117 protein-coding genes and 1 pseudogene (1 of these 118 running past the window's edge) are annotated in these 112,793 nt (G+C 43.7%); 75 read left to right on the forward strand and 43 right to left on the reverse strand.

The features are described 5' to 3' along the window. Both ACVW0P_RS11575 and ACVW0P_RS11580 read left to right on the forward strand, forming a co-directional pair. A partial coding sequence (locus ACVW0P_RS11575; RefSeq protein WP_457132232.1) for a hypothetical protein occupies positions 1 to 1,503 on the forward strand: 1,503 nt, incomplete at its 5' end. A gap of 136 nt (positions 1,504 to 1,639) precedes the next feature. Beyond that, the gene (locus tag ACVW0P_RS11580) at positions 1,640 to 1,882 is read left to right on the forward strand and encodes a response regulator (protein ID WP_457132233.1); all 243 of its coding nucleotides are present in this window, start codon (positions 1,640 to 1,642) and stop codon (positions 1,880 to 1,882) included. On the opposite strand, the gene ACVW0P_RS11585 is transcribed toward ACVW0P_RS11580, so the two are convergent. Then, positions 1,879 to 2,685 (reverse strand): hypothetical protein, encoded by an 807-nt coding sequence (locus ACVW0P_RS11585; protein ID WP_457132234.1) that lies wholly within the window; start codon positions 2,683 to 2,685, stop codon positions 1,879 to 1,881. The two genes, ACVW0P_RS11580 and ACVW0P_RS11585, sit on opposite strands and share 4 nt — an antisense overlap. A gap of 288 nt (positions 2,686 to 2,973) precedes the next feature. Here ACVW0P_RS11585 and ACVW0P_RS11590 point away from each other — a divergent pair, with 288 nt between their 5' ends. Further along, on the forward strand, positions 2,974 to 3,351 hold the full coding sequence (locus ACVW0P_RS11590) for a response regulator transcription factor (protein ID WP_354426936.1): 378 nt from the start codon (positions 2,974 to 2,976) through the stop codon (positions 3,349 to 3,351). Positions 3,352 to 3,509: 158 nt separating this feature from the next. After that, positions 3,510 to 3,890 (forward strand): VOC family protein, encoded by a 381-nt coding sequence (locus tag ACVW0P_RS11595; protein WP_457132235.1) that lies wholly within the window; start codon positions 3,510 to 3,512, stop codon positions 3,888 to 3,890. A gap of 37 nt (positions 3,891 to 3,927) precedes the next feature. Here ACVW0P_RS11595 and ACVW0P_RS11600 read toward each other — a convergent pair whose 3' ends face one another. Continuing rightward, the gene (locus tag ACVW0P_RS11600) at positions 3,928 to 4,530 is read right to left on the reverse strand and encodes an FMN-dependent NADH-azoreductase (RefSeq protein ID WP_457132236.1); all 603 of its coding nucleotides are present in this window, start codon (positions 4,528 to 4,530) and stop codon (positions 3,928 to 3,930) included. Positions 4,531 to 4,648: 118 nt separating this feature from the next. Here ACVW0P_RS11600 and ACVW0P_RS11605 point away from each other — a divergent pair, with 118 nt between their 5' ends. Both ACVW0P_RS11605 and rlmF read left to right on the forward strand, forming a co-directional pair. After that, complete coding sequence (locus ACVW0P_RS11605) at positions 4,649 to 5,002, forward strand: winged helix-turn-helix transcriptional regulator (RefSeq protein WP_457132237.1); 354 nt, start codon at positions 4,649 to 4,651, stop codon at positions 5,000 to 5,002. 81 nt (positions 5,003 to 5,083) lie between these two features. Continuing rightward, positions 5,084 to 5,995, forward strand: a complete 912-nt coding sequence (gene rlmF / locus ACVW0P_RS11610) for a 23S rRNA (adenine(1618)-N(6))-methyltransferase RlmF (RefSeq protein ID WP_457132238.1) — start codon at positions 5,084 to 5,086, stop codon at positions 5,993 to 5,995. Positions 5,996 to 6,097: 102 nt separating this feature from the next. Here rlmF and ACVW0P_RS11615 read toward each other — a convergent pair whose 3' ends face one another. From ACVW0P_RS11615 to ACVW0P_RS11625, 3 genes are all read right to left on the reverse strand, one after another. Next, positions 6,098 to 6,610: a DinB family protein gene (locus ACVW0P_RS11615; RefSeq protein ID WP_457132239.1), complete on the reverse strand. Its 513-nt coding sequence runs from the start codon at positions 6,608 to 6,610 to the stop codon at positions 6,098 to 6,100. Positions 6,611 to 6,708: 98 nt separating this feature from the next. Continuing rightward, positions 6,709 to 7,500: an alpha/beta fold hydrolase gene (locus tag ACVW0P_RS11620; RefSeq protein ID WP_457132240.1), complete on the reverse strand. Its 792-nt coding sequence runs from the start codon at positions 7,498 to 7,500 to the stop codon at positions 6,709 to 6,711. A 79-nt stretch (positions 7,501 to 7,579) separates the two neighbouring features. After that, complete coding sequence (locus ACVW0P_RS11625) at positions 7,580 to 8,560, reverse strand: GlxA family transcriptional regulator (protein WP_457132241.1); 981 nt, start codon at positions 8,558 to 8,560, stop codon at positions 7,580 to 7,582. A gap of 116 nt (positions 8,561 to 8,676) precedes the next feature. Between ACVW0P_RS11625 and ACVW0P_RS11630 the strand changes: the two genes are divergently transcribed. The 6 genes from ACVW0P_RS11630 to ACVW0P_RS11655 all read left to right on the forward strand — a co-directional run bounded on the left by ACVW0P_RS11630 (position 8,677) and on the right by ACVW0P_RS11655 (position 11,205). After that, on the forward strand, positions 8,677 to 8,886 hold the full coding sequence (locus tag ACVW0P_RS11630) for a hypothetical protein (RefSeq protein WP_457132242.1): 210 nt from the start codon (positions 8,677 to 8,679) through the stop codon (positions 8,884 to 8,886). A gap of 29 nt (positions 8,887 to 8,915) precedes the next feature. Then, a complete protein-coding gene (locus ACVW0P_RS11635; RefSeq protein WP_457132243.1) occupies positions 8,916 to 9,326 on the forward strand; it encodes a VOC family protein in 411 nt (136 codons plus the stop codon). Between the two features lie 19 nt (positions 9,327 to 9,345). Next, positions 9,346 to 9,726, forward strand: a complete 381-nt coding sequence (locus ACVW0P_RS11640) for a DoxX family protein (protein WP_457132244.1) — start codon at positions 9,346 to 9,348, stop codon at positions 9,724 to 9,726. Between the two features lie 2 nt (positions 9,727 to 9,728). Further along, positions 9,729 to 10,271 (forward strand): SRPBCC family protein, encoded by a 543-nt coding sequence (locus tag ACVW0P_RS11645; protein WP_457132245.1) that lies wholly within the window; start codon positions 9,729 to 9,731, stop codon positions 10,269 to 10,271. Positions 10,272 to 10,302: 31 nt separating this feature from the next. Next, positions 10,303 to 10,683 carry a DoxX family protein gene (locus ACVW0P_RS11650; RefSeq protein WP_354426922.1) on the forward strand — a complete coding sequence of 127 codons (381 nt, stop codon included), beginning with the start codon at positions 10,303 to 10,305 and terminating at the stop codon, positions 10,681 to 10,683. A gap of 87 nt (positions 10,684 to 10,770) precedes the next feature. Continuing rightward, complete coding sequence (locus ACVW0P_RS11655) at positions 10,771 to 11,205, forward strand: hypothetical protein (RefSeq protein WP_457132246.1); 435 nt, start codon at positions 10,771 to 10,773, stop codon at positions 11,203 to 11,205. A gap of 55 nt (positions 11,206 to 11,260) precedes the next feature. Here the strand turns inward: ACVW0P_RS11655 and ACVW0P_RS11660 are convergent, their stop codons facing one another. Further along, positions 11,261 to 13,162 (reverse strand): beta-N-acetylhexosaminidase, encoded by a 1,902-nt coding sequence (locus tag ACVW0P_RS11660; protein WP_457132247.1) that lies wholly within the window; start codon positions 13,160 to 13,162, stop codon positions 11,261 to 11,263. Positions 13,163 to 13,385: 223 nt separating this feature from the next. On the opposite strand from ACVW0P_RS11660, the gene ACVW0P_RS11665 reads away from it, so the two are divergent. Further along, positions 13,386 to 14,783: a Gfo/Idh/MocA family oxidoreductase gene (locus ACVW0P_RS11665; protein ID WP_457132248.1), complete on the forward strand. Its 1,398-nt coding sequence runs from the start codon at positions 13,386 to 13,388 to the stop codon at positions 14,781 to 14,783. A 489-nt stretch (positions 14,784 to 15,272) separates the two neighbouring features. Here the strand turns inward: ACVW0P_RS11665 and ACVW0P_RS11670 are convergent, their stop codons facing one another. Beyond that, positions 15,273 to 16,256 carry a glycoside hydrolase family 43 protein gene (locus ACVW0P_RS11670; RefSeq protein ID WP_457132249.1) on the reverse strand — a complete coding sequence of 328 codons (984 nt, stop codon included), beginning with the start codon at positions 16,254 to 16,256 and terminating at the stop codon, positions 15,273 to 15,275. 4 nt (positions 16,257 to 16,260) lie between these two features. Then, the gene (locus tag ACVW0P_RS11675; protein ID WP_457132250.1) at positions 16,261 to 17,004 is read right to left on the reverse strand and encodes a YdcF family protein; all 744 of its coding nucleotides are present in this window, start codon (positions 17,002 to 17,004) and stop codon (positions 16,261 to 16,263) included. Between the two features lie 271 nt (positions 17,005 to 17,275). Between ACVW0P_RS11675 and ACVW0P_RS11680 the strand changes: the two genes are divergently transcribed. Both ACVW0P_RS11680 and ACVW0P_RS11685 read left to right on the forward strand, forming a co-directional pair. After that, a complete protein-coding gene (locus ACVW0P_RS11680) occupies positions 17,276 to 17,422 on the forward strand; it encodes a hypothetical protein (RefSeq protein WP_457132251.1) in 147 nt (48 codons plus the stop codon). 474 nt (positions 17,423 to 17,896) lie between these two features. Next, the gene (locus ACVW0P_RS11685; RefSeq protein WP_457132252.1) at positions 17,897 to 18,568 is read left to right on the forward strand and encodes a response regulator transcription factor; all 672 of its coding nucleotides are present in this window, start codon (positions 17,897 to 17,899) and stop codon (positions 18,566 to 18,568) included. 348 nt (positions 18,569 to 18,916) lie between these two features. Here the strand turns inward: ACVW0P_RS11685 and ACVW0P_RS11690 are convergent, their stop codons facing one another. The 4 genes from ACVW0P_RS11690 to ACVW0P_RS11705 all read right to left on the reverse strand — a co-directional run bounded on the left by ACVW0P_RS11690 (position 18,917) and on the right by ACVW0P_RS11705 (position 23,128). Then, positions 18,917 to 19,546, reverse strand: coding sequence for a gluconate 2-dehydrogenase subunit 3 family protein (locus tag ACVW0P_RS11690; RefSeq protein ID WP_457132253.1), 630 nt, complete (start codon positions 19,544 to 19,546; stop codon positions 18,917 to 18,919). Between the two features lie 6 nt (positions 19,547 to 19,552). Further along, a complete protein-coding gene (locus ACVW0P_RS11695) occupies positions 19,553 to 21,289 on the reverse strand; it encodes a GMC oxidoreductase (protein WP_457132254.1) in 1,737 nt (578 codons plus the stop codon). 43 nt (positions 21,290 to 21,332) lie between these two features. Then, entirely contained in the window at positions 21,333 to 21,992 is a 660-nt protein-coding gene (locus ACVW0P_RS11700) for a 3-keto-disaccharide hydrolase (RefSeq protein WP_354426912.1), read from the reverse strand. 143 nt (positions 21,993 to 22,135) lie between these two features. Further along, a complete protein-coding gene (locus ACVW0P_RS11705) occupies positions 22,136 to 23,128 on the reverse strand; it encodes a hypothetical protein (protein ID WP_457132255.1) in 993 nt (330 codons plus the stop codon). Between the two features lie 169 nt (positions 23,129 to 23,297). Between ACVW0P_RS11705 and ACVW0P_RS11710 the strand changes: the two genes are divergently transcribed. Both ACVW0P_RS11710 and ACVW0P_RS11715 read left to right on the forward strand, forming a co-directional pair. Continuing rightward, positions 23,298 to 24,545: a DEAD/DEAH box helicase gene (locus ACVW0P_RS11710; RefSeq protein ID WP_457132256.1), complete on the forward strand. Its 1,248-nt coding sequence runs from the start codon at positions 23,298 to 23,300 to the stop codon at positions 24,543 to 24,545. An 82-nt stretch (positions 24,546 to 24,627) separates the two neighbouring features. Next, positions 24,628 to 25,512 carry a TIM barrel protein gene (locus tag ACVW0P_RS11715; protein WP_354426909.1) on the forward strand — a complete coding sequence of 295 codons (885 nt, stop codon included), beginning with the start codon at positions 24,628 to 24,630 and terminating at the stop codon, positions 25,510 to 25,512. 115 nt (positions 25,513 to 25,627) lie between these two features. On the opposite strand, the gene ACVW0P_RS11720 is transcribed toward ACVW0P_RS11715, so the two are convergent. Both ACVW0P_RS11720 and ACVW0P_RS11725 read right to left on the reverse strand, forming a co-directional pair. Then, a complete protein-coding gene (locus tag ACVW0P_RS11720; protein ID WP_457132257.1) occupies positions 25,628 to 26,203 on the reverse strand; it encodes a pentapeptide repeat-containing protein in 576 nt (191 codons plus the stop codon). 374 nt (positions 26,204 to 26,577) lie between these two features. Next, the gene (locus ACVW0P_RS11725) at positions 26,578 to 27,441 is read right to left on the reverse strand and encodes an alpha/beta fold hydrolase (RefSeq protein WP_457132258.1); all 864 of its coding nucleotides are present in this window, start codon (positions 27,439 to 27,441) and stop codon (positions 26,578 to 26,580) included. A gap of 96 nt (positions 27,442 to 27,537) precedes the next feature. On the opposite strand from ACVW0P_RS11725, the gene ACVW0P_RS11730 reads away from it, so the two are divergent. Beyond that, positions 27,538 to 28,689, forward strand: a complete 1,152-nt coding sequence (locus ACVW0P_RS11730) for an alpha/beta hydrolase fold domain-containing protein (protein ID WP_457132259.1) — start codon at positions 27,538 to 27,540, stop codon at positions 28,687 to 28,689. A gap of 100 nt (positions 28,690 to 28,789) precedes the next feature. Next, positions 28,790 to 30,616 carry a PAS domain S-box protein gene (locus ACVW0P_RS11735; protein ID WP_457132260.1) on the forward strand — a complete coding sequence of 609 codons (1,827 nt, stop codon included), beginning with the start codon at positions 28,790 to 28,792 and terminating at the stop codon, positions 30,614 to 30,616. On the opposite strand, the gene ACVW0P_RS11740 is transcribed toward ACVW0P_RS11735, so the two are convergent. From ACVW0P_RS11740 to ACVW0P_RS11750, 3 genes are read right to left on the reverse strand one after another with little or no spacing between them, the layout of a single operon-like run. Then, the gene (locus ACVW0P_RS11740; protein ID WP_457132261.1) at positions 30,601 to 31,377 is read right to left on the reverse strand and encodes a molybdopterin-dependent oxidoreductase; all 777 of its coding nucleotides are present in this window, start codon (positions 31,375 to 31,377) and stop codon (positions 30,601 to 30,603) included. The genes ACVW0P_RS11735 and ACVW0P_RS11740 overlap by 16 nt on opposite strands. Continuing rightward, the gene (locus tag ACVW0P_RS11745) at positions 31,367 to 32,062 is read right to left on the reverse strand and encodes a cytochrome b/b6 domain-containing protein (protein WP_457132262.1); all 696 of its coding nucleotides are present in this window, start codon (positions 32,060 to 32,062) and stop codon (positions 31,367 to 31,369) included. The genes ACVW0P_RS11740 and ACVW0P_RS11745 overlap by 11 nt, the downstream gene beginning before the upstream one ends. A gap of 37 nt (positions 32,063 to 32,099) precedes the next feature. Further along, positions 32,100 to 32,894, reverse strand: a complete 795-nt coding sequence (locus tag ACVW0P_RS11750; protein ID WP_457132263.1) for a DUF1223 domain-containing protein — start codon at positions 32,892 to 32,894, stop codon at positions 32,100 to 32,102. A gap of 156 nt (positions 32,895 to 33,050) precedes the next feature. On the opposite strand from ACVW0P_RS11750, the gene ACVW0P_RS11755 reads away from it, so the two are divergent. The 5 genes from ACVW0P_RS11755 to ACVW0P_RS11775 all read left to right on the forward strand — a co-directional run bounded on the left by ACVW0P_RS11755 (position 33,051) and on the right by ACVW0P_RS11775 (position 35,468). Then, the gene (locus ACVW0P_RS11755; protein ID WP_457132264.1) at positions 33,051 to 33,638 is read left to right on the forward strand and encodes a sigma-70 family RNA polymerase sigma factor; all 588 of its coding nucleotides are present in this window, start codon (positions 33,051 to 33,053) and stop codon (positions 33,636 to 33,638) included. Beyond that, positions 33,614 to 33,916, forward strand: a complete 303-nt coding sequence (locus ACVW0P_RS11760; protein WP_457132265.1) for a zf-HC2 domain-containing protein — start codon at positions 33,614 to 33,616, stop codon at positions 33,914 to 33,916. Before ACVW0P_RS11755 ends, ACVW0P_RS11760 begins: the two co-directional genes overlap by 25 nt. Positions 33,917 to 33,977: 61 nt before the next feature. After that, positions 33,978 to 34,235, forward strand: coding sequence for a hypothetical protein (locus ACVW0P_RS11765; protein WP_457132266.1), 258 nt, complete (start codon positions 33,978 to 33,980; stop codon positions 34,233 to 34,235). Positions 34,236 to 34,311: 76 nt separating this feature from the next. After that, positions 34,312 to 34,890, forward strand: coding sequence for a peroxiredoxin-like family protein (locus ACVW0P_RS11770; protein ID WP_457132267.1), 579 nt, complete (start codon positions 34,312 to 34,314; stop codon positions 34,888 to 34,890). 68 nt (positions 34,891 to 34,958) lie between these two features. Continuing rightward, positions 34,959 to 35,468, forward strand: a complete 510-nt coding sequence (locus tag ACVW0P_RS11775; RefSeq protein WP_457132268.1) for a hypothetical protein — start codon at positions 34,959 to 34,961, stop codon at positions 35,466 to 35,468. Positions 35,469 to 35,664: 196 nt separating this feature from the next. Here the strand turns inward: ACVW0P_RS11775 and ACVW0P_RS11780 are convergent, their stop codons facing one another. The 3 genes from ACVW0P_RS11780 to modA are packed head-to-tail and all read right to left on the reverse strand — an operon-like array spanning position 35,665 to position 37,685. Then, positions 35,665 to 36,282: an ATP-binding cassette domain-containing protein gene (locus ACVW0P_RS11780; protein ID WP_457132269.1), complete on the reverse strand. Its 618-nt coding sequence runs from the start codon at positions 36,280 to 36,282 to the stop codon at positions 35,665 to 35,667. Next, positions 36,279 to 36,950: a molybdate ABC transporter permease subunit gene (gene modB / locus ACVW0P_RS11785; protein ID WP_457132270.1), complete on the reverse strand. Its 672-nt coding sequence runs from the start codon at positions 36,948 to 36,950 to the stop codon at positions 36,279 to 36,281. Before modB ends, ACVW0P_RS11780 begins: the two co-directional genes overlap by 4 nt. 3 nt (positions 36,951 to 36,953) lie before the next feature. Beyond that, positions 36,954 to 37,685 (reverse strand): molybdate ABC transporter substrate-binding protein, encoded by a 732-nt coding sequence (modA, locus tag ACVW0P_RS11790; protein ID WP_457132271.1) that lies wholly within the window; start codon positions 37,683 to 37,685, stop codon positions 36,954 to 36,956. Here modA and ACVW0P_RS11795 point away from each other — a divergent pair. Genes ACVW0P_RS11795 through ACVW0P_RS11805 form a run of 3 tightly spaced genes read left to right on the forward strand, consistent with a single transcriptional unit; the run spans position 37,675 to position 39,969 of the window. Further along, the gene (locus ACVW0P_RS11795; protein ID WP_457132272.1) at positions 37,675 to 37,821 is read left to right on the forward strand and encodes a hypothetical protein; all 147 of its coding nucleotides are present in this window, start codon (positions 37,675 to 37,677) and stop codon (positions 37,819 to 37,821) included. The two genes, modA and ACVW0P_RS11795, sit on opposite strands and share 11 nt — an antisense overlap. Before the next feature lie 29 nt (positions 37,822 to 37,850). Next, positions 37,851 to 39,089, forward strand: coding sequence for a glycoside hydrolase family 5 protein (locus ACVW0P_RS11800; RefSeq protein WP_457132273.1), 1,239 nt, complete (start codon positions 37,851 to 37,853; stop codon positions 39,087 to 39,089). A gap of 13 nt (positions 39,090 to 39,102) precedes the next feature. Continuing rightward, entirely contained in the window at positions 39,103 to 39,969 is an 867-nt protein-coding gene (locus tag ACVW0P_RS11805; RefSeq protein WP_457132274.1) for a 3-keto-disaccharide hydrolase, read from the forward strand. A gap of 6 nt (positions 39,970 to 39,975) precedes the next feature. On the opposite strand, the gene ACVW0P_RS11810 is transcribed toward ACVW0P_RS11805, so the two are convergent. The 3 genes from ACVW0P_RS11810 to ACVW0P_RS11820 form a co-directional block, all read right to left on the reverse strand. Further along, entirely contained in the window at positions 39,976 to 40,881 is a 906-nt protein-coding gene (locus ACVW0P_RS11810) for a prohibitin family protein (RefSeq protein ID WP_457132275.1), read from the reverse strand. Between the two features lie 65 nt (positions 40,882 to 40,946). Further along, positions 40,947 to 41,135: a DUF6358 family protein gene (locus ACVW0P_RS11815; protein ID WP_354426889.1), complete on the reverse strand. Its 189-nt coding sequence runs from the start codon at positions 41,133 to 41,135 to the stop codon at positions 40,947 to 40,949. Position 41,136: 1 nt separating this feature from the next. Beyond that, a complete protein-coding gene (locus tag ACVW0P_RS11820) occupies positions 41,137 to 41,451 on the reverse strand; it encodes a rhodanese-like domain-containing protein (RefSeq protein ID WP_354426888.1) in 315 nt (104 codons plus the stop codon). 121 nt (positions 41,452 to 41,572) lie between these two features. Here ACVW0P_RS11820 and ACVW0P_RS11825 point away from each other — a divergent pair, with 121 nt between their 5' ends. From ACVW0P_RS11825 to ypfJ, 4 genes are all read left to right on the forward strand, one after another. Beyond that, complete coding sequence (locus ACVW0P_RS11825; protein WP_457132276.1) at positions 41,573 to 42,691, forward strand: DUF4407 domain-containing protein; 1,119 nt, start codon at positions 41,573 to 41,575, stop codon at positions 42,689 to 42,691. Between the two features lie 77 nt (positions 42,692 to 42,768). Then, entirely contained in the window at positions 42,769 to 44,616 is a 1,848-nt protein-coding gene (locus ACVW0P_RS11830; protein ID WP_457132277.1) for a M61 family metallopeptidase, read from the forward strand. After that, a complete protein-coding gene (locus ACVW0P_RS11835) occupies positions 44,616 to 45,920 on the forward strand; it encodes a M20/M25/M40 family metallo-hydrolase (RefSeq protein WP_457132278.1) in 1,305 nt (434 codons plus the stop codon). The genes ACVW0P_RS11830 and ACVW0P_RS11835 overlap by 1 nt, the downstream gene beginning before the upstream one ends. 85 nt (positions 45,921 to 46,005) lie before the next feature. Next, positions 46,006 to 46,857 (forward strand): KPN_02809 family neutral zinc metallopeptidase, encoded by an 852-nt coding sequence (gene ypfJ / locus ACVW0P_RS11840; RefSeq protein ID WP_457132453.1) that lies wholly within the window; start codon positions 46,006 to 46,008, stop codon positions 46,855 to 46,857. A 161-nt stretch (positions 46,858 to 47,018) separates the two neighbouring features. Here the strand turns inward: ypfJ and ACVW0P_RS11845 are convergent, their stop codons facing one another. Together ACVW0P_RS11845 and ACVW0P_RS11850 are read right to left on the reverse strand one after the other, a co-directional pair. Then, complete coding sequence (locus tag ACVW0P_RS11845) at positions 47,019 to 47,756, reverse strand: lysophospholipid acyltransferase family protein (RefSeq protein WP_457132279.1); 738 nt, start codon at positions 47,754 to 47,756, stop codon at positions 47,019 to 47,021. 46 nt (positions 47,757 to 47,802) lie between these two features. Next, positions 47,803 to 48,363, reverse strand: coding sequence for an NUDIX domain-containing protein (locus ACVW0P_RS11850; protein WP_457132280.1), 561 nt, complete (start codon positions 48,361 to 48,363; stop codon positions 47,803 to 47,805). 97 nt (positions 48,364 to 48,460) lie between these two features. Here ACVW0P_RS11850 and ACVW0P_RS11855 point away from each other — a divergent pair, with 97 nt between their 5' ends. Then, complete coding sequence (locus ACVW0P_RS11855) at positions 48,461 to 49,405, forward strand: hypothetical protein (protein ID WP_457132281.1); 945 nt, start codon at positions 48,461 to 48,463, stop codon at positions 49,403 to 49,405. 4 nt (positions 49,406 to 49,409) lie between these two features. Here ACVW0P_RS11855 and ACVW0P_RS11860 read toward each other — a convergent pair whose 3' ends face one another. Then, complete coding sequence (locus tag ACVW0P_RS11860; protein ID WP_457132282.1) at positions 49,410 to 50,339, reverse strand: EamA family transporter; 930 nt, start codon at positions 50,337 to 50,339, stop codon at positions 49,410 to 49,412. A gap of 71 nt (positions 50,340 to 50,410) precedes the next feature. Then, on the reverse strand, positions 50,411 to 51,661 hold the full coding sequence (gene metK / locus ACVW0P_RS11865; RefSeq protein ID WP_457132283.1) for a methionine adenosyltransferase: 1,251 nt from the start codon (positions 51,659 to 51,661) through the stop codon (positions 50,411 to 50,413). A gap of 222 nt (positions 51,662 to 51,883) precedes the next feature. On the opposite strand from metK, the gene ACVW0P_RS11870 reads away from it, so the two are divergent. The 31 genes and pseudogenes from ACVW0P_RS11870 to ACVW0P_RS12020 all read left to right on the forward strand — a co-directional run. Next, positions 51,884 to 52,774 carry a diacylglycerol/lipid kinase family protein gene (locus ACVW0P_RS11870; protein WP_457132284.1) on the forward strand — a complete coding sequence of 297 codons (891 nt, stop codon included), beginning with the start codon at positions 51,884 to 51,886 and terminating at the stop codon, positions 52,772 to 52,774. Between the two features lie 108 nt (positions 52,775 to 52,882). Further along, a complete protein-coding gene (locus ACVW0P_RS11875; protein ID WP_457132285.1) occupies positions 52,883 to 53,218 on the forward strand; it encodes a translation initiation factor in 336 nt (111 codons plus the stop codon). Positions 53,219 to 53,378: 160 nt separating this feature from the next. Beyond that, entirely contained in the window at positions 53,379 to 54,983 is a 1,605-nt protein-coding gene (pckA, locus tag ACVW0P_RS11880) for a phosphoenolpyruvate carboxykinase (ATP) (protein WP_457132286.1), read from the forward strand. A 298-nt stretch (positions 54,984 to 55,281) separates the two neighbouring features. Then, complete coding sequence (locus ACVW0P_RS11885; RefSeq protein ID WP_457132287.1) at positions 55,282 to 56,115, forward strand: MotA/TolQ/ExbB proton channel family protein; 834 nt, start codon at positions 55,282 to 55,284, stop codon at positions 56,113 to 56,115. Positions 56,116 to 56,218: 103 nt separating this feature from the next. Continuing rightward, a complete protein-coding gene (locus tag ACVW0P_RS11890; RefSeq protein WP_354426874.1) occupies positions 56,219 to 56,839 on the forward strand; it encodes an ExbD/TolR family protein in 621 nt (206 codons plus the stop codon). A gap of 2 nt (positions 56,840 to 56,841) precedes the next feature. Next, complete coding sequence (locus tag ACVW0P_RS11895; RefSeq protein WP_457132288.1) at positions 56,842 to 57,372, forward strand: ExbD/TolR family protein; 531 nt, start codon at positions 56,842 to 56,844, stop codon at positions 57,370 to 57,372. Positions 57,373 to 57,404: 32 nt separating this feature from the next. Further along, positions 57,405 to 58,229 carry an energy transducer TonB gene (locus ACVW0P_RS11900; protein WP_457132289.1) on the forward strand — a complete coding sequence of 275 codons (825 nt, stop codon included), beginning with the start codon at positions 57,405 to 57,407 and terminating at the stop codon, positions 58,227 to 58,229. 225 nt (positions 58,230 to 58,454) lie between these two features. Further along, positions 58,455 to 59,366 (forward strand): PstS family phosphate ABC transporter substrate-binding protein, encoded by a 912-nt coding sequence (locus ACVW0P_RS11905; RefSeq protein ID WP_354426871.1) that lies wholly within the window; start codon positions 58,455 to 58,457, stop codon positions 59,364 to 59,366. Positions 59,367 to 59,387: 21 nt separating this feature from the next. After that, on the forward strand, positions 59,388 to 61,079 hold the full coding sequence (locus ACVW0P_RS11910) for a tetratricopeptide repeat protein (RefSeq protein WP_457132290.1): 1,692 nt from the start codon (positions 59,388 to 59,390) through the stop codon (positions 61,077 to 61,079). Positions 61,080 to 61,154: 75 nt separating this feature from the next. Continuing rightward, positions 61,155 to 61,526, forward strand: coding sequence for an NADH-quinone oxidoreductase subunit A (locus ACVW0P_RS11915; RefSeq protein WP_354426869.1), 372 nt, complete (start codon positions 61,155 to 61,157; stop codon positions 61,524 to 61,526). A gap of 118 nt (positions 61,527 to 61,644) precedes the next feature. Then, positions 61,645 to 62,187, forward strand: coding sequence for an NADH-quinone oxidoreductase subunit B (locus tag ACVW0P_RS11920; protein WP_354426868.1), 543 nt, complete (start codon positions 61,645 to 61,647; stop codon positions 62,185 to 62,187). Beyond that, the gene (locus ACVW0P_RS11925; protein WP_457132291.1) at positions 62,187 to 62,690 is read left to right on the forward strand and encodes an NADH-quinone oxidoreductase subunit C; all 504 of its coding nucleotides are present in this window, start codon (positions 62,187 to 62,189) and stop codon (positions 62,688 to 62,690) included. Before ACVW0P_RS11920 ends, ACVW0P_RS11925 begins: the two co-directional genes overlap by 1 nt. A 5-nt stretch (positions 62,691 to 62,695) precedes the next feature. Beyond that, the gene (locus ACVW0P_RS11930; protein WP_354426866.1) at positions 62,696 to 63,907 is read left to right on the forward strand and encodes an NADH-quinone oxidoreductase subunit D; all 1,212 of its coding nucleotides are present in this window, start codon (positions 62,696 to 62,698) and stop codon (positions 63,905 to 63,907) included. Next, complete coding sequence (locus tag ACVW0P_RS11935; protein WP_354426865.1) at positions 63,900 to 64,424, forward strand: NADH-quinone oxidoreductase subunit NuoE family protein; 525 nt, start codon at positions 63,900 to 63,902, stop codon at positions 64,422 to 64,424. The genes ACVW0P_RS11930 and ACVW0P_RS11935 overlap by 8 nt, the downstream gene beginning before the upstream one ends. Continuing rightward, on the forward strand, positions 64,424 to 65,788 hold the full coding sequence (nuoF, locus tag ACVW0P_RS11940; protein WP_457132292.1) for an NADH-quinone oxidoreductase subunit NuoF: 1,365 nt from the start codon (positions 64,424 to 64,426) through the stop codon (positions 65,786 to 65,788). Before ACVW0P_RS11935 ends, nuoF begins: the two co-directional genes overlap by 1 nt. Positions 65,789 to 65,827: 39 nt before the next feature. Next, a complete protein-coding gene (locus ACVW0P_RS11945) occupies positions 65,828 to 66,181 on the forward strand; it encodes a four helix bundle protein (RefSeq protein ID WP_457132293.1) in 354 nt (117 codons plus the stop codon). Positions 66,182 to 66,234: 53 nt separating this feature from the next. Then, entirely contained in the window at positions 66,235 to 67,233 is a 999-nt protein-coding gene (locus tag ACVW0P_RS11950; protein ID WP_354426863.1) for a 2Fe-2S iron-sulfur cluster-binding protein, read from the forward strand. Continuing rightward, complete coding sequence (gene nuoH, locus ACVW0P_RS11955) at positions 67,233 to 68,267, forward strand: NADH-quinone oxidoreductase subunit NuoH (RefSeq protein WP_354426862.1); 1,035 nt, start codon at positions 67,233 to 67,235, stop codon at positions 68,265 to 68,267. Before ACVW0P_RS11950 ends, nuoH begins: the two co-directional genes overlap by 1 nt. 11 nt (positions 68,268 to 68,278) lie before the next feature. Next, positions 68,279 to 68,776: a NuoI/complex I 23 kDa subunit family protein gene (locus tag ACVW0P_RS11960; protein ID WP_457132294.1), complete on the forward strand. Its 498-nt coding sequence runs from the start codon at positions 68,279 to 68,281 to the stop codon at positions 68,774 to 68,776. Between the two features lie 60 nt (positions 68,777 to 68,836). After that, positions 68,837 to 69,346, forward strand: a complete 510-nt coding sequence (locus ACVW0P_RS11965) for an NADH-quinone oxidoreductase subunit J family protein (RefSeq protein ID WP_354426860.1) — start codon at positions 68,837 to 68,839, stop codon at positions 69,344 to 69,346. Next, the gene (nuoK, locus tag ACVW0P_RS11970) at positions 69,346 to 69,675 is read left to right on the forward strand and encodes an NADH-quinone oxidoreductase subunit NuoK (protein ID WP_354426859.1); all 330 of its coding nucleotides are present in this window, start codon (positions 69,346 to 69,348) and stop codon (positions 69,673 to 69,675) included. The genes ACVW0P_RS11965 and nuoK overlap by 1 nt, the downstream gene beginning before the upstream one ends. Before the next feature lie 103 nt (positions 69,676 to 69,778). Continuing rightward, positions 69,779 to 71,683 carry an NADH-quinone oxidoreductase subunit L gene (nuoL, locus tag ACVW0P_RS11975; RefSeq protein WP_457132295.1) on the forward strand — a complete coding sequence of 635 codons (1,905 nt, stop codon included), beginning with the start codon at positions 69,779 to 69,781 and terminating at the stop codon, positions 71,681 to 71,683. A gap of 23 nt (positions 71,684 to 71,706) precedes the next feature. Further along, the gene (locus ACVW0P_RS11980) at positions 71,707 to 73,173 is read left to right on the forward strand and encodes a complex I subunit 4 family protein (RefSeq protein ID WP_457132296.1); all 1,467 of its coding nucleotides are present in this window, start codon (positions 71,707 to 71,709) and stop codon (positions 73,171 to 73,173) included. Between the two features lie 9 nt (positions 73,174 to 73,182). Continuing rightward, positions 73,183 to 74,562 carry an NADH-quinone oxidoreductase subunit N gene (locus ACVW0P_RS11985; RefSeq protein WP_354426856.1) on the forward strand — a complete coding sequence of 460 codons (1,380 nt, stop codon included), beginning with the start codon at positions 73,183 to 73,185 and terminating at the stop codon, positions 74,560 to 74,562. 54 nt (positions 74,563 to 74,616) lie between these two features. Next, positions 74,617 to 75,258 (forward strand): DedA family protein, encoded by a 642-nt coding sequence (locus tag ACVW0P_RS11990; RefSeq protein ID WP_354426855.1) that lies wholly within the window; start codon positions 74,617 to 74,619, stop codon positions 75,256 to 75,258. 13 nt (positions 75,259 to 75,271) lie between these two features. Continuing rightward, the gene (locus tag ACVW0P_RS11995) at positions 75,272 to 75,817 is read left to right on the forward strand and encodes an inorganic diphosphatase (protein WP_354426854.1); all 546 of its coding nucleotides are present in this window, start codon (positions 75,272 to 75,274) and stop codon (positions 75,815 to 75,817) included. Positions 75,818 to 75,825: 8 nt separating this feature from the next. Beyond that, positions 75,826 to 77,166, forward strand: coding sequence for a hemolysin family protein (locus tag ACVW0P_RS12000; protein WP_354426853.1), 1,341 nt, complete (start codon positions 75,826 to 75,828; stop codon positions 77,164 to 77,166). 87 nt (positions 77,167 to 77,253) lie between these two features. Then, a complete protein-coding gene (locus ACVW0P_RS12005) occupies positions 77,254 to 77,961 on the forward strand; it encodes a 16S rRNA (uracil(1498)-N(3))-methyltransferase (protein ID WP_457132297.1) in 708 nt (235 codons plus the stop codon). Beyond that, positions 77,962 to 78,624, forward strand: a complete 663-nt coding sequence (locus tag ACVW0P_RS12010; protein WP_457132298.1) for a DUF4159 domain-containing protein — start codon at positions 77,962 to 77,964, stop codon at positions 78,622 to 78,624. A gap of 99 nt (positions 78,625 to 78,723) precedes the next feature. Further along, complete coding sequence (locus ACVW0P_RS12015) at positions 78,724 to 79,221, forward strand: biotin/lipoyl-containing protein (protein WP_457132299.1); 498 nt, start codon at positions 78,724 to 78,726, stop codon at positions 79,219 to 79,221. Between the two features lie 293 nt (positions 79,222 to 79,514). Continuing rightward, a pseudogene (locus tag ACVW0P_RS12020) lies at positions 79,515 to 80,600 on the forward strand (thioredoxin fold domain-containing protein); the annotation flags it as partial. Positions 80,601 to 80,605: 5 nt separating this feature from the next. Here the strand turns inward: ACVW0P_RS12020 and ACVW0P_RS12025 are convergent. The 4 genes from ACVW0P_RS12025 to ACVW0P_RS12040 form a co-directional block, all read right to left on the reverse strand. Beyond that, entirely contained in the window at positions 80,606 to 81,157 is a 552-nt protein-coding gene (locus ACVW0P_RS12025; protein ID WP_457132300.1) for an NUDIX hydrolase, read from the reverse strand. 121 nt (positions 81,158 to 81,278) lie between these two features. Beyond that, positions 81,279 to 82,073 carry a TPM domain-containing protein gene (locus tag ACVW0P_RS12030; RefSeq protein WP_457132301.1) on the reverse strand — a complete coding sequence of 265 codons (795 nt, stop codon included), beginning with the start codon at positions 82,071 to 82,073 and terminating at the stop codon, positions 81,279 to 81,281. Positions 82,074 to 82,082: 9 nt separating this feature from the next. Further along, positions 82,083 to 82,517 carry a TPM domain-containing protein gene (locus ACVW0P_RS12035; RefSeq protein WP_457132302.1) on the reverse strand — a complete coding sequence of 145 codons (435 nt, stop codon included), beginning with the start codon at positions 82,515 to 82,517 and terminating at the stop codon, positions 82,083 to 82,085. Between the two features lie 117 nt (positions 82,518 to 82,634). Beyond that, a complete protein-coding gene (locus ACVW0P_RS12040) occupies positions 82,635 to 83,213 on the reverse strand; it encodes a LemA family protein (protein WP_354426845.1) in 579 nt (192 codons plus the stop codon). Between the two features lie 203 nt (positions 83,214 to 83,416). Here ACVW0P_RS12040 and ACVW0P_RS12045 point away from each other — a divergent pair, with 203 nt between their 5' ends. After that, complete coding sequence (locus tag ACVW0P_RS12045) at positions 83,417 to 85,705, forward strand: GH92 family glycosyl hydrolase (RefSeq protein ID WP_457132303.1); 2,289 nt, start codon at positions 83,417 to 83,419, stop codon at positions 85,703 to 85,705. Between the two features lie 199 nt (positions 85,706 to 85,904). On the opposite strand, the gene ACVW0P_RS12050 is transcribed toward ACVW0P_RS12045, so the two are convergent. Continuing rightward, a complete protein-coding gene (locus ACVW0P_RS12050) occupies positions 85,905 to 86,477 on the reverse strand; it encodes an RNA polymerase sigma factor (protein ID WP_457132304.1) in 573 nt (190 codons plus the stop codon). 230 nt (positions 86,478 to 86,707) lie between these two features. Between ACVW0P_RS12050 and ACVW0P_RS12055 the strand changes: the two genes are divergently transcribed. Further along, positions 86,708 to 88,258 carry an NAD(P)/FAD-dependent oxidoreductase gene (locus tag ACVW0P_RS12055; protein ID WP_457132305.1) on the forward strand — a complete coding sequence of 517 codons (1,551 nt, stop codon included), beginning with the start codon at positions 86,708 to 86,710 and terminating at the stop codon, positions 88,256 to 88,258. A 109-nt stretch (positions 88,259 to 88,367) separates the two neighbouring features. Here ACVW0P_RS12055 and ACVW0P_RS12060 read toward each other — a convergent pair whose 3' ends face one another. The 4 genes from ACVW0P_RS12060 to ACVW0P_RS12075 form a co-directional block, all read right to left on the reverse strand. Continuing rightward, positions 88,368 to 88,583: a hypothetical protein gene (locus tag ACVW0P_RS12060; protein ID WP_457132306.1), complete on the reverse strand. Its 216-nt coding sequence runs from the start codon at positions 88,581 to 88,583 to the stop codon at positions 88,368 to 88,370. Between the two features lie 103 nt (positions 88,584 to 88,686). Continuing rightward, on the reverse strand, positions 88,687 to 89,082 hold the full coding sequence (locus ACVW0P_RS12065; protein ID WP_354426840.1) for a hypothetical protein: 396 nt from the start codon (positions 89,080 to 89,082) through the stop codon (positions 88,687 to 88,689). Between the two features lie 13 nt (positions 89,083 to 89,095). Further along, positions 89,096 to 89,671, reverse strand: a complete 576-nt coding sequence (locus ACVW0P_RS12070) for an RNA polymerase sigma factor (RefSeq protein ID WP_457132307.1) — start codon at positions 89,669 to 89,671, stop codon at positions 89,096 to 89,098. A gap of 243 nt (positions 89,672 to 89,914) precedes the next feature. Then, positions 89,915 to 91,459 carry a glycoside hydrolase family 10 protein gene (locus ACVW0P_RS12075; RefSeq protein ID WP_457132308.1) on the reverse strand — a complete coding sequence of 515 codons (1,545 nt, stop codon included), beginning with the start codon at positions 91,457 to 91,459 and terminating at the stop codon, positions 89,915 to 89,917. 253 nt (positions 91,460 to 91,712) lie between these two features. On the opposite strand from ACVW0P_RS12075, the gene ACVW0P_RS12080 reads away from it, so the two are divergent. Then, entirely contained in the window at positions 91,713 to 92,639 is a 927-nt protein-coding gene (locus tag ACVW0P_RS12080; RefSeq protein ID WP_457132309.1) for a hypothetical protein, read from the forward strand. A gap of 241 nt (positions 92,640 to 92,880) precedes the next feature. Here the strand turns inward: ACVW0P_RS12080 and ACVW0P_RS12085 are convergent, their stop codons facing one another. The 4 genes from ACVW0P_RS12085 to ACVW0P_RS12100 form a co-directional block, all read right to left on the reverse strand. After that, on the reverse strand, positions 92,881 to 96,576 hold the full coding sequence (locus ACVW0P_RS12085) for an ATP-binding protein (protein ID WP_457132310.1): 3,696 nt from the start codon (positions 96,574 to 96,576) through the stop codon (positions 92,881 to 92,883). A gap of 120 nt (positions 96,577 to 96,696) precedes the next feature. Continuing rightward, positions 96,697 to 97,578 carry an ACP S-malonyltransferase gene (fabD, locus tag ACVW0P_RS12090; RefSeq protein ID WP_457132311.1) on the reverse strand — a complete coding sequence of 294 codons (882 nt, stop codon included), beginning with the start codon at positions 97,576 to 97,578 and terminating at the stop codon, positions 96,697 to 96,699. A 74-nt stretch (positions 97,579 to 97,652) separates the two neighbouring features. Further along, positions 97,653 to 98,291 (reverse strand): GTP cyclohydrolase I FolE, encoded by a 639-nt coding sequence (gene folE / locus ACVW0P_RS12095; protein WP_457132312.1) that lies wholly within the window; start codon positions 98,289 to 98,291, stop codon positions 97,653 to 97,655. A 9-nt stretch (positions 98,292 to 98,300) separates the two neighbouring features. Continuing rightward, on the reverse strand, positions 98,301 to 98,717 hold the full coding sequence (locus ACVW0P_RS12100; protein ID WP_457132454.1) for a 6-pyruvoyl trahydropterin synthase family protein: 417 nt from the start codon (positions 98,715 to 98,717) through the stop codon (positions 98,301 to 98,303). Positions 98,718 to 98,795: 78 nt separating this feature from the next. On the opposite strand from ACVW0P_RS12100, the gene mqnB reads away from it, so the two are divergent. Together mqnB and ACVW0P_RS12110 are read left to right on the forward strand one after the other, a co-directional pair. Next, positions 98,796 to 99,467: a futalosine hydrolase gene (gene mqnB, locus ACVW0P_RS12105; protein ID WP_457132313.1), complete on the forward strand. Its 672-nt coding sequence runs from the start codon at positions 98,796 to 98,798 to the stop codon at positions 99,465 to 99,467. Positions 99,468 to 99,529: 62 nt separating this feature from the next. Beyond that, positions 99,530 to 100,378: a menaquinone biosynthesis family protein gene (locus ACVW0P_RS12110; RefSeq protein WP_457132314.1), complete on the forward strand. Its 849-nt coding sequence runs from the start codon at positions 99,530 to 99,532 to the stop codon at positions 100,376 to 100,378. Between the two features lie 148 nt (positions 100,379 to 100,526). Here ACVW0P_RS12110 and ACVW0P_RS12115 read toward each other — a convergent pair whose 3' ends face one another. Together ACVW0P_RS12115 and ACVW0P_RS12120 are read right to left on the reverse strand one after the other, a co-directional pair. Continuing rightward, a complete protein-coding gene (locus ACVW0P_RS12115; protein WP_457132315.1) occupies positions 100,527 to 101,759 on the reverse strand; it encodes a TlpA disulfide reductase family protein in 1,233 nt (410 codons plus the stop codon). A gap of 56 nt (positions 101,760 to 101,815) precedes the next feature. After that, entirely contained in the window at positions 101,816 to 102,955 is a 1,140-nt protein-coding gene (locus tag ACVW0P_RS12120; RefSeq protein ID WP_457132316.1) for an acyl-CoA dehydrogenase, read from the reverse strand. Between the two features lie 616 nt (positions 102,956 to 103,571). On the opposite strand from ACVW0P_RS12120, the gene ACVW0P_RS12125 reads away from it, so the two are divergent. From ACVW0P_RS12125 to ACVW0P_RS12155, 7 genes are all read left to right on the forward strand, one after another. After that, a complete protein-coding gene (locus tag ACVW0P_RS12125) occupies positions 103,572 to 105,626 on the forward strand; it encodes a M13 family metallopeptidase (RefSeq protein ID WP_457132317.1) in 2,055 nt (684 codons plus the stop codon). 101 nt (positions 105,627 to 105,727) lie between these two features. After that, entirely contained in the window at positions 105,728 to 106,369 is a 642-nt protein-coding gene (gene pnuC / locus ACVW0P_RS12130; RefSeq protein ID WP_457132318.1) for a nicotinamide riboside transporter PnuC, read from the forward strand. Further along, positions 106,362 to 106,901, forward strand: coding sequence for an AAA family ATPase (locus tag ACVW0P_RS12135; protein ID WP_457132319.1), 540 nt, complete (start codon positions 106,362 to 106,364; stop codon positions 106,899 to 106,901). Before pnuC ends, ACVW0P_RS12135 begins: the two co-directional genes overlap by 8 nt. 153 nt (positions 106,902 to 107,054) lie before the next feature. Further along, positions 107,055 to 107,615, forward strand: a complete 561-nt coding sequence (locus ACVW0P_RS12140) for an RNA polymerase sigma factor (RefSeq protein WP_457132320.1) — start codon at positions 107,055 to 107,057, stop codon at positions 107,613 to 107,615. Further along, on the forward strand, positions 107,612 to 108,178 hold the full coding sequence (locus ACVW0P_RS12145) for a hypothetical protein (protein WP_457132321.1): 567 nt from the start codon (positions 107,612 to 107,614) through the stop codon (positions 108,176 to 108,178). The genes ACVW0P_RS12140 and ACVW0P_RS12145 overlap by 4 nt, the downstream gene beginning before the upstream one ends. Next, positions 108,159 to 109,550: a hypothetical protein gene (locus tag ACVW0P_RS12150; RefSeq protein WP_457132322.1), complete on the forward strand. Its 1,392-nt coding sequence runs from the start codon at positions 108,159 to 108,161 to the stop codon at positions 109,548 to 109,550. The genes ACVW0P_RS12145 and ACVW0P_RS12150 overlap by 20 nt, the downstream gene beginning before the upstream one ends. Positions 109,551 to 109,637: 87 nt before the next feature. After that, the gene (locus tag ACVW0P_RS12155; RefSeq protein WP_457132323.1) at positions 109,638 to 110,423 is read left to right on the forward strand and encodes a TerC family protein; all 786 of its coding nucleotides are present in this window, start codon (positions 109,638 to 109,640) and stop codon (positions 110,421 to 110,423) included. A 178-nt stretch (positions 110,424 to 110,601) separates the two neighbouring features. On the opposite strand, the gene ACVW0P_RS12160 is transcribed toward ACVW0P_RS12155, so the two are convergent. Beyond that, positions 110,602 to 112,793: the 3' portion of a Tex family protein gene (locus ACVW0P_RS12160; RefSeq protein WP_457132324.1), read on the reverse strand. 73 nt of this gene lie beyond the right edge of the window; 2,192 of the gene's 2,265 nt are visible here — the last part of the coding sequence; its start codon lies off the right edge, out of view; its stop codon occupies positions 110,602 to 110,604.

The raw sequence follows: 112,793 nt of genomic DNA on the forward strand, positions 1-112,793 counted from the left end.
AACGCTTTTACAGCTCTCGCTGCTATCGTTCGCCAGCTAATTGCCTGGTCAATTTGCCACGGAATCAGGTGGTCAACATCCCCGGAATATCAAGCCATGGCGCAAGTTAAGGTTACGCAGGGCAACAACAGCCCCTTATTTACAATTCCAAAAAATCCTGCTTTTAAATCTTACAGCACTTCAGCAGCTAATTATTTTATTATCAATCATACCGAAAATTTTGAGAATATCAACCAAATGGTGGTGGCCGACAAGAATGGTACTATCATTGGGTCAAATGATGTTAGGTTAAATATGGGCGTTTTTAACAATAACTACTCAATTAAAGACCTTTTGGTGTTGGGCGATAAACCAATGGTGTTTATTGAAAATCACAACAAAGCCACTTTGAAAAATACGTTTTCAGCCCGCTTGGTCGACGATAATGGCAAAATTGCGACCAATGATATAATTATAGGCGCTATTGATATGATAAAAATGAATAATCCAGGCGACTGGTGGGTTTCCTTAACCTCAGACCATAAACATTTGGCTGTGGTAAGCAAAGCCCCTCACCAAAAAAATACGCCGGATCAATTTACTTACATATTGCTTGATGAAAATCTGAAAGAAACAGGCAAAGGGCAATTCTCATTTGCGGGCTTTACTAAAAAGATTAATTTTAAAGACTTTTTAGCATCTGATAAGGGTGATCTTTATCTATTAGCAGAAGAGTACGATCAGTCTTACACAATGCCTGTGATCTATAAATATAGTGTTAAAGGCCAAGCAACAATTTTACCTGTTTTACTACCCGACCCTAAACTTCGTAGCCTTAGCTTTACTTATAAAGTAGGCTCGGACGGCGATCTTATTGTTGCCGGTTATACTCAAAAAAAAGCTACATTTTCAATTGGTGAAGACGCGGTAGGTACTTATCTGTTTTCATCAGCCAGGCCTTCCGAGCCAAAGATATTCGCCTTTGACAAACCGCAGGCTAACATGGTTGCCCGTAATATTGTATTTAATGGGGATATGTTTTACCTTGTGGGCGAGCAGTATAAGGCCGTGGAAGACCGAAGCGCTAAAAGCGCCAATGTACTCGCTGCATTCAGAATGGAAAGCGTTTACGAATATTCCCATAATGATATTGGTATCAGTGCTTTTACTACGTTATTCAACAAAAAGTTTGACATTTTCATGAATCGTAAGTGGAGCGCAAAAGGAGATCGCGATGCCGATTTGATGGTTGCATGCGGTATTATAAACAATAAGCTTGCGCTTATTTATAACGATGAGTACGGTAAATACATTGACGATAAATTTCGCCGTTTTACAAAACTGCCTGTAGCTGTGTTCATTACTAACGACGGCCTTACCGAAACTCCGGTACAGTTTGCCAAGCAACTGGATGTAACAATAAGTTCTTATACATTATTTCCGCAATTTTTTAACAATAGCGATGATAAAATAGTGGTATTGAGCATTAACGCTCAATCCGTAAAAACAGTTACTTTTCAATAAAAAGACTTTTGCGATATATAAGATTACAAAACTTTAGAAACCTAAAAAATTCGTTTGATTCCGTTTCTATATTTCCGTCATTTTTACTGCAACTATACCCCATTTTCTTTGGCCTTTAAATTCAATGTACTATAGCATGAAAAACAATGTACTTGTAATTGAGGATGAGCCTGTAATTGGCAAGATGATGTGTATTTTACTGGAGATGGAAGGGTACAAAGTAATCTGTTACAACGACTTAAGATTCGCCAAGGGTAAATTGGAAACTAAAGATATAGCATTGGTAATGCTGGATCTTAAGCTGGGCCAGGAAAGTGGCGAGGAAATGGCATCTCATTACAACCTCCGCGATCAGGTGCAATCGGTATACTTAGCCTAAAAACCGTAGCCTGCGCCAATTTGGAAACCCAGGCCAAAACCGGCAAGATATCTGCGGGAGCTAAAAGCCATTGTGGAGTGTACATTGATATGATTAAATTCGGCAAATAACGTACCGCCGGTCGTATTAAAACCCGAACCGTAATCATTTAGATCCCGGTTAATTTGCCCGGTAACTTTGTTGAGGAAAATTTTAAAGCCCACGTTCAAGTCTGTTTTAGGGTGAAAAACGTACTCGGTAAAAATGCCATAACTAAGCATTTCGCTTCGGGGTGAACTCAGTATATCGGGGAGGCCATACACAGATCTGCGGAACGCCAGGTAATCGCCACTTTCTTTGGTATAGATCAAATCGGCGCCAAGTATTCGGAAATCGCACACTTTATTACTGAAATAAAATGATAACGAGCCGTTAAAGCCATAACCGGTGAAGCCTTTAGAGATATGAATATCATTGGTGGTTGTGCCGCCGTTTCCATTGCTACTGCTGATGGTTTCATTCCGGGAATATTTCCCGGCATAAGCTATTGCACCGTAACTTAGGTTGATGTTTTTAAAAGTATGCGATTGGTAAACGTTCAGCACGCCGCTGGTTGCATCTCCCTGGCCGGAAGCACCAAGCTGCTCTGCTAATACCCCTGCAATGTAAATCTTCCTTTTAGCAGAATCTTGCGATTGCGGTTTCATCATCAGCTGCACATCGTTTTGGTAGAGGCCCGGAGCGTAGTACTGCTTGGAGCACGATGACAAAAAGCAGGTCGTTGCCATGGCTGCGACAATGGTAAGGTATAGGTTTTTTTTCAATGGATTAATAATTGTAGTGCAAGTTAAATTAATCCATTAAAATATTCATCATTAAAATCAATACAGTCTTCGGGCGTTAACTACAGGCCATAAACATTGGCTGTGGTAAGCAAAGCCCCTCACCAAAAAAAACGCCGCATCAATTTACTTACATATTGCTTGATGAAATAAGAATACAAAACTTCAGAAACGTAAAAAAATTCGTTTGATCCCGTTTCTATATTCTTGTCATTTTTTACCGCAACTATCCCCCATTTCTTTGGCCTTTAAATTGCAATATACAAAAGCATGAAAAACAATGTACTTGTAATTGAGGATGAGCCTGTAATTGGCGAGATGATGTGTATTTTACTGGAGATGGAAGGGTACAAAGTGATCTGTTCCAACGACATAAGCTTCGCTAAGGGTAAATTGGAAACTAAAGATATAGCGTTGGTAATGCTGGATCTTAAGCTGGGCCAGGAAAGCGGCGAAGCAATGTGCAGGTACATTAAACAACATCCAGATCTGCAACACATCCCTGTTGTACTTGTATCTGCAAATGCAGATCTGCAAGGTATTAAAGAACGTTGCCAGGCCGATGATTACCTGGCCAAACCTTTTGATATGAAAGATTTTGTAGAGAAAGTAAATTACTGGGCGAAAGATTATAGGCTGACCGCGTAATATATAGGTTTACATTTGTAAATTTTACGAGCCTTTAGATGCAAATCAGAAGGCTTTTTTATTTTATCTGTTTTTTCCTGCTAAATCACCCTAAAGTATGACCTGTAAAATTTGCGGATTATACATTTTTGACGGAGATTTAAACAAACTAACGAAATATGAAAAAAGTGACAGGCCTGGGCGGCGTATTTTTTAAATGCAACGACCCTAAAAGTATGAACGACTGGTATGCAAAAAACCTTGGATTAGGAACCAGCGAATACGGAACAACGTTTGAATGGAGGCATGCTGATGATCCGTCGAAAACGGGCTCAACCAGCTGGTGTGCTTTCCCAAGTGATACCAAATATTTTAACCCGTCCGAAAAGCCTTTTATGATCAACTATAGGGTAGAAAACCTGGTTGAATTGCTTGAAGAACTAAAAAAAGATAACGTAACCATCGTTGATGAAATTGCAGAGTACGATTACGGGAAGTTTGTCCACGTGCTTGACCCCGAAGGCAACATCATTGAACTTTGGGAACCCAAAGATGAATAATATAAACGCCCCCGTTATTATCCGGGGGCGTTTGGTTTTAATCTATCACAATACTATCTATCCCTTTTTCTACGGCGGTATCCTGTATGCCCGGTACTTTTAACCCTTCTATGCGAAACACGCTAATGTCCGTCATGCCAAGGAAGCCTAGCATAAACCTAAGATAGGGTTCTGCAAAATCTGCGCTTTTCATGGGGCCTTCAGAATATATGCCGCCTGATGGGACGGCTATATATAGTTTTTTGTTCTCGATTAACCCTTTAGGGCCGTTCTCATCGTACGCGAAGGTAATGCCCGCTCTGGTGATATGATCTATCCATGCTTTTAGGGTAGATGTGATGCTGAAATTGTAAAGTGGCGCACCTATCACAATAACATCGGCATCCTGTATTTCCTGTATTGCCTGGTCTGAGTGTTTTATAGCTTCCAGGCTCTCTGGCGTGCGTTTTTCTGCGGGGGTGAAGAACGAAGTAAGGTGTGCTTCTTCCAGATGAGGGAACGGTGTTTTAGCAAGGTCTTTTGTGTTGACGGTACTACCGGGGTAAGTAGCTTTTATTTTCTCAACAATGGCGTTACCCAATTTAATGCTCATAGAGGCCTCGCCCCTTGGGCTCGAAATAATATGCAATATTTTTTTCATCAGTTTATATGTTTAATGCGGTCAAAGCTATGTACATTTGCTTATAAAATATTAGTAGTAAACAAAAGGTTAGTAGTAACCTTTAAGTTAGTTTATTAAAAATCAAATAGTTATAAATATGAACCCACCAATAACCCGGTCAGAATGCAATGGCAGGCTAACCTCAATAGGAGATGCGCTTTATGTAATTGGCGGCAAATGGAAATTGCGCGTAATTGTTGCTTTAATGGAGGGAACAAAGCGCTTCAACGAGATCCAGCGTACGGTAGAGGGCATTTCGGCCCGTGTATTATCAAGCGAGTTAAAAGAACTGGAGTTGAATGGTTTTGTAACCCGTGTTGTACATGCAAGCCAAACGCCGGTGGTGGTAGAATATAGCATAACACCCTATGCCGATACATTGGGCGATGTATTGCAAGCTCTATCCAGCTGGGGTACTAACCATAGGGATAAGTTGCGGAAAGAGCGATAATTGCGTTACTTTTTAACCCTATTATAGCCTGCGAAGCTAATGGCTTAATACTAATTTTACTTGTTAACTTTGCATCATATTATGGCAGATAAACAAAACGCAGCATCCGAAGAAAAAACGATACTTCACCCAAGAAACGCGCACCGCAACCGGTATGATTTTCAGGCATTGATAAAGGCGGTACCGGCCCTGCGTAATTTCGTTTCACAAAACGACCATGACGAATTAACAATTGACTTTACCGACCCGGAAGCTGTAAAAACGCTTAACCAGGCATTGCTTAAAAAACAATATGGTATTAATACATGGGATATCCCCGAAGGGTTCCTTTGCCCGCCCATCCCCGGCAGGGCCGACTACATCCATTACATTGCAGATATACTTGCCGAAGGCAATAAAGGGGAAGTGCCAACCGGCAGCACCATTAAGGTATTAGATATTGGTGTTGGTGCCAACTGCATCTACCCGCTTATTGGGCATAAAACCTACGGATGGAATTTTGTTGGCAGCGAAGCTGATTACATAGCCCTCGCATCTGCCAAAAAGATAGTGGAAGATAATGGCTTGGCCGCTGTTATCGACATCCGCAAGCAAACTACCTACGCCAATATTTTTGATGGTGTAATAAAACCCGGCGAAAAGTTTGATATGACGATGTGCAACCCGCCGTTCCATTCGTCGTCAAAAGAAGTTAAAGAAAAATCTACCCGCAAGTGGAAAAACCTGGGGCAGGATAAGGGTGCCGAACTAAACTTTGGCGGCCGTAATAACGAGCTTTGGTACGAAGGCGGCGAACCCCGTTTCCTGAACAAGATGATCACCGAAAGTAAACAATACGCGAAATCGTGTAAGTGGTTCTCGTCCCTGATCTCTAAAAAAACAACCCTGGACGGCTGCTACAAATCCCTTGATTACTATAAGGCTGCCGATGTAAAAACCATCAGCATGGCGCAAGGGCAAAAAACCAGCAGGATATTGGCCTGGAGGTTTTAGTATTCAACCAAAACTGTCGTGCTGAACGATAGTGAAGCCCCTGATCTGCGACTTGTTTGCCGTTACCAGATTCTTCACTATCGCTCCGCGGACATCCTTTAATTAAGACCTATCCCAAAACATTGGCGGCTCAATGCCCAATGCGCGCAGGTAAACATAACCCTGGCCGCGGTGATGGATCTCGTTATCTATCATATAAAAAATGGTATTGATAATAGTGTTAGGATATTGCCCAAAAGCAGCTTCGGTTTGTTGGAAACGCTCTGCGGTTAATTGAGGCCATAGTTCGTCTATCTGGTCGGTTACCTCATCCCAGGCTTCTAAAAATTCGGCTTTGGTGGTTAATTGTACCTCTTCGTTAAAATGATCGAGCGCGGGGGTGGTTTCCCATTTGCCGGTAACAACACCGTTGATGCCTGCGCTTGCAAGACCCAGCATTTCGCCGGCAAGTATATTGTAGGTACGCATGCCGCCAATGGTAAATTCAAAAAAGTCTTTCTCGGGGAACGCAACTATCACCTTGCGGCTTAAGCGGCGATGGCCCTGCCAGTTTTGTAAAAGTTCGTTTGCCGTTAATACTGATACGGTGGCGGTTGTTTCTGCTGTGTTTGTCATGGCTGTAAGTTTTTAATTTGTTTAACAAAGAAACAACCCGCCAATGACAGCAGTATGTCAGCAGGGTTTTAAGAATAAGCAATAAATAAAAGGAATCACTATTGTGTCAAAAATTCGTTAACCATCACCACAAACATATCAGGGACCTTGCTCCCTGGCTTGGGATTATATGCCTCGCCAATGTAGCTGCCATGGGTGCCCGGCAATACTGCTAAACTGCCGTGGGGAAACAGGCGGGCCATTTTCGCGGCATGTTCTGGCGTTGGCAGATCCTGGTTGCCAATTACTACAAAGGTTGGCGCTTGTATCGATTGTAATTGCTCATCCGTCCAACCTTTAAATGTCAGCATCCGCTGCACATCTTTATTAAACATATTCATAAGGCCTTCTTGTGTGCCTATTTTCAGGTATTCGTCTTTATATATCTGTGGCATGTGGCTAAAGTTGGGGTTTTTAAAACCATCCCAAAAGCCGGCTGGCACAGCATCACGACTGTAAAAGGCTGATGCGATGATCAACCTGCGTACTTTATCTTCGTGGCGAAGCCCCAGCTCTATACACGTTTGGCCGCCATTGCTAAACCCCAAAATATCTGCCCTGTCTATCTGGAGCTGGTTTAACAACTCAGCTACATCATCAGCATCCTGCGTAAAGCTTTCAGGAGCGTTACGGTCGCCCGTGTGGCCATGGGCTTGCATCTCAACCGCTATCACTTGGTGCGTTTTAGCCAGCAAGGGCATTATGCGGCTAAAATTTGTTTTAATGGTTGAGCCACCGCCATGTATTAATACCAGTGGGCTGCCCTTGCCGTGGATCTCGTAATACATTTTAAGCCCGTTCACCGTGGCGTATTTGCCAGCAGTTTGCGCATCAGATATATTGCTTGTCATAATAAGTAGTAGTATAAGGGTTAATGATTTTAGATATTGCATATGCATTCGTTTTACACACTTGTCTGCGGAAAGGGCACTACGCCGCCTTATCCTTACTATATTTATTCCTGTACTCTACCGGCGATAGGCCTGTTATCTTTTTAAATATCATTCTAAAAGCCTTAGTATCTGTATAACCAACGTTGTACATTACCTCGTTAACATTCTCGCGAAGGGTTTCCAGGCTCATTTTGGCGGCTTCGATACGTACGCGCTGCATGTACTCCACAACCGTGTTTGAGGTGGCCTTTTTAAAGCGCCGCTCCAGGTGGCGGCGGCTAATGGCAAACATATCGGCAAGGTGGTCTACCGTTATTTTTCCCTGGTAGTTATGCTCAATAAAATCCTGCGCTTTTTTGATTACCTCGTCTTCGTGGTCTTTTTGCCCGTGGAAGATGATAAACAACGACTGGCTGTTGCGCTCGATATCTATCTCGAAGATCTTTGATGAATTGATGGCCATATCCCGGCCGGCAAATTTCTCTACCAGGTAAAGCAGCAGGTTTAAAGACGAGTATGCGCCGCCGCTGGTGTAAATGCCGCCTTCATCGGTGATGATCTTGTAAGGCATCAGATTTACATCCGGGAACATTTTTCTGAATTCATCTGCCATTAACCAATGCGTGGTACAACTGCGTCCTTTCAGTAAGCCCGTAGAGGCCAATATAAACGCCCCTATGCACAGCGAAACCACTTCGGCACCTGTTTTATATTGTTTAATTATCCAGGGGATAAAATCAGCGTTATCACTTAAAACCTTGTTCACGTCGCCATGTACCGCGGGGATAATGATGAGATCGGTTTTGACAACTTCACCATAGGTAAATTCGGGCTTAATAGTGAACAGGCCATTGGTAAGAGCGGTCTCTTTACTTAAACCCACCAGCTGGATCTTAAACAGGGGCGCTTTCTTCATCCGGTCGAGCGTTTGGTTCACCATCGAGAACATTTTGTAAGTGGCCTCTATGTTGCTCAGGCTGGTTTCGCCCTGCGGGATAAGTATTGATATGTGTTTCATAGTTTCAAAGTTAGGTGGTATCTCCGTCGCAATCAACCCCTTAGATTGTCGTAATTACACCCTTTTAAATATACAAAAGGCCCGCACCTTTGTATCGTACCAACACATTAATTTTGATGATAGAAATTTTTAAAACCAATGTGCGTGCAAAAAGCAGGAGCAGGCAGCTAATTCAGCAGCTTGCAGCACAGTTCCCGGCCAGCAAAATAAACTTCGACCTTGACGATTGCGACAGGATATTACGCGTAGAAGGCCGGGATATTTGTGCCCAACGTATCATCGAATTACTTAAATTGAATGGGCATTGCTGTGAGATACTTACTTAACATATTATAAACCTATAAAAAACAAAACCATGTCAAAGATTAGTGCTTACATCAATTTTAAAAACAACCAATGTGCGGAAGCTATGACCTTTTACCAGAGCGTATTAGGCGGCGAGCTAACCCTGATGCCTGTAAAAGAGTCACCCATGAAAGATAATTTCCCGGCGGAGGCACAAGGTGGCATGCTACACGCCGACCTTACCGGCAGCGATTTTAACTTGCTGGCTACCGATATGCATAACCCCAATATTGAGGCAGTTGTTGGGTTGGTATCACTAACCGTAACCTGCGCCAACAAAGCCGAGGTGAATCAAAAATTTGCTAAACTGGCGGAAGGCGGTAAAGTTGTGCACGAGGTAATGACCTTTTTTGCCGGAACGATGGGCAATGTGATCGACAAATACGGAATAGGTTGGGGCGTGTTTACCGAAGAGCAATAACCCATAGAATTAAACTATAATGAATCAAAAAATCATAAGGGTAACCTATTGGGTTTTAACTGTATTATTTGCTTTGGCTATGTTGGGTGATGCTTATGGCGGTATCAGTAAACAAGAAGCCGGGCAGGAGGTAATGCGACACTTAGGTTACCCCATTTACATTATGATGATAACGGGTATCTTCAAATTATTTGGTGCGATTGCCATACTGCAAAACAAGTATAGAATTGTTAAAGAATGGGCATTCGCGGGCTTCTTTATCAACTTTACGGGGGCTTTTGCATCAAGGGCTTTTGTTGGCGATGCCGCGGGATTATTGGCGCCGCCAATAGTAATGTTATTGATAATGTTTATCTTGTATTACTTTTGGAAACGTTATCAAGCTATTAATAACCTATAACCATGGATACCTTAACCACCATTATTGGCATTTTTTCCGGGATAATTGTAGTAGTGCTGATACTGGCCGCTGTTGCCCCTAAAGGCTACAATATCCAGCGTAGCATTATCATCAACAAGCCCCGTCAACTTGTTTTTGATTATGTGAAATACCTTCGCAACCAGGACCATTACAGCAAATGGGTAATGACGGACCCCAACAAACGCATGACTTATACCGGCACCGATGGCACAGAAGGCTACAATGCCGCCTGGGATAGTGATATGAAACAGGCAGGCAAGGGCAATCAAACCATAGAAAAAATTGTGGACGGCGAACGCGTTGATATCCGCGTGGTATTTATAAAACCTTTTGCCGGCGTGGCCGATACCTATATAGCTACCCAAGAGGTTACTGCCGATACCACTACCGTTAAATGGGCCTTTACCAGTAAAATGCCTTTCCCTATGAATGCCATGCTGCTGTTCATTAATATGGAAAAAATGTTGGGCAACGATATGGAAGAAAGCCTGAATAACCTGAAACGCGTTTTAGAACAACAATAGTCGAACACACACAAACCTTAAACTAAATATTATGAAAATTGCTATGATCATTATCCGTACGCTGATGGGGCTACTGCTGCTATTCGCGTCGATTGTATTTCTGTTCCACATCCAAATGGGTAAAATGCCCGAAATGAGCGATGCCGCTAAAACCTACAATGCAGGCCTCGCTACTGTAAACATCATGACGATTGTAAAGGTGCTTGAGCTTATCTGCGGTATTGCATTCGTAACAGGCCGTTTTGTGGCGCTGGCTAACGTGATAATATTCCCTATCGCTGTAAACATTTTATTGTTCCATGGCTTACTGGCCCCGAGTGGGGTGCCTGCTGCGGCGTTTTTATTTTTAGGCTGTTTGTTTTTGGCCTACTACTATCGTGCAAAGTATGCCCCGTTATTTACTGCAAAATAATTGGCCTAATATATTCGCGAAACTTTAAAAAAGGCGCTAAGAAAAATTCTTAGCGCCTTTTGTGGTTAAAAACCGATAAATTAGCACATGCATAAACTGGCTTTCCTACTGCTTTTTCTTTCGGTTATCGCTTCGGATAATTCGAAGCGTAAACCCAATGCCGACAAGATCCCGACGATGTTTAAAGGAAACTTCGTTGACGATTATGGCATCCGTTATACGGTTAACGATACGTTGTTTATGCAGTTGCCACGCACCAAATACCATATCATTAAATGGAATGTTAAAGACCAGTACATCGTAGCCCGAAACGACGACCAAAACCCGGGCGAAAGCGGCCTTTATACCCGGATAGATTATATGCAGTTCAGCAATATGGAGCCCTGGAAATGGGGTTTTTGCCTGAGTATTTATGACGCCAAAACCGACCAGATAGCCGAAACCACCGCTAAAGCCGACCGCCAAAATCCCATGAAAGGCTGCAACGGTTTCCCCTTTTCAAGGATGAAAAGGAAGGAATAAAATAAGAAGGCCGCACCAATTGGTGCGGCCTTCTTTATGCAATTTTAAAGGCTAACTACTTACCCAATCGGCGTTTTAGCTCATCAATAGGCATGCTGATCATACGGCCAACTGCTTTTTTACCGCGATAGGTAATAACCTTCATTTGGGTAGCATCAATCGGGATATTAACAATGCCGGTATATTTAGGGTAAAAATTATCCGGGTACGAATTATCGAAGCTGTAGTAAGTGTCAAGTCCCGGTACTTCATTAGTAAGGGTAACATTTAGTGTACTATCCGCATTGCGGCCCGGTTTAAAGTCAGGGTCGTAGGCGCTTGGGGCATATTTGGTTTCGGCCTGATTAAAGCGGTCGAAGTGTTTTTCCACCTTGGTAAAGAACGTGGTAAAATTCTTTTTGCTCGCCGGCGACCATACGCTTTCTGCTACTGCAAAGCCACGTGGCCAAGTCATATACTCCGCCTGCCGAATGTTGTAAACCTGCTCTGTCCATAAGTTGGCTTGCCCGCCTTTTATCATTTTGGCATCAACACCTGCCGGTACCGGGTCAAACTCATAAGTTTTGTTCAGGCGAAGACTGGCGTACACGTGTGGCTCCATTACGCGGTCGCTTTGCATATAATCAAGGTAAACAAACGTAGTAGGGCTCATAACCACTTCGTGGCCAAGCTTTGCCGCCTCTATGCCACCTTTAACCCCACGCCAGCTCATCAAAGCAGCATTCGGGCCAATGCCACCTTCCAGTATCTCATCCCAGCCCATAAACTTCTTGCCTTTAGATTCTACTATCTTTTCAAGTCGTTTTTCAAAATAGCTTTGAACCTCTTCCTGTGTTTTTAGGTTTTCTTTTGCCATTAAGGCTTTAACCTGGTCGCTTTGCTCCCAAAAGTTTTTGGCACACTCATCGCCACCCATGTGGATGTATGGGAACGGGAACAACGCGGCAATTTCGCCAACCACTTTATCTAAAAATTGATAGGTAAATTCGCCGGCCGGGTTTAAGGTGTTATCAACAAGGGCAGGGTGGCCCGGTTTGCTCCAGTCCATGATTTTCTCGCCAGAGCGTACAACATATTTATCTGCACCTGCCGTAGCCGAAAGTTCCGGGTATGCCGCAACAGCAGCAAGGCTATGGCCTGGAACATCAACCTCGGGCAAAATATTTACAAAGCGGTCCTGCGCGTATTTAATTACCTCGCGGATATCGTCCTGGGTGTAAAAACCACCGTAATTGCGTGCTTCGTTAGGTTTTGGTGCGATAAAATCACCAAAGCTACCCTCACGTTTGATATTGTAGGCGCCAACGGTTGTAAGTTTAGGAAGGCTTTTTATCTCTATCCTCCAACCCTCATCATCGGTTAAGTGCCAGTGGAATAAGTTAAGCTTATATTTTGCCATGTTATCTATATAGCTCATCACTTCTTTTTTAGTGAAAAAATGGCGCGAAACGTCAAACATCAGGCCCCTCCATGCAAAACGCGGGTAGTCGGTAATGTCAACGATGGGAACAATCCATTTTACGTTGGATACCACTTTGCCTTCAATTTGGTTAGGCAATAATTGCAACAGAGTTTGCACGCCATAGTAAAGGCCCGCAGGCGTGTTAGCGCGGATGGTTATGCCCTTAGCCTTGGCAGATAAGTAATAACCCTCTTGGCCAATAACGTTATCCGTGGTTTTGTTAAGTACAAGCTTAATAGCAGCATCGGCGGCAACGGGTTTTACCTTGATAATTTTACCGGTAGCCGTGCTGAATTTGTTTTTGATCAGGTTCAGTATCGGCGTCATGTCGGCTTGTGAAGCTGCCTGGACGGTTAGCGTTTTTGGCAAAGTGTAAGTACCGGCGTGCTCTGTTATTTTAACCGGTTCGGGAATAATGGCAAGTTTGGTATCGGCCTGGCTAAAAGCAACGTTTGCCATCAGAGCGGCACCTACCAATAAGGATAATTTTTTCATGGGCTATAATTGAGGTTTTACAATTGAGGTAACAGCATGCAATTTATAACTTTTTAAATAATATTAATAAGTTTTTTGTACTTCAAAATGGTGTTCGTAACTGCCTGTATATTAATATTGGAAAAGGCATTAAGGTTTTAGTTTTTTTATTAAATTGCCATCACAAACCATTAATTGCGCCTGCAATTATTAACCAATTATTAAAGCTAATTAAAATTAAACCATGTCAACCGACCGCAGAAAGTTTTTGAAGCACTTGGGTACCTCCGTATTGCTCACCTCGGCATCGCTCACCAGTTTGGCCGCTAAAGAAGAAAATGAAGTAAGGATAATGCGCGATGAAAAACGCGTAACCCCAAACGACAAGATACGGATAGCTACCATTGGCATGGGTATAATGGGGTTTAATGATACCAACGCAGCGCTTAGTGTACCCGGTGTGGAAATGGTTGCCGCCTGCGATCTATACAAAGGCCGCCTTGCCCACGCCAAAGAAGTGTATGGCAAAAGCCTGTTCACTACCATGGACCACCGCGAGATATTGGACCGCAAAGATATTGACGCCATAATTATTGCCACCAGCGATAACTGGCACAGTCAGATAGCTATTGATGCCATGAAGAAAGGCAAGGCTGTTTACAGCGAGAAACCGATGATCCATAAGATAAGCCAGGGGTTGGAGGAGATTCGCGTGCAGAAAGAAACCAAGGCGGTTTTCCAGGTGGGTAGCCAGCGCGTAAGCAGCATAGCGTACCGCAAGGCGAAGGAGATGTATGATTCGGGCGCTATCGGTAAGATCAACTCTATTGAGGCATCGTTTAACCGTCAAAGCGCTTTAGGCGCATGGCAATATACCATCCCTACTGATGGCAACATCCAAAATGTAGATTGGGCGCGCTACCAAAGCAATGCCGATGTGAAGCAAGATTTTGACCCCAACCGTTTCTTCCGCTGGAGAAATTACCGCGAATACGGTACCGGTGTTGCCGGCGACTTATTTGTTCACCTGCTTAGCGGCATCCATTTTATAACAGGCTCTAAAGGTCCCGAAAGCATTTACTCGATAGGCGATCTGGCTTACTGGAAAGATGGCCGCAACGTGCCGGATGTAATGAGTGCCGTTGTACGCTATGGCGAAACTAAGGAGCACCCTGCCTTCCAGGTTACCTTGCGGGTTAACTTTATAAGCGGCGAGGGAGATAAAACCACTACCAAAATTGTTGGCTCGGAAGGGGTGATGGACATTGGCGGCGAGGGCGAAGCCTTTACGATCCACCAAAATAAAATGCCCGAAGCACCGGGCATTGGCGGTTGGGATTCTTATTTCACCTACACCGAAAGCGAGCAGAAAAAACTGATGGACGACTATAACAAACGCTGGACAAAAGCCCAGCAGCAAACGCCGCAGTTCCAACCGATAAACTACCGTGCCCCCGAAGGGTATAACGCCTCAAACGACCACTTCGCCAACTTTATGGAATCGGTACGTACCGGTAAGCCGGTTGTGGAAGATGCTGTGTTTGGCTTTAGGGCCGCAGCCCCTGCATTGGCCTGCAACGACAGCTATTTCCAAAATAAACTGATCCACTGGGATGCTGAGAATATGAAAATAGTTGGGTAGAGAGTCAAGACTTATAGAATCAAGAAACAAGACAGAATTTAATAGAAAAGCCGCTGATAATTCAGCGGCTTTTTCGTGCTGTCCCACTTTTTATAACAAGGTGCGAGACGTTTTTGTAATTGATTGATAATTAGGTATTTGTAAATTTACAATTTATGATTTAACTTCAATAGAAGTTGCAACTAACGCAGTAAGTGATTGTTAATTAAATGACTATGTGTTTTGTGCCCGTGTCTCATAGTGAGACAGAGTGGGACAGGGTGAGACAGTGAGACAGAATGGGACAGTGACCCATCTAACCCGTCCTGAAAAAAGTTTACACTTTTGGTTGTTAATACTGTTGTTGATTGTCAGTCTAAGCTTGTCGAAGACCTCTGCACTTTACCAATGGGTTGCCATGCCCAAAATGCTAAATGCTTTCCTTCATCATTCAGCCTTCAAAATTCATTATTCGATATTAACGCCGCCTATGTGTAACGATAATCAATCTTACCTTATCCTATTAGCACTCACCCCCTCATTAGTCATCTTAACTGGTTTGATCAATCCGTCCTTATCAAAGATCATTTTATCGATACAGGTTACGCGGTGGTTGCCATCTGTTTCGGTAAGGGGGCGTCGGTGGTAAATAATGTACCATTCATCTTTGCCCGGCACTTGTACCACCGAGTGGTGGCCTGCTCCAGTAGCTATTGCAGGGTCTTGCTTTAATACCACGCCAATTTTTTTGAAGGGGCCGTTTATGCTGTTACTTACGGCGTAAGCTACCTGGTAATCGGGGCCTGTCCAGCCTCCTTCGCTCCACATAAAGTAATATTTGCCCTTACGAATAAACATAATTGGGCCTTCTACGTAACCCTGCGGGGTAATCTCTTTAAAGATCTTGCCATCGGCAGCAGGCTCAACACCGGTAAAATCACTTTTTAGCTTCGCGATGTTGCAATGGCCCCATCCGCCATATATAATGTAGTACTGGCCGTCGGTATCTTTAAATACAAACTGGTCTATAGGCTGCGCGCCATTCACTATCTTATCAATAAGTGGTTTGCCTAAATAATCCTTAAAAGGGCCTTCAGGCTTATCGGCCACAGCCACGCCAATGCCACCGTATTCTTTATCGCTTTGGATATCATTAGCCCCGAAGAAGAAATAATATTTGCCGCCTTTTTGCACAATGGCAGGTGCCCACATTGCGCGTTTAGCCCATTTTACGTTTGATGAATCGAGCACGTTATCGTGCTTGGTCCAGTTCACCAGATCGGGCGAGGAAAAAGCATCAAAATGCACCTGTTTGTTATACTTGTCAGAGTACGTAGGGTAAACCCAGTACTGCTTGCCAAAAATAGTAGCTTCGGGGTCGGCGTACCAGCCCTGGGCTATGGGGTTGCCAGATGTTTTCTTAATAGATTTTTGCGCGTATGCCGCCTGCAATATAAACGCAGGGAGCAATAATAGTATAATAGATTTTCTCATAAGCTTATTTAAACACGGCCACAATATAGCCAACCATTTCCCTAATCCGGGTGTTCCATTTGCCCATAGCCTCTGTACCGGGCACAAAATCGGTAGGCATCACAGTGCCATAATTGATAATATAATCAGAAGGGTATGGTACAACATCCAGGCCCGCCTTTTTATAGATAAACATTGCCCTGCGCATATGGTAAGCGGATGTTATTAACAAATATGGGGGCTTTAACCCTGCCTTTTGTATTAACTTCTTGGAGAACGCAGCATTCTCCATGGTATTGCGCGCTTTGCCATCTAACAGTACCAGGCTATCGGCAATATTTAATTTTTTAAGCTCCTGCCCAACAAATTTCGCCTCGCTGAAGCCGTCGGGATTAAGATCCGAATTACCGCCGCTAAAAAGCAGGTGCGTGGCGGTGCCTTTTTCAAGTAATTTTACCGCGGTGTAGTAACGGTCGGCAGCGCCGTTAAAATGTCCTTCACCTTTTTTATCTTCAGATACAAAACCACCCAAAAATATAGCCGCGCTGTAGGTTTTTGCAGGCGCATCATAAGCTTCGATATCCCAAATGTTTGCCACTAAATTAGCCGTAAACCTGTTGCCAAAAAACCAGAATATCGCGATAGCAAAAATTAAAGCCTTACGCTTGCTGGTTTTATTTTTTGCGAATAATACGTAAAGTAGCAGGCAAAACACCCAGGTGAAGGGCAAAATAAATACGTAAAGTAGTTTAGAAAGGGCGTAAACCATTTGCAATTAATGTAAGCGCAAATTAATTTAATTTTTTTGAAAGCCGCATGTAACCCGTTTTATTATATATGCGTCTAACCAGATGTGATGGTGATGGCCCGAGATATTTAAGTATATCCGGGCTTTTTTATGCTTTAAAATCCTTAAGTGCATTATGCTGCTTACGTGTGTAAATACCAGATATGTGGTATCGTGAGCGGGATATTATTCCTGTTAATTAGTGGTGTTAAAACCTAAAAAATAAATAATCACTCACTAAATTTTAAGCACAATGAAAAAGATCTTTACTATCGCATTCATCATCCTGGCCGGTTTTGCTACAAAATCACACGCGCAGGGTTTTAAACTTGGTTTAGGCCTTGAGGGCGCTTTGCCATTAGGCTGGTTAAAAAATTATTATATGTTGGTGGAGGTTTAACCATTCGTGGTGCCTTCAGTATTGACGATGCAAGCGCTGTAACCATTACAACGGGCGCTATTGCCTTTATCCCTAAAGACCTTTCTAACGTAGGTATTGACACAAAAGCACAATTAAACATCCCGGTTAAAGCCGGTTTTAAATACAACGTTGGGGGCCCGGTTTATGTTATCGCCGAGGCTGGTGCAACCATTATAAGATCGTGCTATAGCGATGCTAACGGCGACCTGCAATCAATAGGCAGCACGCATTTTACCTATGCGCCGGGTGTTGGTGTTAACCCGGGTGGTTTGGATGCCAGCATAAGGTACGAGGGTTACCAGGGCCAGGGCTTTATGGGCTTACGCGTCGGCTTCAACTTCTAAAATAAATAGCTGTTAAGCAAAACAAAAAATCAACAATTAATAAGGCCGCTCATTTATCGGGCGGCTTTATTAATTTATACTTATTTTTAGTGGAGATAATTTGTCCACTATGCGTAAAATACCTGTAGCTGTTGTTGATGATAAGCAATTACTTCGCGAAGCTTTATTAAACAATATCTCGTACTATACCGAGATAGATGTAGTGCTGCAGGCCTGCAATGGCGCTAACTTTTTAGATGCATTAAAAGGCCTTAGCCCCGAACAACTGCCGCAGGTTGTGTTGATGGATATCGAAATGCCTGTAATGGATGGGATCGAGGCCGTAACCATAGCCAAAGACCGGTACCCGGCTATGCATTTTTTAATGCTCACCGTTTTTGATGACGACGATAAACTTTTCGAGGCGATCAAAGCAGGGGCAAGCGGATATTTACTTAAGGACGAAAAGGTATCTAACATTGTAAAAGCCATAGCCGAAATTGTGCACGAAGGCGGTGTGCCGATGTCGCCACGAATAGCGCGTAAAGCCCTGGCCATGCTACGGAACAAACCAGATGTGATAGAAGAGCCCAAACCCGAAATTGACCACACCCTCTCCACCCGCGAAATGGAGATCCTGAACCGTATTGTCGACGGGCTAAATTACCAGGAAATAGGCGAGCGGTTATTCATCAGCCCCCACACGGTACGAAAACACATTGCCAATATTTACGATAAACTGCACGTAAGCAATAAGGCATCTGCCATAAAATTCGCTACCGGTAAAAAGTGGTTTAGTTAAGAAGGTTGCGTACCTACGGCACGCAAGATTTTTATCCGTAGATCTCTACAAAGCGTTAGCTCCTAATGGAGCATTTTTTGTATAGACATGTCAACTTTAAAGTATTCACAACTCTATCATAGATTTTAGGGTTATTGCTTCATGAAGGTCAGGTAAAGAACTTTTTTCTTCGCTTTCCAATTTTGCGAATAAGCAAGATTGTTATGCCTCTTTGAGGCTACCGCTTTGTAGCAAAGCAAGTAAATATATTTTGCTCCGTAGGAGCTACCCTAACAAAAAAGGAATTAAAAGACAAAGCGGCAACCTTATGCAGATTGCCGCTTTGATTTATCTTATTTAACGCTAAAACTATACTTTAATATTTTCCATGCCGTACTGCCTCAGCACATCGGCGGGTACGCCCACCCATTTGTTGGGGGTGTTACCTACGTAACCAATATCCTTAGTGCCCATTTCACTGCTCCAGAAACCGGAAGCTGTAAGGTCGCGCATGCGGTTAAAAAAGGCCACGCCCTGCGCCATTTCTGGTTTTGCTTTAGCCGGGTAGGCTATCTCATCCAATATCTGTGTTTTTTGGGTACTGCTGCATTTAATAAATGTGTTGCTATACCGGTTTAAACATTGCAGGTCCAGCCATTTTAAACCGCCACGCATAGGCAGTTTATGGCTTGGGATGTCCTTTACAATAAACTCTATAAACTCGGGCACCTTGGCATCTGATGCGCTGCCCGAATGGGCATCCTTAGGGATAATGATATCGGCAAGCATGGTGATGGTAGCCATTTCGTGGTCATCAAAATACTTTTCGTCCTTTAATTTGTTTTCCCGTTCTACTTCATATGCCTGCCTGCCGGGTACAGCTTCTGCTTTGGCGTTTGCATTTACGGTTTTTTTATCGCCGGGCTTACAGCCACCCAGGAATAAACTGGTTGATATTGTTCCTAAACCTATTGCTTTGAGGGAGTCGCGTCTGTTCATGATGCCTTATACATTAAGTTTTTTACGTTCCTGAATTATATACTCTGCGGTGCGCATGCTTAGGGCCAATATGGTCCAGGTAGCATTTTTATCGCCCTGCTGCACAAATGGCGCGGCATCAACCACAAAAAGGTTTTTACAATCGTGCGCCTGGCACCATTTGTTCAGTGCCGATTTTTTTGGGTCGTCGCCCATACGTACGGTGCCAACTTCGTGGATGATCTTGCCCGGTGCTTCTAAACCGTAGTTAGTATCTTTGCCCTGCATGGTACCATAAATAGCGCCCATGTTGTGCAATACTTCCTCAAAGGTTTCCTGCATATGTTTGGCCTGGTTTATCTCGTCGTTAGTCCATTTGTAATTGAAACGCAGCACCGGGATGCCGTATTTATCAACCACCCCGTTAGGGTCAATCTCGCAATAATTATCGGCACGGGCTATGGCAGTACCACGGCCGGCCATGCCAACCTGTGTGCCGTAAAAACGGCGGTAGTCATCCTTTAAGCCTGCGCCATAACCGCCGCCATCTTTCTTTTTACCATCGCGGCCCGGCACAGCGCCGTTCATGTCTTGTATTCCACCACCAAAACCGTACGATGGCATGTGCATGCCGCCGCCATATTCGATGTGGTAACCACGCGGGAAGTCCAGTTTTTTGTTATCTAACCACCAGGGCGAATAGATGTGTACACTGCCCACGCCATCTTCGTTATAACGTTTACGGTCCATCAGCTGCGGAAGGAAACCACCCGCGCCTGATCCGGTAGAATCATGCAGGTATTTGCCCACTACCCCACTGCTGTTTGCCAGGCCACCCGGGTGTGCTGCCGATTTTGAGTTTAAAAGTATCCGTGCCGATTCGCCCGCGCTTGCACCAAGTATCACTGTTTTGGCGTTTACCTGGTATTCCTGCAAATCATCCTTATTTACGTATGATACGCCGGTTGCAACACCATCCTTATTAGTAATAACCTCGCGCACCATGGCGTTTGTAATTACTTTTAAGTTGCCGGTTTTCATGGCCGGGATAACCAAACATGATGATGCCGAAAAATCGCCGTAAACCTTACAGGCACGGCCACATTGCCCGCAAAAAAAACATGCGCCACGGTCTTTATTGTTTGGAAGCGCTTCGGTTAGTACCGAACCACGGCCCGTAATGACTTTTACGCCTGCTTTGCTTGCGCCCTGTTTAATAAAAAGCTCATTTAAACGTGGTTTTGGCGGCGGCAGGAAAATGCCATCGGGTTCGCTTTCTATATTTTCTACCGTGCCGTAAATGCCTATCATACGGTCAACCTTATCGTAGTAAGGCTTAAGCTCGTCATAGGTTATAGGCCATGGGTCGGTAAGGCCATCTTTTGGTTTAAAATCTTCGGGGCCCATCCGTAACGAGATCCTTCCCCAGTGATTGGTACGGCCACCCAGCATGCGCGAACGAAACCAGGCAAATTCGGTACCATCTTTTTGGGTGTAAGGTTCGCCCTCCAGTTCCCAGCCGCCGTAGGCGGCATCAAAATCGCCAAAGGGGCGGGTGGTGCCCGCGCCGCGGCGTGCAGATTCCCATGCCCATTTTAACTGGTGCGAATCTGTTTTGGGGTCGAAGTAGGCACCTGCTTCCAGCATTAAAACCTTAATACCTGCATTTGCCAAAACGTAGCCGGCCATACCGCCGCCCGCGCCCGAGCCCACAACCACTACATCGTAGGTTTCGGTTGTTTTCTTGATCTGTATCTCTTCCATTAATATACTATATGTCGAACTATAAAATATTTGCGTTGATGATCTACAGTTGTTTCAGCGTGATGTTCTTAAATGCTACGTCCGCGCCGTGAGATTGTAAAGCGATGCGGCCTTTTGGGTAAGCTGCAAAGTCTTTCCAGGTTTTAAACTTGCTGTTGTTCAGCATTTCGGTCCATTCGGGGCCGCCTATCTGTACATCAACAGTTTGTTTACCATTAAGCCAAAAAGTCAGGTGGCCTTTATCTTTACGGATCTTGGCCGTGTTCCACTGACCTGCAGGTTTCGCTGCATCAGCAGGGGCTGCCTTTAAATCGTATAACGAACCTGCAAGGTGGCTCGGCTTTTTATTGTCTTCGGCTTTTACGTTATCTAATACCTGCATCTCGATACCCGAAAGGTAGGTAGCGCCTAAAGCAGGGTCTTCGTGAACGCCAAAAATAATACCGCTGTTACCGCCTTCTGCAATTTTCCAGTCAACAGAAAGTTCATAATTTTCGTACTCGCCATCGGTTACCAAATCGGCTGAATGCGGTGCTTTAGGGTCAAACTGCAAAGCGCCGTCAACAACGCTCCATGGGCCTGCGTCTTTTTGCAAATAAGCATGCCAGCCTGTGGTTGTTTTGCCATCAAATAACTTGGTTTGTGCCATAGTGGTGTACTGTAACGCTGCAATAGCAAGCGTGCTCAAGATCAATTTTTTCATTAGATGTTTTTTTAGCAGCGTAGGGGCGCTACGTGTAAATTTTAGAAAGCTAAATGTAGGATTTATTTTTATTGATGCTATATCAACGTAAACATCAATCAAAAATTTTACAGATGCAGAAGGAGTAAGGGGGCCATTAGTGCCTAATCCTTATGAAACAGGAAGTTCAACCCCGATGCTATGCCGAACTGCACATAAGCGTAGCTATCCTCAAAGTAGATGTTATAATCGTCCTGCCCGCGGTAACCGCCGCCCACCATAAACGATACATTTTGCATAAATGGAAATTGGTAGTAATATTTAAGCCCGGCGTTGAACCGCTTCTTTAAATTGAGCGCGCCGTAGCCATTGTACTTATCAGCTATATAAGTAAAATCGAACTGGATGCGCTGCCAATTTTTAAAGTCGGTTTTTTTTGGATCGATGTCGTCCTGGTATTTTTTGGCTATATTATATATATAGCCGCCATTTACGCGCACAAATCCGTAACGCCCGGGCAAGCCTACTGCTGTACCCGACTGGCCGAATAATCCGCGGTGGACCTCTACACCCAACGTGCTATAATGGTTATCAATGGTATTTGCCTTATCTATCCGTTTACCAATAGTATAGTTTGCCGAAAGGAAATCAGTACTAAACTTGCCGCTATCGCGGTTAAACCCGCCATCAGGTTTAAGTGTTGGCCCGCGAATGCCGTTGGAGTGGTGGGTGTATGATAATTGTAAAAACTGCGGTTTGTAAGGGTCGCGGTTTAGCCTGTAGTATAAATTACCGCTGGGCATATAGCTTGGCGATTTCACAGGCTCGCCGTTTGCTTTTAGTAACCGAAGTTTCACCCTTGTAGAAATATCAAAAAAGAAACGCGACTTAGCGCTGTTTAACATTACAAAGTGCGCGTTAATATCGCCCACCAGCATGGTTTTTACAGGCTGGAAAAGCTCCTGCCCAAAAAAGGATGGCTTTAAATTTTGTATGTAAATATTATTGAACGCGCGGTTAACCATACGATCGGCAACCTTGCCGGTATCTATAGGGCTAACTATTGTAGTATCGACAGCAGAGGCATAAGTCTTGCCCGATGTTGCCACAAATAGGAATAAAAAAAAGAAGAGCGCTTTAGTAAAGTGTTTAAACATATATCAACGAAAACTAATAAATGATTTACTTAGAAAATAGTTTTTCTTAATAGCAATTTAGAGTGCGGTTTATAAGGTTTCAAAAATACATGATACCACATCATAATAAAGTAAACATGCATAAAACAACAAAATTGCTTACCTTGCATGCTCATCTTTAATAATATAAGTGACTTTTCAGGATTTTAATTTCAACGAACAGCTTTTAGAAGGCGTTTTGAGCATGGGGTACACTACTCCAACCCCTATCCAGTCAATGGCCATCCCGGCTATTTTAAATGGCGACGACCTTATAGCCTGCGCACAAACAGGCACCGGCAAAACAGCATCATATTTGCTGCCGGTTCTAAATTATATATGTAACACGCATAAGCACCATACAACTGCCCTTATACTTGCCCCAACGCGCGAGCTTGCCCAGCAGATAGACCAGCAGGTAGAAGGCCTTGCCTATTTTACGGGCGTAAGCTCGCAGGCGATTTTTGGTGGTGGCGACGGTATGGCTTACGAGCAGCAACGCCGTGGCATACAAAATAACGTGAACATCATTATAGCCACCCCGGGCAGGCTTATTGCCCACCTTACATCAGGCGTGTTAAAGTTTAATGATATTACGCATTTGGTATTAGACGAGGCCGACCGCATGCTCGATATGGGGTTCTCTGATGATATTATGCGTATTATAGGTTATCTGCCTAAAAAACGCCAAACGCTTTTGTTCTCGGCTACCATGCCGGGCAGGATCCGTACGCTGGCCAAGGCTATTTTGACAGATCCGCAGCAAATAAACATTGCCATATCGCAACCTGCGGCAGGTATCGACCAGCAGATCTACAAGTTGCATGACGGGCAGAAAACGCCTTTGTTAAAAATGCTTTTGAAAGATGGTGGCTACTTAAGCTCAATCATTTTTGCATCCCGTAAGGAAATTGTAAAATCGCTTTATAAAGAGTTGAAGTCGGCCCATATTAGTGTGGCCGCTTTTCACTCAGACCTTCAACAGAACGAGCGCGAAGAGATTCTGCTAAAATTCAAGAACAAGCAATTGCCTGTAATAATTGGTACCGATGCACTATCGCGCGGTATTGATGTGGAGGGTATTGACCTGGTGGTGAACTACGACGTGCCCGGCGACCCCGAAGATTATGTACACCGTATTGGCCGTACCGCACGCGCCGCATCTAAAGGTACAGCGATAACTTTCGTGAATAACCGCGACCTTAAACGTTTAAAAAGCATTGAGGACCTGATAGAGAGACCGATCGCTCTTAAAGAACTGCCTGAAGTGTTGCAAAGTATTGAGGCGCCGCCACGGGAAGATCGCCCCCATGGTTCTGCATCCGGCCAGCGCAGGGACGGTCAACGCAACCCAAAACGCTTTGGTAATAAGAAACCACCGCGCCCGGCTTCAAATTAAACCTTTTAAAAAATAGCTGGTCTATTTGTTTTGTATAGTCAATGCGTTACATTTACACAAACCAAATTAAACAAACCAGATAATGACATCAAGACGTTCGTTCCTGAAAAGCACCGCGGTGCTTTCGGCCGGCCTGCTATTGGCACCAGAATTATATGCAGCCCATAAAAAGAGATATGTGGGCGTACAGCTTTACACCGTGCGCGATGCAATGGCTAAAGACCCAATTGCTACACTTGCCAAAGTTGCTAAAGTAGGCTTTAACTCGGTTGAAGGTGCTACCTACACCGGTACGCAAAAATTCTACGGAATGGAGCCTGCCGAATTTAAAAAGGTATTGGGCGACAACGGCCTTATTATGCCAAGCGGGCACTTTATGCTGGGCGAAGGTATGCCAACCGCTAAAGGCACCATAAGCAACGAATGGCAAAAAGCTGTTGACGATGCTGCTGCTGTAGGCCTTAAATATATGGTTTGCGCATATTTGTTAGACAGCGAGCGCGGCACACTTGATCATTATAAAGAAACTGCCGAAAAATTGAATAAAGCAGGCGAAATAGCTAAAAAAGCAGGCATCCAGCTTTGTTACCATAACCACGATTTTGAATTTGCATCGCAGGATGGTAAATACCCGTACGATGTATTGCTGAACACCACCGATGCCGACCTGGTAAAAATGGAGATGGATATTTATTGGATGTACAAAGCCAAGCAAGACCCTATTGCCATGTTTAAAAAACACCCGGGCCGTTTCCCGTTATGGCACGTAAAGGATATGGATAAAACGCCAAAACAAATGTTTACCGAAGTAGGTAACGGTGTTATCCCTTTCAAAACCATTTTCCCGCATGCTAAAAAGGCTGGCTTAAAATACTTTTTCAACGAGCAGGATATTTGCCCCGGCGATCCGTTCGTGAGTATCACCCAAAGCTACAACTACATAAAGGCGAATAAATTTCACGTTTAGTAAGAGAAGAAAGACAATAAGAGTCAAGATATAAGAAAAAGCCCGGTTGCGTAAGCAGCCGGGCTTTTTTATGTTCATTTTCCCGCGCGTTTTTCTCCACGGGTTTTATTTATTCTTACACCACTTTTATCCCATATTTGGTCAATAGCCCTTCCAGCCCCGCCATGGCGAAAACCGCTTTTTTGAGGTTGTTCAATTCAGGGTCCAGGATGATGTTGTAGGAGGTTGCGAAATTTACAGCCGAAAGATCGCTGCGGTTAAAAACGGTTTCGAGCAGGTCGCATTCGTCAAAAACGGAACCGTTTAAATTGGTTTGGGTGAAGCTTACTTCTTTTAATGACGAGCGTTTAAATTTGGTCTTCACCATTTTTTTACCCGCGAAGGAAGCATAATCTAAAATACAATTATCAAACCCAACGCCGAACAAAAAATCTTCGCTTTTGCTGAAGTTTACGCCCATTATTTTACACCCTTTAAATGCGATATCGTTAAGGGTTGAGGAGTCAAATTGCATCATAGACAGGTTGCATTCCTCGAAAGTGCAATCCAAAAACTTGTTGCGGCCAAAGTTGCTGTTGCTAAAATCGCAGTTGCGGAACGTACAGCTTTGAAACTCTTTATGGTTTACAACAGCGCCGGTAAGCACCATTTTATCGAAGGCTTTATCGTCGTAATGTGGTTGGGTAAACATGGGTTAAAGGTAAGGTTTTGGTGAAATTGAATGAGTTGAAACCGTCCAAAAATTCTCCACAACGTTAGTGTGGAGTGAGAGGAAATAATACAGATTAAAAATTGTCAGCCTGAGCTTGTCGAAGACATAAGCACGCAAAGGCTTTACACCATGACAACCGCGTAGTTCTACTCACCCTGCGACACTACGTGCGCGATCCTCTCTGCTGCGCAAAGAGGGTGAGAAGAAAAACCAGTTCTTAAATCCTCTTTCCGCGCAGCGAAGAGAGGGTGATCGAGCGAAGCAATGACCGGCTGAGTAAGATCACGAATGGACAGGCCAACTACTGCTTATTGTCCTTCCTGTTATGATCATACAGGCTCTCCATACCATTCTTACAAAACCCTATTCACCTGCCCCGCCAAATCAGCAATCACCTCTGCCGATTTAATAATGCGCTCGTGCCCGGCACCGCTGTAGCTTTTGGTTTTAATGGAGGGATGGGCTTTTAAAAATGTTTGCAGGTAGGCATTGGGCAGCATGGCATCCTGCTCGTCATAGGCCAGCCAATGGTTTAGCGTGTCGTCAAACTTATACAATTTCTGCATGGCATATTCTGACGGGTAAACACCATAGCGAGAATTAAAATCGTCAAGGAAAGCTTGCTGCGCAGCATCCGGTACACCAACCGCTGTCATGCTCCTCATAAAGTTCTCCTGCAATAAAATGAACGGCGCGATGCTGATAAGCAGTTTTGGGGTAATACCCAGATCCGTTAATGCTGATACATTAGCCATCGTTCCAAAGGAATGGCCGATAGCGATATCCGGTTCGCCTGTTTTGGCAATCACAGCTTTAACCGCATTGGCAAATAGTAAAAGGTTAGACAGGTCGCCATCTGAACTGCCGTTTGCAGGCGCATCAAACGCTACGATCTGCAAGGCTGGGTTTTCCTTTAAGGCGATTATCATGCCATCAAAATCGGCCGCTTTTGAACCCCAGCCGTGGCTTAGTAAAACGCTGGTATCACCATTACCCCATTTAAAGCCATTTACCTGTAATTGCTTATGGGTAAAATATGGATCGTCGACAACCACGCTAAACTTTTCGGCTTCGCTCATAAGCTGTTCCTGCTGTAAGCGCAAGGGCATTTTTGGCGGGTAGCAGATCAGCTGCCATAGTATGGTATTAAGTTCTTCGGGTTTATTTTCGGCTATCAGGAGTTTAACGTCCTGTATAATTTGCTTCAATTTTTTCATATGGTAGATAGCTACTCAAAGCTATAAATTAAAATAGAGCCGATAGTGGTAAATTATATAAGTTTACACTATATCTAACAAGCCGGATTTACGTATATGAAGCAAATATTGAAAATTGTGGGTGTTATTGTGCCGGTATTGGTTGTGTTACTTTTGCTTGCTTCATTGTTAACGGTGTTTAAAGCCCCAACCTATCATTTATGGTTGCTGGCCATAGCCGTGACCGAATTCCCGCTGATATTTATTGGGATAACAAGCGTGCTGTTAATTGCCTGCGTTTGGGTAGAAAAGTATCAGTCGGTTTCTACTGTTGCAGGATTATTGGCGCTGATGCTGTTTGTATCGCCCATTATCAGGGCATACATGGTGGCATCATCGCTTAAGCAAAACTTTAATACCGCATTCGGGCCGGGCAGCACCATCATCAAAAGGGATAATGACCAAAGCCCGTTCAGCTTTTTTAAACTGTTTAGTACTGCCGATAACTCTGTCGTAAACAATACATTAACGTATAGCGATAATTTAACGCTCGACTATTACCCCGCGCAATTTGGAGGTAAAAGGCCTTGCATAATTGTAGTACACGGGGGCTCATGGAGCAGCGGCGATAGCAGGCAACTGCCCGAACTGAATACTTATTTAGCAAAGGCCGGGTACAATGTGGCGTCTATCAATTACCGGCTTGCGCCAAAATACGAGGCACCACTGGCCATTGACGATGTTGGGCAGGCGTTTACTTATCTGCGACAAAATGCAGATAAGCTGAACATCGATACCGATAATTTTGTGCTTTTAGGCCGCTCTGCAGGGGCACAAATTGCCCTCTTATCGGCTTATAACCGCCCTCAAAACGGCCTGAAAGGTGTCGTTAATTTTTATGGGCCGGCAGATATGGTTTGGGGGTATTCGAAACCGGCAAGCAAGCTGGTGATGGACTCGCGCGGGGTGATGGAGCGTTACCTGGGCGGTACTTATAAAGCCATGCCCGGTAAATACCTCGCCAGTTCGCCAATTGAATTTGTAACCAAAGCGACTTTACCAACGCTTACTATACATGGCGGCAACGATGTGCTGGTATCGCCAATACACAGCCAAAAATTGGATGTCAAACTTACCCAAAACGGTGTAATGCATTACAACCTTGTTTTGCCATGGGCCACCCACGGGTTCGATTATAACCTGAACGGCCCGGGCGGGCAACTATCTACCTATGTGGTAGAACGGTTTATAAACACCGTTTGCAAGTAAACGATATTTAATTTATTAATTTATTTTGTTCATTTATTTTGCCTTTTACTTAAAAATACCAGTATAACTTTTATTTTTACAATAAGAGATTTGCTAACCAATGAATAATTTTAATATTCTTTTTTATTCGGCCCCTAATCCGATGTGGGTATTTGACATCATTACCTTGCAAATATTGGAGGTGAATAATGCTGCCGTTACTGCTTATGGTTATAGCAAACAACAATTTCTAAGTAAAACAATAAAAGATCTTCGGCCCCCGGAAGATATGCAACTTGTAGAGAGAATAATTTCGGAGATAAAAACGGATCAAACATACTTTCGGGAATTTAGGCACCAGGATAGCTGCGGCAGGACATTCGATGTAGAAATCATGTCGTATGCTATGATTTTCGATGAAAGGCAGGTAAGGCTTGTTGTTACTCAAAACATCGAGGAGAAAAAGGCGATAGCCGGCCAGCTAAAATTTACACAGCACAAGTTGAGCCGTATGCTCGAAACTACCAGCATTGGTTTTTTCCAGGTAGACCATAACTCGATAGTAACCTACTGGAACCGCGCTGCCGAAGGATTAATAGGATATAACCGTAAGTACGTTTTGGGTAAAAATTTATGGGATGTTTTCCCCGAAGTCGTTGATACGGATTTTTATTCCAGGTATCAGCAAGCAATAAAAGAGCGCCGGAACGAAGAGTTTATTTCTTATTTCTGGCCTATTCAAAAATGGTTTACTGTAATTATATACTATGTTGAAGAAGGTGTAATTATACACTTCAGGGATATAACCGAAAGTAAAATTTACGAAGAACAGCTACTGGACAAAATTGTGAGATTAAAAGAAGTATCTCATTTAAATTCGCATTATCTGCGCAAACCTGTTGCCAGTTTACTTGGTTTAGCCGACCTGATTACTAACGCATTAATTAGCAATGACGAATTTAAAATGGCTGCCGGCTACATCAAAGAATGCAGCCTTGAACTTGACGCAGTTTTACGTAAGGTAAATAACAAGGTAAATAATGAATTGGAACCAGTTGCCTACGAGGAGATCAGAAACTTCTCTTTAAATAAAGCATTAGGGCAGGTGATTGCAGAGGTGCAAAAGCAATTCACTGTGCATACCATTGTTTTAAACAGCAAAGAAAACGTTACTTGTTATGGCAACGAGCATAGTATTGCAGTGGCAGTAAAACAACTATTATACAATGCCATAAATTTTTCACCTTCTGCAAACAGGGTCGAGGTTTGCCTTGAGGTGGTGAGTAAAAATGCAATCGTATCTGTACGGGATTTTGGTATAGGGATAGATAGCCAAACCCTTAATCGCATTTTTATGAGTTTTATTAACAAAAGCGTTGCTGAAGAATTAGGGACAGGTTTAAGTAAAGTGTCAGATGTAGCTTTAAGGCACAATGGAAACGTATGGGTAGAAAGTAAGCCCGGTAAAGGTGCAACATTTAGCATGCGGCTCCCTATGTCTAACATTGGCGTTTACAAGCAAATTGGAAACACAAACTTCTCTGATTACCAAGGGGCCGGTATGTTGGTAACATATGATGAGCCGTTAGCCTGTATCGTATCTGAGTGGGAGGGTTTTCACAGTTTACACACCATAAAAACCGGATGCCTTAAGTTGTTGAACTTTGTTGTAGATAAACAGGCCAAATTAATCTTAAACGATAACATAAAAGTAATAGGTACCTGGAACGATGCTGTAGAATGGGTTGCTAATGAATTTTTTCCAATGCTGCAAAATGCGGGTGTCACTCATATAGCCTGGGTTTATTCGTCAAGTACGTTTAGCAGGCTCTCGGCAGATATGACCATAGCTAACCTTAATGGCAATATCGTAGTTGAAACATTTGAAGACAGTGCTATTGCAAAACAATGGTTGCACAAAATGAGTAAGACCTACAATCCTGAATAATAATCATAGCCAACTTCTGCCCAATAATCTGGCGGGCGCTGGTTGCTGAAGGTAATAGTGCCGATGCGTTTAAGGTTTTTGATGCCGTACTTTACCGGGATAATGAGGCGCAGCGGTTCGCCATGTTTTGGCATAAGGGGTTGGTTGTTCATTTCATATGCCAATAGGGTTTGCGGGTGCAGGGCGCTTGGCATATCAATCCCTACATAATATTTCTTATCCGGCGTGGCCATGCCTACGTATTCCAGTTGGGTTTGGTCGGTAAGCTTAAAGTGTTCTATAAAATCGGTGAACTTTACACCACCCCAGTGCGAGATCTGGTCCCAGCCTTCCACGCATTTAAAATCGTAGATGATTTCAGTTTTTGGGAGCGATTTGATCTCATCTAAGGTGATCTTCATCACCTCGCCCGATTGCTTTTTTACCTGTAGCATCCACCCGTCTACATCTATGGCATCTTTTATACCAACGCCGCTATTGTAGCGCACCACTTTTGCCGCCCGCTCTTTTGGGTAGGTTTTAACCAGATTGTTATTGCTAAACACCCTGCGGAAGGCAAGCTCTGTTTTATTTAAAGCCCTGCGCAATGGCGCTTTTGCCCCGGCAGTAGCCGTACGCATTTCTTTAGGCGAATTTTTAAGCCAGTTCCAGCCACCGTAGGCCGCGCCCGACATGACTGCGAACGTACCGAACGAAATGAACGTACGCCTGTTTATTTTCTGCTCGGTAGTGAGCGGCTTTTTTGGCTTTTTACTTTTCATTGCTTACGGTCGGTTTAATAATATGTTTTGGCTGATCGTTTACTACCTCGAAACCGGTAACAACCGATTGAAAGTTTCGCCACCCGGCAAGCACCACCTGAACCACATGGATGATAAAGAAAAACACGTAGCCAATGGTGAGCACAAAATGTTCTATCCGCGCGGCATGATAGCCGCCGCAAAGCCAGGTGATGGTGCTAAACTGTACGGGTTTGTAAATAGCCAGCCCGGTTATCAGCGAGCCGAACCCCATTAAAATAATAGCGGTATAGGCTATCCGCTGCGCGGCATTATATTTTTTTTGAGGCGGCGCCATCTTGCGGATATGCAGATCGTGAAGCAATACCAGCCACGCCTCTTTAAACGAATTGCGCTTGGGAACCAACTCCCGCCACTGGCCGGAGATTATAGTGTACAGCACATATACCACACCGTTAATGGCAAAGAACCACATAAATAGAAAGTGGAAAGCCATGCCCTCTGCCAAACGGCCGGGTATGTTAAGCGCGTCGTTAAACCATTTGGGGAAGAACCTGAAAAACGTTTGACCAAAAAAGCCAAATGTATAAGTATCGTTAGCCCAGTAAATGAGCATACCGCTCCAGATCATAATGGTGAGGATCGGGAAGTTTACCCAATGTGTCCACCGCATGGCTAAAGAATGTTTCTCTTTTATCGCTTTCATTATCTATATAAAAATAGCATTAAATATTGATGCCGAATTAATTACTTGCAGTAACCGTTTGCGGAAACGCCAAACGGGTTGCAGCAGATATTTGGCCTGTCTGCATGTTCTGTATAAACCCGATCAGCTCCCAGCCTTGTGCCGAAAAATTCTTTGGTAAGGCAATGCTGGCCTCGCCGGTTTTAATGTTCCCTATCGGGATAGTTTGTAATTTGTTTACGATCTGGATGTGTTGCAGCGTACGGCCACCGTTCTCGCCGCTTTTAACAACCGAAGTGGCATTCTTTTGTACCAAGGCCAACACCAAAGCCGAGTTGGCTGATGCGCCTTCGGTATCGTATTTTACCGTCGCCTTATCTTTACCGGCCGTTAATCCCGTTAGGGTAATTTGTGTTTTTGAAGTACTCGCCAAACTTGTGCGGATGGCGTTACGCAAGGTGCCTTGTGCCGAGCCTACAAATTCGGTGCGGCCGTTTACAATGGCCTGAGGCGTATAAACGCCGCTTAGTTTTAGCCAGCCTGCATAAGTGCTTTGGCGTTTACTAAAGTCGGCACTGCTAAAAATATCTTTCCAACCAAGGCGGTTCCAGTAATCTACGTGGTAGGCCAATATATAAACGGGTTTGCCGGCAGTCTCCTTTTGTACACGGGCAACTAATTCATCTGCTGATGGGCAACTGGAGCAGCCTTCGGAAGTAAATAGTTCTACTACCGCGAAGCCTTTATCGTCGCCTTTGGTAACAATGGGTTTGCCTGGTTTTGCAAAGCTTGCGAACAGCAACCCTGCAATGGCAATGCAACTAATAGCGCTAAATATTTTTATCTTTTTCATGGATGGATGCGTTTTTATGGGCTTAGTCGGTACGCCGATCAAATCCTTACAAATAATATTACATTTATAAATGCGCCTTGTTTATATACGTAAGGTACGGCAAATAAATTTTGTAAGGATATTGATGAAATACCGACTAACATGACAGATTTATAAATGGACATGACAGAACAAGGGCCAGATACCCACCAGCTCGACCCGCATAATTGGGTAAAAAACCACGCTGACTATTTATATAGGTACACCATTACCCGTGTAAGCGATGAAGAACAAGCCCGTGACCTGGTGCAGGAAACTTTTCTGTCGGCGTTGCAGGGCTTGGAGAAGTTTGCCGGCAAAAGCTCGGAACGGACGTGGTTAACAGCCATCCTGAAGAATAAAATTATAGATACCTACAGGAAAAAATCATCCGGCTTAAAAATGGCCGGGGTTGATAAGGCCGAGATCGAGCAACAAGATTTTTTTAATGCTGATGACGGTCACTGGACAAAAGAACATGCCCCGCAAAGCTTTGGGATAGACAGCGCGGATATACTAATGAACAAGGAGTTTAACCAGATCCTTAAACGGTGTATGAATAAACTGCCTTCGCTGTGGCTCTCCGTTTTTACCATGAAGCATATGGACGATGAGGCTACCGACTTTGTTTGCGCCGAGTTGAACATCAGCACATCAAACTATTGGGTAATTATTCACCGGGCAAAACTTAATCTGAGGGCATGCCTTCAAAAAAACTGGATGTAGATATGAACGATTTGAAAAGTATAATATACAACTGCAGGCAAGCCACTTTTTTAATAGAGAAGCGCATGCTGAGCAAACTAACCTTTAGGGAACGGATAGAATTACGCATACACCTTGCCGGGTGTGATGTGTGTACAAATTATGTTAAACAAAGCCAAAAGATAAACGATATGGTAAAACAGTTACTTAAAAGCAATACCAATACTGCTGTGCATTTAGATGAAAGTTTTAAGGAGGCCATGCAGGAGCAGATAGAAGATAAGCTAAATAAAAATTAAATTATTTGTAAGGTTAGTTTAATGGCCCCGACAAAGGGGTAAATTAAAAAACTAAAAACAAATGAAAACGTACAACAGAAATCAAAGGTCGGCCTTTTCGGCTATGCTGCTTACTGCAGTTGTTGCTTTATTTTTTAGCGTTAACGTGAATGCCCATTCGGTTAACCGCGCCATCAATCAAAACATTGCCGCTATTGATACCGGCAAAATGAAGATGAAGGAAGACAAAATGACGATGAAAAAGAAAAAAGCCGCCAAAATGGACAAAAAAATGGAAAACGATAAGATGAAAGAAGATAAGATGGGCAGTAAAATGTAATTAAGGTGTGTTTTGTGTATGAAAAGTTGGGGGAGCTAAAATCCCCCTTCTTTTTTTAAGAATAATTTAATCAGATATGAAAAAGTATATACTATTGGCGTTGGGGTTTATGTTTGCTGCACAGGTAATGGCGCAAACAGGTTTAAAAAAAGGCGATACCGCGCCACCATTTACAGCTAAAGATAATACCGGGAAAACGGTAGACCTGAAAGCATTGCTAAAATCAAACAAAGCGGTGGTGTTGTTTTTTTATCGCGGCCAATGGTGCCCGTATTGCAATAAGCAAATGCAGCACATTCAAGACTCGTTACAGTTGCTTACAGGCAAAGGCGCCTACGTAATTGGCGTAACACCCGAAACAGACGAGAACATTAAAACCACTGTTGCTAAAACCAAGGCAACGTATTCTATAGTGCAAGATAAAGGGTACAACATCATGAAAAGTTACGGCGTAAAATATGTGATGGAAGATGCCACGGTTAAAAAGTACCAGGGCTACGGTTTAGACATGACCAAAGCTAACGGCAATGCCGAAAACGTACTGCCGGTGCCTGCAACCTATGTAATAAACAGCGCGGGCAAAATAGAATTTGTCCATTTTGATAAGGATTATAGCAAGCGCGCATCTGTAAAAGATATTTTGGCTGTGCTTTAAACAAAGCAACTTATTTCTTAATTTGCCTTGGGTTGTGTAAGACGCCCGGGCATTTCTAGTTCGTGAACATGAAAAAACTATTGATACTACTTATACTATGTTCGGGTGCTGCCATGGCGCAGGAAAAAAATCAGCAGACACTCAAGTTTGCTATCGTGGGCGATGTGGTTAAAGAATCTGTGATCACTATGGATTCGCTGAAGCAATACACCATAAGCGCTATCGGGGATATAAAAGTAACCGACCATACCGGGGCGTTCAAGCACCAGGACGATGAGCTGAAAGGCATCCTACTGAAGGATGTATTATCGCACACAAGAATTAAAACAACCAGCCCTAAATTGCTGAGCCGTTTTTACTTTGTTTGCGCCGGCGCAGATGGTTACAAAGTGGTGTATTCCTGGAATGAATTATATAATACCGAAGTTGGCAACCATGTGTACATCATTATGGAGAAGAATGGTATCAAGGCGGATAAAATGCCCGAGAGTATGCAAATGACATCCGCCAACGATTTTAAAACCGGCCGCAGGTATTTGCATAATTTGGATAAGATCGTGGTGAGCCAAGTACAGTAGATAAGTGTTAAGTCAAAAGTTAAAAAAAAGGCTGTTGATAAAGCTTGGTTTAACATCATTGCCGTTGGCTTTAGCCAACGGATCAGAGCAGGAAGTAAATGGCTTTAGCCCAACTAAATTAACTGGTTAAACTAAAGCCACCCCTTGTTAACCTGCTATTCCGCCCCATAAATGGGCGGCAATTAAAGAAGTTTAATCAAGCTATCTCCAATTCATACTCACTAATGCCATCCAATTCCTGCGGGTTATGGCTTACGATGAGTGTTGTTGAGCCAAGTTCTGTAAACACGCCTTGTAGATCTTTTATCAATGCCGATTTCATTTTGATGTCGAGGGCAGAGAAGGGCTCATCCATCAGCAATAACTTTGGTTTGATAGCCAGCGCGCGAAGCATTGCCAGCCGCTGCTGCTGCCCGCCGGAAAGGTGATTCGGTTTATGGTTGGCAAAAGTTTCTAATCCGCCAATGGTTAAAAGGCGGTCTATCCATTGCGCGTCTTTAGTAGCGTATTCAAGATGTTCCTTTATCGTCATGTTCGGGAACAGCGCGTAATCCTGGAAAACGAAACCGATGTTTCTTTGCTGTGGCGATATATTTATCTTCTGCCCCGCATCAAACCAAATATTATTTACTGTTTTAATCGTGCCGATATCAGGTGTTATCAACCCCGCCAACATTTTTAAAAATGTAGTTTTCCCCGCGCCGGACGGGCCGGTGATACGTGTGATGCCGCCGGGTTTAAAGTCCTTCTTTATCCGCAGTACCCGCAAGCCGTTGTAGGCCTTCAGCTTTTTTTCGATGTTTACCGCTATCATTCTAAAGGGCTTTTTGCCTGGTATTTATTGTAAATAAAAACACTCAACACCATCACAAAGGTAATGGCAAACAAGATAAGCGAATAGTTATTGGCGGCGGTGTAATCCATCTGCTCTACTGAATCATAAACCGCGATAGATGCCACCCGCGTAACGCCGGGGATGTTGCCGCCTATCATCAGCACTACACCAAATTCGCCCAGGGTATGGGCAAAAGTTAAAACGGCTGCTGTTAGTAATGATGGTTTGATGTTGGGCAACAAAACGTATCTAAAAGTTTGCCACTGCGATTTACCCAGCGTATAAGATGCCTGCGCCAATGATGTTGGCAATTGCTGAAACGCCGATTTAACCGGGCTGATCATAAATGGCATACTGTAAATTACCGACGCCAGCACCAACCCTTGGAAAGAGAATACAAACTGCACATCAAACGTTTGTTGTAGCCAATGCCCCAACCCCCGCTGCGGACTAAAAGCCAGCAGCAAATAAAAGCCCAAAACAGAAGGCGGCAGCACCAAAGGCATGGTAATAATAGCTTCTATAATTATCTTGAATAACGAGCGCTTTTTTGAAAGCCACCAGGCCAGGGGCAAACCAATCAATAGCAATATCATGGTGGTGATAGCCGCTAATTTAAGGGTAAGCCAAATAGGTGACAGGTCCATACGTTATAGGGTGTGGTAACCGTAAGCTTCAAATATTTTTTTAGCTGCCGGGCTTAATATATACCGATAAAATTTTTCGGCAGATGATTTGTCCTTTGCGTTTTTGAGCACTACCATGGCCTGCTCGATCGGTTCGTAATCTTTCGGGCTCAGAGTTTTGTAATAAAGCGGCACTTTATTATTTGCATCTTTAATAAGGGCTAACGTGGTAAACCCAGCCTGCACAACACCTGTAGTGATATAGGTATTTACCTGCGTGATGCTTTCGCCAAAAACGATCTTTGGTTGCATTTTATCATAAATGCCGGCCTTGGTTAAAGCCTGCATGGCAGCTTTGCCGTAAGGCGCAATGGTCGGGTTACCAATGGCTATTTTTTTAATATTTTCATTCAGAAGTAACTTACTCCAATTGGTGAAGTCTAAATTTTGTGTGCTGCAAATGATAAGCACACCTTGCGCGTAAACCATGCTGTTTTTAATAGTGAACCCGTCCTTTTGCAAAGCCTCGGGAAACTGTCTGTCTGCCGACATAAATATATCATAAGGTGCACCATTGCGGATCTGGGTAGACAGGCTACCCGATGAACCGGAGATAACTTCTACATCTATTTTAGTGCGTGTTTTAAAATCGCGTTTTAAATCCTTCATTACCGGCTGTAGGTTGGCGGCAATAGCCACTGTTATTTTTTGCGCGTGCGCACCAACAATGGAATATCCCCAGAGAATGAAAAGCAACGAAAACGTTTTAGTGAATAGTTTCATCGGTGGCAATGTGTTGTTCCACAAAATACGCATTATTGCAACATCGGTACAAATGTTAAATGATAATCCAAATACCTTACATTTGTTTAGCGTTGGCCGCCAATTGTAAACGCTTTCTGTAAACCATCATCAACAAAAATGAAAAGAATTATCACCCTTTTGCTGGCTATTGCTGCCGGCATCTTTAATTCAAGCGCACAAGCCCCAAAGTTTATTACCGTTAAAGGAAAAGAAGTAATAGGCACCGATGGTACGCCCTTTTTGATGCGCGGTACAAACCTGGGTAACTGGCTGGTGCCCGAGGGTTATATGTTTAAGTTTAAAAAGGTTAATTCGCAACGTTTGATAAACGAGGCGTTAACCGAACTGGTTGGGCCGGAAGAAATGAAACTGTTTTGGCGAAATTTCCAGGACACCTACATCACCGAGGCGGATATCAAATTCCTAAAAGCCTCGGGTATGAACTCCATCCGCATCCCGTTCAACTATAAGCTTTTTACCTACGAAGATTATATGGGTCAGAACAACCCAAACCGCGGGTTCGAACTGCTGGACAGGGTGCTTGGCTGGTGTAAAAAGGCAAACCTGTATGTAATACTGGATATGCACTGCGCACCCGGCGGCCAAACCGGCGATAATATCGACGATGGTAACGGCTACCCGTTCCTGTTCACCAGCGCGTCAAGCCGTAAACTTACTGCTGATATCTGGCGCAAAATTGCAAATCATTACAAGAACGAAACCATTATTATGGGGTACGATCTGTTGAATGAACCCATAGCCCATTACTTTGATGTAAAGGCCATAAACCCACATTTAGAGCCAACTTATAAGCAAATAACCGAGGCAGTACGCTCGGTTGATAAAAACCACATTGTATTTATTGGCGGCGCGCAGTGGGACAGCAATTTCAAGATCTTCGGTAAGCCGTTCGACAGTAAGAGTGTGTACACCTTCCACAAATATTGGACGGAAGTTAAGCAAGACGTTATACAGGAATACATGGACTACCGCGACAAATACAATGTACCTATCTACGTTGGCGAAACCGGCGAGAACGAAGATGCATGGGTAAAAGATTTCCGCATCCTGTGCGAAAAGAACCGCATTGGCTGGCATTACTGGCCATACAAAAAGTTGGATAACTTAAAAGGCATTATCAGTTTTAATGTGCCCGATGGTTACGAAGATATCATCAACTATACCGAAAAGGATCGCGGCAGTTTCGAGAACATCCGTAAGGCAGCTCCCGCAGATCGTGAAAAGATATGCAAAGCCTTATGGGCATTTTTAGAGAACAGTAAATTTGTGAATTGCATCCCCAACAAAGGGTATATAGGGGCATTGGGGTTGAAGGTACCGGCTAAACAAAATTAATTAACATATATTTATGAGAAACTTTTTCACCTGCCTTATACTGTTATGCCTGTTAACGGGCACATCGTTTAAGCCTGCACCAGAATGGACCGCTCTTTTGGATAAAAACCTGTCGAGGTGGGAAACTTACCAAAGTTATTATCATAAACCTGGTTACAAAGGGCAGCAGCCGGTGGATGAGTATGGCAATCCGCTTAAACCCATTGGTTACAATGTAAACAAGAACAATGTTTTTTCGGTGGAAATGCAAAACGGCGAGCCGGTATTAAAAATAACCGGAGAGATATACGGCTGTATTTTTACCAAGCAAGATTTTAAGAACTATGATCTTAAACTAAAATTTAAATGGGGCGAAAAGAAATGGGTGCCCAGGCTGGATGATTACAAAGACTCGGGCTTATTATACCATTCGCAGGGCAAGTGTGGTGTAGAATATTTTCGTACATGGATGCTCAGCCAGGAGTTTCAGGTGGTAGAGAATAGCACCGGCGATTACTGGTCGCAATCTACATCTCAGGCGGACGCAAAAGCGGTAAAAGATTCCAGCTTTAAATTCAATAACCTGAATGGCAAATGGACACCGATAGGCGGTGGTACCGGCAACGGAAGTTTCTGCGAAGCAGGGGCCAAAATGGATAAGCATATGGGCGAATGGAACGAGATGGAACTTATTACCTATGGAGACAAAAGCTTGCACATTGTTAACGGCAAGGTGGTTATGGTGCTAAAAAATTCGCGGTTTAAAGATGGTGATGTTATGAAACCTTTAACACATGGTAAACTTCAGCTGCAAAGCGAAGCAGCCGAAGTTTATTATAAAAATATCATCATTAAGCCCATAACGGGGATACCGGCTAAGTACGCACAGTACTTTAAATAGGCTTACCTACTTGTCACTAATCATTACCGGTGTGCCTTTAACGCCGCCCATAATAATGATCTTGGTATTTGGCGAAAGGGCAATATCTTTTTGGGCTTTAATGCTTTCGTATTGTAGCTGCTTATCAGATAAACCGGTGGAAAGGATCTTCTGGTAATCTGCTATACCCTGGGCTTCCACGCGTTTACGGTCGGCTTCCTGGCGTTCTTTCTGCAGCACGAAGGTCATCTTCTGTGCTTCCTGCTCGGCATTGATTTTAGATTCGATACTTGCCTTCACAGATGCCGGCAACGAAATATTGCGCACCAGGATCTGTTGCAGGTCGAGGCCGCGTTTTTCAAAGCTAAGTGCTATGGTCGAGTTTATTTTATTTTGAAATTCCTGTCTTTTTATCGAGTACAGGTCAACCGCTGCATAGTTCACTGCGTTATCGCGTATGGCGGTGCGGGCTACCGTGCGTACAATTTTGTCCACGTAGTCCATGCCAATATTCTGCATAATAAAAGGAGCCTTGTTGGCATTTACTTTATAAAGCACGGTTAGGTCTATCGTAACCTCCAACCCGTCTGATGATAGCACGCGGATGGCGTCATCGCCCTGCACTTCGCCTTCGCTGTGCACGGCGCTCATGGTGTAGTTTTGGGTTTGGGTGTTAAAGGTGATTACATCAACCAGGGGGTTAATAACATGCAGGCCGCTTTCCAATACATCGTTTTGCACTTTACCAAACAGTACCTGTACGCCAACTTTACCGGGATCGATTACCTTAAAAACCGAAAATAGCAGGCTGATGCCTGCTATTGCTATACCTATAATGCTAATAATGCCGCCAAAGCGGTTAATAGGCTCAGCAGAACGTTTTATTGTTATACCTACAACAAGCACAACAATACCAACAATTATTAAAAACATCGTATGTTTTGGTTAGGGTTATTTTGTTTTTGTAGGTTAGATATGCGAATGGGTTTATTGTTACATTATTTATTGTTCTGCAAGTTCTTGATCTCTTTTATCAGCCTTATTTTAAGGGTGATAATGATACCGGCTATAAACGCGCAGGCTAAAACATACTCCCAGCGCGCTGCTTCAACGGCATTCCAGATAATAATGATACACAAAAATATAGCGATGTTATAAAACACGTTAAGTGCTACCTTTTTGCCCATATTAGTAAACGTTTAGTTCGGGGTCTATCTCGGCTTTCCAGGCTAAGATGCCTCCTTGCAGGTTGCTAAGGTTGGTATAACCTTGTGCCTCTAACTGCATAATTGCGGCCATACTGCGTTTGCCGCTTCTGCACATAACAACAACAGGTTTATCTTTCTCCACTTTATCGGCCTCAATTAAAATGCCGCCAAGGGGGATGGACAAACCGCCTATGTTTGATGTTTCGTATTCAAAGTCTTCCCGAACATCTATCAGTTGAAGATCTTCGCCGCTATCTAACTTTTGTTTAAGTTCCTGTACGCTTATTTCTTTCATGGTAAATATAATTAATAGCCAAAGGTATGTTTTTCCGTATCAAATATTTGTAGTCAATCTGTAACAATCAGTACCTAAGTGCGTTTTATGGTTAGGTGTATATTATTACCCTATTACCTTAATGAAAAAAGTAACCAGGTTTTTTTGGTTCTGTTCCGGCGCGCATGTGGACACACTAAAAAAATACCCTATAGAACATAATAAGTATGTGGGCATTGGTGCCACCATATTTTTCACTGCGCTTTTTGCATCGCTATCCGGCGGCTACGCTATGTACTTTGTATTTAGCGGCAATGCATTTGCCATTGGTTTCGCCATTCTTTTCGGGCTGATATGGGGTACTGCCATCTTTAATATGGATAGGTACATTGTATCCAGCATTAATAAAGAGGGTAGCATGAACCAGCAGATATTGCAAGCCACGCCGCGTATTTTGCTTGCGGTTATGATAGGTGTGGTTATCTCGCGCCCGCTGGAGCTTAAGATCTTTGATAAGGAAATCCGCACCAAGCTGAAAACGGCCTACCTAAAAGGGCAGCACAGTAAGATAGATACCCTGCAAAAAACCTATCAGCAAAAATACGGGCAGGAGTTGGTTAAAAATACCGACCTGAAGAAGGAGAAAGATTCGCTTGAGCGCGATATCAACCGTTCGCGCTACGAGTTGAACCAGGAAGTTTTTGGCGATAAAACCAACCAAACATCGGGCATCACCGGGTACGGTACATATGCCAAGCAAAAAGCACAGGTACTTCAAGAGAAACAAGACAGGTTAAAAACCGTTACCGAGAACCTTGGCCAAATGGACCAGTACCTGAGTAAGCGTAAAGATTACGAAGGGTTAAACGCTACCCGTTTATTCAGCGAAAAGCAGCTGGACAGCCTATCTAATGTGGCCGGCTTTGCAGACCGTAACTGGGCGCTGGGCCAGCTATCATATAACGTAGATGGCACGCGCGATCTGGATACCTATATGGCTATCTCGTTCATCGGCTATCTGTTCATCCTGTTCGAGTGTTTGCCGGTTTTTGTAAAGCTGATGTCGCCCAAAGGGCCTTATGATACGGCGCTTGCCAAGATCAGCGAAGCGAACACCCATTTTGCAGATAAGGATAAGGAGAGAGAAATAGCTGTTACCGATAACACTTACGACCATAGCCTTGACGCAGATATTGCCCGGCGAAAGCAAATCATTAACGGGCAATCGGAGTATGACCTGGGCAGGCATAGTTATGATTAGGCTTTTTTGTAATAAAATTGATAGATAACAGTTACTGATTTAATTGGTAATTTCATCACCTGAATCATAGCACCTCAATGAAGAAAATACTACTCCTTGCCGCTGCCGCTTTTTTCGTATTTGGCGCCAATGCACAAACTAAAGCACGCAACGGGCTTTACTATGTTGTGTCATTCCCCAACGCAGCCCACCACGAGGCTGAAGTAACGGTAACCGTTCCCGATATTACCGAAAACGGGCCACTAAGAATGAGGATGAGCCGCTCATCTCCCGGCCGGTATGCCACGCACGAGTTTGGTAAAAACATTTATAATGTAAAAGCTTTTGACCTTAGCGGCAAACAACTTGTAATTAAACAGGTTGAAGGAGACGTTTACGAGGTTGCAGACCACGGTACAGTCGTAAAAATAAGCTATACCCTGTTTGGTAACCATACAGATGGGACTTATGTAGGCATTGATGCCAGCCACGCGCACCTCAACATGCCTGCAGCATTTATGTGGGCAGTTGATAAGAACATAGTAACCCGCCCTATCAAATTTGAGTTTAACGACTTGGATAAATATGGCTGGAAGGTAGCTACCCAATTGAAGCACGAAGGGGATAACGTTTATAGCGCGCCGGATATGCAATATATGATGGATAGCCCTACCGAGTTGTCTGCCGTTAAAACCAACTACTGGGATGTGGTAAACACCAATGGTAAAAAGCAAAAAATGGGCATCGCTGTACATTCTGATGATGACCAGGCCACGATAGATAACTTTGCCCAGATGGTGAAAAAAGTGGTGTTAGAAGAAAAAGCTGTTTTTGGCGAACAGCCAGATTATGATTATGGCAGCTACACTTTCCTGGATGATGTACATCCCTCTAACTTTGGCGACGGGATGGAACACCGCAACTCTACCTGTATCGTGGACGGATCTGACAAAGTAGCCGGTAACGAAAAGGATTTGTTGGGCACTTACTCGCACGAATTTTTTCACAGCTGGAATGTGGAACGCATCCGCCCAAAATCATTAGAGCCGTTCAATTTTGAGCATGCCAACATGAGCAATGAGCTTTGGTTTGCCGAAGGTTTTACACAATACTACGGCGAGATGCTGTTGGTGCGCAGTGGCTTTAACTCGGTTGATGATTACACCCGTACGGTTGCCGGTTTGGTTAACTCGGTTTTAGCAGCACCTGCCCCGGCAAAATATCCGCCAACCCAAATGAGCCGTTATGCGGTATTTACCGATGCCGGCGTTGCTGTTGATGCGACCAATTACGGTAATATATTTACAAGCTATTATGTTTACGGTGGTGCAACGGCATTAGCGCTCGACTTGCGTTTGCGCAGCGAGTTTAACATCACGCTTGACGGTTATATGCGCCAGGTTTGGTTAGCCTATGGTAAAACCGGCAAGCCTTATACCATTCCTAATTTACAGGAGGTTTTGGGTAAAGTTACCAACCCTAAGTTTGCAACGGCATTTTTTGCCGATTACATCTATGGCGTAAAAAAGAACGATTATGAAGCCTTATTGGCTAATGCCGGCTTAGTATTGCAAAAAGCAGCGCCGGGCAAAGCATGGATAGGCCGTATATCAAGCAAACCATCAAACGGTGGTTTAACCATTACCAATTCAACCGTATCAAACACCCCGGTTTACAAAGCAGGGCTTGATGCAGGCGACACCATCTTGAAAATTGACGGACAGGATGTAAAAGCAGCTACCGCTATCGCTGATATTATAAAGGATAAAAAACCGGGCGATAAGCTTTCGGTAGCTTATAAAAACCGTACAGGTAGCCACGATGCTACCATAGTAGTAGAAGAGAGCCCGGCATTTGAGGTAGTGACCTTTGAAAAAGCAGGTAAAACATTAAGCCAACAACAAAAAGATTTCCGCAGCAGCTGGTTATCATCAAAAGTAAAATAATGAGATTTAAGATATTTTTAGCAGCAGGCGCGTTAGCCCTTGCACCCGTAACAGGCTTTTGCCAGGATGTAAACAAACTGATAAAACAGGATGATGTAGAGCGCATCATTAAAACCCTTAGTGCCGACGATATGGAAGGCCGCGGCACCTTTACCAAAGGGATTGACAAAGCCGCCACTTTTATTGAGGGTGAATTTAAAGCAGCGGGTTTAAAACCGATGGCAGGTGCCACGGGCTTCCGCCAAAATTTCAGCATGGTGCGTACTTCGGTAGTTAGTTCAAAGGTTATCCTTAACGGTGCCGATGTACCAGCCGAAAACATAATTGTTAGCGCGTCAGGCTCATTCAACTGGACAAGTCCGCAAGGTGTAGAAGTGGTGAAGATCACATCAGATAAAAACTTCATTGCCGAGTATCAGGCCCTAATGGCAACCGATAAAAAGGCGCTTGTGTTGGTGGATACCAGCTTTGCTAAAACCTACACCCGTATTGCAAGCCGCATGAAACGCGGAGGTACATCGTTCAAAGGCGCTACCGCATCCAACAAAACGCTTGTGTTTGTAATGGGCACTTTTGCTGATGTAATATCGCTGACCGTTAATTACGAGGCCGCCGTAAAAGAGCAGCCCTTGTTTAACGTGGTAGGTATGATTCCCGGCAAATCTAAACCAAACGAATATGTGGTGTTTGGCGGCCATTACGATCACCTGGGTATTATTAAAAAAGGTGCCGAAACAGATACTATCGCTAACGGTGCCGATGATGATGCATCAGGTACTACAGCGGTTATTAGCCTGGCTAAGTATTACAAAAAGCTAAATAACAACGAGCGTACTCTTGTATTTGTAGCCTTCACAGCCGAAGAAATTGGCGGCTTTGGTTCGCAATACTTTTCTAAACAGTTAGACCCTGATAAGGTAGTTACCCTGTTCAATATCGAGATGATTGGCAAAGCGGCGAAATTTGGCGAGAACTCGGCGTTCATCACCGGCTTTGAGCGTTCTGATTTTGGCGCCATCCTGCAAAAAAACCTTGAGGGCACAGCCTTTAAATTTTACCCGGACCCATACCCCGAGCAAAACCTGTTTTACCGCAGCGATAACGCTACTCTTGCCGCTTTGGGCGTACCGGCGCACACCATTTCTACCGACCAGATCCCTACCGATAAACTTTACCACACGGTAAAAGATGAATATTCGAGTTTGGATGTAAACAACATTGTGGCAACCATCCGTGCAATAGCATTAAGCTCGCGCAGTATTGTTGCGGGTAAGGATACCCCTACAAGGATCCCAAAGAAATAAAGACACCCGTAATAACCACAAATTTGTAAGGCTCAAACAATTGTTTGGGCCTTACTGTTTAATGGCTAAACTAAACAGGAATATTATGCAATGGATGGGCAGACGCGAAAGCAGTAATACAGAAGATGGCAGCAGCAGTGGCGGTGGCCGTGGGTTAGCCCTTGGTGGCGGCGTGGTAGGTATTATTGCCGCGGCTATATACTTCTTTACCGGGATAGACCCATCTGCTCTTCTAAACCAAACCCAGGGGGGCGGTGCCCCGCAAGAGAATAACCAACAGGTTGTGCCGGATAGTAAAGAGAAAAAATTCTCTAAAGTTATTTTTGCCGATACCGAAGATATCTGGACCAAACTTTTTAATGATATGGGCAAAACCTACGACCAGCCCAAACTGCACTTTTTCCAGGAAGCGGTAAACACTGCTTGTGGCCAGGCGGGTGCCCAAACAGGGCCGTTCTATTGCCCCGGCGACCAAAAAGTGTACATCGACCTTTCTTTTTTTGATGAATTATCTAACAAGTTTGGCGCTGCCGGTGATTTTGCACAAGCTTATGTTATAGCCCACGAGGTTGGCCATCACGTGCAGGACCTGCTGGGCGTATCTGCCAAAATGGACCAGGCCCGCCAACAGTTAAGCGAGGCAGAATACAATAAACTATCTGTAAAGCTGGAACTGCAAGCCGATTTTTACGCCGGCATCTGGGCGCATTACGAGCAAAAAACCAAAAATGTGCTTGACCCCGGGGATATAGATGAGGCCTTAAATGCTGCCCATCAAATTGGCGACGACCGCCTGCAGAAAGAATACCAGGGCGAAGTACATCCCGATAGTTTTACACACGGTACCAGCGCGCAACGTATGTACTGGTTTAAAAAGGGTTATGAAACGGGTGATATGAGCCAGGGAAATACTTTTGCAGCAAGTGATCTGGAATAGGGTATTCCAGGCAAAATGTTCACGTTCACGGCCGTGAACGCACGCCTGCATTTGCAACTTGCTTATAATAAGATAATTGTATTTTTGAGGGACTGACAAAATGGTGCCACCATCTTATTGCTTTTAATTGCTATGCAACAAGTTCGGCACGACTTATAGGTTTAACTCGGGTCTACAATCGCCCTGACCCGGTTTTCTATTTCCTGCACTAATTCATCTACGGGGGTAGTGCCGGGTTCGATGGGTTCAAGCACTTCCCATTTCATAGGGGTAAACGTGTTGAGCGGGTACAGGCCATAACGGATCATTTTCCAGCTATCAGTAATGGCAACAGGTACCAAAAGCGCGTTAGGGCATTTTTTTAATAAGGTAGCCACCCCTGCCGACTGAAACTTTTTTACCCTACCATCTTGCGAGCGGGTGCCTTCCGGGAATATCATTGCGCCCCAGTTATTATCCTTCATGCGGCCGGCAAACTTTACCAGCTCGGTGATGGATTGGCGTGGGTCTTTGCGGTCGATGTTTGCGCCACCGCCGTGCCTCAGGTTAAACGATATGGATGGGGTACCTCTTGCCAGCTCTACCTTAGAGATAAACTTTGCATGGTATTTACGCAGGTGATAGATCATCGGCGGGATATCAAACAAACTTTGATGGTTAGCCACAAAAATAATGGGCCTGTTTAGGGGCAGGTTTTGTTTGTTAATGAAAGTTACTGTGTTACCTAAAATATAAAAGGTACGTACCAAAAAATAATTCAGGATATCTACAGAGCGCTTATGCGCGCTGTACCCGCCAAACTTTAGGCAAAGCCATTGTATGGGATGGAATATCACCAGCATTAAAAAGAATGCAAAAATGGCAAACGGGGACAGGATGTAGCCTAAAAACTTTTTCATCAAGGGCGCAAATTTAAAATTTTTTGCGGAAATGATAAATGACAGGTTATAAAGTATTCTCTAACTGCATTAAACGTGCTTTCAATACCGCTGCCACGGCAAGCGAATCGGTTATCTCTCCGCTGCAAACCATCCGGTAAACATCCTCAAAAGGCACTTTTTTTACAACGAGTTGCTCGGTATCTTCGGGTTCGGCCTCGTGTTGTTCCAAGCCGCGGGCAATGTAAAGGATGCAAAGTTCGTCGCTTACCGAATTGGAGAGGTGCATGCGCTGGATCTCCATCCACTGCGATGCTTTCAAACCCGTTTCTTCCAGTAGTTCGCGCTTTGCCGATGCTAACGGGTCTATACCAATGATGCCGCCACCCTCGGGCAGTTCCCAGCTGTATTGGTTTAGCGTGAAACGATACTGGCCTACCAGGTAGGTGTTCATATCAGCATCTAAAGGCAAAATACCGATGGCGATATTTTTATAATGCACCTGCCCGTAAATGCCGGGATTGCCCGACGGATTGATCACCTGGTACTCGGTAACGTTTATCCACGAGTTATCGTAAATTTCCTTTTCTGATGTGATCTTCCAGGGGTTAGCTTCGGGGTGTTGCATAGGATAAAGGTAGGGAAACTCTAATATTCGGAGTGTTAAAAACAACTAATTTTATTATAAGATCATTATTAGTAGCATTGTAAATAATTTAACACACATGGCGGTAACTCAATTAAGTCCAATTCAAAAAGAAAGATTACAAAGATTGGAATCTGCTTTAAAAATTTCTGTTAGCAATGCTGATTTAACGTCAATCAAAATCATCATTCAAGATTTGCAACCTATTTATTTATCTACGGGCAACGACGCGAAGTTGCTGATGGCAAAAAACAGATGGCTTGAAGTTGAAATGGAACAAGGTAATCTTTTAACAGCGGAAAGGGGGCTTTTAGGTATAAGGGTAAAAGCGAATAAAAAAACGAGAGTATACTTGGAGGCGACATGCTTATTGGCAATATGTTATTTACGAACCAGTGAGATAGATAAAGCCGAGCCGATGATTAAAGAAGTATTGATAAACGATACTGTAATTACTTCGTTAGAAAGACGGGCAAAATTCAGAAGACTGGCAATTGAAAGATTTGATGAGGAAGCTACATTATATGCAATTAAAGCAGATAAAGTTTATGATATATTATCTAACGTTCGTGAATTGGAAGATGATGCCATTCATCTTTCAAATGATTTTTCACAGGACGAATTATATGAGAATTTGGGCCAAAAAGTTCCAAAAATTGCCAAAGATATACTCGCAAAGGTAGATGCATTTTCAAAAAAGCAACTCCCGTCGGCAGAGCGGTTAAGGCTGCCTTCTCCTACACAAATCAATGACGATAAAAAAATAGGAATCACTGTCTTTTCGTCAGTTAAGCGTGCCTTATATAAATCCATATGCGACAAAGAGGGAGATATTTTTAAAAAAATAAATGCCGGTATTGCAGGCATTCAGACGACTATTACAGTAGCGGTCGCTGAAATTTTTTCAAGCTTAAGCATTGGTATAAGAGTGTTAGTGGTAGGTGTTATTGCCATAATATTTAAATTAGGACTGGGTGTTTACTGCGAAAGATTTAAACCTATTGATATAATGGATTTAAGATAAACTTCTACTCTACTAAATCCCTATTCCTTTTCAAATATCCCGGCACATTAACCAGCATTATGCCAACCAGTATCACAAACAGGCAAATGAGTTGAGCTGTATTTACGAGCTCGTTTATAAGCAGCCAGCCTAAAAATACGGCTACTACCGGGTTTACATAAGTATGTGTGCTGATAATAGCGGGTGGTTTGATGGTAATAAGCCATATAAAGGAAAGGTACGCCAGTAACGACCCAAATACGATCAGGAACAATAATCCGCCCCATGCCTGCCAGCATACATCCGCGAATGCGAAACCCCGCTGCTCACCTTTGGCAAATACGATAATGGCGCTTGCCACACCAGCGGCCAATAGCTGCACGCTCGCATTCATGGTAGATGTGCTGCTGCCCTTGTTGTCTTTGATCATCAACGAGCCAAGTACCCAAAGTACCGCGCTAAACAGTACCACCACACTTGCAATAGTTGCCATGGGCGATGGGTTTGCTACTGCTACGCCAAGTTTCAGGAACAGGAAGATGCCCGTAAAGCCGATAAGCAGGCCGCTCAAAATATATTTGTTGGAGAAATATTCCCGCCAATTTTTTCTGTCGAGCAGTAAAAATATCAGCGGCTCGGTGGCTACCAGTATGGCTGCTTGGCCCGAACTGATGTATTGCTCGGCCCATGCTATCATGCCCGTGCCGCCAACCAGCATCATAGTACCGCTTATGGCGTGGCGGATAATGAGTTTTTTTTCGGGGAAGCGTTCGCCTTTGATTTTGCAAAATGCCAGCATCAGCAAGCCGGCGCTTAAGTACCGCAAGCCAACCAATATAAACGGCGGGAAGCTCTTTAGCCCATAAGCCACCGCCAAATAGGTTGATCCCCATATAATGTATATGTTGAAGAACGCGAAGGCAACCAATAAGGGCGAGGCCGTTTTTTTTGTCATTGCTGTTGGTATTAAACAAAAAAAGGCGCACCGTGTTGGGTGCGCCTTGTATAATTTGTCGGTATTTAATATTATAAACCGAAGGCGCTTTTTACTTTATCTACGTAGTCAAGTTTTTCCCATGTAAACAGTTCAACCTCGCGGGTTATGGTGCTGCCATCGTGCGCGTTGAATGATTTGGTAACAACCTCGCTTGGGCGGCCGAAGTGGCCGTATGCAGCGGTTTCACTATAAATAGGATTACGCAACTTAAAGCGGGTCTCGATAGCGTAAGGCGTCATGTTAAAGATCTCTTCCACTTTCTTAGCTATCTCGCCATCGTTGATGCCAACTTTAGCGGTACCGTAAGTGTTTACATAAATGCCCATTGGTTTTGCAACGCCAATAGCGTACGATACCTGCACCAATACCTCATTACAAACACCGGCAGCTACCAGGTTTTTAGCAATGTGGCGGGTAGCGTAAGCAGCAGAACGGTCAACCTTTGATGGGTCTTTACCTGAGAATGCACCACCACCGTGGGCGCCTTTACCACCGTAAGTATCAACAATGATCTTGCGGCCGGTTAAGCCGGTATCGCCATGCGGGCCACCAATCACAAATTTACCGGTTGGGTTAATGTGGTAGGTGATGTCGTTGTTAAAGAAGTGGGCGTATTTTGGATATTTAGCCTTAACACGCGGGATAAGGATCCCTACGATATCGCTGCTGATCTTAGATAGCATCGCCTCTTCCTCGCCAAAATCATCATGCTGGGTAGAGATAACGATAGCATCGATACGGGTTGGCTGGTTGTCATCGCTATACTCTAACGTAACCTGCGATTTTGCATCAGGGCGAAGATATTTGATGTCGGTATTTTCACGTCGGATAACTGCAAGTTCGCGCAATAAAGCGTGGGCGATATCTAAAGCCAAAGGCATATAGTTGTCAGTTTCTATGGTAGCGTAACCAAACATCATACCCTGGTCGCCGGCGCCTTGCTCTTCTTTAGCCTTGCGGTCTACGCCCTGGTTAATATCCGGCGATTGCTCGTGGATGGCCGATAGCACACCGCATGAACTGCCATCAAACATATACTCGCCTTTGGTATAACCAATGCGGTTAATTACATCGCGGGCAATTTTTTGTACGTCTAAATAAGCTTTTGATTTTACCTCGCCCGCTAAAAAAACCTGGCCGGTGGTCACTAAAGTTTCACAAGCCACCTTCGACTCGGGGTCGAAAGCTAAAAAGTTATCGATCAACGCGTCCGATATTTGGTCGGCAACTTTATCCGGATGCCCTTCAGACACGGATTCCGATGTAAATAAGTATGGCATATATTTTTAAAAATAAACGTTAAAACCGAAAGGTAAAGATCTATCTGAAACGTAGTAAAAGGAGCAGGGTTTAGCACTTTTTTACGTGGTTGCAATCCAGTCCCGCTGTTTAAGTTGTCAACAATGGGGCATTAAATCAGTCCACTTTCGGGTGGCAAAAATAAAACAATTTTTCACAAAGCCGAAAATACATTTACTTTTGCCGCTGGTAAACTTATATAGTTGAAAAGGAAAGCGTTATTTATAATAAACCCGGTATCGGGAGGGAAGAATAAGGAAGGTGTACCGGAGCTTGTACAGAGATATGTTGATACAACTATTTTTGATTACGACATTGAGTTTACCACCGGTATTTTCCACGCAAACGGCTTGGCAAAGGCGGCCGTGGGCGAGTACGATATTGTTGTTGCCGTGGGCGGCGATGGTACCGTTAACGAGGTAGCATCGGGCATTGCAAATACTGATACCACGTTAGGGGTTATCCCTTACGGCTCGGGTAATGGCCTCTCCAGGTTCTTAAATATCCCCATGAATGTGGAGGATGCCTTTAAAACCTTTAACCAGGCGCGCGCCATTAAAATTGACGCGGGCAAAATGAACGGGCAATGGTTTTTTAATATGGCCGGAATGGGTTTTGATGCCCATATAAGCCACGTGTTTGCTAACGGAAGCGAGAAACGCGGTTTTGTGAGTTACTTTAAATCGTCCATCAAAGAGATCTCTACGTACCAATCCAAAAACTACCATATAGAAGTTGACGGCGTGGCTTATGACCGCGAGGCATTTATGCTGAGCATGGCCAATTCATCACAATATGGCAACAACGCGCACGTATCGCCTACTGCATCGGTGCAGGACGGCTTGCTGGATGTTTGTATCATAAAACCATTCCCGCTGTGGCGTTTTCCGGAGATGGGTTTAAGGATGTTTACCAAAACGGCCGATAGTTCTAAGTACGTAGAGATCGTTAAAGGGAAGCATATCCACATTACCCGCGCGCAGGAAGGCCCTATCCACCTGGATGGCGAGCCACAGGTTGCAGGCACAGATATTGATATAGAAGTGGTGCCAAACGCGCTGAACGTGATCGTTGGCGCGTCGTATCATAAATAAAAAGGCTCTCCCCAACCCCTCTCCGAGGGAGAGGGGCTTAAGAAAGGCTAAGTATAAAATATAAAATAAAGTCTCCCCTATCGGAGGAGATTAGAGGGGGCTTATTATATGGCTAAGAAAAACTTCACCGGCATCATGTACTCTACCGACCCGGATTTCCAATACCGGGAAGAGGGTAATAACGAGCAGCAAACCCTGCCACCACAGCAGCAAAATCTAAAGATCTACCTGGACAGGATAAAAGGTAACAAACTGGTAACCCGTGTAAGCGGTTTTATTGGGGTGGATACCGACCTGGAAGCTATCGGCAAAAAATTGAAAACCAAATGCGGCGTAGGCGGCTCTGTTAAAGATGGCGAGGTGCTGTTACAGGGCGATTTTAGGGACAAGGTGCTCGCCATGCTGCAAACCGATGGTTACAAGGCTAAAAAGGCCGGAGGTTAGTGTATCGAAATAAAAATATTAATTCGATTTAGCAATTGATAATCAAGGATTTATATGGTGTGTAAAAGATACATTATGTAAATAAATACTTAAAAATGCTTGGTTCTTAGTGTATCAAAAGGGTAGTTTTGTAGCAACCAATTATAAAATTATCTTCCTGATGAACACCACTGCTAACCGGGTACCCAATTTAGGGTATCTAAACCTGGCTAATAGCCCTGCTATTTTCTACCAGTTAACCCCCGCGCAACTTGTTGAGGCTGCCATTAAACGCAACGAAGGTGTACTAAGCGACACCGGCGCGCTGGCTATTGACACCGGCAAATTTACAGGCCGCTCGCCTAAGGACCGCTTTATTGTTGATGACCATGTAACGCATGATAGTGTATGGTGGGGAAGCATCAACTACAAGTTTGACGGTGCAAAATTCAACGCCTTATATAACAAGGTTACAAAATATCTTGCCGGCAAGGAGATCTTTGTGCGCGATTCTTGCGCCTGCGCCAACGAAAAATACCATATCGATATCCGCGTGGTTACCGAAACAGCTTACCAGAACCTGTTTGTGCACCACCTGTTCATCCGCCCCGAAGTGGCGAACCCCGAAAGTGAACCCGAGTGGACCATAATAGCGGCCCCCGGCTTTTTAGCCGATCCTGAAAAAGACGGTACCCGCCAGCCAAACTTTTCTATCATCAATTTCAGCAAAAAGATCATACTGATAGGTGGTACAGGCTACACGGGCGAGATCAAGAAAGCTATCTTTTCGGTACTGAACTTTATACTGCCGCATGATAAGCAGGTGCTGTCGATGCACTGCTCGGCCAATACGGGTGCTAAAGGCGATACCGCGATCTTCTTCGGCCTATCCGGAACGGGTAAAACAACCCTCTCTGCCGACCCGGAGCGCAGCCTTATAGGCGACGACGAACACGGCTGGAGCGATTACACCATATTTAACTTCGAAGGCGGATGCTATGCTAAATGCACCGGCCTTACTGCCGAAAAGGAACCACAGATCTTCAACGCTATTAAGTATGGTGCTTTGTTAGAGAATGTGAACTTTATACCTGGTACGCGCAGGGTTAACTTTAACAATGTAGATAAAACAGAAAACACCCGTGTAGCATATCCTTTATATAACGTAAGCAACGCGGTGATTCCGTCTATAGGGGCGTCACCGAAAAACATTTTCTTTTTAACTGCGGATGCCTTTGGGATTTTGCCGCCGATAGCAAAGCTAACGCCAGAGCAGGCCATGTACCACTTCATATCCGGCTACACCGCCAAAATAGCCGGTACTGAGGCCGGCATTACCGAACCCACAACTACCTTTTCTGCGTGTTTTGGCGAAGCGTTTTTGCCATTGCACCCCGTAACTTACGCCAAATTGCTTGGCAAAAAGATAAAACAGCACCAGGTAAATGTATGGTTAGTTAACACCGGGTGGACAGGTGGCGCATACGGCACAGGCCAGCGAATGAAGCTTTCGCACACCCGTGCTATGATAACCGCGGCCATAAACGGCGGGTTGGATAATGTAGATTATCACCAACACCCTGTATTTAATATAGCTATCCCACACAACTGCCCCAACGTGCCCGACGAGGTGTTAGACCCAAAGAACACCTGGCTTAATGCTGATAATTATGACGATAGCGCAAACAAGCTGGCCTCGGCCTTTGTTAAGAACTTCGACAAATATGCGGCGTACAGCACCCCGGAAATTATAAATGCAGGGCCAAACGTAGCTTTAGAGGTGTAATTAGACGCTACTATATCAGTTTAGTTACATACTTTTTATGTGTTATAACTTGCTATTCCAAAAAAAAATGGGTTGTATTGTAAAAAATTGTCTGCGATGTAGACAATTTTTGTGTTTCAAAGCGTTATGTAATCACCAATTTCATAACGCTTTTGCAGCGGTATATTAAATAATTATAAAGAATTACATAAAAAGTTTTTTTATTTCATTTAAATTCTATTTTTGTTATTCGCTTAAAACGCACACATTTTTATTAACTTATATTATAAACAAAACGAAAACTAAAATTTAAAAAGTAATGGCAAACGCACCAACAAAACCAACTACTCCTGTTAAAGAAAGCTCAAGTGCATCGGGCGCATTTGCAACTTTGACCATCCCTATCTGTATAGTAGTGGCAATTTTGATATTTGTATTCATCTTAGGCCACCCAAGTCACTACAAAGGCGGCGATCCTGCAAACGAACCAAATCCGGGCGATTTATTCGGTACCGTACACAAAGGTGGTGTTATCGTACCTATCATCATGTCATACCTGTTAATGGTTATCGTGTTTTCAATTGAAAGGTTTGTAGTTATTGGCAAAGCTTCTGGTACAGGTAATGTTGACGCTTTCGTAAGAAGGATTCAATCTTTACTAAACGCAGGCAACATTGACGGCGCTAGCGCCGAGTGCGACAAACAAAAAGGTTCGGTAGCAAACGTTATCAAATCTGGTTTGAAAAAATACAAAGAAATGGAAGTTGATACAACTTTAGATGTTGAGCAAAAAGCTTTAGCTATCCAAAAAGACATCGAAGAAGCAACAGCTTTAGAAATGCCAATGTTAGAGCAAAACTTAACCATCATCGCTACTTTAGTATCTATCGGTACATTAACCGGTCTATTAGGCACGGTAATCGGTATGATCAAGGCTTTCGGCGAGTTGGCATCAGCGGGTGCTCCCAACCAATCAGCTTTATCAAACAGTATTTCTGAAGCGCTTATCAATACTGCGTTAGGTATTGGTACTTCAGCTGTGTCAATTGTAATGTATAACTTATTTACATCGAAAATTGATAAACTTACTTATGCGATTGACGAAACTGGTTTCAGCATCGTTCAAACATTTGCAGCATCTCACAAAAAATAATCCTGTAGAATATTAGTGCGCAAAAACACATTATAACAAAATATAATTTGGATGATTGCGATAATTAACTATCTTTACATTATTATATTAAAAAAGGAACAAGATGCCAAGAGTAAAAGTCCAAAGAAAGAGCACCTCGATAGATATGACCGCCATGTGCGACGTAGCTTTCCTTTTGCTTACCTTCTTTATATTAACAGCAAAACCACGTACAGAAGATCCTGTACCGGTAGATATACCTGCATCGTCTGTCACCCAGCCAATACCTGATGATAACGTGCTAATGCTTACAGTGGCCGAGCAAAAAGTTTTCTTTACTGTGGATGGTAACGATGTCCGTATCCAAACCTTAAAACAAATGGGCGAAAAATACGGTCAGACGTTCACTGCGGAAGAGCAAACTAAATTTTCAGGAACAGCAATTTTTGGTGTTGCCATGAAAGATCTGAAAGGCTTCCTGGCTTTAGATGCCGGGCAAAAAAAGGAGTATAAGCAACAAGGTATCCCTGCGGATACTACAGCTAATAACGAACTTGCCGACTGGATCCGCGAAGCACGTAAAGCAGATAACGCTTTACACAGTAAGATATTAAGGATATCTATCAAAGGAGATAATAAAGAAGAATACCCAACCATTAAAAAGGTTATCGGTATCCTTCAGAAACAGAGAGTTGACAAATTTAGTCTAATTACTACAATTAGAGCAGCACCTAAAACGAACTAAAAATGGCAGAATTAGACACCTCCGGCGGGGGCAAAAAAGGCGGCAAAGTAAGAAGTAAGAAAGCCTCAACACGTGTGGATCTAACCGCAATGGTGGATCTTGCCTTCTTGTTGATCACCTTCTTCATGCTAACCACCACGCTTTCTAAACCGAAAGCGATGGATGTAACCATGCCGAATAAGGACGAGAAGACAAAAGAGCAGTTACCTGTTGCCGCATCGCGGTCTATGACAATTTTATTAGGCGCTAACAATAAATTGGAATGGTTTATTGGTGAGCCGGGTAAATCCCAGCCAACTACTGAAGGGTATGGCAAAGACGGGCTCCGCAAAACGCTTATTGAAAAAGGCAAAGAAATTCAGGCAAGCTTTGGTAACTATATGGTTGTTCTGATCAAACCAAGCGATAAATCAAATTATAAAAATTTGGTTGACGTATTGGATGAGATGAAAATAACCGCAGTACAATCGTACGCGATTGTAGATATACTGCCGAGCGAAGTTGAATTGCTTAAGCGCGATGGTAACTACTAAAGGAATAATTAAAGTAATTAAACGTTAACATAATGTTTGGATCAAAATTAGACATACTAAACCAGCAGTGGATTGACGTTGTTTTTTCAGGCCGTAACAAAGCTTATGGTGCTTACGAACTTAGAAAGGAAAATCCTCGTAATACAAACAAGGCCCTTATAATTGGTGTAGCAGCATTCGTTTTACTTATATCTTTTAAAACAATCCTCAATGCAATAGAGGGATTTATCCCTAAAGCTGATGATAAGGTGAAGGTTACCGAGGTATTACTACCTCCGCCTCCCGTAAACGAAGCGGTAAAACCACCGCCACCGCCACCAGAACCACCTAAACCAAAAGTTGACCAGGTGCGTTTCCCTCCTCCGGTTGTAAAACCAGATAACGAGGTGCGCGAAAAAGATCCACCGACTGTAGAAGATTTGAAGGTTGCGGATCCGGGTCAGAAAGACCAAAAAGGCGATCCTAACCAGGCAATTACTATTGATGAGCCGGTTGGTAACGCCGATGTTAAACAGGTGGTTGAAGAAAACCCTAACCAAATTTTCACCGCGGTAGAGCAATCTCCTGCATTCCCTGGTGGGGAAGGTGCATTTGGTAAATATTTGGGTAACAACATTAAATACCCTGCTATTGCAAGGGAAAACAACGTTACAGGACGTGTGGTTTTAACCTTCGTAGTAGAGCGCGATGGTTCATTAACTGATATTAAGGTACTACGTGGCCTTGGTAGCGGTACAGATGAAGAAGCGGTGCGTGTATTGAAGAAATCGCCTAAGTGGAAACCAGGTATACAAAACGGACGTCCGGTTCGTGTACAATACAGTATCCCGGTAAACTTTACACTGGCGCAAGAATAAAATTAATGTTATCAAATAACAATGAAGAGCAAAAATCGCCCAAAAGGCGGTTTTTGCTTATTTTAGGAGTTACTGCATTTATATGCTTTATAGCTTTGGGGCTCATGATCATCTTTTGGGATAGCTTCCTGAGCCAGTTACCAAAGCCCCAGAAAACCATTTTTGGTTGTATTATAATTGTATATGCTATTTTACGCTTTGCGCGCTATTTAAGAAAGGACCCAAATGAAGCTTAGTTATAAATTATTATTGGGAGTTTCTTTTTTAGCCGGCTTACAAAGCTGTCAGCAAAATGCCGGTAAAAAAGTAGTACTTGATGGGTTTACATCCGGCACTGCACAATTTTATGGCGATGAGTCGTTTTCGCCTATAGTTGACGAAGAACTGTATGTTTTTAAGGCAAGTTACCCCGAGGCAAACCCTGTAGTTACTTATAAACCCGAAAGCGAGGTTGTAAATAATTTAATGAATGACAAAGTAAGGGTAGTGATAATGGCGCGCAACCTGGATACCGCTGAGCTTGGGGTATTAAAAAGGCGTTCATTAACCCCAGACGTTAATAAATTTGCGGTGGATGCTGTTGCCCTTATAGTAAATGAAGCGTCAAATGATACTATTACCTCGGTAAACGAGATCAAGAGAATGCTAAACGGGCAATCAAAAACTGATAAAAGTATCGTTTTTGATAACCCTAACTCAAGTTTGGTAAGGTATTTGAAGACCCTATCAGGCAATAATGAGTTAAAGCAAAAAAATATTTACGCGTTAAGTTCAAGTAAAGAAGTTATAAAGTACGTTAGTACACACCCTAATGCGATAGGAATAACTGGCTTTGCATGGCTAAACGACCCGGATAAGGACTATGCAGAGGCAGTTGGCAAGGTTAAAATTATGGGAATTAAGGATGAAAGCAGTAAAACTGCACCTAACGAGTACTTTAAACCTTCGCAGACAACGCTCGTCCAACATACGTATCCTTTAAGCAGGTCGTTATATATAATTGATTGCACAGGCAGGAAGGGTTTAGCATCCGGTGTTGCATCATTTTTAGCAAGCGAGCGTGGTCAACGAATTATACTAAAATCGGGCTTATTACCTGATTCTATCCCGCAAAGGGAAATAAATATTAAACACTAACTATATACATAACAAACTAAGATGAAAATGATCAGTAAGATAAGTAAGATAGTATTAGCACTGGCGCTTGTTGGCTCCTCTGTTTCAGCACAGAGCATAGCCGATGCAAAAAAAGCGATAGATGCAGAGCAGTTCCAGAAAGCTAAATCGATGCTTAAGAATTTAACCGTAACACAACCTACTAAGGATGAAAACTTCTTTTACCTGGGTTGGGTATATATTCTTCAGGAATATCCGGATTCGGCAAAAACCAATTTCCAAAAAGGGATTGCTGTAAACCCGAAATCTGCTTTAAATTATGCGGGTTTAGGTGCCGCCGCGTTTATGGATAAAGACAAAGCGACAGCTACTACAAACTTTAACCAGGCAGTAGCCCTGGCAGGTAAGGATAGCAAACCATATTTATATGTGGGCGAAGCTTACCTGTTAAACGATGTTGAAGGTAAAGTGCCTGCTGCCGATGCTAATGCTGCTATAACGGTATTAACAAAAGGAAAAACAGTTAACGCTAAAGATGCCGAGATCTTGGTTGCTTTAGGTGATGCATTGCGCACCCAAAGTAAAAACACCGAAGCTTTAGGTAACTATCAATCTGCATTAGATCTTGACCCTAAATTGGCTCATGCTAAAGTAGCAACTGGTGTTATCTGGAAATATGCTAACAACTTCGAAAGTTCAGAAACCGAATTTAAAGCCGCTTTAGCTATCGACCCTAACTACGGTCCTGCTTACCGCGAGTGGGCAGAAACTGATATCCGTTGGGCGTTAAGCGATCCAAAAATGGCATCGGCTAAAGTTAAAGAAGGGGCTGATAACTACCGTAAATACCTTTCGCTAACAGATCTTTCTGTTGAGTCGCGCTTACGTTATGCCGACTTCTTGTTATACGCCGGTGATTACAAAACATTGCAAACAGAAGCTACCGCTTTATCAAGCGCTGCAAATGGTAACCTAAAAGTTTACCGTTACTTAGGTTATGCCGGTTACGAAAATAAAGATTACCCTGCCGGCTTAGCAGCGATAAATACATGGATCACTAAAGCAGACCCAAAACGCGTTATCCCTCGTGATTACGTTTACCTAGGCCGTTTACAAATTGCTTCTAAACAAGATTCCTTGGGTATTGCTTCGTTACGCAAAGCGATAGCAGTAGACACTACGCAGGTAGATGTTTATCCGGAGATAGCAAAAGCGTTATACGGTCAAAAGAAATATGCTGAGGCCGGTGACGCTTACCACGTGTATACTCAAAAAGGCAGGAACGTAAAATTATTAGATCACTTTTACGAAGGTATCAGTTATTACTTCTCTTACGATGAGAAAAGCCCGGGTGCAGAAGCTACCATCGCGAAAGCAGATTCAGCATTTAGCTATGTTACGCAAAAAGCACCAACAGATCCTAACGCCTATTTATTCCGCGCTCGTGTAAATGAGTTAAAGGATAAAGACCGTAACAATATTGTAGGTTATGCTAAGCCTTTCTACGAAAAATATATAGAGGTAACCGCTGCTAAAGGCGGTGCACCGGTAGATAAGGTGAAAAAAGAATTAGCCGAATCTTACGTTTACTTAGCAACTTATGCCGAGTTTAAAGAAAAAGATATGGCCAAGGCTACCGAAAATTATACCAAAGCAAGGGATAACGACCCTACTAACAAACAGGTAGTTTCGTTTTTTTCCCGCAAAAGCGGCGCAGCCGGCAGAGGTAAATAATTTGCCTGACAATAATTTAAGAGCCCCTTCAAAAAAGGGGCTTTTTTATTATGCGGTCATTTGTATATTTGCACTATGGAACTAAAAAGTTTACCTGTCAACTATTTGCCCATCATATTCCAGATGCTTGTGGCTATGGGTTTTGTTGTTACTACGATGTTTGTAACGCACAAAATTGGCCCTAAGCGCCAAACTAAAGACAAGCTAACGCCGTTCGAGTCGGGCATCGAGGTAGTGGGTAATGCCCGTACACCAATGTCTATCAAATACTTCCTGGTAGCCATACTGTTTGTGTTGTTTGATGTGGAGGTTATATTTATGTACCCTTGGGCGGTAAACTTTCGCGATTTGGGTTCTACCGGGATGATAGAGATGTTCATATTTATGGGTACCCTGCTTGCAGGTTTTTTCTACATCATTAAAAAAGGCGCTTTAAACTGGGATTAGTTTAGACTGATTCTAAATATATTCCTGAACCTCCATAGTGTATCTGTTACATCGTAATTATTGTAAATTTGCACATCAGTTTTAACTGAGCATTTAATATTATTTGATAAGGAATATAATGAGTGATATTCAAATAGTTGAAGCCCCTGCGGGTGTTGAAGGATCGGGGTTTTTTGCCACAAAGCTTTCTGAGGCCGTAGGTTTGGCACGTTCACACTCTTTATGGCCATTACCTTTTGCAACATCATGCTGCGGTATCGAGTTTATGGCTACCATGGGTTCCCATTACGATCTAAGCCGTTTTGGCGCCGAAAGGCTTAGCTTTTCGCCCCGCCAGGCCGATCTTTTAATGGTAATGGGAACCATATCTAAAAAAATGGGCCCGGTGCTACGCCAGGTTTACCTGCAAATGGCCGAACCACGTTGGGTTATGGCTGTTGGTGCATGCGCGTCAAGCGGCGGTATATTTGATACTTACTCTGTATTACAGGGTATAGATGAGGTTATCCCGGTGGATGTTTACGTTCCCGGCTGCCCGCCACGCCCCGAGGCTATTATTGATGGTTTTATGGCTATTCAGCAATTGGTACGTACCGAGTCTATTCGCCGCCGCGAAGAACCTAAGTACCAGGAATTACTGGCTAAATACGGGATCCAATAATGGCTAAAATAGCAAATGAAGAGCTTTTACAAAAGCTAACAGATAAATTTCCTGGCCAGGTTACCCAAACAGCTGCCGATTTTGGCTTGCTTACTGTAGAAACAGGCAAAGATGCAATTACCGATGTGCTAACCTTTTTAAGGCACGATGCAGCGCTTCAATTCATCTATTTGACGGATCTTACCGCGGTACATTACCCCGAACTTGAAAAACAGATCGTTGTAGTTTACCACTTACACAGTTTAACAACCAATACACGTATCCGTATAAAAGTTTCTCTTTCGTTAGAGGATCTGCATATTCCTACAGCATCAACCATTTGGGAAGGCGCTAACTGGATGGAGCGTGAAACATACGACTTTTTTGGGGTGATATTTGACGGCCACCCGGACCTGCGCAGGATACTTAATGTTGATGACATGACGGTATTCCCGATGAGGAAGGAATTCCCGTTGGAAGATCCAAACCGTATTGATAAAAAAGATTACTTTTTCGGGAGATAACATAAATGCAGAACCACCCGGTATATACGGATAACGATCCGCAAACAGAGTACTCCACGCTAAACCTGGGGCCAACACACCCTGCAACACACGGTGTGTTCCAGAATGTATTGCAGATGGATGGCGAACGTATTGTAAGCGGCGTATCAACCATTGGCTATATACACCGCGCTTTTGAAAAAATTGCCGAGCACCGCCCGTACTACCAGATAACCCCGCTTACCGACAGGCTTAACTATTGTTCGTCGCCCATAAACAACATGGGCTGGCACATGACGGTCGAAAAGCTGTTGAACATCCAAATGCCAAAACGTGTTGATTACATGCGTGTAATTATCATGGAACTGGCCCGTATTGCCGATCATATTATTTGTAACGGTGTATTGGGTGTTGATACAGGTGCTTTTACAGGCTTCCTTTACATGATGGAGCACCGCGAAGAAATTTACGAGATCTATGAAGAAATTTGTGGCTCACGATTAACAACAAATATTGGCCGCATAGGCGGTTTCGAACGCAACTTTAACCACATCGCGTTTGCCAAGATCAAAAAGTTTTTGGTGAGGTTCCCGCCTGTATTGCGCGAGTTTGAAGCCTTGTTCAATCGTAACCGGATCTTTGTTGACCGTACAAAAGATGTAGCGGCAGTTACCGCGGCCGATGCATTAAGCTACAGCTGGAGCGGCCCTATATTGCGCGCAACCGGTGTAGATTATGATGTACGCGCCATGGAGCCGTACTCATCTTATGAAGATTTTGACTTTGAAGTACCAGTTGGCGAAAACGGCGACGTTTACAGCCGCTTTTTGGTACGTAACGAAGAAATGTGGCAAAGCCTGCGCATTATAGAGCAAGCGCTTGCTAAAATAGAAAAAGAACCAACCGATATATTCCACGCGGATGTACCGGCGTTTTACCTGCCCCCAAAAGAGGAAGTTTATAATAACATGGAAGCTTTGATCTATCACTTTAAAATCGTGATGGGCGAGGTTGATACCCCTAATGCCGAGGTTTACCACGCGGTAGAAGGTGCAAACGGCGAATTAGGCTTTTACCTCATCAATGATGGTGGCCGCTCGCCATACCGTTTACACTTCCGCAGGCCAAGTTTCATCAATTACCAGATGTATGCGCCAATGAGCAAGGGTATGTTATTATCTGATGCTATTATTAACATGAGTAGTTTGAACGTTATAGCCGGAGAGTTAGATGCTTAGTGTACAGGACACCAACACACCGGTAACATTTTCGCCGGAACTGATCAGCAAGTTTGCTGATGTGGTTAGCCGTTACCCCGAGGGGAAACAAAAATCGGCCTTGTTGCCTATACTGCATTTGGTACAAGCTGAGTTTGGCTGGACCAGCGTACCCGCGATGGATAAAGTTGCCGAATATCTTGATATCCAACCGATAGAGGTTTACGAGGTGGCTTCGTTTTATACCATGTACTTTTTAAAGCCACAAGGCAAGTATATGTTAGAGGTTTGCCGTACCGGCCCTTGCGAAATTGTGGGCGCTACCCCAATAATGGACCACATAGAAAAAACACTTGGTGTTAAGGAAGGCGATGTTACCCCCGATGGCTTATTTAGCTGGAGAGGCGTAGAATGCCTGGCTGCCTGTGGCTTTGGCCCGGTGCTGCAAATTGGCCCCGAGTACACTTTTTACGAGAACTTAACTACGCAATCTGTTGATAAACTGATTGGGGACCTGAAAGGAAAAGCGAACAACTAATGGGACGCAAACTTTTACTTGAACATATAAACGTACCCGGCATCAATACATTTGATGTTTACCGCTCAAAAGGCGGTTACGCTGCTGTTGAAAAGGCTTTGAAAACCCTTACCCCCGATGAAGTGGTGGAAGAGGTTAAAAAATCGGGCTTGCGCGGCCGTGGTGGTGCAGGTTTCCCTACCGGGATGAAATGGAGCTTTTTGGCTAAACCTGAAGGTGTGGAGCGTTACCTGGTTTGTAATGCCGACGAATCTGAACCCGGTACTTTTAAAGATCGTTATTTAATGACTTACCTCCCTCACTTATTAATTGAGGGGATGATAGTAGCCAGCTTTGCGCTGGGTGCAAAAACATCATACATATACGTACGCGGCGAAATGATGCCGCAGATCCGAATCCTGGAAAAAGCCATTGCCGAAGCAAAAGCGAAGGGCTTTTTAGGAAAAAATATTTTAGGTACAGATTACAGCCTGGAGCTTTACGTACAACCGGGTGGTGGTGCTTACATCTGTGGTGAAGAAACCGCTTTGTTAGAATCACTGGAAGGTAAACGCGGTAACCCCAGGATCAAACCTCCGTTCCCGGCTATTGCCGGCTTATATGGTTGCCCAACGGTGGTAAACAACGTAGAATCTATAGCGGCTGTTGTGCCTATCATTAACGAGGGCGGCGATGAGTATGCGAAGTTAGGCATCGGCCGTAGTACGGGTACTAAACTGATCTCGGCAGGGGGTAACCTTAAAAAGCCGGGCGTTTACGAAATTGACCTGGGCCTGCCTGCCGAAGAATTTTTATACAGCGACGAATATTGTGGTGGCATCGCCAACGGCAAACGTTTAAAAGCGGTGGTTGCGGGTGGTTCATCAGTGCCTATCCTGCCTGCTAACTTATTCCTGAAAACCGTTAATAACGAACCCCGCTTAATGAGCTACGAATCATTAGCCGATGGTGGTTTTGTAAGTGGTACTATGATGGGATCGGGTGGATTTATAGCGTATGACGAAGACCAGTGTATTGTACGCAACACCTGGAACTTTGCGCGTTTCTACCACCATGAAAGTTGCGGACAATGTTCGCCTTGCCGTGAGGGTACGGGATGGATGGAAAAAGTTTTACACCGCCTGGAATACGGACACGGTAAAATGAGCGACATGGACCTGCTGATTGATGTATCAAAGAAAATTGAAGGTAATACCATTTGCCCGCTTGGTGATGCAGCGGCATGGCCGGTAGCCAGCGCCATCCGTCACTTTAGGGACGAGTTTGAATGGCATGTAACTAACCCGTTGGCAGCGTTGAGTGGTAACTATGGTATCGCGCATTACGCGGATCCATTGCCAAAATTGGAAGTAGTAGCAGGTTAAGTCAAAAGTTAAAAGTAAAAATTAAAAAATAGAAAGCACTTGAGCGAAAAACCTTACAACATCAAACATCGGTGTTATCAGTTTTCGAAAGAATTAATTTTCTTTATTGCAGGTGCTAAATATGATAGAATTTTCTTTTCGCTTTTTGACCAGTTAATAAGAAGCGGTACCTCGATAGGTGCCAATATTGTTGAGGCGAAAGCAGGAAGTTCAACTAAAGACTTTAAGAACTATTATAAGATAGCGCTAAAGTCGGCAAATGAAACAAAATACTGGCTGTGTTTAATTCGGGATACGGTTTTAGTAGATGAAAAAGATAAATTAAACGAGTTGCTTAATGAAGCGGATGAGCTGTCAAAAATCATCGCCTCTATAATCATCAACTTGGATTAGATATACTTAAAAAGCATGGTTTTTACTTTTGACTTTTTAATTTTGAATTATAAATGAAGGTAACGATAGACGGATTTCCTATTGAAGTAGAAGCCGGGACAAGCATCCTGAACGCCGCGAGGCTGATAGGTGGCGATATTGTCCCGCCTGCTATGTGCTATTACTCTAAGCTGGAAGGCACTGGCGGTAAATGCCGTACCTGTTTGGTGCAGGTAACCAAGGGTTCTGAAAAAGACCCGCGCCCTATGCCAAAGCTGGTAGCAAGCTGCCGTACTACGGTAATGGATGGTATGGAAGTGAAAAACATCACTTCGCCCGAAGTTATTGAGGCACGTAAAGGTGTGGTAGAGATGTTATTGATAAACCACCCTTTAGATTGCCCTGTGTGCGACCAGGCCGGTGAGTGCCACCTGCAAGACTTAGGTTACGAGCATGGCGCGGCGAAAACCCGTTACGAGTTTGACCGCCGTACGTTCGAGCGTATAGATATTGGCGATAAGATCCAACTGCACATGACGCGTTGCATCCTTTGTTACCGTTGTGTATTTGTTGCCGATCAGATAACCGATCACCGTATTCACGGGATCTTAAACCGTGGCGATCATTCAGAAATTTCAACTTACATCCAAAAAGCCGTTGATAACGATTTTTCTGGAAACGTAATTGACGTTTGCCCGGTAGGCGCGTTAACCGATAAAACCTTCCGTTTCAAAAACCGTGTTTGGTTCACTAAACCGGTAGAGGCGCATCGCGAATGCGAAAACCCGAAATGCTGCGGTAAAGTTACCTTATGGTATAAAGGCGAGGATGTTATCCGCGTAACCGCACGTAAAGACGAGTACGGAGAAGCAGAAGAATTTATTTGCAATACCTGCCGTTTTGATAAAAAGAAAACCAGTGACTGGGTGATAGAAGGCCCGCGTAAAGTATCGCACAAGTCTGTTATCAACTCCAACCACTATGATACGCTTAAACCATTGCCGGTTGTAAAAACCAATCAAGTGTTGATAGAAGCGAATAAAGTACAATTTGAAAGGGAGACACGCCTGTAATGGAATTAACAGACATTGCCATAAAATTTGGCCTCATCATTATTATATTCCTGATAAGCCTGGTGGTAGCCATGTATTCTACTTATGCCGAGCGTAAAATAGCGGCGTTTTTCCAGGATAGGAGAGGCCCTAACCGTGCAGGCCCGTTTGGTATGTTCCAACCACTGGCGGATGGTATGAAGATGTTCATGAAGGAAGAGATCATCCCAACCAACGCTACACCTTTCTTATTCATTGTTGGCCCTTCGTTAGCTATCCTTACCGCATGTATCGGTTCGGCGGTTATTCCGTGGGGGCAAAACCTGATAATTGGTGATAAAGTTATCCCGTTGCAGGTTACAGATATTAATGTAGGCATCCTTTATATATTCGGTGTGGTATCATTAGGCGTTTATGGCGTAATGATAGGTGGCTGGGCATCAAACAATAAATACTCCTTGTTGGGTGCTATCCGTGCGGCATCGCAAAATATAAGTTACGAAATTTCGATGGGGCTTTCTATCATTGCCCTGTTATTGGTTACCGGCACTTTAAGCCTTGGAGAAATAGCACAACAACAACACGGCTGGCACTGGAATGTGATCTATCAGCCGGTAGGTTTTATCCTGTTCCTGGTTTGCGCGTTTGCAGAAACCAACCGTACGCCGTTCGATTTGCCGGAGTGTGAAACCGAGCTGGTTGGTGGTTACCACACCGAGTACTCATCCATGAAGTTGGGTTTTTACCTTTTTGCAGAGTACATCAACATGTTCATATCATCGGCAGTAATGGCTACCTTATATTGGGGTGGTTACAATTATCCGGGTATGGACTGGGTTACCGCGCATGTTGGCCCTGTTATAGGCCCGCTTATTGGTACCGCGGTTTTCTTCGCTAAAATATTTCTGTTCATCTTCTTCTTTATGTGGGTACGCTGGACTATCCCGCGTTTCCGTTACGATCAGTTGATGGACCTGGGCTGGAAGATACTGATACCTTTAGCTATAGCTAATATTGTTGTCACAGGTATTGTTATTACTTTTTTAAATAGATAGGGGTTATTTCAATGGAATCATTAAGTAATAAAAAGAAGCAACTAACGGTAAAGCCGCTCAATTTTTGGGAGAGGGCTTACCTGCCTGCTATTGTGAGCGGCCTGGCCATCACCATGAAGCACTTCTTTAAAAAACCGGTTACTATTGCCTACCCCGATGAGAAACGCGAATTCTCTGAAAACTACAGGGGCCTGCACTCGCTTAAACGCGACGAAAACGGTGCCGAACGTTGTACAGCTTGCGGCCTTTGCGCGCTATCATGCCCTGCAGAAGCTATTACCATGCAAGCAGCAGAACGCCAGAAAGGTGAAGAGAGTTTATACCGCGAAGAAAAATATGCTGCAGTTTACGAGATAAACATGCTACGTTGCATTTTTTGCGGCTTATGCGAAGAGGCTTGCCCTAAAGAAGCGATTTACCTGGATGGTGACATTGTACCGTCTGATTACCTGCGGAAAGATTTTATTTACGGTAAAGACAAATTAGTAGAGGCACCTTTAAATCAATAACCAAAGTTTTATACCTTTGCCCAACCTTATTACGGGCAAAAGTATTTTGTAAATATAAACATGAGTACATTTTACTTCATCGCGTTTTTATCCATATTTTTTTCGATACTGGTTATCTCTGCAAAAAACCCGGTGCATAGCATACTGTACCTTATACTTACCTTTTTTACCTTCACCATTCACTATATATTGATGAACGCCCAGTTTTTGGCAATCGTGAATTTTATAGTTTACATGGGTGCCATATTGGTGCTGTTCCTGTACACGCTGATGCTGATAAACCTGAACAAGGAGAGCGAACCTGTTAAACCATTTATGGTAAAGATAGCCGCGGTATTTGGCGGTGGCATATTGGCCGTAGCGCTGATATCGTCCCTAAAATCATTAGGCGTGTCTGACCCGGTAGTGTTAAAGAACCCCGAGCTTGGCTTGGTGAAAAACCTTGGTAAAGTATTATTCCACGAATTTTTGTTACCGTTCGAGGTATCGTCTGTATTGCTGTTATCGGCAATGGTAGGTGCGGTACTGCTGGCAACAAAAGACCCTAAAGAACCAAAAGCAACCATCTGATGGAAAGTTTAAACCAAACCATTCAAGCGGTTCCGCTTAACCACTACATTTTATTAAGCGCTATCATATTTTCGATAGGTGTAATGGGTGTTTTATTACGCCGGAACGCTATTGTAATATTTATGTCTGTCGAGCTGATGCTTAACTCGGTTAACCTGCTGCTAACCGCGTTCTCGGTTTACCGTGGCGATGCGGCCGGGCAAGTATTTGTATTTTTTATTATGGCCCTGGCCGCTGCAGAAGTTGCAGTAGGGCTTGCTATAATAGTAATGATATACCGCAACACCAACTCTATAGATATTAACGTATTGAACAGGTTGAAGTGGTAAAATAACAGCCCCCCAACCCCCTGAAGGGGGAGTAGGAGAGCATTTAATTATTAAAAAAACAACTTCTGTTCCCCCTTTAGGGGGTTAGGGGGCAAAGATTTATATGGACAATTTGATCTGGCTTATTCCTGTACTACCCTTAGCCGGTTTCGTTATAAACGGACTGGGGCGTAATACCCTGTCTAAAGGTATTATCGGTGCTATCGGTAGCTTATTGGTATTGGTTGCATTTGGTTTAAGTGTTGCTACTTTCTTCCAGATAAAAAACTCGGGCGTGCCGGTTGAGGTAATGCTGTTCGACTGGATCTCGGTTGGTAGCTTCCATATTCCGTTCGCGTTCCTGATAGACCAGTTAAGCTCCATTATGCTGCTGATCATCACCGGGGTGGGTTTCCTGATCCACTTATATTCGGTAGGTTACATGCATGATGATAAGGGTTTTGGTAAGTTCTTCGCTTATTTAAACCTGTTCGTTTTCTTCATGCTGCTGCTGGTAATGGGCAGCAATTACGTGGTAATGTTTATCGGTTGGGAAGGCGTTGGTTTGTGCTCATACCTGCTTATCGGTTTCTGGTACACCAACCCAAGCTATGCCGATGCCGCTAAGAAGGCATTTATCATGAACCGTATTGGCGACCTCGGCTTTTTGCTGGGCATCTTCCTGCTGGTAAATACATTCGGCAGTACAAACTTTGCAGATATTTTCCCTAAAGCACCGGAGGCGGTTGCTGCAGGTGCCCCAATAGTATTAATTACGCTATTGTTATTTGTAGGTGCAGTTGGTAAATCGGCACAGTTGCCGTTGTTTACCTGGTTACCGGATGCAATGGCCGGCCCAACCCCGGTCTCAGCACTGATCCACGCGGCAACGATGGTTACGGCAGGTATCTATATGATAGCCCGCTCTAACATTCTGTTCACCCTTGCGCCGGATACGATGGAAGTGATTGCCATCATCGGTTTAGCTACCGCGGCTTTTGCGGCTTTAATTGCGCTTACACAAACAGATATCAAGAAAGTACTGGCTTATTCTACCGTATCGCAATTAGGTTATATGTTTTTAGGCCTGGGCGTTGGTGCTTATACCGGGGCATTCTTCCATGTACTTACACACGCTTTCTTTAAAGCATTGTTATTCCTGGGGGCAGGTTCTGTTATCCACGCCATGAGCGGGGAGCAGGACATGCGCAAAATGGGCGGATTAAAAGGTAAGATCAAGATCACCTTTATTACCATGCTGGTTGGTACAATTGCTATAGCGGGTATCCCTCCGTTTTCGGGTTTCTTTTCAAAAGACGAAATTTTGGCCGCGGCCTTTGCACATAGTACAACGTTTTATGTAGTGGGTGTTATCACCGCAGGGTTAACTTCGTTCTATATGTTCAGGATGATGTATCTTACCTTCTGGGGTAAGTTCCGCGGGACGCATGAGCAGGAACACCACGTGCACGAGTCGCCTGCAAATATGACCATCCCGTTGATCGTGCTGGCTATATTATCTGCCGTTGCAGGTATGATAGGTGTACCGGCAGTAATGGGCGGTCACCACGAATTAGGCGCTTACCTTGCGCCTGTATTTGAAGCATCACATAAAATACTTGGCGAGCACGAACTAAGCCATAATACAGAATGGATCCTGATGGGCGCATCTGTATTGATCGCGTTATTGGCGATGGGCTATGCCTACAACAAATACGTGAGCGGCTCGCATGTGCCGGTGTCTGACGAAGAAGAACGCCCTGCATTGGCAAACCTATCTTACCATAAATTCTATATCGACGAATTGTATGATAAGGTCATCCGCAGGCCTTTGGATGCCATATCGGTGTTCTTTTACAAAGTGGTTGAACTGTTAGGCGTAGACGGGTTTGTAAATGGTTTGGGTAAAGGCACATTGGAGACAAGTAAAGGCCTGCGCCTGTTACAAACAGGTAATGTGGGTTTCTACATATTTATGATGGTGGTGGGCATTATTGCCATTTTGGTGTACAGTTTATTTAAAATATAAGCGCTAAGCGCTTACCCTATAAAATGACGGTTAGTATTTTACTTTTTTTACCGGTTTTGGCAGCACTGTTGGTGTTGCTGGTTAAGAACGAAGTTGCAAAGCACGCTGCATTATTTTTTGCTGTGATAGAGCTTGGCTTAGCCGGTTATTTCCTTGCGGGTTTTGTGCCAGATGCATCTGTACAATACGGGTTAGACCTGCCGTGGATCCCGCAAATGGGTGTCTACTTTAAGGCAGGTATAGATGGCATCAGTATGGTGATGGTTTTATTGACCACTGTGCTTGTTCCGCTTATTATCCTTACCACTTACAAACACGAGTATAAAAACGCTAAAGCGTTTTACGCGCTTATCCTGTTTATGCAGGCAGGTTTATTAACCGTGTTTACCGCGCTGGATGGTTTCTTGTTCTACGTAGGATGGGAAGCAGCATTGATCCCTATTTATTTTATTTGCGCGTTATGGGGCGGCGAGAACCGCATCCGTATCAACATCAAATTTTTCATTTATACATTTGCAGGCTCGTTGTTTATGCTGTTGGGTATCATTTACCTGTACCTGCAAACACCGGGCAAGCTATACGATATTAACGGTTTTTACAATTTAAGCCTGACGCTAACACAGCAATCATGGGTTTTCTGGGCGTTCTTCATCGCGTTTGCCATTAAGATGCCTTTGTTCCCGTTCCATACCTGGCAGCCGGATACTTACACCGAAGCACCATCGGCAGGTACCATGATGTTATCGGGTATTATGTTAAAAATGGGTATCTATGGCGTTATCCGCTGGTTGATCCCGAATGCGCCCGCAGGCTTCCTGCAATGGCAAAACCTGGTCATGATATTATCTGTTGTTGGTATTGTTTACGCGTCGCTGATAGCATTCAATCAAAAAGACGGTAAGCGTTTGGTTGCTTACTCCTCCATTGCTCACGTTGGCCTTATCGCAGCCGGCATCTTCGCGTGGACAACGCAAGGGGTACAAGGCGCAATGATCCAGATGCTTAGTCACGGTATCAATGTGGTAGGTATGTTCTTTATCTGGGATATCATCGGCCGCCGTTTAAATACCCGCGATATTAGCCAAATGGGCGGTATTGCCAAAGTAGCGCCTAATTTTTCTATCGCATTTTTAATTATCCTTTTAGGAACGGTAGCCCTGCCATTAACAAATGGTTTTGTGGGTGAGTTTTTGTTACTAAAAGGGGTTTACAACTATAATATTTGGTTTGCCGCGGTTGCCGGTTTAACTATCATATTCGGCGCGGTTTACATGCTGCGTATGTACAAAAATGTAATGCAGGGCGAAACCAACGAATTAACCATCACCTTTACTGATATAGCCGGTTCAGAAAAATTGGTACTTGGTATAATTTGCGTGCTGATCATCGGCATTGGTGTATATCCGCAACCTATCCTGCATATCTCAGAAGCTGCGGTTACCAATTTGGTAAACACAGTAAGCGCAAAATTTAACAACGGAGGCTTTTAGAATTTATATATGACTACGCTAATAATCATATCTGTTTTACCCATCGTAATTTTATACCTGGGTTTATATAAAGTTCAGAAAGCTTTATTGCCGGTAACCGTAATTGGTTTGCTGGTAGCTTTAGGTGCAGCCGTTGCACAATGGAACGACAACGCTGTGCCAATTTACAGCGGCATGATGTTGTTTAACAATTTCTCTGTCGCGTTTTCGGTAGTAAGCATCGTCTCCACCATTTTGATCTTGCTTTTATCTAAAGGATACTTTGAGAAAATAAGCAACCACATTGCAGAGTACTATGCCATCATCCTATTCTCGTTGGCAGGGATCATCGTAATGGTATCATACCATAATTTGGTGATGATGTTTATCGGTATCGAGATCATGTCGGTAAGCTTATACATCCTTGCGGGGATCCGTAAAAGCGATTTCGCGTCAAATGAGGCCGCTTTAAAGTACTTTTTGATGGGTGCTTTTTCAACAGGTTTCCTGTTATTTGGTATCACCTTGCTATACGGTTCTTCAGGTTCTTTCGACCTGGATATGATCCGCGAATGGGTAGTTACCCATCCCCGTAATATCGACCCGATGTTTTATACAGGTATCCTGCTGGTAATCGTGGGCCTATGCTTCAAGGTAGGCGCTGCACCGTTCCATTTCTGGACGCCGGATGTTTACGAAGGTGCACCTTCGCTGATCACCCTGTTCATGTCTACCGTGGTTAAGGTAGCGGGTTTTGCGGCATTCCTGCGTTTATTCGCGGCTTGTTTCTCAACCATCGCCGCCTTTTGGACACCCGTGTTACTGGCTATTACCATCGCTACTTTGTTTATAGGTAACATAACAGCCCTATATCAACAAAGCTTTAAACGTATGATGGCTTTTTCGAGCATATCACATGCGGGCTACCTGTTGTTTGCTATTGTAGCTTTAGGTGCTGGTTCGGCTAATTCGGTATTTGTGTATGCTACGGCTTATTCTATCGCTTCTATCATCGCCTTTGGTGCATTGATACTGGTAAGGCAGCAAACTGGCAGCGATAACTTTGAAGGATTTAACGGCTTGGCTAAGAAAAATCCTTTCCTGGCATTGGTACTTACCGTGAGCATGTTATCATTAGCGGGCATCCCGTTAACGGCCGGCTTTATTGGCAAATTTTTTATGTTTACCGGTGCTTTGGCACAATACAATACCTGGTTGGTAATAGTTGCGGTGGTTAACGCCATCATCAGCATCTTTTACTATTTCAGGGTTATTATAGCCATGTATTTCCGCAATGCAGAACGTGCCGAGGTTGAAGTACCCGCTTACTATAAGTTTGTATTAGGCTTTTCTGCCATTGCAACCATCGTTATCGGCGTTTATCCGTCATTTATATCTGCCCTTATTTAATAAGGTACGTAACTACAATTTGATTTAATATTTGTAGTTTTACGGATATAGTTAATGGAAAACTTTTGGGAATACCTTCAAAATTTAACCGACGCACAGTCTATTTTAAGCAGTGGGGGCTTTTACCTGTTGCTTATTGTGATATATGCTGAGACGGGTTTGTTTTTTGGTTTCTTCTTACCCGGCGATTATTTGCTGTTCCTGGCGGGGTTGTTAAGCGCGGCAGGTATCATCCATGTCCCTATTTACACACTGGTACTTTCTTTGATAGCAGCTGGCATTTTGGGTAATTACACAGGTTATTGGTTTGGCTACCGAACGGGGCCTGTACTGTTCAGCAAGAACGATTCCTTCTTTTTTAAGAAGCGTTATATAGTAGTCGCCGAAGAGTTTTACGCCAAATACGGCGGCATGGCTTTGATTTTAGGCAGATTTTTCCCGATAGTTAGAACTTTTGCCCCTATATTTGCAGGTGTTGTAAAAGTTGACTTTAAAAAATTTACCATTTACAACATAATTGGGAGCGTTGCCTGGGTAACAACATTAACCTTAGCGGGTTATTTTTTGGGCAGGCGGTTCCCCGACTTAAAAGATTACCTGCAGTATATTGTACTGGGGTTAATAATAATTACAACAATTCCGCTGATTATTGCTTTTGTGAAAAGACAATACGCAAAATCAAAAGACGTAAATTAATATATACAGATACATGAGCACACAACATCCCTGGCATCAGGTTTCACCGGGTGATAATATTCCTGAGATAGTAAACGCGATAATTGAGATACCAAAAGGTTCTAAAGCAAAATACGAGATAGACAAAGAGTCGGGCTTGTTAAAGCTGGACAGGGTTTTATTTTCGTCGGTAATGTACCCGGCCAACTACGGTTTTATCCCGCAAACTTATTGCGATGATAATGACCCTTTGGATATCCTGGTGCTTTGTTCAACAGACGTTTTCCCGATGTCTATCATCGAAGCGAAAGTAGTAGGCGTTATGCACATGGTTGATAACGGCGAACAGGATGATAAGATCATCGCGGTAGCAAAAAACGACATGTCGGTCAATTACATTAACGACCTTGCCGAACTGCCGCCACACGCTATGAAAGAGATAGTACGCTTTTTTAGCGATTATAAAATACTGGAGGGTAAAAACGTAACCATTGAGCACTTGCTGGGTGTACGTTACGCGCACAAAGTGATACAAGAGGGTTTAGACCTTTATAAGTCTACCTTCCCCGATAACAAATAAAACAATAAATGGACCCCGGACCTTACGAAATTAATGCCTTCTATATTTTCCTTACCATATTTCTGGTATTGCTAAACGGATTTTTCGTGGCAGCAGAATTTGCCATGGTGAGGGTGCGGGGCTCGCAAATTGAAATCAAAGCCAAATCTGGCAGCGGTGTAGCTAAAGTTGCAAGGGGCATTTTACATAATTTAGATGGTTACCTGGCTGCCACGCAGCTCGGTATCACTATTGCATCACTGGGCCTGGGTGTTGTGGGCGAGGGCGTTGTTACGAACATTGTACTGCGCGCTTTTCTGGCTTTAGGCATCACGCTTACGCCGGGCTTTGTCACCGCAAGCCATGTACTTTCGTTTGTAGCTATAACGGTTTTGCACATTGTATTTGGCGAACTTGCTCCAAAATCATTAGCGATCCAAAAATCGGTACGTACTACGCTGGCGGTTTCGTTACCGTTAAGGGCGTTTTTTATTGCAGCCAGGCCATTTATATGGGTGTTAAATGGCTTTGCAAATTTTATCCTGAAGTTATTTGGTATAACCACTTTAGAAGGCGGCGAAGCACATCACTCATCAGAAGAATTACAGTACCTGCTTGAACAAGGCAAGGAGACCGGCGCATTGGATTCAAACGAGCACGAATTGATTCAAAATGTGTTTGATTTTAATGAGCGCGTGGTAAAGAATATTATGGTGCCACGTACCAAGATATCGGGCATTGAGCTTGATACCAGTAAGGAAGTGCTTTTAGAAATATTGATCACTGAAGGATACTCGCGCATGCCGGTATTTGATGAAGTGATAGATAAAATTGTTGGTATTGTACACGCTAAAGATATTTTGCCACTGCTGGCCCGTGGTGAACAAATTGTATTGAAAGATATTATCCGCAAGCCATATTTTATCCCCGAAACCAAAAAGATAAACGACCTGATGGCCGAGTTACAGCAAAAGCGCATCCAGATAGCAATTGTATCTGATGAGTTTGGTGGTACTGCCGGGATGGTTACGCTGGAAGATATTGTAGAAGAATTGGTTGGTGAGATCCAGGATGAATTTGACGAAGAGAAACCAATTGTTGAGAAATTGAACGACCGTGAATTTGTGGTTAATGCGCTTGCACCGATATACGATGTGAATGAGCATCTGCCGCACGACCTGCCCGAGGATGGCGATTTTGATACCGTATCCGGGTGGTTGGGCCACATTTTTGGTAAGATCCCTGATGTAGGCGAGCAAAAAGAAAGTAATGGCTACAACATCACTGTACTAAAAAAATCTGACCAGAACATCGAATCTGTAAAACTGGAGTTGCTTATTAACGAAGAGGACGCCGTAGATTTACATTAATGGCCAGTACCAAGTAGTTTGTATCACGACCTGGATATGCTATTTCTAAAAATCTTGATACTAACTACCTGATACTAAAAAAGGAACATGCAGCTTTTTTATACGTCGGATATCGACCCAACTTTCTCGCAATACTTTTTAAGCGAAGATGAAAGTAAACATGCCGTGCGTGTATTGCGCCTTAACGTTGGCGATGACGTTACACTTATAGATGGCAAAGGCGGCTTATACAAAGCTGAAATAAAAGATGCCCACCCCAAGCGGACCATCCTTCAAATAAATTCGGTTGCCACCGGGTTTAACAAACGCAACCATTACCTGCACATCGCTATAGCACCTACCAAAAATTTGGACAGGATGGAGTGGTTTTTGGAGAAAGCTACCGAGATTGGTATCGATGAGATCTCGCTCATCATCTGCCAGCGGTCCGAACGTAAAGAAGCCAAGGTGGAACGCTTGGATAAGATCATTACATCAGCTATTAAGCAATCCATTAAGGCGTATCACCCGGTGCTGAATGCCCCTGTTTCGTTAAGCCAATTTTTGAAGCAGCCGTTTAACGGACAAAAATTTATAGCACACTGCGATGGTGGGGAAAAGGCAGAACTGGCACAATCTATAGAGAAACAAAACCGTTATTTGATACTGATAGGCCCCGAAGGTGATTTTAGTCCGGCCGAAGTGGATGCCGCTTTGCAGAACGGATATAAAGCCATAACTTTAGGAGAAAGCCGCCTGCGTACCGAAACAGCCGCCCTTGAAGCCTGCTTTGAGGTGAATTTTTTGAACCGATAAATGAGAAGATCCATTTTTGTTGCCACCGCTATTGGCCTGATGTTTTGCATCAGCAGCTTTACAGCGCCGTCATACAAAATGGGCAGGCTAAAATATAACGGAGGCGGCGATTGGTATGGCGACCGTACCGCACTGGTAAACCTCATCAAATTTTGTAACGATAACCTAAAGACCAACTTTATGCCCGAGGAAGAAGTGGTTGAGGTGGGCAGCGACCAGATTTATAATTACCCCTTCGTATTTATGACCGGCCACGGCAACGTAATCTTTAGCGACCAGGAGGCACGCAACCTGCGCAAGTATTTAACTGGCGGTGGTTTTTTGCATATCGATGATAACTACGGGTTTGATAAATTCATTCGCCCGCAAATGAAAAAGGTATTCCCCGAATTAGATTTCGTGGAACTGCCAGCCAATTACGCCATCTATCACCAGAAATTTAGTTTCCCTAATGGGTTGCCTAAGATCCACGAACACGATGGTAAACGCCCGCAAGGCTTTGGCCTTGTTTACAAAGGCCGCCTGATATGTTTTTACAGTTTTGAGTGTGATTTAGGAAACGGCTGGGAAGATTATGGCACGTATGCCGGCGACAGCCAGGATGCGCGTTTAAAAGCGCTTAAAATGGGTGCAAACCTTATCCAATATATTTTTACCAAATAGAGCAGGTATTCTTTTTAATTCTTAAGTTCCAAAGACGGCGGAGCCTTCTTGAGAGCCATAACAAAATAATTAACTTCGAAAACTTACGGTTCAGACGATATGTACAAAATAAAGGTTAATACGAAGCACGATTTTGAGGTAGAAAAAAAAGCCGATGCGCTAACCGTTAACGGCGAAGCCATCGATGCCGATATACAGCAACTGAATGATCTGTTGTATCATGTAATAAACAACTATGGATCATACAACGCCGAAGTAGTAAGCTTTGACCGCGAAGCAAAAACTGCCGAGATAAAGGTGAACAACAATATTTACAAAGTTGCGGCTAAAGATCAGTTTGATGTACTGCTGGACAAAATGGGCTTAAGCAACCTCATGACCGCCAAAGTGAGCGAGATAAAAGCGCCTATGCCCGGCATGGTATTAAAAGTACTGGTAGAAGAAGGCGCCGAGATTAAAAAAGGCGACAACCTGTTTGTGCTGGAAGCCATGAAGATGGAAAACATCATCAAGGCCCCTGCAGATGTAACCATTAAAACCATCAAAATAAAGCCCGGCGATAAAGTTGAAAAAGGACAGATATTAATGATATTCTAATCGCCCCTAAAAAACGTTAAGCCACATCAAATTTTGTTGTGGCTTTTTTGTTACTGTTATTACATCTCTATAATTTTGATAAATTAATGATTAGACAAATTATATTTTGATTTGCGAATTGTGTTGGTTAATTTGCATTGTCTACCTAAAGCGTTGCCAACATGAAAACCATCATCTTAACCGCGTTCATCTGCCTCGTGCTATCTACAGCCAACGGGCAGGAAAAAGGAATAAACTTTCAGACCAAACTAACCTGGGCACAGGTAAAGGAAAAGGCTTAAAAAGAGAATAAGTACATTTTTGTAGATTGCTATACCACCTGGTGTGTGCCATGCAAGGTGATGGCGAAAGATGTATTTACCAAGCCCGAAGTCTTGAAATTTTTCAATGAAAAATTTGTGAGTGTGGCACTGCAGTTTGATGAAACCAAAAAGGCCGATGCTTATACCAAAAGCTGGCGCGCCGAAGTACAATGGATAGGGACAGAATACAAGGTAAATGCTTATCCAACCTACTTGTTCTTTAATCCCGATGGGGCTTTGGTACATAGTATAATTGGCGGCTCGGACGCTGCAACATTTCTTGAAAAAGCGAAGGCGGCTTTAAACCCGGCAAGCCAGCTGGTAAACCTTAAAAAGCAATATGCCGATGGCAACCGCTCGCCCGAATTTATGTTAACGTTTATAAAAGCACTTGGTATGGCTTGGGACGGGCAAACGGCCGACGTGATCAACGTTTATCTGCCAACACAAAAAGATCTGCTTACGCGGGAAAACTTACAGCTGATTTACCAGGCTACTAAAAGCTCTGCCGACCCGGGCTTTAAAATAATACGTGAGCATAGCAAGGAATTTGACGCCGTAAACGGCCCCGGTGTAAGCGCGCGCGTTAATAACGGCGGCATGTATTTTTATACAGGCGAGATAAATAAAAACGTAGATTGGGTGGCGGTAAAAGCAAAACTAAAAGCAGGCTACCCGGATTTGGCCGATGATATATTTGCCACCTCCAGGTTATCCTATTTGCGCGATCGTGAGGACTGGCCAACTTATGTTACCGAGGCCAACGCCTATGCGGATAAATACAACGACACAGAACATGCCGACCAGATAGACACTTTTGCCAATTATATTTACCTTTTTACAGATGATAAAAAGTGCCTGGAAGGTAGCTTAAATTTAACCAGAAAAGTACTTGCCATTGATGGGCCTAAAAAAGACTGGTACCTGATAATGTATGCCAATCTACTCGACAAGACCGGTAAAAAGGACGAAGCCCTCGCAATAGCCGCCGATGGTATAAAACGCCTTGGCGATAAAGCCTATGGGTTTAAAGAATTACAGGACCGGTTAACCAAAAAGGAAACCGCGCAGCAATAGCAGCCCTAACTTAACTCGCCTAACTTCATTAAGGCATAAAATAGCCCGGTGCAATGTAAGGCCTGGGCTATTTTATTTTCGGCCAGCAACTGTTTCACTTCGGCAATGGTATATTCTTCTACCACGATGCGTTCGTGCTCGTCAAGCTGTTGTTCCTGTACTTTTTTACCGCCTTTTGCCAGGTAGCAAAAGGTTTTGTTATTTGCGGTAGATGGATTGGCGTACACGGTGCTGATCAGTTCTACCTCATCGAATTGGTAGCCGGTTTCTTCCAGTAACTCGCGGCGCAGTCCTTCTTCCGGGTTCTCACCCTCCTCAATTACCCCACCGGGGATCTCAAGCGATACGATATTGGCGGCATGCCTGTACTGGCGCACCATTAATATCTTATTATCCTCGGTTATAGCAACTGCGTTGGCCCAGTTAGGATATTCTAATACATAGTATTCGTCCACAATAGTGCCGTCGGGCATTTCGCATTTGTCGCTTCGCAGCGTGGCCCACGGGCCTTTATGGATATAGTGTGATGAAAGGATTGTCCAGTTAAGTTCGGTCATGATATAAACATATGGGTCATGTTATAAAAAAGAGACGCGTTTAATGCGTCTCTTTGATAAATTTAAAGGTATAAAAAACTTGGTTTTAGGATTTAACACTTAGGTTTAGCGTTTAAAACGCTTACCAACTACCGCTGCTTCCGCCGCCCCCGCCGCTCCCACCGCCAAAGCCGCCGAAACCACCACCGCCACCGCCTCCGCCACCTCCGGAGAAACCTCCCCAGTCGCTGCCGCTGCTCCGGCCGCTGCCACCAAGCATGCTGCCTGCCAAAAACCACCAGAACGGACTCGCGCCGCCGCGGCCGCCAATAATACGGCCACCGCCGCCACCGCCACGTTTGCTGAAAATAATGATCAGTACTACTACAACGACGATCACAATAAACCCTATCGGGCTGCCATCGCCTTTGCGTTTAACTGCCCTGGCGTCGGCTTTGTATTCGCCACGCATCGCTTTGATAATATCGTCTGTAGCGGCATCCAATCCGCCATAATAATCATCAGCCTTAAAACGGGGCTTCATGTCGTTTTGGATGATCTGTTGGGTGGTAATATCGGGCAATGCACCTTCAGCACCGTAGCCTGTTTGGATAGCCATCTTGCGGTCGTCAATGGCTACCAGAACCAAAACACCATTGTTTTTTTCTTTTGTACCGATGCCCCATTTCCTTAATAACTCAACACCGTATTGGTTAATATCGTAATCCTTAGTGGTTTTAATAATTACAACCGCAATTTGGGTACTGGTAGAATCGTTGTAGGCATTAAGCTTATCTTCAAGTTTAATCTTATCAGATGCCGAAAGGGTATTAGTGTAGTCGGTAACTAATGTGCCCGACTTTTCAGGAATATCCTGAGTGAAGGCTGTACTGATACAAAGCATCAGCCCAAGCCATAGAATTGTTTTCTTTAACATCAGTTGTTGTTAATTGCCATCCATAAAGGCGATATCATCGGGCAGTTCGTTCTTGTCGTTAAGCAGGTGCGGGAAGTATCTTTGCAGATGCTCGCCTGCCTCTTTTATCCCCGTGATGATGCCTTCTACCAGGTTGCCATATTTAAAATGGTTGAGCATACTTTCTTTTGTGGTGTCCCAAAAATCGGCAGGGACAACACTGTTTATACCGGCATCGCCAATAATAGCGAACTTACGGTCAACCGTGGCTACGTAAATAAGTACCCCGTTGCGCAGCTTGGTTTTGTGCATTTCCAGTTTGGCGAAGTATTTAGCGGCACGGTCGAGCGGGTCGTCGCTGCAAGTTTTTTCCATGCAAACACGCACTTCGCCGCTGGTGTTCTTTTCGGCATCGGCAACAGCTTGCTGTATGCGTTGTTGCTCGTCTTCGGTAAATACGGCCATTGGTTAATTAGTGATTTAGTGATTAGTGGGTGGGATTACACCGATTTTACTGACTTGGATTTTAAAGGATGATTACACCGTTTTAATCAATCGATGTAATCATCCCTTAATCAATAATTAGAACGCTACTTTCGGTGCTTTATCAGAACCGGCTTCGCTTTGGAAATATCCTTTTACAGGGAAACCAAACAACTTAGCGGTAATATTAGCCGGGAACGTACGAACCTTACTATTGTACGCCTGTACCGACTCATTAAAATCTCGGCGGGCTACACCAATACGGTTCTCAGTACCCTCTAACTGTACTTGTAAATTCCTGAAGGCATCGTTAGCCCTAAGCGTAGGATAGTTTTCTGATGCAACCAATAAACGGCCTAAAGCGGTACTTAGCTGGCCTTGTGCTTCCTGGTATTTCTGGATGGTTTCCGGTGTAAGTTTAGTTGGATCAACCTGGATCGAGGTAGCCCTTGCGCGTGCATTGGTTACTTCGGTTAAGGTTCCTTTTTCAAAGTTAGCTTCGCCCTTTACAGTTGATACCAGGTTAGGTATAAGGTCGCTGCGGCGTTGGTACTGGGTTTGCACCTCGCCCCATTTGCCTTGAACGTTCTCGTCAGATTTTACCATGCCATTGTAACTGCAGCCACCCATTAGGGCCAATACTACAACAACAGCTATTACGATAAGTAGATTTTTCATTTGTGTGTTTTTGTTTATTTATAGTGATGTGAATTTACAAATTAGATTACAAAACCTGTACCGTTGTTACAAAACGTAACATTTACGCCATAATGGCAACAATTAGCTGTGTAAATGTAATTAAATACCGCTAACAAGCTATATGATTTTATATTTGCCAACGTTAACACGTTACTGATCACGCATTATCATCCCAGCAATAAATGAAAAAGATATTTTCTGCTCTTTTAATTTGTACCGGCCTGCATGCAGCGGCCCAAAAACCCCACGAAAACTTAGTGCAATACGTAAAGCCTATTATCGGCACACAACGTATGGGCCATACATATCCGGGCGCAACCGTACCTTTCGGCATGGTGCAGCTTAGCCCCGAAACTGATACCGCCAGTTACGAACTTAACGGTAAATACAACCCTAAAGTTTATGAGTACTGCGCAGGTTACCAATACGAGGATAAAACCATTGTAGGCTTTAGCCACACCCACTTTAGTGGTACAGGCCACTCAGACCTGGGCGATTTTTTAATTATGCCAACTGTGGGTGCTTTAAAACTTAACCCCGGCGTTGCCGATAAACCGGGCAGCGGTTACCGCTCGGCTTTCTCGCATGCTAACGAGGTAAGCGCGGCCAACTACTATAAAGTAAAGCTTGATGCGTCAAACATCACTGCCGAAATGACCACCAGCACCCGTGTTGGTTTCCACCAATACACTTTCCCAAAATCAGATCAATCGCATATTATTTTAGATCTGATGGCGGGTATCTATAATTATCCCGACAAAACTGTTTGGACTTACGTAAAGATCCTGAACGATAGCACACTGGTAGGTTACCGCCAAACAAACGGCTGGGCACGTACCCGCAACCTGTACTTTGCTATGGCGTTCAACAAAAAGTTTACTCAGCATGGGTTTAAGAAATACGATAAACGCGAAGTGTACGGCGGTTTCTGGGGTAAATTCAATCAATCGAAAAACTTCCCGGAGTTAGCCGGCAAGCAGATCCGTGCTTACTTTGATTTTAAAACCGAAGAGGGCGAAAAGATCAAGATCAAATTCGCGTTATCGCCGGTGAGCATGGATGGCGCAATGGCAAATATGCAAGCCGAAGTACCGGGCTGGGATTTTGACAAAGTAAAAAACGACGGGCAAGCACAGTGGGAAAAAGAGTTGGAGAAAATTACAATCAACGCTTCTACAGAGCGCAAGCAGGATTTTTATACCGCCATGTACCACACCATGATCAACCCGACCATTTACATGGATGTTGACGGGCAGTACAAAGGCCTCGACCAAAATATTCATAAGGCGGATGGCTTTACCAACTATACCACCTTCTCGTTATGGGATACTTACCGCGCTTTGCACCCGCTGTTTAACATTATACAGCCGAAACGTAATGCCGATATGGTAAAATCGATGATGGTACATTTTGATCAAAGCCCCGAAGGGATGCTACCTGTCTGGAGCAACTCGGGTAATGAGAACTGGTGTATGAGCGGCTACCACAGCGTATCTGTAATTGCCGATGCTGTTGTTAAAGGCAACGCGCCGTTTGATACCGAAAAAGCTTTAGCTGCCTGTGTGGCTACAGCGCGCCACCGCAGTTATGAGGGTATTGGCGAGTATATGGATAAAGGATATATCCCTGATGAGAAAACAGGTGTATCGGTATCTAATACTTTAGAGTATGCTTATGACGATTGGGCTATTGCACAAATGGCTAAGAAATTAGGTAAAACGGACATATATAATGAATTTATAAAACGCAGCGAGAATTATAAAAATGTGTACGACAGCAAATCGGGCTTTATGAGGCCAAGACTCGCAGATGGTACTTTCCGCGCTAAGTTTGACCCATTAAGCACCATTAACGAAGGTTTTATTGAGGGTAATGCCTGGAATTACACGCTGTTTGCACCTCAAGATCCCGAAGGTTTAATAAAACTGATGGGTGGCAACAAACGCTTTGTGCCTTATTTAGATTCGTTGTTTACCATGAACCTGCCGGATAAATACTTTGCCGAAACAGAAGATATTACCCGCGACGGTATCATTGGCAACTACGTGCACGGTAACGAGCCATCGCACCACGTGGCATATTTGTACAACTGGACAAACCAACCATGGAAAACTCAGGAACGGATCCGAATGATATTGCCACGTATGTACAAACCAACACCGGATGGTTTGGGCGGTAACGACGATACGGGCCAAATGAGTGCCTGGTACATTTTCAGTTCGATGGGTTTTTACCCTGTAGCACCAGGTTCAGTTGATTACTCCATCGGTAGTCCATCTGTAAACAACGCCACCATACAGGTTGGTAGCGGCAAAACGTTTAACATTGTTGTGAAAAACCAAAGCGAGAAAAACGTTTACGTACAAAAAATGACCCTGAACGGTAAGCAATATACAGCCTTAACCCTAACTCACCAGGATATTATGAATGGCGGCGAAATGGTGTTTTACATGAGTGCAAAGCACAAATAAGAAAATAGAGTGAGGAGTAGAGATTAGTTGAATAATATCGAAGTATAATAGAAAGGTGGGTAGCGAGAGTTGCTCACCTTTTTGATTTATTGATCAACCTGGCGGGCTTGCCGGTAGTAATCAATAAATCTTTGTGAAGTAGTTTGGTATAGGTTATTCTATAAATTCTTTAATTCAAAATCCGGTTCAGACGGACTTATTATCCTGCCATGCAGTGGCGCTCTCTTATAGCCAGGGTGTTCAATTTTTCTTTAAGGATGGTGCGGGCGCGGTGCAGGGTAGTGCGCGATAATAATTCGCTCATGCCTAATTTGCTTCCTATTTCCTGGTGAGAAAAACCTTCAATAGCGTACATGTTAAATACCGAACGGTAAGTATCCGGTAATTGCTGTACCATGTTCATCAGGTCGCGGGCTTCTAAACCGTTATCGTTGTAGCTGCTGCTAACCGGAATGCCTTGCTCAGCAAAATCCTCAACCAAAACCACGTTTTTAGCCTTGCGGTAACGCGAAATAGCACTGTGTACCATAATACGGCGGATCCATCCTTCAAGGCTCCCTTCGCCACGGTAGTTGCCCATGTTCTTGAACATCTTTATAAAGCCTTCCTGTAGAATATCTTGCGCTTCGTCTTTATCTTTAGCATAGCGCAGGCAAACGGCAAGCATTTTTGGTGCTAATACTTTATATAACATTTCTTGTTGCTTTCTGTCGTTACGCAAGCAACCATCCCAAAGGGTTTGTAAGCGGTTATCAACGGTAGTCATCATCATCTTCATTATTTAATATGTAATGGCCTATGCCAAAATGCAACCATTTTTATAAGTTGTTGATTTTAAGGTATATAAAATTGAATGATAAGTGAAAAGTGTTCGGTATCGTACGGTCAACCGTTCTTTACCGAACGTCTTTTTTAAAAAAAGACTGCCAGCTTCCAACTAAAAACTGCTAACTGAAAATCTTATCTTTGCACTATCCGGGATAAAAACCCGGCAATAGCAACATGGTAAAAGAAGTAGAAATTGTATGCCCGCCGGGCCAGCGGGATGATGAAGCAGTTTTAATTGGTCTGGCTTCGACAGCAATAAATATCCCGCAGCAAAAAATTACCGGTATCAAGATCCTGAAGCGGTCTATTGACGCGCGTGGCAGAAAGGTGCTTTACCGCATGCAGGTACGCGTCTTTGTAGACGAGCCTGTACAAACGGAGACCTATACCCCCGAATATAAAAGCATTAAGGATAGTAAAAGAGTGCTGATAGTGGGTGCCGGCCCTGCGGGGATCTTCGCCGCGCTGCAATGCATTGAACAAGGGCTAAAACCTGTGATACTGGAGCGTGGCAAAGATGTTAAACAACGCCGCCGCGATCTGGCGAACATCAACAAACAAGGCCTGGTAAACCCCGAAAGCAACTATTGCTTTGGCGAGGGCGGGGCAGGCACATACTCCGACGGTAAGCTCTACACCCGTAGCACAAAACGAGGTGACGTGAATAGCGTACTCAAAACTTTTGTAGCCCATGGTGCGACCGATGATATTTTGGTAGATGCCCGCCCGCATATAGGCACTAATAAGTTGCCGCAAATAATCACCGCCATGCGCGAAAGTATTTTGGAAGCAGGCGGCGAGTTTTTGTTTGATACCAAAGTAACCAGCCTGTTGGTGAGTTTCGGTAAGATACAAGGCATACAATTAGCCAATGGCGAAAAGCTATTGGCAGATGCGGTGATTTTGGCTACAGGCCACTCGGCACACGATGTTTTCAGGATGCTGCATAGCCAGGATATTTTAATAGAGGCCAAGCCATTTGCACTCGGCGTACGGATAGAACATCCTCAGGAAATTATTGACCGCGCGCAATACCATTGCGAATACCGCGGCCCTGATCTGCCACCTTCGTACTATAATTTGGTGGAACAGGTGGAGGATAGAGGTGTGTTTTCGTTTTGTATGTGCCCCGGCGGAATTATTGCCCCCTGTGCTACCGCGCAGGATGAGATAGTAGTAAATGGTTGGAGCCCAAGCAAACGTAATAATCCTTTTGCCAACTCGGGTACTGTGGTGCAGATAAATATGGAGGATGTAAAAGGTGATATGAACGATCCCTTTCGCATGCTTAACTTTCAGCAACAGGTAGAGCATTTGGCTTTTAAAGCCGGCGGCGGTAACCTGGTTGCCCCTGGCCAGCGCATGGTTGATTTTGTGGAAGGCCGTGTATCTTTGGATTTGCCGGAAAACTCTTACCTGCCTGGTTGCAAAAGTGTAGACCTGAAAGAGGTGCTTCCTGACTGGATCCATAACCGCCTGCGCAAAGCATTGCCTGCATTTGGCCGTAAAATGAAAGGGTATTATACAAATGAAGCCATACTGGTTGGAGTGGAATCGCGCACATCATCGCCCATCAAAGTGCCCCGCGACCGCGAAACCTTTCAACACCCGCAGGTAGCAGGTTTGTTTCCTTGTGGCGAAGGTGCGGGTTATGCCGGAGGTATAATCTCCGCCGCGATTGATGGTGTCAATTGCGCTGACGGGGTAAAAAGGTATTTTAGTTAATTAAAACGCGTCATTGCGAGGTACGAAGCAATCTCTACACAAGCAGGTCCGCCCTGTATAGCAAAGAGATTGCTTCGTGCCTCGCAATGACGCGAGGAGAATAATTTACTTAATAAGGCAGTTCCTCGCAGGTAAACCCGGCTATTTGCAGCATGTGATTTATAGTTTGCGGCTCAACGCCGCTGCTTACAACGCGCAGGATATTATCGCAATCTTCCAAATCAAAATTATATTGGCGTATCTCGGCCAGCGAGGTTAGCAGCGGGTGGATCCGGCTTACTTCCTGCTTGTTGGCAACACTTGTTTTAAATATCAGCACATCCATGATAGAGTGGGTTTTTAGTTGTAGGTTATTTGGGTGCGGGATTCCGGTGTGGGGAGCGGCGATAAATTGATTATTCCTCGCTTCCTACACCTCAGTCCGGCATTTATTCTTTTTCTGCAATCGGCTCGTCTTTCCAGGCATCGCGCCAATCCTTACGCTCGTTGCGTGGTTTGCACCAGGCAAAGCGGCTTTCCATTTGCTCCTTAAAACGTGTACGATCTTCCGGCGACATGTCTTTTAGCCTTTCTTCCATCATTTGCTTACGGCGCATCCACGGCGGGCCACCCCCGCCACGGCCTTTGGGTCCGCCAAAACCAAATAATATCTTACATAGCACAAATATGCCCATGGCCTGCCAGTAAGTAATGGTTGTTACGTGTAAAATATCGGGTAGCAGGTTGTTCCAAAGTTGCATTACTACATAGCTAACAAGGGCTAATATGGCTGCGATGCCTATGGGGAAAAATATGAACCTGCGTTCGTAAAATAACTTTTTCATTTTGTTTCTTTTTTTAATATTCTGTAATTTCTCTATACAATTGTTTTAACCGCTTACGCAGATGCAATACTGCGTAGCGTTTACGCGATACAAGCGTGTTGATGTTCTCGCCTGTTTTTTGGGCTATTTCTTCAAACGGCATATCGTCAAGCTCCTGCCAAATAAATACCTGGCGTTGGTTTTCGGGCAGCTCGTCAAGCGCTATAAAAAGCTGGTCCCAAAAAAGGTTGCGCAGGTAAGTGGTTTCGGGCGTGGTTGGTTCGGTAAGCAGTATCGATTGAAAATCAAAATTATCTTCCTCGTCATCACCCGCGGCAGGCAGCATATCATCCAACAAGGTTTCGGTACGTTTTTTATGCTTGTCGATGATCCTGTTTTTTGCCACCCGGTATAACCACGCGCTGGTTTGCTCTATAGGCCCGGCATTTACCACATTGCTAAACTGGTACCAAACATCCTGCAGGATGTCCTCAGCATCTGCATCGTTTTTTACCCGCTTGCGGATAAACCCCAACAGGCTTTTACCATACGACGCAATGGTTTGTATGATATGGCTGTTGTTGTCCTGGGGCATCGATGCTGCTGTCAATTTATGATGTGTTTAAATATAAAGACGAGCCACCTTTAAAAACATTTTAAATTATTTTATTTTTTTGGAGATAGGATGGAAATGCGAGGCAAGGGGGTTACTCACCCCGTCCCGATAGCTATCGGGATCGCTGCGCTCGTCTATCCTCTCTTCGCTGCGCGGAAAGAGGGTAAAAAAAAAGTTATTAATATTCAAACCCCCTCTTTGCGAAGCAGAAAGGGGGTGATGGGGGAGTGAATTTTACTACAACGTTATTGCCATAGTTGGCGTTCGGTCGCTTTCGTTCTTAAGCCTGTCAAGCGCGGTTACAACGTAGAAATAGGTTTGCCCTTGTTGTACGTTACTATCCATATATAATGGCTCGGTATCGTATTGGATATGCAGGATGTTTTTGGGATCGCCCAAGTCAAATTTCTCATTTCCCTGGAAACGGTAAATCACATAACCATAAACGGGGTCATTATCCGCAGCGGGCAATGGTGCCTGCCATCTCAGCATTATACCCTTTGCTTCGGGCTTAGCAGTGAAAGCCTGCGGGGCATTCGGCGGGATCGAATCTCGCCATAACATCGGCGGCGGCAGGGCCGGGTATCGGTAAAAATCTTTCTTTAAAGTATCTACCAAATGATTAGCATTGGCCATCAACGTTTGCGACCTGAAGTAAACACTGCCCTGTACCCTCGGGTTAGCTCGTATCAAACGTAACTGGTTTGGTATCTCAGATGGGTTTTTAAACGCGGGGCTGCGCTGCTCATAAAAGCGGTATGGCCCCTGCCCAATGTATAAATGCCTATTGTAAGTATTGTTGCTCCACCAGTTTAACAAGGTATCAAATGAGGCGGCGCGGTTGCCAATGTGCCAGTAAATTTGCGGGTTGATGTAATCTATCCAGCCTTCCTGCATCCATTTGCGGCTATCGGCAAAGTTTTCGATGTATGACGAACCACCATTGGTGGCAGAACCATCGGGGTGCTGGCTTTTATTGGCCCAAATACCAAACGGACTGATACCGAACTTCATATTTGGTTTATACTTGTGGATGCTGTCGGTAAGCATGTGCACCAGTTTATCAACGTTATCGCGGCGCCAATCTTTTATATTATCAAAGCCCTCGCCATATTTGTTAAAAGCATCCAAGTCGTTTATTACCTGGCCTCTTACCAGGTAGGGGTAAAAGTAATCGTCCATGTGAATGCCGTCAACATCGTAGTTTTTTACCACATCTAATATTACCTGCACAATGTATTCGCGCACCTCGGGTAAACCGGGGTTAAATAATTTTATGCCATCGTAATAAAAAAACCACTCGGGTTTAGTGCGGGTGATATGATTAAGTGCCAGGGTCCAAAATTTATTATCAAAGGTTGCACGGTAGGGGTTAAACCAGGCGTGCAGTTCCATGCCGCGCTTATGGGCTTCGGTAGTGGCAAATTCTAAAGGGTCGTAACCGGGTTCCCGGCCTTGAGTGCCGGTTAAATATTTTGACCATGGCTCACGGCTTTTAGCGTAAAATGCATCGGCCGCCGGCCTTACCTGGAACATAATGGCATTGATACCCGCCTGTTGATGAAAATTCAATTGGTTTAGCAGGTCTTTTTTTTGAGCTTCGGCTGTAGCGCGGGCATTGGTTGGCCAATCGAGGTTTACAACGGTGGCTATCCATACGCCTCTAAATTCGCGCTTGGGCTGGGTTTGGGTAACCGGTTCTGGCGTAACGCTTTGTGCAATTGACAGGGAACATATAATTGAAAAGAAAACGGTGATAAATAAGTATCTGTAGAATTGCATTAAGTACGTGTTTTATTTTTAAAGCCTCAAAGATATAAACTCATAACTAAGCTGTTTTAGTATTAGTATAATAATTACAGCTATTTTGTGTTTTATTGATATTGTATTTATTTTAGCCCGGCCCGGTATATGTACAAACAACACGAAGTTTACTGCGTTGTGTTAGTTTTTACCTATATTTATAAATAAGAAGTAAGATAAATTATACCAGGCTACCAGCCTGTTATATTATCATAACCTTTAACTAATTACTATGGAATACCAATCATTTGATAATCAGCCGAACCAAGCGCCTAAAAAAAATTCGAACGTAATTTACTTTTTGATAGCGGTTGTGGTTGCATTATTAGGTACCGATGTTTACCTATACACGCAAAAGAATAAGTCGGATACGAAAATCGTTTATCAAAATGATGAGAAAACCAGGCTGCAAACCGAACTTGACAGCCTTGAAGCGCAAATAGAGCAGGTTAATGCGGGTAGATCAAAAATGTCGGTTGCTATGCAGGCAAAGAATGATTCGCTGCGTGTGAAGATCCGTGTGTTAAGAAGTGAACTTGCAAAAGGTAAACTTACTGTTGCCGAGCTTAACAAAGCCCAAGAAGATATTAAACAATTGAGATATTTTGTTACCAAATACACTGCCGATATCGAAGAGCTTAAAAAGGAAAATTCGACCTTAGCTACCGAGCGGGATACTTTAAAGACCAATTTAGCTACTGTTAGCCAAAAGGCTACAGCGCTTGAGCAAAAGAACCAGGAACTTGATACCAAGGTTAAGGTAGCATCGGCTATTAAGGTTGCCACCGCCGATGTTGTTGCATACAAGGTAAAAAATAGCGGTAAAGAAAGCGACGTTACAAAAGCCAAACAGGCGCAAAAAATCAAGATAAACTTTACTGTTGCCACTAATGCTGTCGCCGAAAAAGGCCTGCATGACGTGTATGTACGTATTATTGACCCAACGGGAAACCTGATCACTCAAAACGATTCGGCTACGTTCAGCGCCGATAGCCAGGATCTGCAATTTACCTACAAAACTTCAATCGACTTTAGGGATGATGGTAGCGGTTATACTATCGACTGGATAAACCCTGTACCGTTCCAAAAGGGCACTTACACTGTGCTTTTATATGCGGATGGTTACACTATGGGTAAAACCAGCATCACACTGAAATAAAGAATTATTTAGATCTTCAAAGACCCGGTTGCATTTGCAACCGGGTCTTTTTTGTGCATGCCTGCTGGCGCATACGTGCGGCGTGCGTCACTTCAAATATTGTAATATGTCCATGGATGTAGTCTCATAATTACACCCCGAACGCCGGGGCCCGAAAAGGATAACGAAGGTATTGCTTTAGACATTTGATTTGCTTACTGCAATCGGATACCTGGCATGCTCAAAATTACAAAGGCGTTAATTATACTGTATCCGAACTATCCGCAGGAAAGCTTAGGTAAAAAGTGGTGCCCACATCAATGGTAGTTTCAAACCATACCTTACCATTGGCATTTTCGATAGAGTTTTTAACGAATGCAAGGCCCAATCCGGTACCCGAGCTTTTGGTAGTGAAGTTTGGCTCGAAGATTTTTTCGCGCATATTTTCCGGGATGCCATTACCATTATCTTTTATGGTAAGCAATATGTTTTTGGTGGTGACGAGGTAATTAATATCGATAATACAGTTACGCTCTTGCGGGGTTGCTTCAATAGCATTTTTAAGCAGGTTGTTAAAGCAACGGAGTATCTGGTCGCGGTCGGCACCAATATAGAAAGGTGTTATTGGCGGCTCCATGGCTATGGTAACATTATCCATCTGTTTAAAAATGGTGACTGCTTTACCAAAAACCTCAAAAATATCCATTCGTTCTATTCGCGTATCAGGCATTTTGGCAAATGCCGAAAACTCGGATGCGATAGACGACAAACTCTCAATTTGCTCCACAAACGATTTGCTGAAGCGCTCAAACTTTTGGTCAAATTTAGGGTCTTTATCCCTCCACGATTTATCAAGTAGTTGTAAACCCAGTTTAAGCGGCGTTAGCGGGTTTTTAATTTCGTGCGCAACCTGTTTTGCCATTTCGCGCCAAGCCGTTTCACGTTCAGACTGGGCAAGTTTTTGGGCGCTATTCTCCAATGCGGCTATCATGTTATTATACTCCTTAACCAACGCGCCTATCTCATCGTCTCGGTCCCATTTAATAGGCTCGTTCTTTTTACCGTAAATTGTTTTACTCAAGTTGTATTGGATAAAATTTAGCGGCGCGGTAATCTGGCGGGCTATAATCACCGCGAATAAACCAATGGCTATAAACACCAGCGCATAAACGTTTATCATGATGTTAAGTAACGACCCAATGCGCTCGGTATAATCAGCAACGTTTGCAAAGTAGGGCAGTTGCAGATAGGCAATGGTTTCGTGCTTAACGTTACGGATAGGGGCATAGGCAGCGGTATATTTCAATAACCCTATCTTTTCTTCGCTTACCACCTCAGATTTTTGCATGCCATTTAAAGCGATAAATGCGCGCCCGTTCATTTGGCGGCAAAGCAAGCCATAATCGTAAATCTTGGGCTGTGTTGTAATCAGCAGCTTACCCTCGAGGTTAAACAGGCTAAGATCGGCCGAGTAAGTGTTGGCCAAATCATCAAATTGTATCTTGCTGTTTTCTGTAATATTACTTGTGTAATTAGTAATTGGCCCGTCCTCCAAAGCTGCCGCTATCTGCATTATTTTAGACCGGATAAGCTTTTCTTGCTGGGCCTGGTACTGTGTGCTGATAGATACGAAAGTAATTATGCCAACCAATATCAATGTGATAACCACAGCAAATATCATCGAGAACTGGATGCGTGTTTTATAAAGTATCCTATCTAACGTAAATTTAAATGTCCACTTAATACGGTCGTTATTTACATTTAGTATTTTAACGCGGATCCATATTAAACGAATGAGAATGATAATGCCGCCAAAGGCCAGGAACACTACAAAGAAGAACGTAAGCGCGGTAATTGTTGATAGCAGCACATTGTTTTCTTGCGTTACAACAATAAGGTTACGGTTAGCCGGCTTGTACAGTAAATGGCTGTAAGTTGTAAACTTATTGGCAAAGTCCTGCTTGGTGCTTTGGGTGGTTTGAATAATATACTTTTTAAGCGGGCCTTTAAACTCGTTATTGCGGATGCTATAAACATAAGTACCGCTTTGCCCAATAAGAGTATTATCGGTATAAAATGCGAATGAATAATTTTTAAATTCATCGGCACTGCCCTTTACCTCTTTATCCACCAGCAGATCGGGGAAGGTGCCTGCGGCTAATAATGGTTTTGACTTAAGTTCCACCACAATAGTGCCCAGCTTTTTAGTGCCATCCATTACCGGTAGTATGGCAAAATAACTTTGAAAGCCGAAGGATTCATTTTGGCGATAGAAATATGTAGACACCTTAAAAGAACTATACACCACCATATCCTTAAATACATCAAGTGAATAATTTTTATCAACTGAGATAGGTTGATCTAAGTTGTCGTACTCATGTACTTCAAAATCGTACTTGGACAAGTATCTGTCAAAATACATCTTTTGAAGGCGAGTTTCCAGGTAATCTGACGTGTGGTCGGGTTTTTTGTAATAGTTTACTAATAATGGATCAACAATAATTTCTTTCTCGATCTTCTTAAACAATACGTCGGCAGTGGCATCATCCGGCACTTCAAGCCTTTGTATGAGTACTTTGCGCAGGTTCTGTTCTTTAATGGCTTCAAAATGGTTAAGTTTTATTGAAGCAATAACGGCGCATATTAGCACAATACTTAAAAAAGATGTGGCTGTGAATTTTTTGTCGCTATATAAAAAGGCATAGCCTCTTATAACAACCATTGTCATCCACAGCAGGTAAAACAAGCTAAACTCCCAATAAAAAGCAGTGATTGCCGTAGCTATAATTATACTGCATAAGAAAATAAGTAACTGTTGTAAAACCGGGATATCCAACTTAAAGCAAAAAGTTAATATAACCTCGTTTAGCAATACAAACATCATAAAGCTAAAGCAGAGCATGAACACCCCGAGCAAACTAAAACCCGAAAGGTTAAGTACGTTATTTACATCGAAACTGATGGTAGAGTTGAGAACCAAACCATAATACACCCTTAAAAGGTTAGTGGATGTAACAATAAGTAAAAGTATACTGCCAATAAGTATTGCATAACTTACTGCTTTGCCCGGTATCCTGCTTATGAGCCTGAGCCGATACGTGTAGGCAAATACAACAAGCCAGCACATAAATAATATGTTGATACAAAAATCGCCAAGGGAACGGAATATTGGCGACGAGGCATACAGCTTAGGGCTAAACAGCGAAAGTTCCTGAGTAAAGTTTGGCCAGCCGTAATAAAGGTTTACAAACCTAAACAGTACTGCAAAGCCCGCCATAAACAATAACGCCCAATATATATATCCTTTTTGGGTGAGGTAAATCGCTATGTTATTTACCATTATTAAAAGCGTGAGGATGGCCAATAACCAGAAGCCGGCTACAATGTAAAAAAAGCGGTGGTTAACACCTTTAACGAGTTTTAACGAGAATAGGTACACGTTATTAATATTGTGTACGGCATAAACATTCTTATCGGTAAAATCTGCTATGGCTATATTGTCATCAATAGTAAGATCTTTAGCGAAGATATTTTCGAGGTATTCGTTTGTGAATGGATAGCTGGTTTTTACCGGGATAAAGAATATAACAGATGTATTACCCTCGGTTTTTTTGATTGTTTCGTAATATCCGTTTGGCTGTTTGATAAACGAACAACCCTCTTTTACCTGATTAAAATTGGTGGGTATAATTTTGGCACCGGTCCAAAAATCGAGTTCTCCATTTTTATAAACAAGTATCCAAATAGCGTTGTCTATTGTATACTCGTTAATATACTGCAACCCTTTGGCAGGAGTGTTGCGTAATTGCTTTATCTCGTTAAAAACCTGCTTATCCTTTATTGAATTATAAATTAGCGTTTCTTTACCATGCAGGTTGTTTTCTAATAATTTGGCCGTTTGTAAAAGGTTATTATCGGGCGTATATGTGCCTTCTACAACTATTGCTGTAAATAGCAATGTTGTAAATAACAATCCCAATAATACACGTATTTTCCCGGCGGTGCTCAAACTTTAATTCTACTCTAAATCATCTTTAAAAATAAAGCCATCCGTTAACTACAGCATGGCTTATTATAACTATTCTATCACGGCACTTGCCGTAGCAACCTCGCGGTTAACCTTTTTAACAAGGCCTTGTAATACCTTGCCCGGTCCAACCTCGGTAAACGAGGTAGCGCCATCTTCCAGCATGTGCTCAACGGTTTGTGTCCAGCGTACCGGGCCGGTTAACTGCGCTATCAGGTTATGTTTTATATGTTCAATATCTGTATATGGTTTTGCATCGATATTTTGATACACCGGGCAAATGGGCTCTTTAAATTCGGTATTTACAATTGCAGCCTCCAGTTCAACGCGCGCGGCTTCCATTAAAGGCGAGTGGAATGCACCACCCACGTTTAATTTAAGCGCACGCTTGGCACCTGCTTCGGTCATTTTGATACAAGCAGCTTCAACACCCGCCTCTGTACCGGATATTACCAATTGACCAGGGCAGTTGTAATTTGCAGGCACAACTACGTCTGTTAAACGTTGGCAAATATCTTCTACTGTAAAATCATCTAAAGCTAAAATAGCTGCCATGGCACCGGGCTGTATCTCGCAAGCTTTTTGCATTGCATTTGCACGAGCGGCCACTAAACGCAGGCCATCGGAAAATGATAACGCGCCAGCGGCCACTAATGACGAAAATTCGCCCAGTGAATGCCCTGCAACCATATCCGGTGCAAAATCAGGTAATACTTTAGCCAATATTACCGAGTGCAGAAATATGGCGGGTTGGGTAACGTTGGTTTGCTTAAGATCTTCCTCGGTGCCATCAAACATTACATCGGTAATGCGGAACCCAAGAATTTGGTTAGCTTGTTCAAATAATTCGTGGGCTGGCTCGCTTTGTTCGTAAAGGTCTTTACCCATGCCAGGGAACTGGGCACCCTGGCCCGGAAAAATGTATGCTTTCATTGTATAGTACTTTTTATTAGATGCGAAAGGCGGGTAATCAGTGCGTTTTCGCATTCATCAACCCACTCTTCGCATTAACTTAATTTCGAAGAGATCAGGTTTAAAAATTCTGTTCTGGTTTGGCCTTTCAAAAACTCGCCGGTAAATGCCGATGTGGTGGTTACCGAGTTTTGTTTTTGTACGCCGCGCATGCTCATGCACAGGTGCCTGCACTCAATTACCACGCCAACTCCTATAGGGTTAAGGTTTTCCTGGATGCAATCACGAATTTCGTTTGTTAAACGCTCTTGCACCTGCAGCCTGCGGGCAAAAACGTCAACTATCCTCGGGATTTTGCTTAGGCCTACTACATATCCGTTAGGAATGTACGCAATGTGCGCTTTACCGAAAAAAGGCAGCATGTGATGCTCGCACATGGAATACACCTCAATATCTTTTACAATTACCATTTGGCTGTACTCTTCCTTAAACATGGCCGAATTTAGGATCTCTTTTGCATCCAGGTCATAACCGTGTGTAAGGTAAAGCATGGCTTTTGCTATACGCTCGGGGGTTTTAAGCAGGCCTTCGCGCTCGGGGTTCTCACCTATCTGTTTTAAAACGTCAAGGTAATTTGCCGACAGGTTTTGGATCAGATCAGGGTTATAGCGGTCAATTTTTTGATAGCCGTTAATGCCCTCGTCCCTGTCGGGAATGTTATCGTGGTCAGTCATGAGTTTGGTTTATCCGCCAAAGTATTCAGCAGAGTTGTTTTCTGTTTCGTACAATTTTACCGAGTGCAGGAATACGCCCGGGTAAGCCTCGATAGGGCCTTTAAGTTGGTTGAAGATGCCAATGCAAAGCAATTCAGTTGATGCCATTATGCCCTTCATAAATTCAACATCCATATTGACGTTCTTATGGTCCAGCTTTTCAATAACGTATTCATTAATAATAACCTTAAGGTCTTTAAGGTCCATCAGGTAACCGGTTGCGTGGGTTACTTCGCCTTTAACGGTTACAAACAGGTTGTAATTATGGCCGTGCCAGTTTGGGTTGGCACATTTGCCAAATACCTCGTTGTTTTTCTCTGCGCTCCATTCCTCGCGGTACATGCGGTGTGCGGCGTTGAAATGTTCCTTGCGCGTAATGTGTATCATCATAGCAATTAATGGTGCAAATATACAAAACAAAAACAGGCGAGTTGTTTTATCTTAGCTGTCAAAAATTAGGCCTTTATGCGGATATTATTTGTAGCGGCTACGGAGTTTGAGGTAGAAAGTTTGTTAAGGAGCGGAGATATTGGAGCGGGGAGCCGTAATAAAGCACACCTCTCACCTCGCTCACCGCACCATTCAGTCCTCATAACCGGTGTAGGCATGGTAGCAACCGCTTTTGCTTTGGGGCGCGAACTGGCAGCAAACCAATACGATCTGGCCATAAACCTGGGCATTGCCGGTAGTTTCGACCGCGATATTGCCCTGGGCGATGTGGTAGAGATAACCGAAGACACCATAGCCGAACTCGGCGCGCAGGATGACGAAACGTTTTTACCAATAGCCGAGATGGGTTTTGGTGAAAGTGTTTTTAAGGCAACTAAACAACTATCTAATATTTTTAAGGATCAAGATATTAAGAAAGCCAAAGCCATCACGGTTAACACGGTTCATGGAAACCAAGCCTCTATCCAACAAATAGAACAACGGTTAAATCCGCAAATAGAAAGCATGGAGGGCGCAGCGTTCTTTTATGCCTGCCGGGAAGCGGGGGTGCCTTGTATGCAGATCAGGGCTGTGTCAAATTATGTGGAAAAGCGTAACCGGGATGCTTGGCAGATAGGTTTAGCCGTTAAAAATCTGAATACATTTGCGATGGGATTGTTGGAAAGTTTAAAGGTTGAAAAATTGTAATGTTCATACGTTGCTTTTAACCTTTCAACATTCCAACCTTACAACATTTAAACGTCAGCACCATGAAACTAACCATCGGCTTTTCGCCTTGCCCTAACGATACCTTTATCTTCGACGCGCTGATCCACCATAAAATTGATACCGAAGGCCTGGAGTTTGAAGTATTTTATGATGATGTGGAAACCCTTAACCAAAAAGCCTTTAGGGGCGAATTGGATATCACCAAGCTAAGTTACCACGCCTTTGCATACGCTGCAGATAAATATGTTTTGCTTGACGCAGGCAGCGCTTTAGGTTTTGGTGTTGGCCCCATGCTGATCTGTAAAGGCAGCGCCGAAGATTTAAAAGCAAGACTGGAAGCAGGCGATCATACCGTTAAGATCGGGATCCCCGGAAAATATACTACTGCTAATTTTTTATTGAGCCTGGCATATCCGGACGCTACCAATAAACAGGAACTGGTTTTTTCGGATATAGAAAACGCTGTTTTAGACGGCCGTGTAGACGTTGGGCTTATCATCCACGAGAACCGCTTTACCTACCAGGATAAAGGTTTACATAAGATCATCGACCTGGGCGATTACTGGGAGAAACGCACAGGTTGCGCTATCCCGCTTGGCGGTATTGTTGCCAACCGCGACTTACCATTGGATGTTCAGCATAAAATAAACAGGTTGATCAAAAGCTCTGTAGAGTTTGCTTTCGCCAATCCCAAATCAGGGCTGGAGTACATCCGCTCGCATGCGCAGGAAATGAGCGAAGAAGTGATGTACAAACACATAGATCTTTACGTAAATAAATTCTCGGTTGATTTAGGTGAAGAGGGTAAGAAAGCAGTAAAGCTTTTATTTGATACAGCGCTGGAGAAAGGAATTATACCAAAGGTGAGTGAGGGTTTGTTTTTGAATTAATAATTGATTTGTCATCCCGAGCGATAGCGAAGGATCTAAATGAACTGTGCCTTCCAATTTGCAAGGCGGCGATTAGATACTCCACTACGTTCAGCATGACAAGTATTTTCACCTCACATCTCCTTCGGAGAGGGCCGGGGAGAGGCCATTACTTCTCAGCCAACAGATCATCAGTCAGCTTTTCAAATTCGCTGATGAACTCTGTGTAATGCTCGCCTGTCCCCGGACCGCTAAAGCCGGTGTGGATCTTACGCACGTCGCCTTTTTTATCAATGATAATAGTAGTTGGGAAACCTACAACTTTGGTAAGCATAGGCAGGCTTTTAGCGGTTTCTACCTTGTTGCTGGTATATCCGGTTATCAATATCGGGTATTTGATATCAAACCTGTTTTTCAATTGTGCCAATGCCTTTTGCGATTTGGCAAAATCGGTAGTACGTTCGTAGGCCAGGCCTATCACTTCTACACCGCGCGATTTATACTTTTTGTAGTAGTTGACCATGTAAGCCGTTTCATCCATACAGTTAGGGCACCACGACCCCATGATATGTACAATAACCACCTTGTTTTTTAAACGCGCGTCATCAAGCGAAACTGGCGTGCCGGTCAGGTCCTTAAAGATAAAGGCAAGTTTTTTATAGCCGGGTTTCAATGCGGATAGGGAATAAGCATCAGGCAGTTTGGCATTCTCGTTCCGTACTGCAGTCCAAACATCGGTACCTGTTAAGCCGGAGAAAAACTTGCCACCGGTAAGAGTGTTATCATTTGCGATCTTAGCGGTGAACAAAAACGCGTGCCCACCATCAAAACAGGAAAGGTATAAGCTATCGCCGCTAACAGTGCCTTCCAGAAAGCGGTAATCACCTGTTGTGGTCAGGAAGGTGCCGGTAACCTTTTGGCCGGTTTGCTTAAACTCACCAACAGTGGTGTCGCGGCCTGTGCTGTCGCCAATAATGGCGCTCCAGCGGCCTTCAACATTATAATTTGTTTTGGCAGGGGTTTTAAAAAAGCGCCATGGTGTACCGGCCGTCGCGGTAAAGTTCATTGGTACATCACGGTCGCCTAAGTGCCTTATGTAGTGGCCTGTTAAATTGTTGCCAGTTTGTTTCAACCGAAATTCAGAATCAAACAGCGGCAGTTTTATAAAAACCGAATCACCTTTACCGGTAACATCGGTTACCTTAAAATGCTCGGTGCTGTTTATTATAGCCAGTTGTTGTTTGCCGCCGGCGTTGGTCACATCAAAATTAAACGCTATCTCTTTGTCCGTAGCAGTTTTTAAAACACCCCGCCACAATCCGCTTTGTAGTTTGATTTGTGCTGATGTTATATAGGTTAGCGCGGCAACAAACACCGCGCTGAACAATATCTTTTTTATCATGATAAAAATAGTCTACTAATTTTATATACTTTTCAAAAGTAATAAATGCAGCCAAACTATTTCAAGACACCGCGCGATATGACAATGCGCTGAATTTCTGAAGTACCTTCATAGATCTGTGTTATTTTTGCATCGCGCATCAGGCGCTCCACATGATATTCTTTCACGAAACCATACCCGCCGTGGATCTGTACCGCCTCCACGGTAGTTCGCATGGCAGTTTCTGATGCAAAGAGTTTGGCCATTGATGCCGCTTGCGCATAAGGCTGGCCGTTATCTTTTAGCCATGCGGCACGGTAGCAAAGCAAACGTGCCGCTTCAATTTCAGTTGCCATGTCGGCCAGTTTAAACTGAATGGCCTGCAAATCGGCAAGGGTTTTACCAAAGGCCTTACGCTCTTTAGCGTATTGTACCGATAATTCGTAAGCTCCCGATGCTATCCCCAATGCCTGCGATGCAATACCTATGCGGCCGCCTTCTAACGTTGCCATCGCGAATTTGAACCCGAAGCCATCTTCACCAATTCGGTTCTCCTTAGGCACTTTCACATCTGTAAACATCAGCGAATGCGTATCAGAACCGCGGATGCCCAATTTATTTTCTTTATTACCCACGGTAAAGCCTTCCATGCCTTTTTCAACAATAAGGGCGTTAATGCCGCGGTGCTTTTTGCTTGCGTCGGTTTGTGCCATAACTATATAGGTAGATGCCGTGCTGCCGTTGGTTATCCAATTTTTGGTGCCGTTAAGCAGATAATGGTCGCCCATATCAATAGCGGTAGTGTGCTGTGATGTGGCGTCAGACCCAGCCTCGGGTTCGCTCAGGCAAAATGCGCCTATTACCTGGCCCTGCGCCAATGGGATCAAATATTTTTGCTTTTGCGCCTCGTTACCATATTTCTCCAATCCGTAACAAACCAGCGAATTATTAACCGACACCACTACAGATGCAGATGCATCAACCTTAGATAGCTCCTCCATTACAATAGAGTAGGATATAGCATCCATTCCGCTGCCGCCGTATTCCGGCGATACCATCATGCCCAAAAAGCCAAGCTCGCCAAGTTTCTTAATCTGCTCGGTCGGGAATTTTTGCAGTTCGTCGCGTTCTATTACGCCGGGTTTTAATTCGGTCTGTGCAAAATCGCGCGCCGCCTGGCGTATCATTAAGTGTTCTTCGGTTAGTTCAAAATGCATAGTGTAAATGTAAAAACAAATTTCAACAAATGCTATGCGTGCATAGTAAAAATATTAGCGCAAAAAAAGAGAGCTCTTTTGAAGCTCCCTTTTCCCCTAATTAATTTAAACTATTGATTAAACCCAAAATAAAAGAACTTATTCATCTCAACTTGGGCAACTGAGAATTCAACTTAAGCCTTATTAACAAATTGAAAATTTTTCATAGGTAGATGATATATTTTTCAAGGATGTATGCAGGACTGTTTAGATTTTAACAAAAGGTAAGCCATAATTTAAAACAACGTTAAATTTATAGAAAGGGTGAAGTTGGAAATACTCCTTAAACGAGTAAAATGTACTTTAATAAAATCTACCATATTTATTTATGATTATTTTTTAGTCTGATAATTAAGTAGTTATGAGCATAAACGAAGTTTGAACATTCGTTTTTAACCCTGAAAACTGCGTATAAGTACGTGATTTTAAATTTTCGTAAAGATTTAATTTAAATTTTGCTTTAATGCTTCTTTAACCACACTTTTATTAAAAATTAGTTCAAAAAAGGTGTACGGAAAATTATAAGTTTCCATTTTTCTATACACATTCTGTATTTATTTTCAGACAAATCATTAAAATGACACTTAAAAAGAACACGATCTATGCCGTTGCGGCCTGTATGGTCAGTAACCTGCTATTGACGGCCTGCCAGGATAAGAATAAGTTTTACGCCGAGCACGATGTTGTAGTGAACAATATTGACAAAAGTGTTAAACCCGGAGACGATTTTTTTGCTTACGCCAATGGCTCCTGGCTTAAAAAGAACCCTATCCCCGCTGCTTACTCATCCTGGAGTATTTATAACCTGGTACAGGAAGACATGCGTAATAAAATGCTGAAGATAAACCAGGATGCCATGAAGGGAGGCGGCGCAAAGGGCAGCAACACTCAAAAGATAGGTGATTTTTACTTCAGCGGAATGGATACCGTTAAAATTGAAAACTTAGGCACAACGCCACTTAAATATGAGTTGGCTAAAATAGACGCCGTGAAAGACGTACAGGGCCTTGTTGATGAGTTTGCATATTTAAGCACCATTGGCGTAACAAACCCAATAGCTGCATTTGCCGGGCAGGACGACAGGAACAGCAAAAAAATAATTATGCAGTTATATCAATCTGGTATAGGTTTGCCCAACCGTGATTACTATTATAAAACCGACGAGCACACCACCGCCGTTCGTAACGATTACCAGCAAAAGCACCTGCCTGTATTATTTAAATTTTTAGGTAATGATGATGGAGCTGCTAAAACAGCAGCACAAAAAACGTATGCCTTAGAGAAATTTTTGGCTGATAGCTCGAGAACGTTAGAAAACCTGCGCGACCCATACCACAACTATAATAAAATGGCGGTTGCCGGCGTAAATAAGCTTTCGCCGCTTATTGATTGGAAACCCACATTCGATAAACTGTATTACAAAGATGTGGATACCGTTATTGTTGGCCAGCCCGAATATCTGCGCGCGGTAAATACCGCGCTTACGAAATTCAGTATAGACGACTGGAAAAACTACCTGCGTAAAAACCTGCTTAACGAGTTCAGCCCGTACCTAAACAAGGCGATTGCCGGTGAAAATTTCAGGTTTTACGGTACCGTGATATCGGGACGAAAGGAACAACTGCCGCGCTGGAAACGTGTGCTTGATATTGAAGAAGATGTAATGGGCGAAGTGCTGGGGCAGATCTTTGTAAAAGAGTATTTCCCCGAGCCAACCAAAAAGCGTTACGAAGATATGGTTGAGGCCGTGCGGGGTTCTTTTAAAAACCATATAGAAAAACTAAACTGGATGAGCGCTGCTACCAAAAAGCGTGCTTATGAAAAACTGGAAAAGGTTTACCCAAAGGTAGGTTTCCCCGATCATTGGAGAGATTACTCGGGTTTGAATATCGATAAAAACCAGTTTGTACAAAACATCATCAATAGCTCTAAATTTGACCGTAAGTTTAACGCCAACAAATTAGGCAAGCCGGTAGACCGTACCGAGTGGGGGATGACACCGCAAACCTACAACGCCTATTACAATCCTTCCAACAACGAGATCGTATTGCCTGCCGCTATATTTATGGTGCCGGGCACTTTAGATGAGAAGATAGACGATGCAGTTGTGTATGGCTACGGCGCGGCATCAACTATTGGCCACGAAATTACCCACGGTTTTGACGACCAGGGCCGGCAATATGATGAAAAGGGTAACCTTAAACCATGGTGGTCTGCACAGGATTCGGTAAAATTTGCACAGCGTGCTCAAAAACTGATTGAGCAATTTAACGGATATAAAGTGGGCGATCAAAATATAAATGGTAAAGCTACACTTGGCGAAAATATTGCTGATTTGGGCGGCGTTGTAATAGGCCTTGATGCCTTCAAAAAAACAAAACAGTATAAAGAAGGCAAAGCAATAAATGGCTTAACCCCGGTGCAGCGCTACTTTTTAGGCTATGCGCTTGGCTGGCTGGGCCACGACAGGAAAGAAGCCTTATCTAACCAGGTAATCTCTGATGTGCACTCCCCACGCTTTTTACGTGTTAATGGTCCGTTTAGCGATGTACCGGAGTTTTATGAAGCATTCAGTGTAAAAAAAGGTGATAAAATGTGGATAGACCCAGATAAACGAGTGAAGATCTGGTAACCCCGCTCAAATCCTCCCCGTATGGGGAGGGCTTACAGAATAGTTAAATAAAAGTCTCCCCTATCGGGGGAGATTTAGAGGGGGCTTTCTATATTTACACCATGCAAATCATCCACACCTTGCAAGAATGGTGGCAGCATCAAACCTGGCAAGAACTCACCGGGGTTATAACCGGGCTTGCATGTGTGTATTTGGCGGCTAAGAATAATATCCTTAACTGGCCCATCGCTATCATCAGCACCGTTTTATATATTTACATTTATCACAAGGCAGCACTTTACGCCGATATGCTACAATACGTTTACCTATGCATTACCAGCATGTATGGCTGGTACAACTGGGGTAGGTTACCTAAAGTAGATGATAAAAAGACGCCGGTGGTATCTATCAACCAAAAGCAAATGTTTTACGCGGCGCTGTTTGTGCTGGTTTTAACCCCTGTGCTTGGTTACACACTTATTACCTTCACGCAAAAACTAAATTACCGCCCGCCTGCTTATCCTTATATAGATAGCTTTTGCACGGCATGTAGTTTTGTAGCCCAGTTTTTTTTAACCCGTAAAATTTTGCAAAACTGGCTTATCTGGGTTTTTGTTGATATTATATACACTGTTATCTACTTTAAAAAAGACTTACAGATAACGGCTTTTATGTTTTTTATATTGATCATCATTGCGGCCGTAGGGTACGTAGATTGGAAAAAGGAATATAAAAAGCAACTCTTAAATCTAAATCATGGGTAAACCCGAAATAATCAAGATAGCTATTGTAGGCCCCGAATCTACCGGTAAATCTACCATGTCGGCATTTTTAGCGGAGCATTACCAAACCGTGTGGGTGCCCGAGTACGCCCGCGGGTATTGCGAAAAGTTAACCGCCCCGCCCACCTGGCAGGACGAGATCAATATGTTTCACGGGCAGCTGGCGTTAGAGGCAGAAATACTGCCCGGTGCGAACAAGCTGCTTATTTGCGATACCACTTTTATTACCGTAAAGATCTGGAGCGACGAGATCTTCGGCAAAGCCCCGCAGGAGGTTGTTGACGAGTTGCCCAAACACCCTTATAACCTTTACTTACTTTTAGATATCGACCTACCCTGGCAGGATGACCCCCTGCGCGATTTCCCCCATAAGCGCGAGCATTTTATGGATATATGGCAAAAGGAATTAAACGCCCTTAACGCCAATTATATAACTATATCAGGCACCGGCGAAGACAGGTACGCAAAAGCTACTGAAGCTATGGATGCGTTTATTGGTCAGAACCGGAATTAATCGAATTATGAATTAACAGAAGGGAGGAATTTTGGATAATTATTCCATTAATTCTTTAATTCACATAAAATTTGGGTTCAGACATTTTTTTTCATCCCTCTGTGCAACGTTACCAAATACCCTGCGTCATTTAACCTGAAACCTGTCAATAATTTGGAAGCCGTATACGTAGATAAACATTACAACCTGGTGGTTGAGTGTAAGCAGGGCAGTAAAAAAGCCTGTTATGAGTTGTACAAGCTATATGCTAAAGCGATGTTGAACGTTGCCTTTAGGATAGTGGGCAACATTGCCGAGGCGGAAGATGTTTTGCAGGAATCATTTACGGATGCTTTTCATAAGCTGAAGGATTTTAGGCAGGAAACCACCTTCGGGTTATGGCTTAAACAAATTGTGGTTCACCGCTCCATAAACCTTTTACGCAAACGCAAGTTAGCGTTTGTTGAGGTAGAGGACGGCCACCTGGAAAACGTAGCCGATGAAGAGCCCTGGGATGATGACGATGTACAATACCAGGTAGCCCAAATAAAAGAAGCCATGAAGGAATTGCCCGAAGGCTACCGTGTTGTTCTATCCCTTTATTTATTAGAGGGCTACGATCACGAAGAGATAGGGCAGGTATTAAACATAACAGAAAATACATCAAGAACACAGTTTTTGAGGGCAAAGCGAAAACTGAGCGAGATATTAATAAGAAAAGGAATTAAGAAATGAGCAAGCGGTTAGAAGATTTTATGAAAGACCACAGGGCGGAATTTGACGACCTGGAGCCACGCGGCGACATCTGGAACAACATTGCCCTTGAATTGGATACCTGGGACGAACAACAGCCAAAAAAGCGCGAAGCAAAAACTTTTTCGCTGGCCTTTGTGCTAAAGGTAGCCGCATCAGTTATTGTGGTGATGGGTTTAGGATTTGGCCTGTATTTAAAAAATCAAAAGCCGGCAGGGATAGACCTGGCCGACATTAATCCAACCTATGCCAAACAACAGGTACACTATGCATCAATGATAGAAAGCAAACGTACCCGGTTAAAATTGGTTGCCAAGTTCGATCCGCAGTTATATAATGAGTTTAACGCGGAGCTTTTAAAGATGGATGCCAACTATAAAAAACTAAATATTGATTTAGCAACCAGCCCCAACCAGGAGCGTGTTTTACGTGCAATGATCCGGAACTTGCAAATACAAACGGAGGTGCTTAATCAGCAACTGAGTGTAATTGAACAATTTAACCAAAGTAAAAAGGATCATGAAAATGAAAACAAAAATATTTAACAGGTTACTTACTGCTTTTGCAATAGTAACCATTGGCACAGCCGCCTTTGCCCAGGAAACCCCTGTGCAACCGCCCGCCCCGCCGCAAGCACCAGAGGTAACCACCCCAAAGTTTGACGCTAAGCAGTTCAACAAAAAAATGGGCGACCTTAAGGTTAAAATGAAACAGCTTGAACAAAAAATGAAGCAGAAAAACTTTAATGCGAACAAAGATATGGCCTTCGCTTTTAAAGATTTCGACAAGAATTTTGGTAAAAGTTTCAAAGGATTTAATAAAACGTTTAAAGAGAGTTTCAAGGATTTTGATAAAAACTTTAATACCAACTTTAAAGATTTCGGTAAAAATTTCGCCGGCAGCTTTAGCGAAATGGCGCCGGAGTTTTCGGGCGCCTTTAAAAACTTCGATGGTATAAGCTACGGCAATAGTAGCAATATTAACAGCGACGAGTACAATGAGAAAGTCGCCAATGGGCAAGTTATCGAAAAGGTAAAAAACTACAGTAAAAGTTATAGTGTTAATGGCAATGATGTTTTGCAGATAAGCAACAGCTTTGGGAAGATAGTAGTAAACACCTGGGCCAAAAATGAATTTAAAGTTGATGTACAAATGAAATTTGGGTCGGAAGATGAGGATTACGTTAAGAACATGATCAACGGTTCAGGCATCAGCGATAGCAAGAATGGTTCAATAGTGTCATTTAAAACCAACCTTGCCCGTAACAACGGCAGTAATGGAAACAACCACATGGAAATAAACTACACCGTTTATATGCCTGCCGGTAATGCGGTAGACATTACCAATAGATTTGGTAATGTTACCCTGCCCGATCTTAATGGTAAAGCAACCCTGCATGTATCATACGGCACGCTAAACGCTCAGCAGCTTTTAGCTAATGATAACGATATACGTATCCGCTTTGGCGATGCAAACATTGTAACCTTTAACGGGGGCAAGCTTGATGTTGGCTATGGTAAAGTAAAAGCAGGTACGGTAAGCAATGTAACCGCAAATATATCTTTCGCCGGTTTTAGTGCCGATAGGTTAAAAACTGCGGCGGATATCAATATTAAATATGGTGACGGCTTTAATATTGGCACCATCGACAGGTCGGTACGTAGCTTAAATATCAACGCTTCTTTCACCAAAATAAAACTTGATTTCAAAGGCGCTGATAGTTTCAATTTTGATGTGGTAACCAAATTTGGAGGCTTTAATTATAACGACGATAACATGAAGGTGACCTCTAAAAACCCGACAGACGAGGATAGGGGCTGGTCGTCGACAAAAACCTACAAAGGCTATATTGGCAAAAGCAACAGTGATAGTAAAATTTCCATTAATGCGAGCTACACCGACGTACGTTTTTACTAAAAACTGTTACATCTGTCATAAAATATTAGACCCCTGCTATAAACGGAAGGGGTTTTGCTATTTTTAGGACATACATTTTATACCTGCATGGAAATATTAACCGACCCGGAAGCGTGGGTATCGCTTATCACACTTACTGTTTTAGAGATCGTTTTGGGTATCGATAACGTTATCTTCATTTCTATATTATCAGACAAACTACCAAAGAACCAACAAGAACGCGGCCGCAAGGTAGGCTTGGGCATGGCCATGATAACCCGTGTATTATTGCTGCTTACCATTACCTGGGTAATGAAGCTGACCGCACCGCTGTTTAGCCTGTCGGGTATATTTAATGTTACCGACCCGGAATGGGTAGAGAAACTGTCTATATCCGGCCGCGACCTGATCCTAATTATTGGAGGTTTATTCCTGATCTATAAAAGCACTGCCGAGATCCATCAAAAAATTGAGGGGGAGGAAGAAGGCGCGGATAATGTTAAACCGCATTCGTTTTGGGCAACTATCTTCCAGATAATGGTATTGGATATCGTGTTCTCTTTAGACTCTGTTATTACCGCCGTAGGTATGGCTAAGCACGTCGAGATCATGATTGCGGCAGTTGTAATTGCAGTGGGCATTATGATGTGGGCATCAAGTGCGGTGGCCAACTTTGTAAACAAACACCCTACGGTTAAAATGCTGGCGTTGTCGTTTTTGCTGCTAATAGGCGTATCATTATTAGCCGAAGCATTTGAGCAACATATCCCTAAAGGGTACATCTATTTCGCGATGGCTTTTTCTATTTTAGTAGAAATGCTGAACCTTAAAATGCGCAGTAAAAAGGCCGCTAAAAGCGCCAAAGGTATTAAAGCGGTGCCGGCTAAAAAGTAACATATTTCACATTCCTTGTTCACGTTCACGGCCGTGAACGTGAACAAGTTTTTGTAACTTGCTAATAATCAATCAATTTGTAAATTCCGCCTACTGACAAAACGCTGTCACCACTTTTTTGATTTATAAAAAACAGCCCGGTGTCGCGCCATCGCTCACAAGAGGGTATCCTTTCCTGCTACTTAAACTTATTTTTCAAAGCGGCCAGTTTACTCATCATATCCATCTCTGGTTCCGGCTCGGGTTTTGGCTTTGGGGTAAAAGTTTTTTGAACAGATTTTTGCGGTTGAGGCCTTGGTGCAGGGGCTTCGCGTTTTTCGTTCTCCTTCATGCTTAGGGCAATGCGCTTGCGGCTTACATCCACATCTGTCACGGTTACCTCTACCTTTTGGTGCACCTTTAAAACCTCGTTAGGGTCTTTTATAAAGTGATTGGTTATCTGGCTCAAATGTACCAAACCATCCTGGTGAACGCCTATATCTACAAATGCCCCAAAATTGGTGATGTTGGTTACGATACCCGGTAGTTTCATGCCTAATTTTAGGTCGCCGATAGCGTTAACGCCGTCGGTAAAGCTAAATGCTTCGAACTGTTCGCGTGGGTCGCGACCTGGTTTGGCAAGCTCGGCTATGATATCGTTTAATGTAGGCAAACCTACCGTATCTGAAATGTATTTTTGCAGCGGGATAGATTTGCGCAGGGTGCTGTCGCGCATTAGGTCCTGCACGCTGCATTTCAGGTCTTTAGCCATTTGCTCAACCAGTGTGTAACGCTCCGGGTGAACAGAACTGCTATCCAAAGGGTTTTCCGCTCCGCGGATGCGTAAAAAGCCTGCCGCCTGCTCGTATGCTTTATCGCCCAGGCGGGCAACTTTTTTCAGTTGGTCGCGGCGTTTAAAGGCGCCATTTTGGTTACGATATTCCACAATGTTTTGCGCCAGTTGCGGACCAAGGCCGGATACATACGCCAATATCTGTTTCGATGCCGTGTTCAGTTCCACACCAACCGCGTTTACACAGCTCATTACGGTATCATCAAGTGAAGTTTGCAGTTTGTTCTGGTCCACATCGTGCTGGTATTGGCCAACACCTATCGATTTTGGGTCGATCTTTACCAATTCTGCCAGCGGGTCCATCAAACGGCGACCGATAGATACGGCGCCTCTTACAGTAATATCTTTATCCGGGAATTCCTCACGGGCTACGTCCGATGCAGAATAGATAGACGCGCCGCTTTCATTCACCATTACAATGGTTGCACCCTGCAGGTTAAGGTTGCGCACAAATAATTCGGTTTCGCGGCCGGCGGTGCCGTTCCCTATCGCAATAGCTTCAATGTTATATCTTTCAAATAAATGTTGAACGGTTTTTTCGGCCTCTTTTGCCTGGCCTGCTCCGGTATGCGGGTAAATGGCCGTGTTCTCTAACAGTTTGCCCTGTTCATCTAAACAAACCAGTTTACAGCCTGTGCGGAAACCAGGATCGATTGCCATGATCCGTTTTTGACCAAGGGGCGCCCCTAATAATAGCTGGCGGGCATTCTCGGCAAATACACGGATGGCTTCTTCGTCGGCCTTCTTTTTTGTCAACAGGCGGATCTCCGTTTCCATAGATGGTTTAAGCAAACGCTTGTAACCATCTGCAATAGCCAGCCCAACTTGAGTGGCGGCAGCATTGCGCGAGGAAATAAATTCGCGCTCTAATAAAGCTACGGCATCCTCTTCGGTTGGTTTGATATCCAGGTAAAGGATCTCTTCTTTCTCGCCGCGGCGCATGGCCAGGATGCGGTGAGATGGTGCCGACTTAACAGGCTCCGTCCACTCAAAATAATCTTTGTATTTGATGCCTTCCTGCTCTTTTCCCGGGGCAACTTTCGACTCGAAAACGCCTTTTTCCGTAAATAATTGGCGCATCTTGGCCCTTGTTTCCGCGTGTTCGCTGATGTGTTCGGCAATAATGTCGCGGGCACCGGCCAATGCCTCGCCAGCGGTTGCTACGCCTTTTTCATCGTCAATAAATTTAACGGCTTCCAATTCCGGGTCGATGCTTTTTTGGGCGAGGATAACATCGGCCAATGGCTGTAAGCCTTTTTCGCGGGCGGCAGTTGCGCGTGTTTTACGTTTTGGGCGATACGGCAAGTAAATATCTTCTAACCGTACCATCGTTTCGGCAGCGTTAATCTCTTTCTCCAACTCGGGGGTAAACTTGCCCAGGTCTGTAAGGGATTTAAGGATGGCCTCGCGGCGTTTATCAAGTTCGCGCAATTGCAGCACACGGTCGCGGATGGCGGCTACCTGCACTTCATCTAAGCTGCCGGTAACCTCTTTACGGTAACGGGAAATAAAAGGAACGGTTGCGCCCTCGTCAAGTA

This window comes from Mucilaginibacter sp. UYNi724 (genome assembly GCF_054057495.1).

What these genes read in the sequence shown, in the direction of transcription:
- ACVW0P_RS11775 (WP_457132268.1), top strand. Translation starts at nt 34,959, where the DNA reads ATGAAAAAACTATTGATACTACTTATACTATGTTCGGGTGCTGCCATG.
- ACVW0P_RS11805 (WP_457132274.1), top strand. Translation starts at nt 39,103, where the DNA reads ATGAGAAACTTTTTCACCTGCCTTATACTGTTATGCCTGTTAACGGGC.
- ACVW0P_RS11705 (WP_457132255.1), bottom strand. Translation starts at nt 23,128, where the DNA reads ATGTTTAAACACTTTACTAAAGCGCTCTTCTTTTTTTTATTCCTATTT.
- ACVW0P_RS11735 (WP_457132260.1), top strand. Translation starts at nt 28,790, where the DNA reads ATGAATAATTTTAATATTCTTTTTTATTCGGCCCCTAATCCGATGTGG.
- ACVW0P_RS11595 (WP_457132235.1), top strand. Translation starts at nt 3,510, where the DNA reads ATGAAAAAAGTGACAGGCCTGGGCGGCGTATTTTTTAAATGCAACGAC.
- ACVW0P_RS11780 (WP_457132269.1), bottom strand. Translation starts at nt 36,282, where the DNA reads ATGATAGCGGTAAACATCGAAAAAAAGCTGAAGGCCTACAACGGCTTG.
- ACVW0P_RS12075 (WP_457132308.1), bottom strand. Translation starts at nt 91,459, where the DNA reads ATGCAATTCTACAGATACTTATTTATCACCGTTTTCTTTTCAATTATA.
- ACVW0P_RS11855 (WP_457132281.1), top strand. Translation starts at nt 48,461, where the DNA reads ATGGCGGTAACTCAATTAAGTCCAATTCAAAAAGAAAGATTACAAAGA.
- ACVW0P_RS12110 (WP_457132314.1), top strand. Translation starts at nt 99,530, where the DNA reads ATGAAACTAACCATCGGCTTTTCGCCTTGCCCTAACGATACCTTTATC.
- ACVW0P_RS11985 (WP_354426856.1), top strand. Translation starts at nt 73,183, where the DNA reads ATGACTACGCTAATAATCATATCTGTTTTACCCATCGTAATTTTATAC.
- ACVW0P_RS12150 (WP_457132322.1), top strand. Translation starts at nt 108,159, where the DNA reads ATGAAAACAAAAATATTTAACAGGTTACTTACTGCTTTTGCAATAGTA.
- ACVW0P_RS12155 (WP_457132323.1), top strand. Translation starts at nt 109,638, where the DNA reads ATGGAAATATTAACCGACCCGGAAGCGTGGGTATCGCTTATCACACTT.
- ACVW0P_RS12025 (WP_457132300.1), bottom strand. Translation starts at nt 81,157, where the DNA reads ATGACCGAACTTAACTGGACAATCCTTTCATCACACTATATCCATAAA.
- ACVW0P_RS11725 (WP_457132258.1), bottom strand. Translation starts at nt 27,441, where the DNA reads ATGAAAAAATTGAAGCAAATTATACAGGACGTTAAACTCCTGATAGCC.
- ACVW0P_RS11645 (WP_457132245.1), top strand. Translation starts at nt 9,729, where the DNA reads ATGGATACCTTAACCACCATTATTGGCATTTTTTCCGGGATAATTGTA.
- ACVW0P_RS11685 (WP_457132252.1), top strand. Translation starts at nt 17,897, where the DNA reads ATGCGTAAAATACCTGTAGCTGTTGTTGATGATAAGCAATTACTTCGC.
- ACVW0P_RS11765 (WP_457132266.1), top strand. Translation starts at nt 33,978, where the DNA reads ATGAAAACGTACAACAGAAATCAAAGGTCGGCCTTTTCGGCTATGCTG.
- ACVW0P_RS12050 (WP_457132304.1), bottom strand. Translation starts at nt 86,477, where the DNA reads ATGATGATGACTACCGTTGATAACCGCTTACAAACCCTTTGGGATGGT.
- ACVW0P_RS11875 (WP_457132285.1), top strand. Translation starts at nt 52,883, where the DNA reads ATGGCTAAGAAAAACTTCACCGGCATCATGTACTCTACCGACCCGGAT.
- ACVW0P_RS12015 (WP_457132299.1), top strand. Translation starts at nt 78,724, where the DNA reads ATGTACAAAATAAAGGTTAATACGAAGCACGATTTTGAGGTAGAAAAA.
- ACVW0P_RS12005 (WP_457132297.1), top strand. Translation starts at nt 77,254, where the DNA reads ATGCAGCTTTTTTATACGTCGGATATCGACCCAACTTTCTCGCAATAC.
- metK (WP_457132283.1), bottom strand. Translation starts at nt 51,661, where the DNA reads ATGCCATACTTATTTACATCGGAATCCGTGTCTGAAGGGCATCCGGAT.
- mqnB (WP_457132313.1), top strand. Translation starts at nt 98,796, where the DNA reads ATGCGGATATTATTTGTAGCGGCTACGGAGTTTGAGGTAGAAAGTTTG.
- ACVW0P_RS11680 (WP_457132251.1), top strand. Translation starts at nt 17,276, where the DNA reads ATGAAAAAGATCTTTACTATCGCATTCATCATCCTGGCCGGTTTTGCT.
- ACVW0P_RS12035 (WP_457132302.1), bottom strand. Translation starts at nt 82,517, where the DNA reads ATGGCCGTATTTACCGAAGACGAGCAACAACGCATACAGCAAGCTGTT.
- ACVW0P_RS11625 (WP_457132241.1), bottom strand. Translation starts at nt 8,560, where the DNA reads ATGAAACACATATCAATACTTATCCCGCAGGGCGAAACCAGCCTGAGC.
- ACVW0P_RS12000 (WP_354426853.1), top strand. Translation starts at nt 75,826, where the DNA reads ATGGACCCCGGACCTTACGAAATTAATGCCTTCTATATTTTCCTTACC.
- ACVW0P_RS12135 (WP_457132319.1), top strand. Translation starts at nt 106,362, where the DNA reads ATGGGTAAACCCGAAATAATCAAGATAGCTATTGTAGGCCCCGAATCT.
- ACVW0P_RS11895 (WP_457132288.1), top strand. Translation starts at nt 56,842, where the DNA reads ATGGCAGAATTAGACACCTCCGGCGGGGGCAAAAAAGGCGGCAAAGTA.
- ACVW0P_RS11760 (WP_457132265.1), top strand. Translation starts at nt 33,614, where the DNA reads ATGCCTTCAAAAAAACTGGATGTAGATATGAACGATTTGAAAAGTATA.
- ACVW0P_RS11580 (WP_457132233.1), top strand. Translation starts at nt 1,640, where the DNA reads ATGAAAAACAATGTACTTGTAATTGAGGATGAGCCTGTAATTGGCAAG.
- nuoK (WP_354426859.1), top strand. Translation starts at nt 69,346, where the DNA reads ATGGAAAGTTTAAACCAAACCATTCAAGCGGTTCCGCTTAACCACTAC.
- ACVW0P_RS11885 (WP_457132287.1), top strand. Translation starts at nt 55,282, where the DNA reads ATGGCAAACGCACCAACAAAACCAACTACTCCTGTTAAAGAAAGCTCA.
- ACVW0P_RS11590 (WP_354426936.1), top strand. Translation starts at nt 2,974, where the DNA reads ATGAAAAACAATGTACTTGTAATTGAGGATGAGCCTGTAATTGGCGAG.
- ACVW0P_RS12045 (WP_457132303.1), top strand. Translation starts at nt 83,417, where the DNA reads ATGAAAAAGATATTTTCTGCTCTTTTAATTTGTACCGGCCTGCATGCA.
- ACVW0P_RS11860 (WP_457132282.1), bottom strand. Translation starts at nt 50,339, where the DNA reads ATGACAAAAAAAACGGCCTCGCCCTTATTGGTTGCCTTCGCGTTCTTC.
- pnuC (WP_457132318.1), top strand. Translation starts at nt 105,728, where the DNA reads ATGCAAATCATCCACACCTTGCAAGAATGGTGGCAGCATCAAACCTGG.
- fabD (WP_457132311.1), bottom strand. Translation starts at nt 97,578, where the DNA reads ATGAAAGCATACATTTTTCCGGGCCAGGGTGCCCAGTTCCCTGGCATG.
- rlmF (WP_457132238.1), top strand. Translation starts at nt 5,084, where the DNA reads ATGGCAGATAAACAAAACGCAGCATCCGAAGAAAAAACGATACTTCAC.
- ACVW0P_RS11615 (WP_457132239.1), bottom strand. Translation starts at nt 6,610, where the DNA reads ATGACAAACACAGCAGAAACAACCGCCACCGTATCAGTATTAACGGCA.
- ACVW0P_RS11730 (WP_457132259.1), top strand. Translation starts at nt 27,538, where the DNA reads ATGAAGCAAATATTGAAAATTGTGGGTGTTATTGTGCCGGTATTGGTT.
- ACVW0P_RS11845 (WP_457132279.1), bottom strand. Translation starts at nt 47,756, where the DNA reads ATGAAAAAGTTTTTAGGCTACATCCTGTCCCCGTTTGCCATTTTTGCA.
- ACVW0P_RS11815 (WP_354426889.1), bottom strand. Translation starts at nt 41,135, where the DNA reads ATGGGCAAAAAGGTAGCACTTAACGTGTTTTATAACATCGCTATATTT.
- ACVW0P_RS11950 (WP_354426863.1), top strand. Translation starts at nt 66,235, where the DNA reads ATGAAGGTAACGATAGACGGATTTCCTATTGAAGTAGAAGCCGGGACA.
- ACVW0P_RS12065 (WP_354426840.1), bottom strand. Translation starts at nt 89,082, where the DNA reads ATGAAAAAGTTATTTTACGAACGCAGGTTCATATTTTTCCCCATAGGC.
- ACVW0P_RS11795 (WP_457132272.1), top strand. Translation starts at nt 37,675, where the DNA reads ATGAAAAGCAACGAAAACGTTTTAGTGAATAGTTTCATCGGTGGCAAT.
- ACVW0P_RS11670 (WP_457132249.1), bottom strand. Translation starts at nt 16,256, where the DNA reads ATGAGAAAATCTATTATACTATTATTGCTCCCTGCGTTTATATTGCAG.
- ACVW0P_RS11960 (WP_457132294.1), top strand. Translation starts at nt 68,279, where the DNA reads ATGGAATCATTAAGTAATAAAAAGAAGCAACTAACGGTAAAGCCGCTC.
- ACVW0P_RS12115 (WP_457132315.1), bottom strand. Translation starts at nt 101,759, where the DNA reads ATGATAAAAAAGATATTGTTCAGCGCGGTGTTTGTTGCCGCGCTAACC.
- ACVW0P_RS11920 (WP_354426868.1), top strand. Translation starts at nt 61,645, where the DNA reads ATGAGTGATATTCAAATAGTTGAAGCCCCTGCGGGTGTTGAAGGATCG.
- ACVW0P_RS11835 (WP_457132278.1), top strand. Translation starts at nt 44,616, where the DNA reads ATGAGATTTAAGATATTTTTAGCAGCAGGCGCGTTAGCCCTTGCACCC.
- nuoH (WP_354426862.1), top strand. Translation starts at nt 67,233, where the DNA reads ATGGAATTAACAGACATTGCCATAAAATTTGGCCTCATCATTATTATA.
- ACVW0P_RS12030 (WP_457132301.1), bottom strand. Translation starts at nt 82,073, where the DNA reads ATGTTAAAGAAAACAATTCTATGGCTTGGGCTGATGCTTTGTATCAGT.
- ACVW0P_RS11925 (WP_457132291.1), top strand. Translation starts at nt 62,187, where the DNA reads ATGGCTAAAATAGCAAATGAAGAGCTTTTACAAAAGCTAACAGATAAA.
- ACVW0P_RS12055 (WP_457132305.1), top strand. Translation starts at nt 86,708, where the DNA reads ATGGTAAAAGAAGTAGAAATTGTATGCCCGCCGGGCCAGCGGGATGAT.
- ACVW0P_RS11980 (WP_457132296.1), top strand. Translation starts at nt 71,707, where the DNA reads ATGACGGTTAGTATTTTACTTTTTTTACCGGTTTTGGCAGCACTGTTG.
- ACVW0P_RS11660 (WP_457132247.1), bottom strand. Translation starts at nt 13,162, where the DNA reads ATGAAAAAATTATCCTTATTGGTAGGTGCCGCTCTGATGGCAAACGTT.
- ACVW0P_RS11915 (WP_354426869.1), top strand. Translation starts at nt 61,155, where the DNA reads ATGGAACTAAAAAGTTTACCTGTCAACTATTTGCCCATCATATTCCAG.
- ACVW0P_RS12010 (WP_457132298.1), top strand. Translation starts at nt 77,962, where the DNA reads ATGAGAAGATCCATTTTTGTTGCCACCGCTATTGGCCTGATGTTTTGC.
- ACVW0P_RS11600 (WP_457132236.1), bottom strand. Translation starts at nt 4,530, where the DNA reads ATGAAAAAAATATTGCATATTATTTCGAGCCCAAGGGGCGAGGCCTCT.
- ACVW0P_RS11715 (WP_354426909.1), top strand. Translation starts at nt 24,628, where the DNA reads ATGACATCAAGACGTTCGTTCCTGAAAAGCACCGCGGTGCTTTCGGCC.
- ACVW0P_RS11655 (WP_457132246.1), top strand. Translation starts at nt 10,771, where the DNA reads ATGCATAAACTGGCTTTCCTACTGCTTTTTCTTTCGGTTATCGCTTCG.
- ACVW0P_RS11965 (WP_354426860.1), top strand. Translation starts at nt 68,837, where the DNA reads ATGAGTACATTTTACTTCATCGCGTTTTTATCCATATTTTTTTCGATA.
- ACVW0P_RS11935 (WP_354426865.1), top strand. Translation starts at nt 63,900, where the DNA reads ATGCTTAGTGTACAGGACACCAACACACCGGTAACATTTTCGCCGGAA.
- ACVW0P_RS11690 (WP_457132253.1), bottom strand. Translation starts at nt 19,546, where the DNA reads ATGAACAGACGCGACTCCCTCAAAGCAATAGGTTTAGGAACAATATCA.
- nuoL (WP_457132295.1), top strand. Translation starts at nt 69,779, where the DNA reads ATGGACAATTTGATCTGGCTTATTCCTGTACTACCCTTAGCCGGTTTC.
- ypfJ (WP_457132453.1), top strand. Translation starts at nt 46,006, where the DNA reads ATGCAATGGATGGGCAGACGCGAAAGCAGTAATACAGAAGATGGCAGC.
- modB (WP_457132270.1), bottom strand. Translation starts at nt 36,950, where the DNA reads ATGGACCTGTCACCTATTTGGCTTACCCTTAAATTAGCGGCTATCACC.
- ACVW0P_RS11675 (WP_457132250.1), bottom strand. Translation starts at nt 17,004, where the DNA reads ATGGTTTACGCCCTTTCTAAACTACTTTACGTATTTATTTTGCCCTTC.
- ACVW0P_RS11930 (WP_354426866.1), top strand. Translation starts at nt 62,696, where the DNA reads ATGCAGAACCACCCGGTATATACGGATAACGATCCGCAAACAGAGTAC.
- ACVW0P_RS11635 (WP_457132243.1), top strand. Translation starts at nt 8,916, where the DNA reads ATGTCAAAGATTAGTGCTTACATCAATTTTAAAAACAACCAATGTGCG.
- ACVW0P_RS11800 (WP_457132273.1), top strand. Translation starts at nt 37,851, where the DNA reads ATGAAAAGAATTATCACCCTTTTGCTGGCTATTGCTGCCGGCATCTTT.
- ACVW0P_RS11755 (WP_457132264.1), top strand. Translation starts at nt 33,051, where the DNA reads ATGGACATGACAGAACAAGGGCCAGATACCCACCAGCTCGACCCGCAT.
- ACVW0P_RS11745 (WP_457132262.1), bottom strand. Translation starts at nt 32,062, where the DNA reads ATGAAAGCGATAAAAGAGAAACATTCTTTAGCCATGCGGTGGACACAT.
- ACVW0P_RS12040 (WP_354426845.1), bottom strand. Translation starts at nt 83,213, where the DNA reads ATGAAAAATCTACTTATCGTAATAGCTGTTGTTGTAGTATTGGCCCTA.
- ACVW0P_RS11650 (WP_354426922.1), top strand. Translation starts at nt 10,303, where the DNA reads ATGAAAATTGCTATGATCATTATCCGTACGCTGATGGGGCTACTGCTG.
- ACVW0P_RS11630 (WP_457132242.1), top strand. Translation starts at nt 8,677, where the DNA reads ATGATAGAAATTTTTAAAACCAATGTGCGTGCAAAAAGCAGGAGCAGG.
- ACVW0P_RS11740 (WP_457132261.1), bottom strand. Translation starts at nt 31,377, where the DNA reads ATGAAAAGTAAAAAGCCAAAAAAGCCGCTCACTACCGAGCAGAAAATA.
- ACVW0P_RS12060 (WP_457132306.1), bottom strand. Translation starts at nt 88,583, where the DNA reads ATGGATGTGCTGATATTTAAAACAAGTGTTGCCAACAAGCAGGAAGTA.
- ACVW0P_RS11605 (WP_457132237.1), top strand. Translation starts at nt 4,649, where the DNA reads ATGAACCCACCAATAACCCGGTCAGAATGCAATGGCAGGCTAACCTCA.
- ACVW0P_RS11990 (WP_354426855.1), top strand. Translation starts at nt 74,617, where the DNA reads ATGGAAAACTTTTGGGAATACCTTCAAAATTTAACCGACGCACAGTCT.
- ACVW0P_RS11810 (WP_457132275.1), bottom strand. Translation starts at nt 40,881, where the DNA reads ATGTTTTTAATAATTGTTGGTATTGTTGTGCTTGTTGTAGGTATAACA.
- ACVW0P_RS12145 (WP_457132321.1), top strand. Translation starts at nt 107,612, where the DNA reads ATGAGCAAGCGGTTAGAAGATTTTATGAAAGACCACAGGGCGGAATTT.
- ACVW0P_RS11890 (WP_354426874.1), top strand. Translation starts at nt 56,219, where the DNA reads ATGCCAAGAGTAAAAGTCCAAAGAAAGAGCACCTCGATAGATATGACC.
- ACVW0P_RS11820 (WP_354426888.1), bottom strand. Translation starts at nt 41,451, where the DNA reads ATGAAAGAAATAAGCGTACAGGAACTTAAACAAAAGTTAGATAGCGGC.
- ACVW0P_RS11695 (WP_457132254.1), bottom strand. Translation starts at nt 21,289, where the DNA reads ATGGAAGAGATACAGATCAAGAAAACAACCGAAACCTACGATGTAGTG.
- ACVW0P_RS12080 (WP_457132309.1), top strand. Translation starts at nt 91,713, where the DNA reads ATGGAATACCAATCATTTGATAATCAGCCGAACCAAGCGCCTAAAAAA.
- ACVW0P_RS11830 (WP_457132277.1), top strand. Translation starts at nt 42,769, where the DNA reads ATGAAGAAAATACTACTCCTTGCCGCTGCCGCTTTTTTCGTATTTGGC.
- ACVW0P_RS12100 (WP_457132454.1), bottom strand. Translation starts at nt 98,717, where the DNA reads ATGATACACATTACGCGCAAGGAACATTTCAACGCCGCACACCGCATG.
- ACVW0P_RS11770 (WP_457132267.1), top strand. Translation starts at nt 34,312, where the DNA reads ATGAAAAAGTATATACTATTGGCGTTGGGGTTTATGTTTGCTGCACAG.
- ACVW0P_RS11750 (WP_457132263.1), bottom strand. Translation starts at nt 32,894, where the DNA reads ATGAAAAAGATAAAAATATTTAGCGCTATTAGTTGCATTGCCATTGCA.
- ACVW0P_RS11665 (WP_457132248.1), top strand. Translation starts at nt 13,386, where the DNA reads ATGTCAACCGACCGCAGAAAGTTTTTGAAGCACTTGGGTACCTCCGTA.
- ACVW0P_RS12125 (WP_457132317.1), top strand. Translation starts at nt 103,572, where the DNA reads ATGACACTTAAAAAGAACACGATCTATGCCGTTGCGGCCTGTATGGTC.
- ACVW0P_RS11900 (WP_457132289.1), top strand. Translation starts at nt 57,405, where the DNA reads ATGTTTGGATCAAAATTAGACATACTAAACCAGCAGTGGATTGACGTT.
- ACVW0P_RS11995 (WP_354426854.1), top strand. Translation starts at nt 75,272, where the DNA reads ATGAGCACACAACATCCCTGGCATCAGGTTTCACCGGGTGATAATATT.
- nuoF (WP_457132292.1), top strand. Translation starts at nt 64,424, where the DNA reads ATGGGACGCAAACTTTTACTTGAACATATAAACGTACCCGGCATCAAT.
- ACVW0P_RS11905 (WP_354426871.1), top strand. Translation starts at nt 58,455, where the DNA reads ATGAAGCTTAGTTATAAATTATTATTGGGAGTTTCTTTTTTAGCCGGC.
- folE (WP_457132312.1), bottom strand. Translation starts at nt 98,291, where the DNA reads ATGACTGACCACGATAACATTCCCGACAGGGACGAGGGCATTAACGGC.
- pckA (WP_457132286.1), top strand. Translation starts at nt 53,379, where the DNA reads ATGAACACCACTGCTAACCGGGTACCCAATTTAGGGTATCTAAACCTG.
- ACVW0P_RS11620 (WP_457132240.1), bottom strand. Translation starts at nt 7,500, where the DNA reads ATGACAAGCAATATATCTGATGCGCAAACTGCTGGCAAATACGCCACG.
- ACVW0P_RS12120 (WP_457132316.1), bottom strand. Translation starts at nt 102,955, where the DNA reads ATGCATTTTGAACTAACCGAAGAACACTTAATGATACGCCAGGCGGCG.
- ACVW0P_RS11720 (WP_457132257.1), bottom strand. Translation starts at nt 26,203, where the DNA reads ATGTTTACCCAACCACATTACGACGATAAAGCCTTCGATAAAATGGTG.
- ACVW0P_RS11910 (WP_457132290.1), top strand. Translation starts at nt 59,388, where the DNA reads ATGAAAATGATCAGTAAGATAAGTAAGATAGTATTAGCACTGGCGCTT.
- ACVW0P_RS11825 (WP_457132276.1), top strand. Translation starts at nt 41,573, where the DNA reads ATGAAAAAAGTAACCAGGTTTTTTTGGTTCTGTTCCGGCGCGCATGTG.
- ACVW0P_RS11700 (WP_354426912.1), bottom strand. Translation starts at nt 21,992, where the DNA reads ATGAAAAAATTGATCTTGAGCACGCTTGCTATTGCAGCGTTACAGTAC.
- ACVW0P_RS11850 (WP_457132280.1), bottom strand. Translation starts at nt 48,363, where the DNA reads ATGCAACACCCCGAAGCTAACCCCTGGAAGATCACATCAGAAAAGGAA.
- ACVW0P_RS11640 (WP_457132244.1), top strand. Translation starts at nt 9,346, where the DNA reads ATGAATCAAAAAATCATAAGGGTAACCTATTGGGTTTTAACTGTATTA.